General features: G+C 62.6%; 106 protein-coding genes (1 of these 106 only partly in view). 54 read left to right on the top strand and 52 right to left on the bottom strand.

The genetic code is table 11. The annotated features are described in order from the left end of the window. Window positions 1-42: 42 nt before the first annotated feature. On the top strand, window positions 43-1,716 hold the full coding sequence (gene leuA, locus OZ911_RS05035) for a 2-isopropylmalate synthase (protein ID WP_023048427.1): 1,674 nt from the start codon (window positions 43-45) through the stop codon (window positions 1,714-1,716). A gap of 114 nt (window positions 1,717-1,830) precedes the next feature. Here the strand turns inward: leuA and OZ911_RS05030 are convergent, their stop codons facing one another. From OZ911_RS05030 to zwf, 3 genes are read right to left on the bottom strand one after another with little or no spacing between them, the layout of a single operon-like run. Beyond that, window positions 1,831-2,511, bottom strand: a complete 681-nt coding sequence (locus OZ911_RS05030; protein ID WP_023048428.1) for a bifunctional 4-hydroxy-2-oxoglutarate aldolase/2-dehydro-3-deoxy-phosphogluconate aldolase — start codon at window positions 2,509-2,511, stop codon at window positions 1,831-1,833. A 17-nt stretch (window positions 2,512-2,528) separates the two neighbouring features. Then, window positions 2,529-3,242, bottom strand: a complete 714-nt coding sequence (gene pgl, locus OZ911_RS05025) for a 6-phosphogluconolactonase (protein ID WP_023048429.1) — start codon at window positions 3,240-3,242, stop codon at window positions 2,529-2,531. Next, entirely contained in the window at window positions 3,229-4,698 is a 1,470-nt protein-coding gene (zwf, locus tag OZ911_RS05020; RefSeq protein ID WP_023048430.1) for a glucose-6-phosphate dehydrogenase, read from the bottom strand. Before zwf ends, pgl begins: the two co-directional genes overlap by 14 nt. A gap of 211 nt (window positions 4,699-4,909) precedes the next feature. Between zwf and hexR the strand changes: the two genes are divergently transcribed. Beyond that, window positions 4,910-5,773 (top strand): DNA-binding transcriptional regulator HexR, encoded by an 864-nt coding sequence (hexR, locus tag OZ911_RS05015; protein WP_172455959.1) that lies wholly within the window; start codon window positions 4,910-4,912, stop codon window positions 5,771-5,773. On the opposite strand, the gene OZ911_RS05010 is transcribed toward hexR, so the two are convergent. The 11 genes from OZ911_RS05010 to edd form a co-directional block, all read right to left on the bottom strand. Further along, window positions 5,766-6,620, bottom strand: coding sequence for a D-hexose-6-phosphate mutarotase (locus OZ911_RS05010; protein ID WP_019471492.1), 855 nt, complete (start codon window positions 6,618-6,620; stop codon window positions 5,766-5,768). The two genes, hexR and OZ911_RS05010, sit on opposite strands and share 8 nt — an antisense overlap. Before the next feature lie 117 nt (window positions 6,621-6,737). After that, window positions 6,738-8,081 carry a carbohydrate porin gene (locus OZ911_RS05005; protein WP_023048431.1) on the bottom strand — a complete coding sequence of 448 codons (1,344 nt, stop codon included), beginning with the start codon at window positions 8,079-8,081 and terminating at the stop codon, window positions 6,738-6,740. Window positions 8,082-8,122: 41 nt separating this feature from the next. Then, window positions 8,123-9,277: an ABC transporter ATP-binding protein gene (locus OZ911_RS05000; protein WP_023048432.1), complete on the bottom strand. Its 1,155-nt coding sequence runs from the start codon at window positions 9,275-9,277 to the stop codon at window positions 8,123-8,125. A gap of 3 nt (window positions 9,278-9,280) precedes the next feature. Then, window positions 9,281-10,126, bottom strand: coding sequence for a carbohydrate ABC transporter permease (locus OZ911_RS04995; protein ID WP_016485095.1), 846 nt, complete (start codon window positions 10,124-10,126; stop codon window positions 9,281-9,283). Further along, the gene (locus OZ911_RS04990; protein ID WP_023048433.1) at window positions 10,119-11,027 is read right to left on the bottom strand and encodes a carbohydrate ABC transporter permease; all 909 of its coding nucleotides are present in this window, start codon (window positions 11,025-11,027) and stop codon (window positions 10,119-10,121) included. Before OZ911_RS04990 ends, OZ911_RS04995 begins: the two co-directional genes overlap by 8 nt. 181 nt (window positions 11,028-11,208) lie before the next feature. Further along, the gene (locus OZ911_RS04985) at window positions 11,209-12,495 is read right to left on the bottom strand and encodes an ABC transporter substrate-binding protein (RefSeq protein ID WP_023048434.1); all 1,287 of its coding nucleotides are present in this window, start codon (window positions 12,493-12,495) and stop codon (window positions 11,209-11,211) included. 104 nt (window positions 12,496-12,599) lie between these two features. After that, on the bottom strand, window positions 12,600-13,850 hold the full coding sequence (locus OZ911_RS04980; RefSeq protein ID WP_070086494.1) for a D-mannose isomerase: 1,251 nt from the start codon (window positions 13,848-13,850) through the stop codon (window positions 12,600-12,602). Between the two features lie 229 nt (window positions 13,851-14,079). Then, window positions 14,080-15,534 carry an ATP-binding protein gene (locus OZ911_RS04975; protein WP_016485091.1) on the bottom strand — a complete coding sequence of 485 codons (1,455 nt, stop codon included), beginning with the start codon at window positions 15,532-15,534 and terminating at the stop codon, window positions 14,080-14,082. Next, window positions 15,515-16,240: a two-component system response regulator GltR gene (gene gltR / locus OZ911_RS04970; protein ID WP_016485090.1), complete on the bottom strand. Its 726-nt coding sequence runs from the start codon at window positions 16,238-16,240 to the stop codon at window positions 15,515-15,517. Before gltR ends, OZ911_RS04975 begins: the two co-directional genes overlap by 20 nt. Before the next feature lie 129 nt (window positions 16,241-16,369). After that, the gene (locus tag OZ911_RS04965; RefSeq protein WP_016485089.1) at window positions 16,370-17,332 is read right to left on the bottom strand and encodes a glucokinase; all 963 of its coding nucleotides are present in this window, start codon (window positions 17,330-17,332) and stop codon (window positions 16,370-16,372) included. Then, on the bottom strand, window positions 17,329-19,155 hold the full coding sequence (edd, locus tag OZ911_RS04960) for a phosphogluconate dehydratase (protein ID WP_016485088.1): 1,827 nt from the start codon (window positions 19,153-19,155) through the stop codon (window positions 17,329-17,331). The genes OZ911_RS04965 and edd overlap by 4 nt, the downstream gene beginning before the upstream one ends. A 264-nt stretch (window positions 19,156-19,419) precedes the next feature. Between edd and gap the strand changes: the two genes are divergently transcribed. The 6 genes from gap to OZ911_RS04930 all read left to right on the top strand — a co-directional run bounded on the left by gap (window position 19,420) and on the right by OZ911_RS04930 (window position 26,346). Beyond that, the gene (gene gap / locus OZ911_RS04955) at window positions 19,420-20,421 is read left to right on the top strand and encodes a type I glyceraldehyde-3-phosphate dehydrogenase (protein ID WP_016485087.1); all 1,002 of its coding nucleotides are present in this window, start codon (window positions 19,420-19,422) and stop codon (window positions 20,419-20,421) included. A 381-nt stretch (window positions 20,422-20,802) separates the two neighbouring features. Beyond that, on the top strand, window positions 20,803-21,315 hold the full coding sequence (locus OZ911_RS04950) for an RNA polymerase sigma factor (RefSeq protein ID WP_003255059.1): 513 nt from the start codon (window positions 20,803-20,805) through the stop codon (window positions 21,313-21,315). 88 nt (window positions 21,316-21,403) lie between these two features. Further along, window positions 21,404-22,366 (top strand): FecR family protein, encoded by a 963-nt coding sequence (locus tag OZ911_RS04945; protein WP_016485086.1) that lies wholly within the window; start codon window positions 21,404-21,406, stop codon window positions 22,364-22,366. Between the two features lie 126 nt (window positions 22,367-22,492). Then, a complete protein-coding gene (locus tag OZ911_RS04940) occupies window positions 22,493-25,081 on the top strand; it encodes a TonB-dependent receptor (RefSeq protein WP_024717626.1) in 2,589 nt (862 codons plus the stop codon). Between the two features lie 203 nt (window positions 25,082-25,284). After that, entirely contained in the window at window positions 25,285-25,878 is a 594-nt protein-coding gene (locus tag OZ911_RS04935; RefSeq protein WP_016485084.1) for a biliverdin-producing heme oxygenase, read from the top strand. Between the two features lie 54 nt (window positions 25,879-25,932). Continuing rightward, on the top strand, window positions 25,933-26,346 hold the full coding sequence (locus OZ911_RS04930) for a YbaN family protein (protein ID WP_016485083.1): 414 nt from the start codon (window positions 25,933-25,935) through the stop codon (window positions 26,344-26,346). Here OZ911_RS04930 and arcD (OZ911_RS04925) read toward each other — a convergent pair. Further along, window positions 26,326-27,753 (bottom strand): arginine-ornithine antiporter, encoded by a 1,428-nt coding sequence (gene arcD, locus OZ911_RS04925; RefSeq protein ID WP_023046962.1) that lies wholly within the window; start codon window positions 27,751-27,753, stop codon window positions 26,326-26,328. The genes OZ911_RS04930 and arcD (OZ911_RS04925) overlap by 21 nt on opposite strands. A 71-nt stretch (window positions 27,754-27,824) precedes the next feature. Between arcD (OZ911_RS04925) and OZ911_RS04920 the strand changes: the two genes are divergently transcribed. From OZ911_RS04920 to gltS, 8 genes are all read left to right on the top strand, one after another. Beyond that, window positions 27,825-28,115, top strand: a complete 291-nt coding sequence (locus OZ911_RS04920; protein ID WP_134792734.1) for a hypothetical protein — start codon at window positions 27,825-27,827, stop codon at window positions 28,113-28,115. A 70-nt stretch (window positions 28,116-28,185) separates the two neighbouring features. Beyond that, window positions 28,186-29,613: an arginine-ornithine antiporter gene (gene arcD / locus OZ911_RS04915; protein ID WP_016485081.1), complete on the top strand. Its 1,428-nt coding sequence runs from the start codon at window positions 28,186-28,188 to the stop codon at window positions 29,611-29,613. A 33-nt stretch (window positions 29,614-29,646) separates the two neighbouring features. Then, a complete protein-coding gene (gene arcA / locus OZ911_RS04910; protein WP_016485080.1) occupies window positions 29,647-30,909 on the top strand; it encodes an arginine deiminase in 1,263 nt (420 codons plus the stop codon). A 69-nt stretch (window positions 30,910-30,978) separates the two neighbouring features. Next, window positions 30,979-31,989 carry an ornithine carbamoyltransferase gene (locus OZ911_RS04905; protein WP_016485079.1) on the top strand — a complete coding sequence of 337 codons (1,011 nt, stop codon included), beginning with the start codon at window positions 30,979-30,981 and terminating at the stop codon, window positions 31,987-31,989. 103 nt (window positions 31,990-32,092) lie between these two features. Further along, a complete protein-coding gene (arcC, locus tag OZ911_RS04900; RefSeq protein WP_016485078.1) occupies window positions 32,093-33,022 on the top strand; it encodes a carbamate kinase in 930 nt (309 codons plus the stop codon). A 56-nt stretch (window positions 33,023-33,078) separates the two neighbouring features. Next, on the top strand, window positions 33,079-33,447 hold the full coding sequence (locus OZ911_RS04895; RefSeq protein ID WP_016485077.1) for a DUF5064 family protein: 369 nt from the start codon (window positions 33,079-33,081) through the stop codon (window positions 33,445-33,447). 85 nt (window positions 33,448-33,532) lie between these two features. Continuing rightward, entirely contained in the window at window positions 33,533-35,041 is a 1,509-nt protein-coding gene (gene gcsR / locus OZ911_RS04890; RefSeq protein ID WP_023046961.1) for a transcriptional regulator GcsR, read from the top strand. A 127-nt stretch (window positions 35,042-35,168) separates the two neighbouring features. Beyond that, window positions 35,169-36,374, top strand: a complete 1,206-nt coding sequence (gene gltS / locus OZ911_RS04885; protein WP_016485075.1) for a sodium/glutamate symporter — start codon at window positions 35,169-35,171, stop codon at window positions 36,372-36,374. 58 nt (window positions 36,375-36,432) lie between these two features. Here the strand turns inward: gltS and OZ911_RS04880 are convergent, their stop codons facing one another. Further along, complete coding sequence (locus tag OZ911_RS04880; RefSeq protein WP_023046960.1) at window positions 36,433-36,924, bottom strand: RidA family protein; 492 nt, start codon at window positions 36,922-36,924, stop codon at window positions 36,433-36,435. 78 nt (window positions 36,925-37,002) lie between these two features. Next, window positions 37,003-38,394: an NAD(P)/FAD-dependent oxidoreductase gene (locus tag OZ911_RS04875; protein ID WP_218188906.1), complete on the bottom strand. Its 1,392-nt coding sequence runs from the start codon at window positions 38,392-38,394 to the stop codon at window positions 37,003-37,005. A 701-nt stretch (window positions 38,395-39,095) separates the two neighbouring features. Here OZ911_RS04875 and gcvH point away from each other — a divergent pair. The 6 genes from gcvH (at window position 39,096) to OZ911_RS04845 (ending at window position 46,133) form a co-directional block, all read left to right on the top strand. After that, window positions 39,096-39,479, top strand: a complete 384-nt coding sequence (gene gcvH / locus OZ911_RS04870) for a glycine cleavage system protein GcvH (protein ID WP_016485072.1) — start codon at window positions 39,096-39,098, stop codon at window positions 39,477-39,479. Window positions 39,480-39,490: 11 nt separating this feature from the next. Continuing rightward, window positions 39,491-42,346 carry an aminomethyl-transferring glycine dehydrogenase gene (gcvP, locus tag OZ911_RS04865; protein ID WP_016485071.1) on the top strand — a complete coding sequence of 952 codons (2,856 nt, stop codon included), beginning with the start codon at window positions 39,491-39,493 and terminating at the stop codon, window positions 42,344-42,346. Window positions 42,347-42,454: 108 nt separating this feature from the next. Next, complete coding sequence (locus OZ911_RS04860; protein ID WP_016485070.1) at window positions 42,455-43,831, top strand: L-serine ammonia-lyase; 1,377 nt, start codon at window positions 42,455-42,457, stop codon at window positions 43,829-43,831. 27 nt (window positions 43,832-43,858) lie between these two features. Continuing rightward, entirely contained in the window at window positions 43,859-44,980 is a 1,122-nt protein-coding gene (gcvT, locus tag OZ911_RS04855; protein ID WP_023046958.1) for a glycine cleavage system aminomethyltransferase GcvT, read from the top strand. A gap of 356 nt (window positions 44,981-45,336) precedes the next feature. Then, window positions 45,337-45,549, top strand: coding sequence for a cold-shock protein (locus OZ911_RS04850; RefSeq protein ID WP_016485068.1), 213 nt, complete (start codon window positions 45,337-45,339; stop codon window positions 45,547-45,549). 95 nt (window positions 45,550-45,644) lie between these two features. Further along, a complete protein-coding gene (locus tag OZ911_RS04845) occupies window positions 45,645-46,133 on the top strand; it encodes an RDD family protein (RefSeq protein ID WP_023046957.1) in 489 nt (162 codons plus the stop codon). Window positions 46,134-46,223: 90 nt separating this feature from the next. Here OZ911_RS04845 and lptG read toward each other — a convergent pair whose 3' ends face one another. Together lptG and lptF are read right to left on the bottom strand one after the other, a co-directional pair. Beyond that, the gene (gene lptG, locus OZ911_RS04840) at window positions 46,224-47,285 is read right to left on the bottom strand and encodes an LPS export ABC transporter permease LptG (RefSeq protein WP_197888132.1); all 1,062 of its coding nucleotides are present in this window, start codon (window positions 47,283-47,285) and stop codon (window positions 46,224-46,226) included. Continuing rightward, window positions 47,278-48,393, bottom strand: a complete 1,116-nt coding sequence (gene lptF / locus OZ911_RS04835) for an LPS export ABC transporter permease LptF (RefSeq protein ID WP_016485065.1) — start codon at window positions 48,391-48,393, stop codon at window positions 47,278-47,280. The genes lptG and lptF overlap by 8 nt, the downstream gene beginning before the upstream one ends. Before the next feature lie 301 nt (window positions 48,394-48,694). Here lptF and OZ911_RS04830 point away from each other — a divergent pair, with 301 nt between their 5' ends. The 5 genes from OZ911_RS04830 to rlmF all read left to right on the top strand — a co-directional run bounded on the left by OZ911_RS04830 (window position 48,695) and on the right by rlmF (window position 55,196). Beyond that, window positions 48,695-50,188: a leucyl aminopeptidase gene (locus OZ911_RS04830; protein WP_023046956.1), complete on the top strand. Its 1,494-nt coding sequence runs from the start codon at window positions 48,695-48,697 to the stop codon at window positions 50,186-50,188. 50 nt (window positions 50,189-50,238) lie between these two features. After that, a complete protein-coding gene (locus tag OZ911_RS04825) occupies window positions 50,239-50,667 on the top strand; it encodes a DNA polymerase III subunit chi (RefSeq protein ID WP_024717624.1) in 429 nt (142 codons plus the stop codon). 5 nt (window positions 50,668-50,672) lie between these two features. Further along, window positions 50,673-51,038 carry a hypothetical protein gene (locus OZ911_RS04820; protein WP_016485061.1) on the top strand — a complete coding sequence of 122 codons (366 nt, stop codon included), beginning with the start codon at window positions 50,673-50,675 and terminating at the stop codon, window positions 51,036-51,038. Window positions 51,039-51,223: 185 nt separating this feature from the next. Then, complete coding sequence (locus tag OZ911_RS04815) at window positions 51,224-54,070, top strand: valine--tRNA ligase (protein ID WP_016485060.1); 2,847 nt, start codon at window positions 51,224-51,226, stop codon at window positions 54,068-54,070. Between the two features lie 172 nt (window positions 54,071-54,242). Continuing rightward, window positions 54,243-55,196 (top strand): 23S rRNA (adenine(1618)-N(6))-methyltransferase RlmF, encoded by a 954-nt coding sequence (rlmF, locus tag OZ911_RS04810; protein ID WP_023046955.1) that lies wholly within the window; start codon window positions 54,243-54,245, stop codon window positions 55,194-55,196. A gap of 51 nt (window positions 55,197-55,247) precedes the next feature. Here rlmF and OZ911_RS04805 read toward each other — a convergent pair whose 3' ends face one another. Continuing rightward, entirely contained in the window at window positions 55,248-55,529 is a 282-nt protein-coding gene (locus tag OZ911_RS04805; protein ID WP_023046954.1) for an HU family DNA-binding protein, read from the bottom strand. A 370-nt stretch (window positions 55,530-55,899) separates the two neighbouring features. On the opposite strand from OZ911_RS04805, the gene yejK reads away from it, so the two are divergent. Next, complete coding sequence (gene yejK, locus OZ911_RS04800; protein ID WP_016485058.1) at window positions 55,900-56,907, top strand: nucleoid-associated protein YejK; 1,008 nt, start codon at window positions 55,900-55,902, stop codon at window positions 56,905-56,907. On the opposite strand, the gene OZ911_RS04795 is transcribed toward yejK, so the two are convergent. After that, window positions 56,908-57,192 (bottom strand): GIY-YIG nuclease family protein, encoded by a 285-nt coding sequence (locus OZ911_RS04795; protein WP_016485057.1) that lies wholly within the window; start codon window positions 57,190-57,192, stop codon window positions 56,908-56,910. Window positions 57,193-57,220: 28 nt separating this feature from the next. Between OZ911_RS04795 and OZ911_RS04790 the strand changes: the two genes are divergently transcribed. Beyond that, window positions 57,221-58,120 (top strand): hypothetical protein, encoded by a 900-nt coding sequence (locus OZ911_RS04790; protein WP_134792733.1) that lies wholly within the window; start codon window positions 57,221-57,223, stop codon window positions 58,118-58,120. Here OZ911_RS04790 and OZ911_RS04785 read toward each other — a convergent pair. The 13 genes from OZ911_RS04785 to OZ911_RS04725 form a co-directional block, all read right to left on the bottom strand. Further along, entirely contained in the window at window positions 58,099-58,584 is a 486-nt protein-coding gene (locus OZ911_RS04785) for a nuclear transport factor 2 family protein (protein WP_016485055.1), read from the bottom strand. The genes OZ911_RS04790 and OZ911_RS04785 overlap by 22 nt on opposite strands. A 157-nt stretch (window positions 58,585-58,741) precedes the next feature. Continuing rightward, window positions 58,742-60,022, bottom strand: coding sequence for a CynX/NimT family MFS transporter (locus OZ911_RS04780; RefSeq protein ID WP_023046952.1), 1,281 nt, complete (start codon window positions 60,020-60,022; stop codon window positions 58,742-58,744). Between the two features lie 13 nt (window positions 60,023-60,035). After that, window positions 60,036-60,686, bottom strand: coding sequence for a FadR/GntR family transcriptional regulator (locus tag OZ911_RS04775; RefSeq protein WP_023046951.1), 651 nt, complete (start codon window positions 60,684-60,686; stop codon window positions 60,036-60,038). Between the two features lie 257 nt (window positions 60,687-60,943). After that, complete coding sequence (hisC, locus tag OZ911_RS04770) at window positions 60,944-61,990, bottom strand: histidinol-phosphate transaminase (protein WP_016485052.1); 1,047 nt, start codon at window positions 61,988-61,990, stop codon at window positions 60,944-60,946. Between the two features lie 2 nt (window positions 61,991-61,992). Then, the gene (hisD, locus tag OZ911_RS04765; protein ID WP_023046950.1) at window positions 61,993-63,318 is read right to left on the bottom strand and encodes a histidinol dehydrogenase; all 1,326 of its coding nucleotides are present in this window, start codon (window positions 63,316-63,318) and stop codon (window positions 61,993-61,995) included. A 134-nt stretch (window positions 63,319-63,452) separates the two neighbouring features. Then, window positions 63,453-64,088 (bottom strand): ATP phosphoribosyltransferase, encoded by a 636-nt coding sequence (gene hisG / locus OZ911_RS04760; protein WP_016485050.1) that lies wholly within the window; start codon window positions 64,086-64,088, stop codon window positions 63,453-63,455. Window positions 64,089-64,179: 91 nt separating this feature from the next. Then, complete coding sequence (gene murA / locus OZ911_RS04755) at window positions 64,180-65,445, bottom strand: UDP-N-acetylglucosamine 1-carboxyvinyltransferase (RefSeq protein ID WP_016485049.1); 1,266 nt, start codon at window positions 65,443-65,445, stop codon at window positions 64,180-64,182. A gap of 23 nt (window positions 65,446-65,468) precedes the next feature. After that, window positions 65,469-65,708, bottom strand: coding sequence for a BolA family protein (locus OZ911_RS04750; protein ID WP_003255121.1), 240 nt, complete (start codon window positions 65,706-65,708; stop codon window positions 65,469-65,471). A gap of 117 nt (window positions 65,709-65,825) precedes the next feature. Next, complete coding sequence (locus OZ911_RS04745) at window positions 65,826-66,128, bottom strand: STAS domain-containing protein (protein ID WP_016485047.1); 303 nt, start codon at window positions 66,126-66,128, stop codon at window positions 65,826-65,828. Next, window positions 66,125-66,772 carry an MlaC/ttg2D family ABC transporter substrate-binding protein gene (locus tag OZ911_RS04740; RefSeq protein ID WP_016485046.1) on the bottom strand — a complete coding sequence of 216 codons (648 nt, stop codon included), beginning with the start codon at window positions 66,770-66,772 and terminating at the stop codon, window positions 66,125-66,127. The genes OZ911_RS04745 and OZ911_RS04740 overlap by 4 nt, the downstream gene beginning before the upstream one ends. A 9-nt stretch (window positions 66,773-66,781) precedes the next feature. Further along, entirely contained in the window at window positions 66,782-67,267 is a 486-nt protein-coding gene (mlaD, locus tag OZ911_RS04735; protein WP_016485045.1) for an outer membrane lipid asymmetry maintenance protein MlaD, read from the bottom strand. Then, window positions 67,267-68,064 carry a lipid asymmetry maintenance ABC transporter permease subunit MlaE gene (mlaE, locus tag OZ911_RS04730; protein ID WP_016485044.1) on the bottom strand — a complete coding sequence of 266 codons (798 nt, stop codon included), beginning with the start codon at window positions 68,062-68,064 and terminating at the stop codon, window positions 67,267-67,269. The genes mlaD and mlaE overlap by 1 nt, the downstream gene beginning before the upstream one ends. Further along, window positions 68,064-68,873 (bottom strand): ATP-binding cassette domain-containing protein, encoded by an 810-nt coding sequence (locus tag OZ911_RS04725; RefSeq protein ID WP_016485043.1) that lies wholly within the window; start codon window positions 68,871-68,873, stop codon window positions 68,064-68,066. The genes mlaE and OZ911_RS04725 overlap by 1 nt, the downstream gene beginning before the upstream one ends. A 248-nt stretch (window positions 68,874-69,121) precedes the next feature. Here OZ911_RS04725 and OZ911_RS04720 point away from each other — a divergent pair, with 248 nt between their 5' ends. From OZ911_RS04720 to OZ911_RS04675, 10 genes are all read left to right on the top strand, one after another. After that, on the top strand, window positions 69,122-70,096 hold the full coding sequence (locus OZ911_RS04720; protein WP_016485042.1) for a KpsF/GutQ family sugar-phosphate isomerase: 975 nt from the start codon (window positions 69,122-69,124) through the stop codon (window positions 70,094-70,096). A gap of 11 nt (window positions 70,097-70,107) precedes the next feature. Next, window positions 70,108-70,632 (top strand): KdsC family phosphatase, encoded by a 525-nt coding sequence (locus OZ911_RS04715; RefSeq protein WP_023046949.1) that lies wholly within the window; start codon window positions 70,108-70,110, stop codon window positions 70,630-70,632. Between the two features lie 8 nt (window positions 70,633-70,640). After that, window positions 70,641-71,213, top strand: coding sequence for an LPS export ABC transporter periplasmic protein LptC (gene lptC / locus OZ911_RS04710; RefSeq protein ID WP_016485040.1), 573 nt, complete (start codon window positions 70,641-70,643; stop codon window positions 71,211-71,213). Further along, entirely contained in the window at window positions 71,200-71,724 is a 525-nt protein-coding gene (lptA, locus tag OZ911_RS04705) for a lipopolysaccharide transport periplasmic protein LptA (protein ID WP_016485039.1), read from the top strand. The genes lptC and lptA overlap by 14 nt, the downstream gene beginning before the upstream one ends. Further along, entirely contained in the window at window positions 71,725-72,450 is a 726-nt protein-coding gene (gene lptB, locus OZ911_RS04700; protein ID WP_003255132.1) for an LPS export ABC transporter ATP-binding protein, read from the top strand. It begins immediately after the preceding gene. A gap of 177 nt (window positions 72,451-72,627) precedes the next feature. Next, window positions 72,628-74,121: an RNA polymerase factor sigma-54 gene (locus OZ911_RS04695; protein WP_024717623.1), complete on the top strand. Its 1,494-nt coding sequence runs from the start codon at window positions 72,628-72,630 to the stop codon at window positions 74,119-74,121. 79 nt (window positions 74,122-74,200) lie between these two features. Then, window positions 74,201-74,509: a ribosome hibernation-promoting factor, HPF/YfiA family gene (gene hpf, locus OZ911_RS04690; protein ID WP_016485037.1), complete on the top strand. Its 309-nt coding sequence runs from the start codon at window positions 74,201-74,203 to the stop codon at window positions 74,507-74,509. Between the two features lie 12 nt (window positions 74,510-74,521). After that, entirely contained in the window at window positions 74,522-74,986 is a 465-nt protein-coding gene (gene ptsN / locus OZ911_RS04685) for a PTS IIA-like nitrogen regulatory protein PtsN (RefSeq protein ID WP_016485036.1), read from the top strand. A gap of 2 nt (window positions 74,987-74,988) precedes the next feature. Then, entirely contained in the window at window positions 74,989-75,843 is an 855-nt protein-coding gene (rapZ, locus tag OZ911_RS04680) for an RNase adapter RapZ (protein ID WP_016485035.1), read from the top strand. A gap of 19 nt (window positions 75,844-75,862) precedes the next feature. Then, window positions 75,863-76,135: an HPr family phosphocarrier protein gene (locus OZ911_RS04675; RefSeq protein WP_016485034.1), complete on the top strand. Its 273-nt coding sequence runs from the start codon at window positions 75,863-75,865 to the stop codon at window positions 76,133-76,135. A gap of 44 nt (window positions 76,136-76,179) precedes the next feature. Here OZ911_RS04675 and OZ911_RS04670 read toward each other — a convergent pair whose 3' ends face one another. The 6 genes from OZ911_RS04670 to pmbA all read right to left on the bottom strand — a co-directional run bounded on the left by OZ911_RS04670 (window position 76,180) and on the right by pmbA (window position 81,448). Continuing rightward, complete coding sequence (locus tag OZ911_RS04670) at window positions 76,180-77,073, bottom strand: ZIP family metal transporter (protein ID WP_016485033.1); 894 nt, start codon at window positions 77,071-77,073, stop codon at window positions 76,180-76,182. 11 nt (window positions 77,074-77,084) lie between these two features. Beyond that, a complete protein-coding gene (locus OZ911_RS04665; protein ID WP_023046948.1) occupies window positions 77,085-77,696 on the bottom strand; it encodes a superoxide dismutase in 612 nt (203 codons plus the stop codon). A 1-nt stretch (window position 77,697) separates the two neighbouring features. Next, the gene (locus OZ911_RS04660; protein WP_023046947.1) at window positions 77,698-78,159 is read right to left on the bottom strand and encodes a DUF2753 family protein; all 462 of its coding nucleotides are present in this window, start codon (window positions 78,157-78,159) and stop codon (window positions 77,698-77,700) included. A gap of 45 nt (window positions 78,160-78,204) precedes the next feature. Beyond that, complete coding sequence (locus OZ911_RS04655) at window positions 78,205-79,581, bottom strand: class II fumarate hydratase (RefSeq protein ID WP_268968580.1); 1,377 nt, start codon at window positions 79,579-79,581, stop codon at window positions 78,205-78,207. Beyond that, window positions 79,574-79,975, bottom strand: a complete 402-nt coding sequence (locus OZ911_RS04650) for a hypothetical protein (RefSeq protein WP_023046946.1) — start codon at window positions 79,973-79,975, stop codon at window positions 79,574-79,576. The genes OZ911_RS04655 and OZ911_RS04650 overlap by 8 nt, the downstream gene beginning before the upstream one ends. A gap of 126 nt (window positions 79,976-80,101) precedes the next feature. Next, complete coding sequence (gene pmbA / locus OZ911_RS04645; RefSeq protein ID WP_095115789.1) at window positions 80,102-81,448, bottom strand: metalloprotease PmbA; 1,347 nt, start codon at window positions 81,446-81,448, stop codon at window positions 80,102-80,104. A 109-nt stretch (window positions 81,449-81,557) separates the two neighbouring features. On the opposite strand from pmbA, the gene yjgA reads away from it, so the two are divergent. After that, complete coding sequence (gene yjgA / locus OZ911_RS04640; RefSeq protein WP_016485027.1) at window positions 81,558-82,079, top strand: ribosome biogenesis factor YjgA; 522 nt, start codon at window positions 81,558-81,560, stop codon at window positions 82,077-82,079. Between the two features lie 124 nt (window positions 82,080-82,203). Here yjgA and tldD read toward each other — a convergent pair whose 3' ends face one another. From tldD to mreB, 8 genes are all read right to left on the bottom strand, one after another. Beyond that, complete coding sequence (gene tldD, locus OZ911_RS04635; protein ID WP_016485026.1) at window positions 82,204-83,643, bottom strand: metalloprotease TldD; 1,440 nt, start codon at window positions 83,641-83,643, stop codon at window positions 82,204-82,206. A 2-nt stretch (window positions 83,644-83,645) separates the two neighbouring features. Next, on the bottom strand, window positions 83,646-84,497 hold the full coding sequence (locus OZ911_RS04630; protein ID WP_023046945.1) for a carbon-nitrogen hydrolase family protein: 852 nt from the start codon (window positions 84,495-84,497) through the stop codon (window positions 83,646-83,648). Between the two features lie 8 nt (window positions 84,498-84,505). Beyond that, the gene (locus OZ911_RS04625) at window positions 84,506-88,327 is read right to left on the bottom strand and encodes a YhdP family protein (RefSeq protein WP_023046944.1); all 3,822 of its coding nucleotides are present in this window, start codon (window positions 88,325-88,327) and stop codon (window positions 84,506-84,508) included. An 82-nt stretch (window positions 88,328-88,409) separates the two neighbouring features. Beyond that, window positions 88,410-89,867 (bottom strand): ribonuclease G, encoded by a 1,458-nt coding sequence (gene rng, locus OZ911_RS04620; RefSeq protein ID WP_016485023.1) that lies wholly within the window; start codon window positions 89,865-89,867, stop codon window positions 88,410-88,412. A 54-nt stretch (window positions 89,868-89,921) separates the two neighbouring features. After that, complete coding sequence (locus OZ911_RS04615) at window positions 89,922-90,533, bottom strand: Maf family protein (protein WP_016485022.1); 612 nt, start codon at window positions 90,531-90,533, stop codon at window positions 89,922-89,924. A 33-nt stretch (window positions 90,534-90,566) separates the two neighbouring features. After that, a complete protein-coding gene (gene mreD, locus OZ911_RS04610; RefSeq protein ID WP_016485021.1) occupies window positions 90,567-91,055 on the bottom strand; it encodes a rod shape-determining protein MreD in 489 nt (162 codons plus the stop codon). Further along, on the bottom strand, window positions 91,055-92,050 hold the full coding sequence (mreC, locus tag OZ911_RS04605) for a rod shape-determining protein MreC (RefSeq protein WP_070087023.1): 996 nt from the start codon (window positions 92,048-92,050) through the stop codon (window positions 91,055-91,057). The genes mreD and mreC overlap by 1 nt, the downstream gene beginning before the upstream one ends. 226 nt (window positions 92,051-92,276) lie before the next feature. Beyond that, on the bottom strand, window positions 92,277-93,314 hold the full coding sequence (gene mreB, locus OZ911_RS04600) for a rod shape-determining protein MreB (RefSeq protein ID WP_003255163.1): 1,038 nt from the start codon (window positions 93,312-93,314) through the stop codon (window positions 92,277-92,279). Window positions 93,315-93,519: 205 nt separating this feature from the next. Here mreB and gatC point away from each other — a divergent pair, with 205 nt between their 5' ends. The 5 genes from gatC to OZ911_RS04575 all read left to right on the top strand — a co-directional run bounded on the left by gatC (window position 93,520) and on the right by OZ911_RS04575 (window position 98,360). Beyond that, a complete protein-coding gene (gatC, locus tag OZ911_RS04595) occupies window positions 93,520-93,807 on the top strand; it encodes an Asp-tRNA(Asn)/Glu-tRNA(Gln) amidotransferase subunit GatC (protein WP_016485019.1) in 288 nt (95 codons plus the stop codon). Window positions 93,808-93,822: 15 nt separating this feature from the next. Then, window positions 93,823-95,274, top strand: coding sequence for an Asp-tRNA(Asn)/Glu-tRNA(Gln) amidotransferase subunit GatA (gene gatA, locus OZ911_RS04590; protein WP_016485018.1), 1,452 nt, complete (start codon window positions 93,823-93,825; stop codon window positions 95,272-95,274). Window positions 95,275-95,285: 11 nt separating this feature from the next. Continuing rightward, window positions 95,286-96,731, top strand: a complete 1,446-nt coding sequence (gatB, locus tag OZ911_RS04585; RefSeq protein WP_023048013.1) for an Asp-tRNA(Asn)/Glu-tRNA(Gln) amidotransferase subunit GatB — start codon at window positions 95,286-95,288, stop codon at window positions 96,729-96,731. Between the two features lie 150 nt (window positions 96,732-96,881). Then, window positions 96,882-97,256, top strand: a complete 375-nt coding sequence (locus OZ911_RS04580) for a septal ring lytic transglycosylase RlpA family protein (RefSeq protein ID WP_016485016.1) — start codon at window positions 96,882-96,884, stop codon at window positions 97,254-97,256. A gap of 60 nt (window positions 97,257-97,316) precedes the next feature. Continuing rightward, entirely contained in the window at window positions 97,317-98,360 is a 1,044-nt protein-coding gene (locus tag OZ911_RS04575; RefSeq protein ID WP_024717620.1) for a calcium/sodium antiporter, read from the top strand. Window positions 98,361-98,455: 95 nt separating this feature from the next. Here OZ911_RS04575 and OZ911_RS04570 read toward each other — a convergent pair whose 3' ends face one another. The 4 genes from OZ911_RS04570 to OZ911_RS04555 form a co-directional block, all read right to left on the bottom strand. Beyond that, complete coding sequence (locus tag OZ911_RS04570; protein WP_023048012.1) at window positions 98,456-99,817, bottom strand: amino acid permease; 1,362 nt, start codon at window positions 99,815-99,817, stop codon at window positions 98,456-98,458. Window positions 99,818-99,870: 53 nt separating this feature from the next. Next, entirely contained in the window at window positions 99,871-100,812 is a 942-nt protein-coding gene (locus OZ911_RS04565; protein WP_016485013.1) for an AEC family transporter, read from the bottom strand. Window positions 100,813-101,019: 207 nt separating this feature from the next. After that, window positions 101,020-101,580, bottom strand: coding sequence for a response regulator transcription factor (locus tag OZ911_RS04560; protein ID WP_003255244.1), 561 nt, complete (start codon window positions 101,578-101,580; stop codon window positions 101,020-101,022). Continuing rightward, window positions 101,580-102,836 carry an ATP-binding protein gene (locus tag OZ911_RS04555; protein ID WP_016485012.1) on the bottom strand — a complete coding sequence of 419 codons (1,257 nt, stop codon included), beginning with the start codon at window positions 102,834-102,836 and terminating at the stop codon, window positions 101,580-101,582. The genes OZ911_RS04560 and OZ911_RS04555 overlap by 1 nt, the downstream gene beginning before the upstream one ends. A gap of 199 nt (window positions 102,837-103,035) precedes the next feature. Between OZ911_RS04555 and OZ911_RS04550 the strand changes: the two genes are divergently transcribed. From OZ911_RS04550 to OZ911_RS04510, 9 genes are all read left to right on the top strand, one after another. Next, window positions 103,036-103,752, top strand: a complete 717-nt coding sequence (locus tag OZ911_RS04550; RefSeq protein WP_016485011.1) for an SIMPL domain-containing protein — start codon at window positions 103,036-103,038, stop codon at window positions 103,750-103,752. Between the two features lie 353 nt (window positions 103,753-104,105). Next, the gene (locus OZ911_RS04545) at window positions 104,106-105,731 is read left to right on the top strand and encodes an ABC transporter substrate-binding protein (RefSeq protein ID WP_023048011.1); all 1,626 of its coding nucleotides are present in this window, start codon (window positions 104,106-104,108) and stop codon (window positions 105,729-105,731) included. A gap of 145 nt (window positions 105,732-105,876) precedes the next feature. Continuing rightward, window positions 105,877-107,469 (top strand): ABC transporter substrate-binding protein, encoded by a 1,593-nt coding sequence (locus OZ911_RS04540; RefSeq protein ID WP_023048010.1) that lies wholly within the window; start codon window positions 105,877-105,879, stop codon window positions 107,467-107,469. A 228-nt stretch (window positions 107,470-107,697) separates the two neighbouring features. Next, the gene (locus tag OZ911_RS04535) at window positions 107,698-109,077 is read left to right on the top strand and encodes an OprD family porin (protein WP_023048009.1); all 1,380 of its coding nucleotides are present in this window, start codon (window positions 107,698-107,700) and stop codon (window positions 109,075-109,077) included. Between the two features lie 80 nt (window positions 109,078-109,157). After that, entirely contained in the window at window positions 109,158-110,768 is a 1,611-nt protein-coding gene (locus tag OZ911_RS04530) for an ABC transporter substrate-binding protein (protein ID WP_023048008.1), read from the top strand. 91 nt (window positions 110,769-110,859) lie between these two features. Continuing rightward, on the top strand, window positions 110,860-111,870 hold the full coding sequence (locus OZ911_RS04525) for an ABC transporter permease subunit (RefSeq protein WP_016485006.1): 1,011 nt from the start codon (window positions 110,860-110,862) through the stop codon (window positions 111,868-111,870). A 10-nt stretch (window positions 111,871-111,880) separates the two neighbouring features. Continuing rightward, window positions 111,881-112,807 (top strand): ABC transporter permease subunit, encoded by a 927-nt coding sequence (locus tag OZ911_RS04520; RefSeq protein WP_023048007.1) that lies wholly within the window; start codon window positions 111,881-111,883, stop codon window positions 112,805-112,807. A 10-nt stretch (window positions 112,808-112,817) separates the two neighbouring features. Further along, window positions 112,818-113,786, top strand: coding sequence for an ABC transporter ATP-binding protein (locus OZ911_RS04515; RefSeq protein ID WP_070086796.1), 969 nt, complete (start codon window positions 112,818-112,820; stop codon window positions 113,784-113,786). Further along, window positions 113,786-113,791, top strand: the start of a protein-coding gene (locus tag OZ911_RS04510) for a peptide ABC transporter ATP-binding protein (protein ID WP_016485003.1). Its footprint extends 963 nt past the window's final position; 6 of the gene's 969 nt are visible here — the first part of the coding sequence; its start codon is at window positions 113,786-113,788; its stop codon lies beyond the right edge, outside the window. Before OZ911_RS04515 ends, OZ911_RS04510 begins: the two co-directional genes overlap by 1 nt.

Here is a 113,791-nt window from a genome sequence, read left to right as displayed (position 1 = left end):
TCGGCAGGCCCGATCTCGGCCGCACACAAAAGGATTGCTTCCATGACCATGCTCAAAGACCCTTCGAAGAAATACCGCGCCTTTCCGACCATCGACCTGCCTGACCGTACCTGGCCGTCGAAGACCATCACCGCCGCGCCGATCTGGTGCAGCTCCGACCTGCGTGATGGCAACCAGTCGCTGATCGAGCCGATGGATTCGGAGAAGAAACTGCGCTTCTGGAAGACCCTGGTGCAGGTGGGCGTGAAGGAAATCGAAGCGTCGTTCCCGTCTGCCTCGCAGACCGATTTCGACTTCGTTCGCACCCTGATCGAGGACGGCCACATCCCGGACGACACCACCATCCAGGTGCTCACCCAGGCCCGTGAAGACCTGATCGCACGCACCTTCGAATCGCTGCGCGGTGCGAAGAAGGCCATCGTCCACCTGTACAACGCCACCAGCCCGTCGTTCCGCCGCATTGTCTTCAACCAGGACAAGCAAGGCGTAAAAGACATCGCGGTGAACGCCGCCAAGCTGTTCGTCAAGTACGCTGCCCAGCAGCCGGAAACCCAGTGGACCTTCCAGTACTCGCCAGAAACCTTCAGCGCCACTGAAATGGAGTTCGCCAAGGAAGTCTGCGATGCAGTCATCGAGGTGTGGAACCCGACGCCTGAGCACAAGATCATCCTCAACCTGCCGGCCACGGTGGAAGTGTCCACGCCAAACATCTACGCCGACCAGATCGAGTGGTTCTGCCGCAATGTCAGCCGCCGCGACAGCGTGATCATCAGCCTGCACTGCCACAACGACCGTGGCACCGGTATTGCTGCCACCGAGCTGGGCCTGATGGCCGGCGCCGACCGCGCCGAAGGCTGCCTGTTCGGCAATGGCGAGCGTACCGGTAACGTCGACCTGGTGACCTTGGCCCTGAACCTCTACACCCAAGGCATCGACCCGTTGCTGGACTTCTCCGACATCGACGGCGTGCGCAAGGTGGTCGAAGAGTGCAACCAGCTGCCGGTGCACCCACGCCACCCGTACGTGGGCGACCTGGTCCATACTGCCTTCTCCGGCTCGCACCAGGATGCCATCCGCAAGGGTTTCGCCAAGCAGCAGGAAGGCGAACTGTGGGAGGTACCGTACCTGCCAATCGACCCGGCCGACATCGGCCGCAGCTACGAGGCGGTTATCCGCGTCAACAGCCAGTCGGGTAAAGGCGGCATCACCTACCTGCTCGAACAGGAATATGGCATCAGCCTGCCACGCCGCATGCAGATCGAGTTCAGCCAGGTGGTTCAGGGTGAAACCGACCGCCTCGGCCTGGAAATGACCGCCCAGCAGATCTACAGCCTGCTGCACAAGGAATACCTCCAGGCCAACGCGCCATACGCGCTGGTCAGCCACCGCCTGCAGGAAGAAAACGGCCACAGCGCCGTGGAAGTGGAAGTTGCCGGTGAAGGCGAAACCACCCTGCACTGGCGCGGCAAGGGCAACGGTGCCCTCGAAGCCCTGGTAGCCGGCCTGCCGATTGCCGTGGAGATCATGGACTACAACGAGCACGCCATTGGCGCAGGCACCAATGCCAAGGCCGCAGCCTACATTGAACTGCGCGTGGCCGGTGGCCGCCCGGTGCATGGCGTGGGCATCGATGAAAACATCACCACGGCCAGCTTCAAGGCACTGTTCAGCGCGTTGAACCGCTCGCTGAGCCAGCAGGATGCCAAGGCAGCCTGAGCACGCTTGCGAAAAGAAAAAGCCCGCTGTTGAAAGCGGGCTTTTTCCATTATTCGGGGCAAAAAAAAGGGGCGCCGACCAAGCGCCCCACAAGCCGTAAAGCACACAACAAATTCAGTTGGCGTCCAGCAGCGCCATCGCCTCGGCACTGCACGCTTCGATCCGCGCCCAATCGCCGTTCTTGATCCAGCTGCTGTCGAGCATCCAGGTACCCCCCACGCACATTACATTGGACAAGGCCATGTAGTTACGCACGTTGGCCGGGTTCACGCCGCCGGTTGGACAGAAGCGAATATCGCCGAACGGGCCACCAAAGGCCTTGATCGCCGCCACGCCGCCGCTGATTTCGGCCGGGAACAACTTGAACCGGCGGTAGCCCAAGGCATAGCCCATCATGATTTCGGATGGCGTACTGATGCCCGGCAGCAGCGGGATTTCACTGTCCACGCCCGCCTTCAGGATGTCCTGGGTAATGCCCGGGGTAACGACGAACTGTGCTCCGGCAGCCTCGACAGCGGCGAACATACTGCGGTCGAGCACGGTACCCGCGCCTACGCACAACTCCGGGCGCTGTTCACGCAGCACCTGAATGGCTTTGAGCCCATGCTGCGAACGCAGGGTCACTTCCAGGGTACGGATCCCACCGGCGGCCAGGGCATCGGCCAGCGGCAGGATGTCTTCCTCACGGGCGATGGTGATTACCGGCAGGATGCGCGCCTGTTCGCAAATGGCGTCGATCCGGGCGGCTTTGGCGGCCATCGAGAGCTTTGGCTGTGGGCGTTCGAGGGTGGTCATGACAGTGGATCCTTGGCTCATGGGCACCAGTAGATGTCCAGGGGGTCGTGAAGAAAAGCGCGAATCGGCATTTCAGTAAGGTCGTTGCCAGCCAGCGCGGCGCGCAGGGTAGCGAGTTTGCCCGGCCCTTGCACGGACAGCGCTGTGAAGGCGGCGCTGGCCAGCAGCGAGCGGGTCATCGACAGGCGCTGGTGCGGCACGCTCGGCGCCAGCAACGGCAGGCAGCGACGCCCGCTGGCGAGGTCCAGGCCTGCTTTCAGGTTTGGGCTGCCAGGGAACAGCGAGGCGGTATGGCCGTCATCACCCATGCCCAGTACCAGCACGTCGATTGGCGGCAGTGCAAGCAGAGCCTGGTCGGCCTTGCCAGCTGCGGTATCGAGGTTGTCCGCCTGCTGGTACAGGCCGACAAAGCGGGCCTTGGCTGCCGCGCCTTTGAGCAGGTGGCGGGCCAACAGCCCGGCGTTGCTGTCAGCGTGCTCCACCGGCACCCAGCGCTCATCGGCCAGGCTGACGGTGACCTTGGCCCAGTCCAGGGTTTCACTGGCCAACTGCTCAAGGAATGGCACCGGGCTGCGGCCACCCGACAGCACCACGCAGGCCTGGCCCTTGGCAGCAATCGCTGCACGAAGGCGTTCGGCAACATCATGGGCCAGGGTGGCAGCCAACGCCTTGGCATCCGCCAGGTCGTGAACCTTCACAGTCGCTGGAAAATTCAATTCAGATATCTCCATACCACGCCCTCCCATCGCGTGTGATCAAAGCTATCGAGCTCATCGGCCCCCAGGAGCCCGCCGCGTAAGGCTTGGGCGCATCGCCTGCATTACGCCAGCCGGCAATCAACTGGTCGCACCACTTCCAGGCATATTCGATTTCGTCCTTGCGCACGAACAGGTTCTGGTTACCGCGCATCACTTCGAGCAACAGGCGTTCGTAAGCGTCCGGAATCCGCGTGCTGCGCCAGGTGTCGGAAAAATTAAGCTGCAACGGGCCGCTGCGCAGTTGCATGCCTTTGTCCAGGCCCTGCTCCTTGGTCATCACCCGTAAAGAAATACCCTCGTCCGGTTGCAGGCGGATGATCAGCTTGTTGCCGACTTGCAAACGCTGTTCCGGGGCAAAGATGTAGTGGGGCGTTTCCTTGAAGTGAATGACGATCTGCGACAGCTTCTGCGGCATGCGCTTGCCGGTACGCAGGTAGAACGGCACGCCCGACCAGCGCCAGTTGCGGATGTCGGCACGCAGGGCGACGAAGGTTTCCGTGTCGCTGCTGGCGTTGGCGTTGTCTTCTTCCAGGTAACCCGGCACCGGCTTGCCCTCGCTGTAGCCGGCAATGTACTGACCACGCACCACTCGGGTGCTCAAACCCTCGCCAGTGATCGGTGCCAGGGCCTTGAGCACCTTCACCTTTTCGTCACGAATGGCATCGGCGGACAGCTCGCTCGGCGGGTCCATGGCGATCAGGCACAGTAACTGCAACAGGTGGTTCTGGATCATGTCGCGCAACTGGCCAGCCTTGTCGAAATAGCCCCAGCGGCCTTCGATACCCACCTTTTCGGCCACGGTGATCTCCACGTGGGAGATGGAATTCTGGTTCCACTGGGTTTCGAACAGGCTGTTGGCGAAGCGCAGCGCAATCAGGTTCTGTACCGTCTCCTTGCCCAGGTAGTGGTCGATGCGGTAAACCCGGTTTTCGGGGAAGAACCGTGCCACGGCATCGTTGACCCGGCGTGACGACTCCAGGTCGTGGCCGATGGGCTTTTCCAGCACCACCCGGGTACGCGGAGCCAGCCCGGCCTTGTCGAGGTTCTCGCAAATGGCCCCGTACACCGCTGCCGCCGTGGCGAAGTAAGCGATCAGCGGCAGTTCGCCCGGCAGCTGCTCGGCCAGTGCCTGGTAACCCTCGGGTTGCAGAAAGTCCAGGTGCTGGTAGCTCAACCGGGCCAGGAAACGGCCTAATGCAGCAGGCTCGATATCGGCCTCGGGCACATGCCGGCGCAAGTGGGCTTCGATGCTGTTCAGGTGCTTCTGTGCGCTGCCTGCCTCGCGGGCCAGCGCCAGCAGGCGCGTGTCGGGGTGCAGCAGGTTAGCCCGGTCGAGCTGGTAGAGCGCAGGAAACAGCTTGCGCAATGCCAGGTCACCGAGGGCGCCAAACAGGGCAAATGTGCAAGGTTCGACACTGATTGCAGCCATGATGTAGGTTCTTTCCTAAAGTTGGTCTAGGAATACCGCTTTCACATACGGTTTTCAAGGGATAATGTAGTAAAAACCACAACATTACACACAAGTATTACAGACAAGTGGTGCGCCATCCGCACCAACAGTACGATAGACGACCGTGCAAAAAGCCTGCTGCTTCGCCAGCCGGCTGTCTTCCCGACCCAAGGACACACCCATGGACCGCGTGCGAAACCTCCTGGAACAGATCCAGGGACGCCTCGACGAGCTGAACAAGGCCGAACGCAAAGTCGCCGAAGTCATCCTGCTCAACCCGCAACAAGCCACCCGTTTCAGCATTGCTGCGCTGGCACAGGCGGCCAAGGTCAGCGAACCGACCGTCAACCGCTTCTGCCGCTCGTTCGGCGTCAGCGGTTACCCCGAACTCAAGCTGCAGCTGGCGCAGAGCCTGGCCAGCGGCGCCGCTTACGTCAGCCGCGCGGTAGAGGCCGACGATGACCCGGCAGCCTACACCCAGAAAATCTTCGCCAGTGCCATCGCCTCGCTCGACGGCGCGTGCCAGCTACTGGACCCGCAGCAGGTCAGCCGTGCCGTGGACATGATGATCCAGGCCCGGCAGATCCACTTCTTCGGCCTGGGCGCCTCAGCCCCGGTGGCCCTGGATGCGCAGCACAAGTTCTTCCGCTTCAACCTGGCAGTATCGGCCCACGCCGATGTGCTGATGCAGCGCATGCTGGCCTCAGTGGCCCATACCGGCGACCTGTTCGTGATCATTTCCTACACCGGGCGCACCCGCGAACTGGTCGAAGTGGCCCGCCTGGCCCGCGAAAACGGCGCCTCGGTGCTGGGCCTGACTGCCGCCGGCTCGCCACTGGCCAATGCCTGCAGCCTGAGCCTGCACATTCCGTTGCCGGAAGACACCGACATCTACATGCCGATGACCTCACGGATCATCCAGCTGACCGTGCTCGATGTGCTGGCTACCGGCATGACCCTGCGCCGCGGCGTCGACTTCCAGCCACACCTGCGCAAGATCAAGGAAAGCCTGAACGCCAGCCGCTACCCGATCGAGGACGACGAACTCAACTGAGCCGGTGCGCCTGCAGGCGCAGGTGGGCACGCTGCCCCGGCGCCAGGCTCAGGCCCTCGCCACTGCCACTGGCGGCCTCGACGCAGACAAAACGCTGGCTTTCACGGCCAGTCACGCCCATCAACGGTCGGTTACCCGGGTGCCAGACCACGGTGTCATCGCTGTCACCGGTGTCAATGCACAGCTCGCGCTGCCAGGCCGGGTCCTGCAACTGCACCCGCGGCGTGCCCGGGTAGACCTTCTGGCAGCCACCCTTGAGCTTCAGCGCGCCATCTTCACGGCAGGCCTGACGATTCAGGCGGTCATAACCTTCGATATCCTCCAGCCCGGACAGCGCTATCTCGGAGACGTCACTGATCCGCCAATAGGCCAGCAATGCATGGCTCAGCTGGCAAGGTTCGCTGTCCTGGTGCTCGGTACTCAGGCTCAGTTCCATACGGCTACCCAGCCTGGCGTGCAGGTCGACCTGCCAGTCGCACAGGTCCAGGCGCCACTTCAAGGTAACGCCCTCCTCGTCTTCGCGGCTGTCTACAAGCTTCCAGTCCAGCAAACGCGCCCAGCCGTGGGCTGGCCACAGGTCCTCGCTGGGGTGGCGGCCATACCACGGCCAGCACACCGGCACGCCGCCACGGATCGCCCCCACCTGCGGCCACTGCTCGGCGCACCACAGCCACGGCCGCTCACCTGCCGGCTGAAAGTGCAGCAACTGCGCGCCCTGGCGGCTGAAGACCGCCTGGCAACGGGGGTGATCGATGATCAGCACATCGCGCTGCTGGTAACGCTCCCACTCGAATGTCGGCCTTGGCCGCTGCGAGGCAAAGAAGCGATGGAGCGGATGTTCGGGCATGGTTCAGAGCTCTTGTTGTTTGAGATAGCGCTGTCTCGGCCTATCCCCGACAACCACTGCAGGCCAGTGGGTGCCGGGAACCGAAAAGGGATTCGCGTAAATTTACAACAAATGGCCTCAGAATGACGACTGAATCTTCAAGCCTGCGACCAGCGCGTTGTCCACTTCATCCACCCCGCCCGGGCTCATGATGTACTGCAGGTTAGGCCGCACGGTCAGCCAGTTGGTGACGTGGAAGCCGTAGTAGAGCTCGGCGTTGTACTCGGTGCGTTGCAGCGGCACGAAGCCTGGGTTGTCGTAATCGTTGATACCACTCTGGGCGTTGAGCAGTTCGGCGCGTTTCTTCACGTCGTCATTCACATGAATACGCGCCACACCGAAGCCGATGTCATCCTTGGGCCGGGCGTCGAAGGCGCCTTTGTAGACCAGCCCCACCTGCTGGTAGTTGTCGACCACGTTGGTGGCCTTGTCGTGCACGGTGAAGTTGGCGAACAGGCTGAGGCCGCGGTTGACGTCGCCACCATGATCCGTGACCTGCTGCTGCGCCACTACCCACCAGCCATGCTTGCTGGAGTGCGACTTGAAGGCCCCACCAGTCAGCGCCTGCGGGTTGCCGTTGACGTCGTCGAACACATCGTCGGCCTTGGCCGTGCTGTAGTAGTAACCCAGGCGGTACTCACCCGGCAGGCCGTTGACCTTGGGCGACCACACCGCCTCCACCGGCAGGATTGCCCCCTTGGTGCCGCTGCCGCTGAGCTTGAAGCCATTGCCGGTTTCCAGGTTGGAGGGGTTCTGCTCGAAGGCGCCGACCTGTACGAAGAATTCCGGGGTGATGTTGTATTTCACCCGCAGCGCCCACTGGCTGACCGGCCAGTTGTACCAGATGCCGCCCACCCAGTTGCCCACCTGAGAGCCGCAGAAGGCCAGGTTCTGGAAGTCGCAAGGGAAGCTGTTGAAGTCCTCGCCCTCGCCGAAGCGGCCGAATTTGACGTCCAGGGCACCGTCGAAATACTTCTGCTTGAACCACATCTGGGTCAGACGCCAGGTCTGTCCTCGGCCCCACACTTCCTGCACCGAGCTGAACTGCCCGGCGCGCGGGTCGCTGATACGGTCGTTGGACAGGTTGCGGCCGCTGCGCTCGGTGATCGCCAGCTTGAACTCGGCATCGTGCCAACCAAAGATCTTCTGCAGGTCCAGGTGTGCGCCAAGGGCGAACTGGTCGCTGTAGCGTGCAGTCTTGTCGTCGTTGTAGCCACCGTGCAGGTTGCCGGCCACCTCGCCGACGTAGTCGAGGGTGAAGTCGTAGCCCTTCTCCAGCAACTCGGTACGGGTGCCGCCCCAATCGCCGGTCATCCACTTCGATTCACTGGAAAAAGCCTCGGCAGCCTGCGCGCCGCTGCTGCCGACAACGGCGAGCAAAGCCAGCGAGCCCAATGTCCTGATACGTTTGCGCTGTTCCATCCCTATGCGTCCTCTTTTTTCTTATTGATGGTGTAGACGAGTCAACGGCCTTTGAAGTGAGCCACGTTGTCCTTTGCGGTTGCGTCCGTGCTGGCCAGGCGTATGCGCTCGCCACTGTCGGCGTCGAACAGCAGCACCCGGGCCGGGTCGAATTGCAGGTTGAGGGTGACACCCACGCGGCACGCCACATCCGGCGCCAGGCGGCAGCACACCTTGGTCTGGTTGAGCGTGACGAACACCAGCAGGTCCGGCCCGGTAGGTTCGGTTACCTGCACCTCGGCACGAATGCCCGGCAGGCCGTTGCACTCGCCGTCGCCCAGGGCGATCTGCTCGGGGCGGATGCCGAGGATGAGGTCGCGGCCCTCCAGTTCGCCATCGGCCACCCCCAACGGCAGCTCACAGCGCGCCTGGCCGCTATCAAGCACAGCCAGCAGACGCCCTTCCTGTTGCGTAAGGCGCACGGGGATGAAGTTCATCGGCGGCGAACCGATGAAGCTGGCCACAAACTGGTTGGCCGGGTCGTTGTAGATCTGCTGCGGGGTGCCGAACTGCTGGATGATGCCGTCCTTCATCACCGCCACCTTGTCACCCAGGGTCATGGCCTCGATCTGGTCATGGGTGACGTACACGGTGGTGGTCTTCAGGCGCTGGTGCATCAGCTTCATCTCGGTGCGCATCTCGACCCGCAGCTTGGCATCGAGGTTGGACAGCGGCTCATCGAACAGGTAGATCTTCGGCCGCCGCGCCAGCGCCCGGCCCATGGCTACCCGTTGCTGCTGACCACCGGACAGCTGTGCCGGCTTGCGCGCCAGCAGGTGCTCGATCTGCAGCAGCTTGGCGACCCGCGTCACTTCTTCATCGATGGCCGCCTGCGGCATCTTGCGGATCTTCAGGCCAAATTCGATGTTCTCGCGCACGCTCATGGTCGGGTACAGCGCGTAGGACTGGAACACCATGGCGATGTCACGGTCCTTGGGGCTCATGCCACTGACGTCCTGCTCGTCGATGAGGATCGCACCGCCGGTGATCTGCTCCAGGCCGGCGATGCAGTTCATCAAGGTCGATTTGCCACAGCCAGAGGGGCCGACCAGGATCAGGAACTCGCCATCTTTGATCGACAGCTGGATGTCCTTGAGGGTGTCCGGCAGGCCGCTGCCGTAGGTCTTGTTCACATTGCGAAGTTCGAGCGTTGCCATGACTTACCCCTTTACCGCGCCGGCCGTGAGCCCGCGCACGAAATATTTGCCAGCCACCACATACACCAGCAGGGTTGGCAGGCCGGCGATCATCGCTGCAGCCATGTCGACGTTGTATTCCTTGGCCCCGGTGCTGGTATTGACCAGGTTGTTCAGGGCCACGGTGATCGGTTGCGAATCACCGCTGGAAAACACCACGCCGAACAGGAAGTCGTTCCAGATCTGGGTGAACTGCCAGATCAGGCAGACCATGATGATGGGCGTGGACATCGGCAGAATGATGCGCCGGAAGATGGTGAAGAACCCGGCACCGTCCAGCCGTGCGGCCTTGACCAGTGCGTCGGGGATGCTCACGTAGAAGTTGCGAAAGAACAGCGTGGTGAAGGCCAGCCCATAGACCACGTGCACCAGCACCAGGCCGCCAGTGGTGCTGGCCAGGCCGAGTTTGCCAAGGGTGAACGAGGCCGGCAGCAACACGGTCTGGAATGGCAGGAAGCAGCCGAACAGCAGCAGGCCGAAGAACAACTGCGAGCCGCGAAAGCGCCACATCGACAGCACATAGCCGTTCAGCGCGCCGATGGCGGTGGAGATCAGCACCGCAGGGACGGTGATCATGATCGAGTTCCAGAAGTAACCGTTGACCGTGCCCCAGGCCTTGACCCAGCCAATGCCGGTGATCACCGCCGGCCAGCTCAGCAGGTTGCCGGTGCTGATGTCTTCCGGGGTCTTGAAGCTGGTCAGCAGCATTACCACCAGCGGCACCAGGTACAACAGCACGGCGATCCACAACACCGCGTGAATGGCGATACGGCTCAGGCTGAGCGCCGGTTTGTCGACAGGGCTATGCATGGCGTTTGCTCCGCAGCTCCGAGTACAGGTACGGCACGAGGATCGCCAGGATCGCCCCGAGCATGAGGATGGCGCTGGCCGAGCCCATGCCCATCTGGCCGCGGCTGAAGGTGAACGAGTACATGAACATTGCCGGCAGGTCGGACGAGTAACCCGGGCCGCCGGCAGTCATCGCCGCCACCAGGTCGAAGCTCTTGATGGCAATGTGCGAGAGGATCATCAGTGCACTGAAGAACACCGGGCGCAGGCTGGGCAGCACCACGGTCCAGTAGATGCGCGGCAGGCTGGCGCCATCCATCTGCGCCGCACGGATGATCGAAGGATCGACGCCACGCAGGCCGGCCAGGAACATTGCCATGATGAAGCCCGAAGCCTGCCACACTGCGGCGATCACCAGGCAATACACCACCCGGTCAGGGTCGATCAGCCAGTCCAGGCGAAAGCCCTCCCAGCCCCAGTCGCGCAACAATTTGTCCAACCCCATGCCGGGGTTGAGCAGCCACTTCCAGGCAGTGCCGGTAACGATCATCGACAGCGCCATGGGGTACAGGTAAATGGTGCGGATGAAGCCCTCACGGCGGATGCGTTGGTCGAGCAACACCGCCAGCAGCACACCGATGGCCAGACTGATGGCGATGAACAGGCCACCGAACAGCAGCAGGTTCTTGCTCGCCACCCACCAGCGGTCGTTGTCGAACAGACGGGCGTACTGCGCAAGGCCTGCCCATTTGTAGGTGGGCAGAAAGGTCGAGGTGGTGAAGGACAGCACGAAGGTCCAGAGGATGTAGCCGTAGAAGCCCACCAGGACGATCAGCATGCTGGGTGCCAGCACCAGCTTGGGCAGCCAGCGCTGAAGCGCGTCCAGGGGTGAGGCCCGCAGTTGGGCGGTAGACGTGGTCATGGTTCACCTCAAAGGTACCGCACTCCCCTGTAGGAGCGGCCTTGCGTCGCGATGGGCTGCGCAGCAGCCCCAACGGACCCAAGGTCAACACCTACCTGGAAGATCGAGTGCGCAGGTTCTGGGGCTGCTGCGCAGCCCATCGCGACGCAAGGCCGCTCCTACAACGGGGATCGCGTCAGCTTTACTGGGCAGCCTTGATCGCCGCCGCCAGCTTCTTCGCTGCATCGGCCGGGTCGGCCTTGGGGTCGTTGATGTAGTTGGTCACCACATCGAAGAACGCGCCCTGCACGGCCAGCGTGGTGGCCATGTTGTGCGCCATGCTCGGCTGCAGGCCGCCATTTTTGGCGTCGGCCAGGAAGTCCTTGGCAGAGGTCTGCGCGCACGCATCGAAGCCATACTTGCCCATGTCGGCGAGCATGTCGTTGCGTACCGGAATCGAACCCTTGTTGCTGCTGAAGACCTTCTGGAAGTCCTCACCCAGCACCTTGCGGGCAATGTCCTGCTGGCCGGCAGACGTGCCGGCGTTGTTCTGCTTGAACACCACCAGCGAGTCGATGTTGTAGAGGAAGGCCTTGTCGGTGCCCGGGAAAGGCACGCACTGGTAATCCTTGCCGGCAGTTTTCTTCGCCAGGGTCCACTCGCTCTTGGCCCAGTCGCCCATGATCTGCATGCCGGCCTTGCCATTGATGACCTTGGCCGCTTCCAGGTTCCAGTCCTGGCCTTTGCCGTCCGGGTCCATGTAGGTGGCGACCTTCTTCAACTCAGTCAGCGCCTTGACCATGTCCGGGCCGGTCAGGGTAGCGCTGTCGAGGTCGACCATGGCCTTCTTGTAACCATCTGCTCCCATTACCGACAGCACAACACTTTCAAATACCGTGCTGTCCTGCCACGGCTGGCCACCATGGGCGAGCGGGATGAAGCCGGCAGCCTTGAGCTTGTCGGCAGCAGCGTAGAATTCGTCGAGGGTGGCGGGCACCTTGTCGATGCCAGCTTTCTTGAAGACTTCGGGGTTGATCCACAGCCAGTTGATGCGGTGGATGTTCACCGGCACGGCGACATAGTCACCTTCGTACTTCACGGTATCGGCGACCTTCTTGTCGAGCAATACGTCCCACTTTTCCTCTTTGGCCACATCCTTGAGCACATCGGTGTCGAGCAAGCCGGTGGAAGCCCAATCCTGAATGTCTGGCCCTTTGATTTGCGCGACACCCGGTGGGTTGCCGGCTACGGCGCGGCTTTTGAGCACGGTCATGGCCGTGGCACCACCACCACCGGCCACGGCGCCATCCTTCCACGTAAAGCCGTCTTTCTCGACTTGGGCCTTGAGCACATCGACGGCCGCTTTTTCACCACCGGAAGTCCACCAGTGCACCACCTCGACGCTGCCTTTGGGTTCGGCAGCCAGGGCACTGAGCGGGAGCAAGGAAGCCAGGGAAATTGCGGCAGCGAGACGGAACGTGGGATTCATCAAAGCACCTTTCTTGTTGTTATGCCGTGCAAGTCGATCGCTTGCGTTGCATGAAGTCTAAACAGCGTGCCCGCCTCGTCAGGTAACGAAGCGATGCGCGAATGTCATCGTCTGGTTACATTGGCGGCGAGGTTGCTGGCCAGGCTGGATGCCAGCGGCAAGCCTGGCAGCAACAGCGCCTGGTAGGCGTGATAGAGGTCTGGCTTGCCCGGCCAGATGGTCCCGGCCGGCTGGTTGGTTGCATCGAGTTCGTGGTGCCAGCTGCCGCCATGGGTATCGATAAAGTGGCTGGCGATGAAATCCCAGCCGTTGCGGTACCACTGCTCGTAATGCGCCTCGCCGGTGCGCTGCAAGAGCGCTGCGGCGGCGGCGCAGGCCTCGGCGTGCACCCAGTGCAGGCGCGCATGCACTACGGGCTGCCCGGCCCAGTCCAGGGTGTAGACATAACCGGGCGCGCCATCGACCTTCCAGGCCTGCTGGCAGGCTGTGTCGAACAGGGCCCGAGCGCTATCCGCCAGCCACTGCGGCGCCTGCAGGCCGGCCCGGTCGAGGCTGGCCTCCAGGTGCAGCAGCAGCCGCGCCCACTCAAGGGCGTGCCCGGGCGTGGTGCCATAAGGCCGGAAGTGGTCGGCCGGATGCTCAATGTTGTAGTGCGGCAGTGGCTGCCAGAGCGCGTCGAAATGCTCGATGACCCGGTAGCCGTTGGCCGCGGCGTGGGTATGAATGATACGTTCGGCGATGCGCAGGGCGCGCTTCAGCCACAGGCTGTTGCCGGTGACGTCTGCCAAGGCCAGAAAAGCCTCGGTCGCGTGCATGTTGCTATTGGCGCCACGGTACGGCTCGGGCAGTTGCCAGGCGCGGGAGAAGGTTTCCCGCAGGGCGCCTTCTTCTTCGCTCCAGAAATGCGCTTCGATCACCTGGATTGCGTCAGCCAACAGCGCGGGGGCATCGACCGCGCCCGCCACCACTGCCGAGCTGGCGGCCAGGGCGACAAAAGCATGCAGGTAAGCCGCCTTGCCACTGTCGTCGTGGCCACCGGGGTGGGCGAACCAACCGCCGTAGCTGGCATCCTGCATGGCACCGCGCAAAGCGGCCACGCCGTGTGCGACGTAGTCCAGGCAGCCGGGCATGCCCTGCAGGTGAGCCAGGGCGAAGCAGTGGGTCATGCGAGCAGTGTTCATGGTTTCGGCGCAGGCGCCGGGCGCTAACCGCCCCTCGGCGTCCAGGTTGCCGAAGCCGTCGGGCAGTTTCGCGGCCTTGGCGAAGGCCAGCAGGCGCTGTGCTTCGGCCAGGCGCCAGGCAGCATGGGCCGGGGCGTTGAGCCAGCTGCTGGAAGGCAGGTTGGAGGTGTTCATGAGCCAGCTTGATCCTTGCCAGTCGTGTGCGAATTCTAGCCAACCGGTTTGGCCGGCAGGTCACGAAGCAGGCCAGGATTGTCACGGGGCAGTGACATCTATGTGGCCTGCAATGGCCCGATCGCCGGCAAGCCAGCTGCCACAAAGACCCTAGAACTTTCAAGGTTTACGCTGTATCTGTGGGGGCTGGCTTGCCGGCGATAGGGCTCGAACTGCCACCACCAACAACTCAGTCCTGCCCCCGCGGCAGATACAGGGTCACCCGCAACCCGCCTTCGCGCAGGTTGAGCAAGCTCACCTCGCCGCCGTGGCTGTGGGCAATGTTGCGCGCAATCCCCAATCCCAGCCCATAGCCCTGCTGCTGTCCGGCCAGCCGAAAATGCGGCTCGAACACTTGCTCAAGCTGCTGCTGCGGTACGCCCGGCCCCTGGTCGTCCACCTGCAGCACAAAACCTTCGGCACTGTCGATGATGCGCAGCCGCGCCTGCTCGCCGTACTTGATGGCGTTGTCGACCAGGTTGCCGATGCAGCGCCGCAGCGCCAGCGGCTTGCCTGGGTAAGGCGCCAGCGCCCGGCCGTCGACCGTGATGCGGCCATCACGCAGATAAGGCTCTGCCAGAATCTCCAGCACATGGTTAAGGTCGACCGGCTCGATGTTTTCGTGGATATCGGTGTCCTTCACGCACTGCAACGCCCCTTTGACCAGTAGCTCCAGCTCGTCCAGATCCTGGCTGAACTTGGCCTGCAGGCGCTCGTCCTCCAGCAGTTCGACACGCAGACGCAGGCGGGTGATCGGCGTGCGCAGGTCGTGGGAGATGGCACTGAATAGCTGGCTACGCTCGGTCAGGTAGCGGCTGATGCGCTCGCGCATGCTGTTGAATGCCCGGCTGACTTCCACCACTTCGCTCCCCCCTCCTTCAACCACCGGCGCCACATCGGCACCCAGCGACATCTCCCGGGCAGCGCGCGCCAGGCGCTTGAGCGGCCAGCTCTGCCAGTGCACCAACAACCCGATGAACAACAGCAGCAAGGCGGTGGTGAGCACGATGAAACCGATCTGCTGCCGTGGCAGGCGTTCGGCCTCAAGGCTGGTATAGGGCTCGGGCAGCAGCGAGGCAATGTACAGCCACTCGCCCTCGTCCAGGCGAATCTGCGTCACCAGCACCGGCGGGTTGAGCGGCTCCAGTGTCAATGAGTAATGCGCCCAGGAGCGTGGCAGCTCGTCGAGTTTCAGGCCGCTGTTGAAAATGCGCAGGTCGTCAGGCCCGACGAATTCGACAGAAATGTCCATTTGCGAACCCAGGCGCTCGTGCAGTACCTGCTGGAATACCTCGATCACCGCCTGCTTGCGTGCAGTGATGGGCAGCACCGGCATGTCCAGCGGCTTGACGTTGAGCGAGACGAAAAAGCGCGTGCCGCCCATGCTGCGCAACTGGTCGAGCACCATGGGCCGGTAGGCCACCGGCAACGAGCGGAAGTAACTGACACTGGCGCTCATCGAATGGGCCAGGCTGCTGGCGCTCGCACGCAGACCCTGCAGTTGGCTGGCACGCAACTGGGCCACCCAGATGATGCTCGACAAGCCTTGGGCCAAGAGCACTACCAGCAAGGTCAGCAGCAGCATGCGCCCCAGCAGTGAGCGCGGCAGCAGGCGCCAGCGCCGCTCAGGGCGCACTGCAGACATGTGCCGCCAACAGGTAGCCACTGCCGCGCACCGTGCGGATCAGCCGGGGGGGCTTGTCGGTATCGCGCAGGCGCTGACGCAGGCGGCTGACCGCCATGTCGACGATGCGGTCCAGCGGCATTGGCTCGCGGCCACGGGTGGCGTTGCCGATGGTGTCGCGGTCGAGAATCTGCTGCGGATGGTCGAGGAACAGTTTGAGCAGGGCGAAGTCGGCACCAGACAGAATCACCTCTTCACCGTCGTGATGGAACAGACGGTGACTGACCGTGTCCAGCCGCCAGTCGTCGAAGGCCAGCACCGCGCTGCCTGGCGCCGACAGGCCGAACTCGGCGCGGCGCAACAAGGCCTTGATCCGCGCTTGCAGCTCGCGAGGGCTGAACGGTTTGCCCAGGTAGTCGTCAGCGCCCAGTTCCAGGCCGATGACACGGTCGGCTTCGTCGGAGCTGGCGGTGAGCATGATAATGGGCACCCGCGCCTGGCGCGGGTGCTGGCGTACCCAGCGGCACAGGCTGAAACCGTCTTCGTCGGGCAGCATGACGTCGAGGATGACCAGGTCGCAGGGGGTGGTTTCCAGGGCGCGGCGAAAGCCCTTTCCATCGGCTTCGGCATGCACCTGGAAGCCGGAGCGGCTCAGGTAGGTTTGCAGCAGTTCGCGGATTTCCTGGTCGTCGTCGACCATCAGGATCGATTTGCCGGCAGTGCTCAAGGTGGTCCTTCCTCTTGTTAGTTACAGGTCTTGGTTGCCTGTTATTGGGGCCGCTTCGCGCCCCATCGCGGCACAAGGCCGCTCCTACAGGGACCGCGCTGTGCCGGAACTATCAGCGGCCCTTTACACTTATCTGTGGTCCAAGGCCTGCTGCAAGGCCACACCGGAGCCCAGCAAGCCGGAAAACTCTGCGGTTACCAGCCACACAGGCACGCCAGCGAAATAGCCACTCATGCAGCCCTTGTCGGCAAAACTCGCGGCAAACCCGCTACGCAGGAACAGTTCGGCAAAGCGGGGAATGACGCCGCCGACAATATAGACCCCGCCTCGCGCGCCCAGCGTGAGCACGTTGTTACCCGCCACGCGCCCAAGGAAGCGGCAGAACTGCTCGACCACCGCCAGCGCCCTTGGCTCACCGCCCAGCGCGGCTTCGGTAATCTGTGCCGGGGTCTTGTGTCGGGGTGTGTCGCCATCCAGCGCACAGATCGCCTGGTACAGCCGCACCAGGCCACCACCGCTGAGCACGGTCTCGGCACTGACATGGCCGATCTGGCCGTGGATCTGCTGATGGATGGCCGCTTCGCGCGCATTGCCCACCGGCAGGTCGACATGCCCGCCCTCCCCCGGCAAGGCCTGCCAGTGCTGTTCGCCAAGGCGCAGCAACGAGCCCACGCCCAGGCCAGTCCCTGGCCCGATCACCAACGCAGGCCGCGAAGGGTCAGCCTGACCAGGGCACACCTCGCGAAATTCCCCATCGCGCAGGCGGGTCATGCCCAGCGCCATGGCGGTAAAATCGTTGATCAGCAACAGCCGCTCGACCTGCAAGGTCTTGCAAAAAGCCGTACGGCTCAAACGCCAATGGTTGTTGGTAAAGCGAAATTCATCGCCATCGACCGGCCCGGCTACCGCCAGGCATACAGCCGCCAAGCCGCCGCGGGCTATGCCCTGGCCTTCGAGGTAAGCCTCGATGGCCTGCTCCGGGCTGGTGTAGTCCGCAGTGGCAAAAACGTTTACCTCATGCAGCTGGTTGTCACGCCACAACGCAAAACGGGCATTGGTGCCGCCAATGTCGCCAACCAGCAGGTCTTTCATTTAAGGTTCTCCAGGGCCGAGGTAAAGGCACTCGCGCCCTGCTCTGCCGGGCTGAACGCCATGCGCATGAAGCCGAACAGCTCACGCCCGCAACCCAGGTCATTGCCCTGGGGCACCGGCGGCAGGTCGCGGCTGGCCAGTTCTTCGGCCGATACCATTACCCGCAGTGTGCCTTCGACACCATCGACCCGCACGATATCACCATCGCGCACGCGCGCCAGCGGGCCGCCATCATAAGCCTCGGGGCAAACGTGGATGGCCGCCGGGATCTTGCCCGAGGCGCCGGACATGCGCCCGTCGGTAACCAGCGCCACCTTGTAGCCTCGGTCCTGCAAAACACCGAGGAAGGGCGTGAGCTTGTGCAGTTCGGGCATGCCGTTGCAACGTGGGCCCTGGAAGCGCACCACGGCAACAAAGTCACGCTCCAGCTCACCGGCCTTGAACGCGTCGGCGAGCGACTGCTGGTCATGGAACACCAGCGCGGGGGCCTCGACCACCTGATGTTCGGGGGCGACGGCGGAAACCTTCATCACGCCACGGCCCAGGTTGCCTTCCATCACCCGCAGGCCGCCTTCAGCCGAGAACGGCCGTGCCACCGGGCGCAGGATGCTTTCGTCCAGGCTTTGTTGCGGCCCCTCGCGCCACACCAGCTTGCCATTGTCGAGGAACGGCTCCTGGGTGTAGCGGCGCAGGCCGGGGCCGGCCACGGTGTTGACGTCTTCGTGCAGCAGCCCGGCATCCAGCAGTTCGCGGATCAGGAAGGCCATGCCCCCGGCGGCCTGGAAGTGATTGATGTCGGCCTTGCCATTGGGGTAGACGTGGGACAGGGTCGGCACCACTTCGGAGAGGTCGGCCATGTCCTGCCAGGTCAGCTGGATACCTGCTGCCTGGGCAATCGCCGGGATGTGCAGGGTGTGGTTGGTCGAGCCGCCCGTGGCGTGCAGGGCAACGATGGAGTTGACCAGTGCCTTTTCGTCGACGATTTCGCCCAGCGGCATGAAACTGCCGCTGGCCTTGGTCATGCGCGTCACCTGCTGCGCGGCGTGCGCTGTAAGTGCGTCGCGCAGCGGGGTGTACGGGTTGACGAACGAGGCGCCCGGCAGGTGCAGGCCCATCACCTCCATCACCAACTGGTTGGTGTTGGCGGTGCCGTAGAAGGTGCAGGTACCCGGGCTGTGATAGGAGTTCATCTCCGACTCCAGCAGCTCTTCACGGCTGGCCTTGCCTTCCGCATAGCGCTGGCGCACGTCGGCCTTCTGCTTGTTGGAAATGCCGGAAACCATCGGCCCGCCCGGCACGAAGATGGTCGGCAGGTGGCCGAAACGCAGCGCCCCCATCATCAGGCCTGGGACAATCTTGTCGCAGATGCCCAGCATCAGCGCGGCATCGAACATGTTGTGCGACAACGCGACCGCCGTGGACATGGCAATCACTTCACGGCTGGCGATGGCCAGCTCCATGCCCGGCTCACCCTGGGTCACGCCGTCGCACATGGCCGGCACGCCGCCGGCGAACTGGCCGACCGAACCGACCTCGCGCAGGGCCTGCTTGATCTGCTCCGGGAAGTGCAGATACGGCTGGTGGGCAGACAGCATGTCGTTATAAGCCGAGACGATGGCCACGTTGGCCGCGTTCATCAGGCGCAGAGTCTGCTTGTCCTCGCTGCCGCAACCGGCCACGCCATGGGCGAAGTTGGCACACTGCAGGCTGGCACGCATGGGGCCTTCACTGGCCGCGCCGCGAATCAGTTGCAGATAGCGTTCGCGGGTGGCACGGCTGCGGTCGATCAGCCGTTGGGTGACCTCAAGGATGCGCGGATGCATGTACTGGACTCCAGGCTAATTGTAAGGGCGGTTTACCGGGCATTTCCCCTCCAAACGATTGCGGCCTAGGCTCAAGGCAAGGAGCCTGCTGCATCGGTGGAGGCACAACGCCCAACCACTCGTTGTATGTTTAAACAAAATACTGCCACTAAAAAGGCTTGTTTTCTATCAGCCAGTGAATAATCTTGTAATTCCAACAACAAAACCGTTTCAGTGAAGCTCCTTTTTGCCACAGGTTTCACTCGGACTGCCAGAGGTACTGCCATGACCCTACGCATCGCGATCAATGGATTCGGCCGCATCGGGCGCAACGTCCTGCGCGCACTGTATACCCAAGGCTACCGCCAGGACCTGCAGGTCGTCGCCATCAACGACCTGGGCGACAGCGCCATGAATGCCCACCTGCTCAAATACGACAGCGTGCATGGCACGTTCGAGGCCACAGTCGAGGCCGACCACGAAAGCCTCACGGTCAATGGTGACCGTATCGCCGTCAGTGCCATCCGCAACCCGGCCGACCTGCCCTGGAAGGCCGAAGCGATCGACGTGGTGTTCGAGTGCACAGGGCTGTTCACCGACCGCGCCAAAGCCGCTGCCCACCTGACCGCCGGGGCGGGCAAGGTGATTGTCTCGGCGCCGGCCAAAGGCGCCGATGCCACCGTGGTCTACGGGGTCAACCATGACATCCTGCGGGCCTCGCATCAGGTCATTTCCAACGCCTCCTGCACCACCAACTGCCTGGCGCCGATCGCCCAGGTGCTGCACCGCGAGTTCGGCATCGAGCAAGGCCTGATGACCACCATTCACGCCTATACCAACGACCAGGTGCTGACCGACATGTACCACAGCGACCCGTACCGGGCGCGGTCGGCCACGCAGTCGATGATCCCCAGCAAGACCGGCGCCGCCGAAGCCGTGGGCCTTGTGCTGCCGGAGCTGGCGGGCAAGCTGACCGGCATGGCAGTGCGGGTACCGGTGATCAACGTGTCGCTGGTGGACCTCACCGTCAACCTCAAGCGCGAGGCCACGGCCGAGCAGGTCAACCAGCTGTTCCTTGAAGCCAGCAGGCATTCCAAGGTATTGGGGTACAACGCGTTGCCATTGGTTTCCTGCGATTTCAACCACAACCCGCTGTCGTCGATTTTCGATGCCAACCATACCCGGGCCAACGGGCGCATGCTCAAGGTGCTGGCGTGGTATGACAACGAGTGGGCGTTCAGCAACCGCATGCTGGATAACTGCCTGGCGTTGTGCCAGGCCCGTTGAGCCGGACACAGCATCTTCATCGCTTATGAGATCGAGCGCCGCCCGCGCGGCGCATCGCGAGCTGCGCTCGCTCCTACGTTTGTTTCGGGCCAATCAATCCTGATCCATGGCGCGCGGCCCCTTGTTTGTCCCCTTCGATGTCGCGTCGTGCACCAAGGGGTACGCGCGCTAATTGCACAGGCATGACTGGCCCGAAACAAATGTGGGAGCGGGCTTGTCCCGCGAAGCGCCGCGCGGGCGGCGCTCGATCTCAAAAGCACAGGGTATCCATCGCCATACACACGTCACTCACAATCTTTACCATTTCCTAACACATCCACACTTGACCAACGGCACGGATGATAAGCATTATCATTAACCTTTCGTCGGCCAGGTCCCCCTGTGAGTCAGTCCCGGTTCAACTCCGTCTTCCTCGTCCAGCGCCTTACCCTGTTGCGCACCTTGCAGCGCATGGTCGGCAACCCCAGCACGGCCGAAGACCTGCTGCAGGAAACCTACCTGCGGGTGTCGCGCGCCCTGGGCGAACGGCCCATCGAGCACATCGAGCCGTTCGTGTTCCAGACCGCGCGCAACCTGGCACTGGACCACTTGCGCGCACGCCGGGTACAGGCGCGCATGCTGGTCGACGACGTGCCCGACGAAGTGCTGCACAGCGTGGCCGCCCCCGCCACCAGCAGCGAGGATGCCGCCCATGCCGAGCAACTGCTCAAGCACCTGAGCGTCAGCCTCAACCAGCTGAGTGAACGCCAGCAGCGCATTTTCATCCTCAGCCGCCTGCACGGCGCCACCTACCTGGAAATTGCCGAACAACTCAGTGTTTCGCCCAGTACGGTGCAAAAGGAACTGAAACTGATCATGGCGATCTGCATGGGTGTTGCCGAACGCCTCAAGTAAGCTGACCGCCGGCGAACGGCGACGCAAAGCCCTTGCCACACCCCGTCTTAGCCTTGATCATTCGCAAAAAACCATTCAAGGATTTACCGTGACCGACAGCCCTGCCCCTCGCCCGTCACCTGCCGGGCCTAGTGCCCGTGCGCGTGCCATGGACGAGGCGCTGGACTGGCTGGTGCGCCTGCAATGCGCCAATACCGAGGACACCCTGGCTTTTGAAGCCTGGCTGAGCGCTGCGCCGGAAAACGCCGAGGCCTATGTCGAAGCAGAGGCGCTGTGGAACGGTATGCCGTTGCACCAGGCAGCCACGCAGATGCACCAGCAGCAACGCCGCTCATGGCGCGGGCGCCTGCGCAGCCACTGGAAACCCCTGGCCACCGCAGCAGTGCTGCTGGTCGGGCTGTTCACCGTCGGCAACCTGCCCACACGCTTGCAGGCCGACCACCTGACCGTGGTGGGCGAGCGCCAGCGCCTGCAACTGGAAGACGGCGCAAAAGTGCTGCTCAACACCAACTCGGCATTTGCCAGCGACCACCGTGACGGCCGCCAGATCGCCCGCCTGCTGCAGGGTGAGGCCTACTTCCAGATACCCGACGGCGCACAGCTGCCACTTGAGGTAGAGGCCGGGCCGTTGCGCGCACAGGTGCGCGATACCGACTTTGCCGTGCGCTACCTCGACGGCGAGGCCCAGGTACGGGTACAACGCGGCGATGTCGACCTGCAAGGGGCACGCGACCAACGCATTCGCCTGAGTGCCGGGGATAGCATCAGCGTCGGCCCCCAAGGCTTCGGCCAGCGCCAACGCGCCGACTTGCAAAAGGACCTGGCCTGGGTCGACGGCCGCCTGGTGTTCGAGAACTGCCCGCTCAGCCAGGTACTGGCTGAAGTGCGTCGCTACTACCCAGGCTGGATCATCAACCGCAATGCGCAGCTGGAAGACGTTGCAGTCACCGGCAACTACCGCCTTGACCAGCCGTTGGAAACCCTGCGCGCACTGGCCCACATCACCTCGGCACAGCTGCATGAGTACCCTGCGCTGGTGATTCTGAACTGACCCCGAAATTATTTTTACGCGATCGCCCTGCCCCGCCCGTCTCGTTATAGCCAATGCAACTGATTCTTGTTTGAAAACGAGAACAGCAATCACCTATAACAGTCCGCGCATCAGGGAGCGCTTTCGATGTCCACTGGTCCTACCCGCTCGTACACCCTTCCCCGCCGAACCGGGCAACTGTCCCTGTTGACCCTGGCCCTGCTCGCCAGCGGTGCCTGCAGCCTGCCGGTGCTGGCCGCCGAACCGGCCCGCGCCAGTAGCCCGCGTATGGGTGATTACCGCTTCAGCATCGGCCAGCAACCGCTGGTATCGGCAATCAATGCCTTCAGTCAGGTCACCGGCTGGCAGGTCGGTTTCAGCGCCGAGCTGGCTGACGGCGTGGCTTCGCCGGGCGTGCAAGGCTCGCTGCCAGCAGATGCCGCCCTCAAGCGCCTGCTGCAGGGTACCGGGCTGGGTTTTCGCAAGATCAGCAACGGCAACGTGATCCTCGAACGTCAGACCGGCGGCAACGTGATCGCCCTGCAACAGGTGACCGTCAGCGCCACACGTAGCGCCCAGGACGTCAGCCAGGTGCCGAGCACTGTCAGCGTACAGACCCGCGAGCAACTGGACCGGCAGAACGTCAACAGCATCCAGGACCTGGTGCGCTACGAGCCGGGTGTGTCGGTGGCCGGTACCGGCCAGCGCAGCGGCCTGAACGGCTACAACATCCGTGGTATCGACGGCGAGCGGATCCTCACCCAGGTCGACGGTGTGTCGATCCCGGACAGCTTCTTTTACGGCCCCTATGCACAGACCCAACGCAACTACGTTGACCCGGAAATCGTCAAGCGTGTGGAAATCCTCCGCGGTCCGGCCTCGGTGCTGTACGGCAGCAACGCCATCGGCGGCGCTGTGAGCTACTTCACCCTCGACCCCGACGACATCATCAAGCCCGGGAAGGACGTGGGTGCACGGTTGAAGACCGGCTACAGCTCGGCCGACGAAAGCTGGCTCACCTCCGCCACCGTCGCCGGCCGCGAGGGTGATTTCGATGGCCTGCTGCACCTGAGCCAGCGCAACGGCCACGAGACCGAAACCCATGGCGGCCACAGCGGTGCCGGCCTGTCGCGCACCGAAGCCAACCCGATGGACGTGCGCACCACCAACGTGCTGGCCAAGCTTGGCTGGAACTACGACGACGACGCCCGCCTGGGCTTCACCTACGAGCGCTACAAGGATGACCGCGACCAGAACATCCTCAGCGCGGTGGGCGGGCCGTTCATTCCGGGCTTTGGTGGCATGGGCTATTACAAGGCGCGCAGTGGCAACGACACCATTACCCGCGAGCGCTATGGCATCAACCATGAGTTCGGCCTGGATTCGCTGGTCGCTGACCACGTCAAGTGGAGCCTCAACTACCAGATCGCCAAGACCGACCAGCACACCGAAGAAGTCTACGCACCGCCTGGCCGCCAGGTACTGCGCACGCGTGACACAACCTACAAAGACCGCCAGTGGGTATTCGATGCCCAGCTGGACAAGGCCTTCAGCATCGGCGCCACCGACCACCTGCTGACCTATGGCACCACCATCAAGCACGAGAAAATCACTGGCTCGCGCAGCGGCACGGGCACCTGCCTGGCCGTGGGCTCCGGTTGCTCCGCCGCCGGCGCCGAACGCCCGGCAGACGGCCAGGTTCTGGTCAGTGACTTCCCGGACCCGACCGTGAACACCTACAGCCTGTTCGTGCAGGACGAGATCCGCTGGAATAACTGGACCTTCATGCCCGGCGCGCGCTACGACTACACGCGCATGGAACCCAAGTTCACCGACGAATTCTTGCGTGGCCTGGAGTCCACCGGCACAGCGCCCACCTCCCAGGACGACTCGGACAAGAAGTGGCACCGCGTCTCGCCCAAGTTCGGCCTGACCTACGCCTTCAACGACAACTACACCTGGTATGGTCAGTATGCCGAAGGCTTCCGCACCCCGACCGCCAAGTCCATGTACGGGAAATTCGTGAACCTTGAGGAAGGTTATCGCGTAGAAGGCAACCCAGGCCTGGAACCGGAAAAGAGCAAGAGCTACGAAACCGGCCTGCGTGGCAACTTCGACGCGGGTAACTTCGACGTGGCGGTGTTCTACAACAAGTACCGCGACTTCATCGACGAAGATGCGGTGCAAAGCGCCAACCTGGAACAAACCTTCCAGGCCAACAACATCAAGCACGCCACCATCAAGGGTGCCGAGGTCAAGGGCCGCCTGAACCTCGACCGCTTCGGCGCGCCGCAAGGCCTGTATACCCAGGGTTCGATTGCCTACACCTATGGCCGTAACGACGACACCGGTGAGCCGCTGAACACCGTCAACCCACTGAAGGGCGTGTTTGGCCTCGGTTACGAGCAGCAGAACTACGGTGGCCTGCTGAGCTGGACACTGGTCAAGCGCAAGACCCGCGTCGACGACTCCAGCTTCTACTCGCCAGATGGTGCGAGCTCGAAGTTCCGCACCCCGGGCTACGGTGTGCTGGACCTGACCGGCTACTACAAGGTCACCGACGACGTGACCATCAACGCCGGCCTGTACAACCTCACCGACAAGAAGTACTGGCAGTGGGATTCGGTGCGCAGCTACGACGGCCAGGGTGAAGCGGCTGTGACCCAGCCAGCCAACATCGACCGCCTGACCATGCCGGGGCGCAACTTCGGTATCAATGTGGTTTGGGATATCTGATCCCTTACGCCTGTACCGGCCCCTTCGCGGGCGCGCCCGCTCCCACAGAAACATCATAGGTCCACGGCCTGCGTTGAACCTGTGGGAGCGGGCGCGCCCGCGAAGAGGCCGGTACAGACAACACTACAACCCAGTTTTTTTACTGTCCCGCCGCCGCTGTTTCGTCTTGTATCTAAACGCCCCTCTTTCCAAGGACTGCCCCCATGACCGAACGCCCAGCCCTGCGCTCCCAGCGCCTGAACCAGATCACCCACGCCCCGCACGCAGAGCTGGATGCCCTGGTCAAATCCCACGCGCCTTTCGACAGCCGCGAAAGCTTCGCCCGCTTCGTCGTTGCCCAGTACCTGTTCCAGTCCGAGCTGCAAGCCCTGTACAACGATCCGCAGCTGATCGCCATCGTTCCCGATCTGGCCGAGCGCTGCCGTGCCGAGCAGGCACGCCTGGACCTCGCAGACCTGGACACCGAAGTGCCAGCCGCCGTGCCGGGCGCCCTGGTCAACCCGAGCCTGGGCGAGGCAATGGGCTGGATCTTCGTCTCTGAAGGCTCCAAACTGGGCGCTGCGTTTCTGATCAAGCGTGCCGTGGCCCTGGAACTGTCTGACAGCTTTGGTGCCCGCCACCTGGGTGAGCCGGCCGGTGGCCGTGCCGAGGGCTGGAAACAGTTCACTCGCATCCTCGATAGCCTTGAGCTGTCGGCTGAGGAGGAAGCCGCTGCCGAGCGCGGTGCAGTGGCCGCCTTCGAGCGGTTCACCGAGCTGCTCAAACATGCCTATGCTGCGGATACCGCGCTGGTCTGATACGCCGAATCCGGCCACCCTACCGGTGGCCAAACCGCTTTTTGCAGTGAGACCATGACCCGACCTGCCCGCTCGAAGATCGCCCGCCTGTTGTACGGAATCCTGGCCTACGTGAGCCTGGGGGTGGGCTTGGTCGCGATCGTCATTCCCGGCTTGCCGACCACCGAATTCATCCTGCTGGCCGCCTGGGCGGCGACCCGCAGTTCGCCGCGCCTTTCTGCCTGGCTGGAGAACCACCGGCTGTTCGGGCCAATCCTTTACAACTGGCGCAATGGCAAGGTGATCCAGCGCCGTGCCAAGGTCAGCGCCACCATCAGCATGCTGCTGTGTGCGGGGCTGATGCTGACGTTTCTGCAACACCACTGGCCGGTGTTTCTGGCAATCGGCGGCATGACCCTGGGCAACCTGTGGATCTGGTCACGCCCGGAGCACGCCTGCCCCGCCCCGTCACAAGCTCAGCAACCCTGAATACAGGGCATAGGCCGCAAGCCCTGCGCCCGCCAGCACTGCGGCGAAAATCAGCTTTTCCCAAGTGGTGAACAAGGCCTGGCCCTGCTCATGCTTGGCCCTGGCAAACAGGATCACGCCGGGGGCATACAGCAGCGCCGACAGCAGCAGGTACTTGAGCCCGCCGGCATACAACAGCCACACGGCATACAGCAAGGCAACCAGCGCTACCAGCAAGTCCTTGCGCCGCAACCCCGGCTGCCCGGTATAGGTTTCTGCCCGTACCGCCAGCAGCAAGGCATACGCCGCCGACCACAGGTAGGGTACCAGGATCATCGACGAGGCCAGGTAGATCAGGCTGGTGTAGGTACCGGCAGAGAACAGCGTAATCAGCAGGAAGCCCTGGATCATGCAGTTGGTCAGCCACAGGGCGTTAGCGGGCACATGGTTGGCGTTTTCCTTGGCCAGAAAGCGCGGCATGGTCTTGTCCCGTGCCGTGGCGAACAGGATCTCGGCACACAGCAGCGCCCACGACAGCAACGCACCCAGCAGCGAAACCGCCAGCCCGAGGCTGATCAGCAAGGCACCCCAAGGGCCGACGATGTGCTCCAGCACCGAGGCCAGCGACGGGTTCTGCAACCCGGCCAGTTCCGGCTGGGTCATCACCCCCAGCGACAGCACGTTGACCAGCACCAGCAGCGCCAGCACACCGAGAAACCCGATGACGGTGGCCTTGCCCACATCCGAGCGGCGCGCGGCGCGGCCGGAGTACACACTGGCGCCTTCGATGCCGATGAACACGAATACCGTCACCAGCATCATGTTGCGCACCTGCTCCAGCACGCCGCCGAACTGCGGGTTGCTCATGCCCCAGATGTCACGGGTGAAGATATCGGCACGAAAGGCGAACGCCGCAATCACCACGAACATCAGCAGCGGCACCACCTTGGCCACGGTGGTCACCTGGTTGATGAACGCGGCCTCCTTGATGCCGCGCAGCACCAGAAAATGCACCGACCACAGCAGCAGCGAGGCACAGCCGATGGCGATCGGCGTATTGCCTTCACCGAATACCGGAAAGTAGAAGCCCAGGGTGCTGAACAGCAGTACGAAATAGCCGACATTGCCCAGCCAGGCGCTGATCCAGTAGCCCCAGGCCGAAGAGAAGCCCATGTAGTCGCCGAAACCCGCCTTGGCATAGGCATACACCCCGGAGTCCAGTTCCGGCTTGCGGTTGGCCAGGGTCTGGAACACAAACGCCAGGGCCAGCATGCCAACGGCGGTGATGCACCAGCCGATCAGCACCGCCCCGACATCGGCACGCGCTGCCATATTCTGCGGCAGCGAGAAGATCCCGCCACCGATCATCGAGCCGACCACCAGCGCGATCAGCGCGCCCAGGCGCAGCTTCTGTCCCGGTTCGCTCATGCATCCCCCATTTTTCGCGCTGTCATACCATTGAAACAGCCTCGCCGGCCATATATGAGTGGTTACTTATAATGGAACAGGCCAATCAAGCTATAGCACTCATAACTGCATTGTCTATGTACGTGGCATTAAAAACCAGCAGTTGCAAGGCCGCTGGGAAAGTTCCTGATAAAACTCAAAATGCTTGTGAAAAATTTGCGAAACCCACAAAACCGGCTAGTTTCAAGCATCGCAGGCTGAGCAGAGCGATTGCTCTAGAAAGACATGGAGGTGCCAGCGCGCAAGGCTTGCAGCTTAAGCTGTCGGCACTCTCCAGGAGCACCCGTGAAGGAAATTTCCTACTTCACGGCGCCTTAAACTGACACAAGTCAGCAAACGGCAACGGCGTCAGATTTATGCTGACGTCAACTTTCTCCTGGCAGGAGTTGTTAAATGTCTGATTCATCTGGAAAACTGAAGCTCGGCGCGTTAGTTGCACTTGTCGTCGGCTCCATGATTGGCGGCGGGATCTTTTCGCTGCCGCAGAACATGGCCGCCAGCGCAGGGGTTGGTGCCGTACTGATTGGCTGGGGCATCACCGCGGTCGGCATGCTGACCCTGGCGTTTGTGTTCCAGACCCTGGCCAACCGCAAGCCTGACCTGGATGGCGGGGTGTATGCCTACGCCAAGGCCGGTTTCGGTGACTACATGGGCTTCTCTTCGGCCTGGGGGTACTGGATCAGTGCCTGGCTGGGTAACGTCGGCTACTTTGTGCTGTTGTTCAGCACCTTGGGCTACTTCTTCCCGATCTTCGGTGAAGGCAACACGCCGGCCGCCATCATTGGCGCATCGATCCTGTTGTGGGCGGTGCACTTCCTGGTGCTGCGCGGCATCAAGGAGGCGGCGTTCATCAACCTGGTCACCACCGTGGCCAAAGTCGTACCGCTGGTGCTGTTCGCCCTGATCTGCCTGTTCGCCTTCAGGCTCGACATCTTCACCGCTGACATCTGGGCCGTAGGCACACCGGAGCTTGGCAGCGTGATGAACCAGGTGCGCAACATGATGCTGGTCACCGTTTGGGTGTTCATCGGCATCGAGGGCGCGAGCATCTTCTCGTCCCGGGCGGAAAAACGCTCTGACGTGGGCAAGGCCACAGTGATCGGCTTTGTCACCGTGCTGCTGTTCCTGGTGCTGGTGAACGTGCTGTCGCTGGGCATCATGACCCAACCGGAACTGGCCAAGCTGCAGAACCCGTCGATGGCTGCCGTACTGGAGCATGTGGTCGGCCACTGGGGCGCGGTGCTGATCAGCGTCGGCCTGATCATCTCGCTGTTGGGGGCGCTGCTGTCGTGGGTACTGCTGTGTGCCGAGATCATGTTCGCCGCCGCCAAGGACCACACCATGCCGGAGTTCCTGCGCCGCGAAAACGCCAACCAGGTCCCGGCCAACGCCCTGTGGCTGACCAATGCCATGGTGCAGATCTTCCTGGTAATCACGCTGTTCTCCAACAGCACCTACCTGTCGCTGATCTACCTCGCCACCTCGATGATCCTGGTGCCCTACCTGTGGTCGGCAGCCTATGCGTTCCTGCTGGCACTGCGCAGCGAAACCTACGAGCAGGCCCTGGCCGAACGCAAGAAAGACCTGATCATCGGCGGCATCGCCCTGCTGTACGCCATCTGGCTGCTGTACGCCGGCGGCGTGAAATACCTGCTGCTCTCGGCCCTGCTCTACGCACCTGGGGCGATCTTGTTCGCCAAAGCCAAGCGTGAAGTTGGCCAACCCATCTTCACCAACGTGGAAAAACTGATCTTCGCAGCCGTGGTCATCGGCGCCCTGGTGGCAGCTTATGGCCTGTACGACGGCTTCCTGACCCTTTGACCCACGTCTTCGTTCAATTGGAGGAATGAAACCATGTCCGCTGAAAAACAGAAGTACGGTGTCCACTCCGAAGCCGGCAAACTGCGCAAAGTGATGGTTTGCTCGCCGGGCCTGGCGCACAAGCGCCTGACGCCGAGCAACTGTGACGAGCTGCTGTTCGACGATGTGATCTGGGTCGACCAGGCCAAGCGTGACCATTTCGACTTCGTCACCAAAATGCGCGAGCGCGGCGTGGATGTGCTGGAAATGCACAACCTGCTGACCGACATCGTGCAGCAACCCGAAGCCCTCAAGTGGATCCTTGACCGCAAGATTACCTCTGACACCGTGGGTGTCGGCCTGACCAACGAGGTGCGCAGCTGGCTCGAAGGGCTGGAGCCACGCCACCTGGCGGAGTTCCTGATTGGCGGCGTGGCGGGCCAGGACCTTCCAGTCAGCGAAGGCGCCGAAGTGATCAAGATGTACAACAAGTACCTGGGCCACTCCAGCTTCATTCTGCCGCCGCTGCCCAACACTCAGTTCACCCGTGACACCACCTGCTGGATCTATGGTGGCGTGACGCTCAACCCGATGTACTGGCCTGCGCGACGTCAGGAAACCCTGCTGACCACCGCCATCTACAAGTTCCACAAGGAATTCACCGGCGCCGACTTCCAGGTGTGGTACGGCGACCCGGACAAGGATCACGGTAACGCCACCCTCGAGGGCGGCGACGTGATGCCGGTCGGCAAGGGCATCGTGCTGATCGGCATGGGTGAGCGCACTTCGCGCCATGCCATCGGCCAACTGGCTCAGAACCTGTTCGAGAAGGGCGCGGCCGAGAAAATCATCGTCGCTGGCCTGCCGAAGTCCCGCGCGGCGATGCACCTGGACACCGTGTTCAGCTTCTGCGACCGCGACCTGGTAACGGTATTCCCGGAGGTGGTGAAAGAGATCAAGCCATTCATCATCACCCCAGATTCCAGCAAGCCCTATGGCATGAACATCGCGCCGCAGGATGCCTCGTTCCTCGAGGTGGTATCCGAGCAGTTGCTGGGCAAGAAAGACAAGCTGCGGGTGGTCGAGACTGGCGGCAACAGCTTTGCCGCCGAGCGCGAACAATGGGATGACGGCAACAACGTGGTGGCCCTCGAGCCGGGCGTGGTCATCGGCTACGACCGCAACACCTACACCAACACCCTGCTGCGCAAGGCCGGTATCGAGGTCATCACCATCAGCGCCGGCGAACTGGGCCGGGGCCGGGGCGGCGGCCACTGCATGACCTGCCCGATTGTGCGTGACCCGATCGATTACTAACGACCATTGCACCCGGCCGCGCCCACAAAGCGCCGGCCGGGACACTACCGGACTCAAGGAGAAGCAATCATGGCGTTCAACATTCACAACCGCAACCTGCTCAGCCTGGAACACCACACCACCCGCGAGCTGCGCTACCTGCTGGACCTGTCCCGCGACCTCAAGCGTGCAAAGTACACCGGTACCGAGCAGCAGCACCTGAAGGGCAACAACATTGCGCTGATCTTCGAAAAAACCTCCACCCGTACCCGCTGCGCCTTCGAAGTCGCTGCCTACGACCAAGGTGCCAACGTCACCTATATCGACCCCAACTCTTCGCAGATCGGTCACAAGGAGAGCATGAAAGACACCGCTCGCGTGCTTGGGCGCATGTATGACGCGATCGAGTACCGGGGTTTCAAGCAGGAAATCGTCGAAGAGCTGGCCAAGTTCGCTGGTGTGCCGGTATTCAACGGCCTGACTGACGAATACCACCCGACCCAGATGATTGCCGACGTGCTGACCATGCGCGAGCACAGCGACAAGCCGCTGCACGACATCAGCTACGCCTATCTGGGCGACGCCCGCAACAACATGGGCAACTCGCTGCTGCTGATTGGCGCCAAGCTCGGCATGGATGTGCGCATCGCCGCGCCCAAGGCACTGTGGCCGCATGACGACCTGGTCGAGCGCTGCAAGAAGTACGCTGAGGAAAGCGGCGCCCGCATCACCCTCACCGAAGACCCGAAAGCGGCGGTCAAGGGTGTGGACTTTGTTCATACCGACGTGTGGGTTTCGATGGGCGAGCCGATCGAAGCCTGGGGTGAGCGCATCAAGCAGCTCAAGCCTTACCAGGTGAACGCCGAGTTGATGAAGTCCACCGGCAACCCGCGGACCAAGTTCATGCACTGCCTGCCGGCGTTCCATAACTCCGACACCAAGGTCGGCAAGCAGATTGCCGAACAGTACCCGGACTTGGCCAACGGCATCGAAGTGACTGACGACGTGTTCGAGTCGCCGGCCTGCATCGCCTTCGAGCAGGCGGAAAACCGCATGCACACCATCAAGGCGATTCTGGTTTCGACCCTGGCTGACCTCTGACAATCGCCCCGCGCCTGGGGGCAGGCTTCGCCGGTGATCGCCGGCAAGCCAGCTCCCACAAAGGATCGAGGTGCTCACCCCATCTGCGTAAAGGACATTCCCCATGCGTATCGTTGTTGCATTGGGCGGCAACGCCCTGCTGCGTCGCGGCGAGCCCATGACCGCTGACAACCAGCGCGCCAATATCCGCACCGCCACCGAACAGATCGCCAAGATCCACCCTGGCAACGAACTGGTCATTGCCCACGGCAACGGCCCGCAAGTCGGCCTGCTGTCGCTTCAGGCCCTGTCCTACAAGCCTGACGAGGCCTACCCGCTGGACGTGCTGGGTGCCGAAACCGAAGGCATGATCGGCTACATGATCGAACAGGAACTGGGCAACCTGCTGGATTTCGAGGTGCCATTCGCCACCCTGCTGACCCAGGTGGAAGTGGACGCCAACGACCCCGCCTTCAAGGACCCGACCAAGTTCATTGGCCCGGTCTACAGCAAGGAAGAGGCCGAGCGCCTGGCCAAAGAGAAAGGCTGGGTGGTCAAGGCCGATGGCGACAAGTACCGCCGTGTGGTGGCCAGCCCGAAACCCAAGCGCATCTTTGAAATCCGCCCGATCAAGTGGCTGCTGGAAAAGAGCAGCATCGTGATTTGCGCAGGCGGTGGCGGCATCCCCACCATGTACGATGAAAACCGCAAGCTCAAGGGCATTGAAGCGGTGATCGACAAAGACCTGTGCTCTGCACTGCTGGCCGAGCAATTGGAAGCCGACCTTCTGATTATCGCCACCGACGTCGACGCGGCCTACATTGACTGGGGCAAGCCCACGCAAAAAGCCATTGCCCAGGCCCATCCGGACGAACTCGAGCGCCTTGGCTTCGCCGCAGGCTCCATGGGGCCAAAAGTGCAAGCTGCCAGTGACTTTGCCCGCAACACCGGCAAGGTGGCAGTGATCAGTTCGCTGGAAAACATTGAAGACATTGTCAAAGGTACTGCTGGCACACGGGTCTCCACCGAGAAGCCTGGGATCAGCTACCGTTGAATGCAGTTGGCGGGTGCCTGGCGCCCGCCGTTTTCGACCTTCCAAAGGAGCTAGCCATGGCCCATTATGAACCTGGTCATGTACATATCGAGCGCTCTGCGCTGAACAGTGCCGACCACAGCTATGACCTGAACATCGACTACGAGGCAGCGTCGGACCCCAAGGAAGGCAGAGGCATTCAGTTCCGCATGCATGGCAGCATCGAAGGCAAGCCGGTGGAAGAAAAGTTCTTCCTCGCCAAGGACCAGGTATTGCCCAGCTTCCTCATGCTGCTGACCCGCAAGGCTCAGTCATACCTCGCGCCGCCGAAAAAATTCGAGACACTGAGTTCGCCGCACAAGCTCTATGACGATATGTTCGCGGACATTCGCGAAAAGCTTGACGTGAAATCGGGCGACCCCATCAAGCCTGAACATCTGGAGTGATTTCGCGTACTTGGGGCTGCTGCGCAGCCCCGGCGATGTTAAGGCATACTACCGCCCTCCCCGGCCACCACCTTGCCCCTCCCCAATGCGCATCCATGTCAGCTTCATCGACCGCGTCGGCATCACCCAGGAAGTCCTCGCCCTGCTCGGTGCCCGCAACCTCAACCTGGACGCGGTGGAGATGGTCCCGCCGAACGTTTACATCGATGCTCCCACCCTCAGCCCTGCCGTGCTCGAAGAACTGCATGACGCACTGTTCGAGGTGCAGGGCGTGCAATCGGTGGACGTGGTCGACATCCTCCCCGGCCAGCGCCGCCACCTGCAGCTCGACGCCCTGCTGGCGGCGATGAGCGACCCGGTACTGGCCGTGGACAGCGCAGGCCTGGTGCTGCTGGCCAACCCGGCGCTGATCGCCCTGTGCGGCCGCGAATCCGCCGGGCGTTCGGTGGGCGAACTGTTTGGCGACCCCGCGCTGCTGCAGGCGCTGCTGGACAACAACTTCCACCTGCCCATGCGCGAAATGCAGCTCAACGGCCAAAGCCTGCTGCTGGACGCCATGCCGATCACCAACGCAGGTGGCCTGCTCACGCTCTACCCGCCCACGCGCATGGGCGAGCGCCTGTCGGCCCTGCACCACGACCATGCCGAAGGCTTCGATGCCCTGCTCGGCGAGTCGCCCGCCATCCGCACGCTCAAGGCCCGCGCCCTGCGCGTGGCGGCGCTCGATGCACCGCTGCTGGTGCACGGCGAAACCGGCACTGGCAAAGAGCTGGTCGCCCGCGCCTGCCACGCCATCAGCAGCCGCCACGCCGCCCCGTTCCTCGCCCTGAACTGCGCCGCACTGCCCGAGAGCCTGGCCGAGAGCGAGCTGTTTGGTTATGCACCCGGTGCCTTCACCGGCGCGCAACGCGGTGGCAAGCCCGGGCTGATGGAACTGGCCAACCAGGGCACGGTGTTCCTCGATGAAATTGGCGAAATGTCACCCTACCTGCAGGCCAAGCTGCTGCGTTTTCTCAGCGATGGCAGCTTCCGCCGGGTGGGCGGCGACCGCGAAGTGAAGGTGGATGTGCGCATCATCAGTGCCACCCACCGCGACCTGGAGCGCATGGTCGCCGAAGGCAGCTTCCGCGAAGACCTGTTCTACCGCCTCAACGTGCTCAACCTGCAGGTACCGCCACTGCGTGACAGGGGCCAGGACATCCTGATGCTGGCGCACTTCTTCATGCAGCAGGCCTGCACGCAGATCCAGCGCCCAGCCTGCCGGCTGACCCCGGCCACCCATTCGGCACTGCTGGCCAACCCGTGGCCGGGCAATGTGCGTCAACTGCAAAACGTAATCTTCCGCGCTGCGGCCATCTGCGAGGGCAACCTGGTGGATATCGGCGACCTGGACATCGCCGGCACCTCGGTGGCAAGAGGACAGGACGGTGAAGTGGCCAGCCTGGAACAGGCCGTGGGTGATTTCGAGCGCGAACTGTTACAGCGCCTGTATGCCAGTTACCCGTCGACGCGTCAGCTGGCCGGGCGCTTGCAAACTTCGCATACCGCTATTGCCCAGCGGCTGCGTAAATATGGAATACCCGGAAAACTTTGATACGCGTCGTCAAAGCCGACAGCTCATTCAGACTTTTCCTAGCCGCTTGGCCGCAATTGACTGGCGTGCTCGCCGTAGAATGATGACATCGTTATTTCGCATGTCACCTTGAACGAAGAGTACCCTGATGTTTGAACTCGATTTTTACGGGACACTTGTAGCCGCCTCCCTGGTATTGCTACTGGGGCGCGGGCTGGTCGCACGCATTGGTTTCCTGCGCGCTTACAATATCCCGGAACCTGTTGCAGGCGGATTGGTAGTGGCCTTGGCGCTCTTGGCATTGCGCAGTTTCGATGTACAGGTCCAGTTTGATACCTCATTGCAGACACCGTTGATGCTGGCGTTCTTCGCCACCATCGGCCTGAGTGCAGACTTCGCCAGCCTGAAGAAGGGCGGCCGTGTGGTCGCTGTGTTCCTGCTGGTGGTGACTGGCTTGCTGCTGGTGCAGAACGCCATGGGCATAGGCCTGGCAACGGCATTGGGGCTCGACCCATTGCTGGGCCTGCTGGCTGGTTCGATCACCCTGTCCGGGGGCCACGGCACGGGCGCCGCCTGGGGCGCCACGTTCACTGAAAAGTTTGGGGTGGCTTCGGCTTCCGAACTGGCGATGGCCTCTGCCACCTTCGGCCTGGTACTGGGCGGCTTGATTGGTGGCCCGGTTGCCAGGTTGCTGATCAAGCGGGTAAAGACGCAGGGGGTGGAAGAAGAAGTTCCACACCTGCCAAAAGGCTTTGAACAGCCGAATAAAGAGCGTCTGATCACCTCTTTTTCATTTATCGAAACGCTGGCACTGATTGCCGTCAGTTTGCTGGCCGGTACATTACTGAATGGAGTATTGAGAGGCACGGCATTCGAACTGCCGACATTCGTTTGTGTACTCTTCGTGGGCGTACTGCTGCGCAACGGGCTTTCGGCATTCGGCTTTTATCGTGTGTTCGAACGAGAAGTTTCGGTGCTGGGCAATGTCAGTCTGTCCCTGTTCCTGGCCATTGCCTTGATGTCGCTCAAGTTGTGGGACCTGGCGGCACTGGCCTTACCGTTCTTTGCGTTGCTGGCCGCGCAAACGCTGGTCATGGCACTGTTTGCGATCTTCGTGACATTCCGGGTGATGGGCCGCAACTATGATGCGGCAGTGCTGGCGGCCGGGCACTGTGGCTTCGGCCTGGGTGCAACGCCGACGGCCATTGCCAACATGCAAGCAGTGACCCAGCGCTATGGCGCCTCGCACATCGCCTTCCTGGTAGTGCCGATGGTGGGCGCGTTCTTCATCGACATCATCAATGTCATCGTGATCAAGCTGTACTTGGCATTGCCCTTGTTTATCGCGGGGTAACTCAGCCAACCCTGTTGCTGGCCGTCCTGGGCGTTGGCCCAGGACGAAGCACATCCGCTCAGGGACGAACCGCTGTAACTTCGATCTCAACGCGCCAGGCCGGGTGTGCCAGGCCCGCAATCTGGAACGCGGAACGCGCGGGCAGAACCGGCTGTTTGGCGGCAGGCCCGAAGAACTGGGTATAGCCGGCCATGAAACCGTCAAAATCCATTTTGCCGCCGTTCTCTGGCCCACCCACCAGGAACACTTGCATCTTCACCACATCCGTGAGGCCAAGACCCAGTTCTTTCAGTTGCTGCTGAATGTTTTCAAGCACATTGATGGTTTGTGCCTTGGTGTCACCGTAGGCTTCCAGTGACTCCTTGGGTGCATCGGGATGGATAACCGACGGGACCGAACCACTCAGGTAGATGACCGTCTTGCCCGCGGGGACTTCTACAGCTGACGAGATCGGGAAACTGCCTGCGCCATGGCGCACGATATCTTGTGCATGGGCGCTGCCGATACCGGCCAATGCCAGTGCAGCCACGGTGTTCAAAGCGACTTTCATGGTGTTCTCCTGAAAAGTACCAAGCATGTGCACGCATGGATGATGCGCACACGGGTCATTCCATTGCGCCAGGTGCGCTTAGAATCGATACAGGCTGAAGGGTTTCGGGTCCAGCACGGGCGCCTTGCCAAGCAGCAAATCGGCCGACAGCTCGGACGACACCGGGCTCTCCGTCATTCCCCAGCCGGTTGCGGTGTTGAGGACCAGCCCCGGGTACTCGTTGACCTGCGAAATGATGGGGTTCTCATCCGGAGCAATGGCCATCGCACCGCTCCACTGATCGATCAGCTTCGCATCACTGAAGGCAGGGAACTCGACCTTGAGTTTTTCCAGAGATGCATTCAGCTCCGGAAGGTCCGGGGCCGCCGTCATCAGCCGGTTTTTCTCGAAAGGCGAAACTTCGTCCAGCCTCCAGTGGGTTGGCTGAATGAACGAATCAATGAGCTGCTTGTTGAGCGAGATGTGCACCGGGAAGTCCGGGATGGCCAGCAGAGGCAGGTACTTGTAGCCGTACATGAACGACTCTTTCACTACCGGGGCAACCACGACGCGTGGCGAAGTGGCGTAGGTACCGTCGGCCTGCTCACGGAAGTAGATATTCCCCGGCAATGCAACGTTGCCGCCGGGTGCACGGGGGGCCGCACTGATGATTTGCTGGGACTGGTAAGCGGGCAAGGTCGGCACATCGACCCCCAGGTTCTGCATGAACAGCCTGGACCAAGCCCCACCCGCCACGATCACCCGCGAAGTCCGGATGGCGCCCTTCTCGGTCACCACATCAGAGATGGCTCCCGCCTGGGTCTCCAGCCCTCTTGCGGCGCAGTGGGTGTAGATACGCACGCCCATTTTCTTGGCGTACTCCGCCATGACAAACGATGCGCGCTCGGCATCGAGGCTACCGGAATCTTCTTCGAAACCCGCGACCTTCCAGTTTGACGATGCTCCACGCAGGCGCTGTTCAAGTTCATTGCCCTGGATGATTCGCGTGTTGAACGGTATATCCGCTGCCACTTCACGGCCTTTGCTATCGATCCACTGCCTGACGCCTTCCAGGTCCTCTTCATCGAACGGCACTTCCACCCGACCTTGCGTGCGATAGCTGGTATCTGCACCCACTTTGGCATTCATTTCACGCCAACGTTGCTTGGCAAGATGGTGCAACTGGAAAGTTGCGTCCGGCATCTTGTAGGTCATCACCTGACCATAAAACCTGCACGACTGCTCGCCGGCAATTTCACCTTTTTCAACGATAACTACGGAAAGGCCACGTTCGACCAGGTTGATCGCCGTCATGTGCCCAAGAATGCCCGCGCCAACGACGACTACATCCGCCTGCTTGGGCAGCTCTCCCTCAGTGCCCCCTACAAAACCAAACCGTGGTTTGCCGGGGATCAGCCTGCCTTCGCGCGTCAGCAGGGGGGTCAGAATCCCCGCGCCCCCCGCAACAGCCAAGACGCCACTGCCGATCAAAAACTTACGCCTCGTCATTCCCATGACACTTTCCTTTCCTGGTATCCGGTGTTGGTTGCATCCGCCCAGACGGCGAGACACCTGGTTGCCCGACAGCCTTCCTGACCCACTTTGCGGGCCAGGCAGTCAGGCTGAGCATTAACATTCAAGGGGGGCGATTCTGGTGATGCACCCGTGCCGGTTAAATCGCAGCGGGCAAATAATTAGTTCAGCCATTTGCAAACTAATATGCAGGAGACATAAATAGTTGAGATCGCGACACCGCATCTTTACCTGATCAACTTGACTTCGCAGCACGCATCCGGATTAGTTTCGTTGGAGCAATAACCTCATTAAAAATCCGGCTATTTGAAACTTATTAATTCCGCCGTTTGGGTCAAACTTGTGTTCCTAGAATTGATATGCAGTGGTTCCAGCGACAGCCCGTGAAACCATGGGTGTATCGATTTAAATACACCGTATCGAAATCAGTACAACCCCGTTAGAAAGCGGCTGCGCAAGGGTTTGATCCCCAAACGCTTTTTTATGCTTCGCCATCTGTAGCGTTCTCGTTCCACAAGAACCGCAAGGCGAACGCAAAAAAACAAGTAACTTGTTGTTTTATATATATTTTTTGTGATTGGCCGCGTTTTTGCTAAGGGAATACCAACCCAAGAGCGCGGACCCACCGCGCCCAACGCCCTGCTTCCCGAGGATTCCCCATGAGCGAGTTGCGTTTCACTGAAGATCACGAATGGCTGCGCGTCGAAGCCGATGGCAGCGTCACCGTGGGTATCACCGCCTACGCGCAGAACGCCCTTGGCGATGTGGTGTTCGTGCAACTGCCAGAGTTGCAGCAGTATGAAAAAGGCAGCGAAGCGTCCACCGTCGAATCGGTCAAGGCCGCCAGCGGCGTGTATATGCCCCTGGCCGGTGAAGTGGTCGAGGTCAACGGCCAGCTCGAAAGCAGCCCTGAACTGGTCAACGAAGACCCGATGGGCGAAGGCTGGTTCTTCCGCTTCAACCCAGCCGACAGGAGCGAAGTTACCGCCCTGCTCGACCAGGACGCCTACGACCGCCTTATCAAAGCCAACGACGACGCCTGAGGAGTTCCGCAATGACCATCAACCTCGGTACCGCCAACGAATTCATTGCCCGTCACATCGGCCCGCGCGCCGCTGACGAGCAGGCCATGCTCGCCGCCCTGGGCTTCGACTCGCTGGACGCCATGACCGCCGCAGTCATCCCCGACAGCATCAAGGGCACCAGCGTGCTTGGCTCGCACGATGGCCAGAGCGAAGCCGACGCGCTCGCTGCGCTCAAGGCCATCGCCGGCAAGAACCAGCTGTTCAAAAGCTACATCGGCCAGGGCTACTACAACACCCACACCCCAGCGCCGATCCTGCGCAACCTGCTGGAAAACCCTGCCTGGTACACCGCCTACACCCCGTACCAGCCAGAAATCTCCCAAGGCCGCCTGGAAGCGCTGCTGAACTTCCAGACCCTGATCAGCGACCTGACCGGCCTGCCGATCGCCAACGCCTCCCTGCTCGACGAAGCCACTGCTGCGGCCGAGGCCATGACGTTCTGCAAGCGCCTGTCGAAGAACAAGGCCAGCCACGCCTTCTTCGCCTCCGTGCACTGCCACCCGCAAACCCTCGACGTGCTGCGCACCCGTGCCGAGCCGCTGGGTATCGAGGTGGTGGTCGGTGACGAGCGCGAGCTGGGGGATGTCAGCGCCTTCTTCGGCGCCCTGCTGCAATACCCGGCCAGCAACGGTGAAGTGTTCGACTACCGTGAAGTGGTACAGCGCTTCCACGCCGCCAATGCCCTGGTCGCCGTCGCGGCCGACCTGCTGGCCCTGACCCTGCTGACCCCACCGGGCGAGTTCGACGCCGACGTGGCCATCGGCAGCGCCCAGCGTTTTGGCGTACCACTGGGCTTCGGTGGCCCGCACGCGGCCTACTTCGCCACCCGTGACGCGTTCAAGCGCGACATGCCGGGCCGCCTGGTCGGCGTATCGATCGACCGCTTCGGCAAAACTGCCCTGCGCCTGGCCATGCAGACCCGCGAGCAGCACATCCGTCGCGAAAAGGCCACCAGCAACATCTGCACCGCCCAGGTGCTGCTGGCCAACATCGCCAGCATGTTCGCCGTTTACCACGGCCCGGCCGGCCTCAAGCGCATTGCCGAGCGTACCCATGCGCTGACTGCGATTCTGGCCGCCGGCCTGAAGGCGCTGGGCGTATCGGTGGTGGGCGGCAGCGCCTTCGACACCCTGACCCTGGCCACCGGCAGTACCACTGCCAGCCTGCATGACAAGGCACGCGCCCAGGGCATCAACCTGCGCCAGGTAGACGCCGCACATGTCGGCCTGTCGCTGGACGAAACCAGCACCCAGGCTGACGTCGAGTCGCTGTGGCAGCTGTTGGGTGGCGAGCAGGCACAGCCTGACTTCAGCGCACTGGCAGCCAGCACCGGCTCCCTGCTGCCGGCTGCCCTGCTGCGCCAGTCGGCCATTCTCGAACACCCGGTATTCAACCGCTATCACAGCGAAACCGAGCTGATGCGCTACCTGCGCCGCCTGGCCGACAAGGACCTGGCACTGGACCGCAGCATGATCCCGCTGGGCTCATGCACCATGAAGCTGAACGCCGCCAGCGAAATGATCCCGGTCACCTGGGCCGAGTTCGGCAACCTGCACCCGTTCGCCCCGGCCGCACAGAGCCAGGGCTACCTGCAGATGACCACCGAGCTGGAAGCCATGCTCTGCGCCGCCACCGGCTATGACGCCGTGTCGCTGCAGCCCAACGCCGGCTCCCAGGGCGAATATGCAGGCCTGCTGGCTATCCGCGCCTACCACCGCAGCCGTGGCGAAGCGCACCGCGACATCTGCCTGATCCCGTCGTCGGCCCACGGCACCAACCCGGCCACCGCACACATGGCTGGCATGCGCGTCGTCGTTACCGCCTGTGACGCCCGCGGCAACGTCGATGTCGAGGACCTGCGCGCCAAGGCCATCGAGCACCGCGAGCGCCTGGCCGCGATCATGATCACCTACCCGTCGACCCACGGTGTGTTCGAAGAAGCGATCGGCGAAATCTGCGCGATCATTCACGATAACGGTGGCCAGGTGTACATCGACGGCGCCAACATGAACGCCATGGTCGGCCTGTGCGCCCCGGGCAAGTTCGGCGGCGATGTGTCCCACCTGAACCTGCACAAGACCTTCTGCATCCCGCACGGTGGTGGCGGCCCAGGCGTTGGCCCGATTGGCGTCAAGTCGCACCTGGCGCCGTTCCTGCCTGGCCACGCGCAGCTGGAAAACACCCAAGGTGCGGTGTGCGCCGCACCGTTCGGCAGCGCCAGCATCCTGCCGATCACCTGGATGTACATCCGCATGATGGGCGGTGCCGGCCTCAAGCGTGCTTCGCAGATGGCCATTCTGAACGCCAACTACATCGCCCGCCGCCTGGAAGAGCACTATCCTGTTCTGTATACCGGTGGCAATGGCCTGGTGGCCCACGAATGCATCCTCGACCTGCGCCCGCTGAAGGACACCAGCGGCATCAGCGTCGACGACGTGGCCAAGCGCCTGATCGACTTCGGCTTCCACGCCCCGACCATGTCTTTCCCGGTGGCCGGCACGCTGATGATCGAACCGACCGAAAGCGAGTCCAAGGAAGAACTGGACCGCTTCTGCGACGCGATGATCCAGATCCGCGAAGAAATCCGTGCGGTCGAGAGCGGTACCGTGGACAAGGACGACAACCCGCTGAAGAACGCTCCGCACACTGCGGCCGAACTGGTTGGCGAATGGGCCCACGGCTACAGCCGCGAACAAGCGGTTTACCCGCTGCCAAGCCTGGTGGAAAGCAAGTACTGGCCGCCGGTTGGCCGGGTCGACAACGTGTTCGGCGACCGCAACCTGGTGTGCGCCTGCCCGTCGATCGAGAGCTATCAGGACGCCTGATTGCGCTCAGGCCCGCTACCTGACTTGAGGTGGACCTCTGAGGGAGCGGGCGCGCCCGCCCCCACAGGCTTCACCGTCCGCCTAATATCCCTGGCTGGAGGAACCACCATGTCACTGAGCGTCTTCGACCTGTTCAAGATCGGCATCGGCCCCTCCAGCTCCCACACGGTCGGCCCGATGCGCGCCGCCGCACGGTTCGCCGAAGGGCTGCGCCGTGATGACCTGCTCACCCGCACCGCCAGCGTCAAGGCCGAGCTGTATGGCTCGCTGGGCGCAACCGGCAAGGGCCACGGCAGCGACAAGGCGGTCTTGCTCGGCCTCGAAGGCGAGCACCCGGACACCGTCGACACCGAATCCATCCCCGCGCGCCTGCAAGTGATCCGCGACAGCGGCCGCCTGCGTGTGCTCGGCGAACACGACATTGCCTTTAACGAGAAACAACACCTGGCAATGATCCGCAAGCCACTGGACTACCACCCCAACGGCATGATCTTCCGCGCCTTCGACGACGCCGGCCTGCAAATCCGCAGCCGCGAATACTACTCGGTGGGCGGTGGTTTCGTGGTCGACGAGGATGCCGCCGGCCACGACCGCATCGTCGAGGACAGCACCGTGCTGCCCTACCCGTTCAAAACCGCCAAGGAACTGCTTGGCCACTGCACCACGCAGAACCTGTCGGTAAGCCAGGTGATGCTGGCCAATGAGGCCGCCTGGCGCCCGGAGGCAGAAACCCGCGCCGGGCTGCTGCGTATCTGGCAAGTGATGCAGGATTGTGTCGATGCCGGCTGCCAGCATGAGGGCATTCTGCCAGGCGGGCTCAAGGTCAAGCGGCGGGCCCCAGCCCTGTACCGCCAGCTGAGCCGTCACCCGGAGGCCAGCCTGCGCGATGCGCTGTCGGTGCTCGACTGGGTCAACCTCTATGCCCTGGCGGTGAACGAGGAAAATGCCAATGGCGGGCGTGTGGTTACCGCGCCCACCAATGGCGCGGCGGGCATCGTCCCGGCGGTGCTGCACTACTACATGCGCTTCGTGCCGGGCGCCAGCGAAGACGGGGTGGTGCGTTTTCTGCTCACCGCCGCAGCCATCGGCATCCTGTACAAGGAGAATGCCTCTATCTCCGGCGCCGAAGTGGGCTGCCAGGGCGAGGTCGGCGTGGCGTGCTCCATGGCGGCGGGGGCACTGTGCGAAGTGATGGGGGGCAGCGTGCAACAGGTGGAGAACGCTGCCGAAATCGGCATGGAACACAACCTGGGCCTGACCTGCGACCCGATCGGCGGCTTGGTTCAGGTGCCCTGCATCGAGCGCAATGCCATGGGCTCGGTGAAGGCGATCAACGCCGTGCGCATGGCCTTGCGCGGCGACGGGCAGCACTTCGTGTCGCTCGACAAGGTCATCCGCACCATGCGCCAGACCGGCGCCGATATGAAAAGCAAATACAAGGAGACCGCCCGCGGCGGTCTTGCCGTCAACATCATCGAATGTTGACCCCACAATAAAACCAAGGAGTCACCGATGTCCGAAACACTGCTCAAGACCCCACTGCACGCCCTGCACCTGGAACTGGGTGCGCGCATGGTGCCGTTTGCCGGCTACGACATGCCGGTGCAGTACCCGCTTGGGGTGCTCAAGGAGCATTTGCACACCCGCGAGCAGGCCGGCCTGTTCGATGTCTCGCACATGGGCCAGATCATCCTGCGCGGTGCCGATGCCGCCAAGGCCCTGGAAAGCCTGGTGCCGGTGGATATCATCGACCTGCCGGTGGGCATGCAGCGCTATGCCATGTTCACCAATGAACAAGGCGGCATCCTTGACGACCTGATGGTTGCCAACCTGGGCGACGATACCCTGTTCCTGGTGGTCAACGCAGCCTGCAAGGACCAGGACCTGGCCCACCTGCAAACACACATCGGGAGCCGTTGCGAGGTGCAGCCGCTGTTCGACCAACGTGCCCTGCTCGCCCTGCAAGGGCCGGCCGCGGTCAAGGTGCTGGAGCGCATGGCCCCGGAAGTGGCCGGCATGACCTTCATGCAGTTCCGGCCGGTAAAACTGCTGGGTGAAGACTGCTTCGTCAGCCGCTCAGGCTACACCGGCGAAGACGGCTACGAAATTTCGGTACCGGTCCAGGCCGCCGACGCCTTGGCCCGCAGCCTGCTGGCCGAGCCCGAAGTACAGCCCATTGGCCTGGGCGCGCGGGACTCGCTGCGCCTGGAAGCCGGCCTGTGCCTGTATGGCCATGACATGAATACCGAGACGACCCCGATCGAAGCCAGCCTGCTGTGGGCGATTTCCAAGGTGCGCCGTGCCGACGGTGCACGTGCTGCCGGCTTCCCCGGCGCCGAAGCGATCTTTACCCACCAGCGCGACGGTGTGGCGCGCAAACGTGTTGGCCTGTTGCCCCAGGAGCGCACGCCGGTACGTGAAGGCGCCGATATTGTTGATGCCAACGATAAACCGGTGGGCAAAGTGTGCAGCGGTGGCTTCGGGCCGACACTCGGCGCACCGGTTGCAATGGGTTATGTCGATAATGAACATGCTGCACTCGATACCGCACTGTTTGCCGTAGTGCGTGGCAAGAAGGTTGCCCTGAAGGTCAGCAAAATGCCTTTCGTGGCGCAACGTTACTACCGTGGCTGAAACGGCTTTGTGAAGGTTGCGGTCAGGTTCGGGATATTCGATTTCGAACCTGCCCAATAACTTTTGAACATGGCGCCAGGCCAGGCGCCATGCCGTTTCCGACAATTCGGTCGGTTATCGGCAAGCGGTCGATTTCCCCTGCGGGCAAGGGCTTGTTTTTCGCTCGGGAGTTGGCGTAGAGTCACTGCACTGTGTTTGCATGGGTCGCAACAGTTCGTGACCTGGGCCAGTAGCCGCAATCTGCTACAACCCGTTCGACGTCTCTTACTTTCCTGCAACCCAGCCCAGTAATCTTTTGCTTACAAACAATGCAGAAGAAACTGTCATCAAAAATTAGTTTCATAGGAAATAAGACAATGGCTGAGCGTCAGAGCGGTACCGTCAAGTGGTTCAATGACGAAAAAGGTTACGGCTTCATCACCCCAGAGACCGGTCCGGATCTGTTCGTGCACTTCCGCGCAATCCAAGGTAACGGCTTCAAGAGCCTGAAAGAAGGCCAGAAAGTGACCTTCATTGCTGTGCAAGGCCAAAAGGGCATGCAGGCTGACGAAGTCCAGGCAGAAGGCTGAAACTTCTATAAAAGAGCCCCTGCGTTGACGCGCAGGGGCTTTTTTTTGCTTGCAATTCCATAGAATGAGCCTTTTCCATTCGGAGCTGCCCAGCGATGCCCAAGCCCCACCTTCTCCCACAGGGTGACTTCCCCGCCGCTGGCTTTGGCCGACGACTGGCCGCGATGTTCTACGACTTCCTGCTGTGTACTGCACTGCTGATCGTGACCGCCGGTGCCTACAAGCTGATCCAGATGGCGATCATTGGCGAAGCGCGCATGCGTGAGCTGACCGAGGCCGGTGCACTGGATGGCGACCCGCTACTGTCGACGGTACTGCTGTTCGCCTTGTTCGGCTTCTTTGCCAAGTTCTGGACCCATGGCGGGCAGACGCTGGGCATGCAGGTGTGGGGCGTGCGCGTGCAGAATGCCGATGGCTCAGCCATCAGCCTGTGGCAGGCATTGTTGCGCTTCGTGGTATCCATTGCCTCATGGCTGTGCCTGGGGCTGGGTTTTTTCTGGGTGTTGATCGACAAGCGAAAGCGTGGCTGGCATGACATCTATTCGGAAAGCCAGCTGGTGCGGGTACCGAAGCAAAAGAGATGACTTGAGCGTTGTGTTGCCTGCTCCGGCCATAGGGCCATCAGCCACAAAAAAGCCGACCCTGAGGTCGGCTTTTTCATGCAGCTCAGGCCATCAACCCGCCCGGCGCAACAGCCAGACACCGGCCAAGGCACAGATCCCCGCCGGGATCACCACCGCCAGCAGCGGCGGGAAGCCGAACACCTGGCTCGAAGGCCCCAGCAGGTCCTGGGCAATACGGAACACGAAACCCACCAGCACACCGGTGAACACACGCTGGCCCAGGGTGACCGAACGCAGCGGGCCGAAGATGAACGAGATCGCCATCAGCACCAGCGCCGCGGTAACCAGCGGCTGCAGCACCTTGGTCCAGAACGCCAACCAGTAACGGGCATTGTTCAGGCCCTGGTCGGACAGGTAGTGGATGTAATCCCACAACCCGGTAATGGACAGCGACTCCGGCGCCAGGATCACGGTATTGAGCAGTTCTGGCGTGAGCGAAACGTCCCAGCGCTCCTGCGGCGCGCCGACCACTTCGGTGTGGTCGCCACGGAAGTAGGTGGTACGCACGTCGGCGAGCAGCCAGTGGTCGTTCTGGTACTGCGCGCGGCGGGCGAAGCTTGAGGTGACGATCTTGCGCTCGCTGTCGAAGCGGTAACGGGTCACACCCAGCAGCAGGCCGTTGGGCTGTACGGAGTTGATGTGCACATACTCTTCACCCTGGCGGTGCCACATGCCGCGCTTGGAGCTCTGCGCCTCACCACCGCCCTGGGCCAGGGAACGGTCGGCCTGGGCCTTGTTCTCGGTCACCGGTGCCACGTATTCGCCGATCAGCAGCCCTACCAGCATCAGCACCAGCATCGGCTTCATCACCGCCCAGACGATGCGGCCGATAGACACCCCGGCCGCACGCATGATGGTCAGTTCGCTGCTGCTGGCCAGGCTGCCCAGGCCGATCAGGCAGCCGATCAAGGCCGCCATCGGCAGCATGTCATAGAGCCGCCGGGGTGCTGTCAGCAGGACGAAGTTGCCGGCCTCCATCAACGTGTAGGTATCACTCAGGTCGCCCATCTCGTCGATGAAGGCGAACAGCGAGGCCAGGCCGAGGATGATGCCCAGCACGGCCAGGATGGCCAGCAGCACGCTCTGGCCGATGTAGCGGTCCAGCTTACCCATGGGCCACCTCCGCACGACGGGCGGCACGCTTGAGGCGCAGCGGTTCCCAGTACAACAGGCCAAGGCCGATCAACAGGAACAGGCCGTGGACCCACCACATGCCCAGGCCAATCGGCAATTTGCCCTTCTCGAGGGCGCCACGTACGGAAATCAGCATTGTCAGGTAAGCCATGTACAAAAGAATTGCCGGCAGCAGCTTGAGGAAGCGGCCCTGACGGGGGTTGACCCGGGACAGCGGCACCGCCAGCAAGGTAACGACGAATACCAGGATCGGCAGCGACAACCGCCACTGCAGCTCGGCGCGCTCTCGCAGGCCCTCCTTGCCGATCAGCTCGGAAGTGGGAATGGCTTCGCGCTCGGTCACTTCTTCGGCCACTTCCGGTTTGGGCAGCTGCACGCCATAGGTGTCGTACTTGATCGCACGGTAATCGGCCTGACCAGGATTGCCGTCATAGCGGTAGCCGTTTTCCAGCACCAGGTAGCGGTTACCGTCGGCCTGGATCTCCTGGTGACCTTTTTCAGCGACCAGTACCGACGGGGCACGGTCCTTGGTCTTGTCCTGGTTGAAGCGCTTCTCGGAGATGAACACCCCGGACAGGTTGACGCGGTCGTCCGACAGCTGCTCGGTGTAGGTCACCCGCGAACCGTCACGCAGGGTCTGGAAGCGGCCCGGCACCAAGGTGTCGAACTCGGTCAGCGTGTCCTGCTGGGCAATGATCTGCTGCACCTGGGCAACGCCCAACGGCGCAAGGCTCAGGCTCAGCCAGGCCACCAGCAGGGCAACCAGGGCCGCCGGCGCCATGGTCAGCCCCAACAGGCGCTGCTGGCTCATACCGGTTGCAGACAGCACGGTCATCTCGCTTTCCAGGTACAGCCGCCCGTAAGCCAGCAAAATGCCGAGGAACAGCCCCAGAGGCAGGATCAGTTGCAGGAAACCCGGCAGCCGGAAGCCCATGATCAGGAACAGCACGCCCGGATCGAGCACGCCCTGAGCGGCCTGGGCCAGATATTTGATGAAGCGCCCACTCATGATGATCACCAGCAGCACTGCGCTGACGGCGCTCAAGGTCACCAGGACCTCGCGGGACAGATAACGAAAGACGATCAAACCAGACACTCCTGGGTTGTCAGGGCGGACTGCCATGCAATGGCGCCAAACAATGACTTAGTACAGCCAAGACCAATGCCGGTTCGCCAAAGGCGAACCTCCATGTAAAGTGCGCGCATTATCCTGTGATTGACCGCGCCTGTCACTTGGCCGCGCATGAAGGCGCATATCGGGGTTGTCAGCACGCTTGCCGCAGGCTCAAACTGGCAGCTTTTCCGCTGGCGCGCGACTACGCGGCCAAGCCCGTCCTGAGCGCTGGAACACACAGCGCCACTTGTATCGATCATTCGGGGACCCTGACATGGAACTGGTTGTAAAAAGCGTAGCTGCTGCATCCGTAAAAACTGCCGCCCTGGTCATTCCGGTAGGTGAAAACCGCAAGCTTGGCGCCGTTGCCAAGGCGGTCGACCTGGCCAGCGAAGGTGCCATCAGCGCTGTGCTCAAACGCGGCGACCTGGTTGGCAAGCCAGGCCAGACCCTGCTGCTGCAGAACCTGCAGGGCCTGAAAGCTGAGCGCGTGCTGCTGGTGGGCAGTGGCAAGGACGAAGCCCTGGGTGACCGCACCTGGCGCAAACTGGTCGCCAGCGTGGCCGGCGTGCTCAAGGGCCTGAATGGCGCCGATGCCGTGCTGGCCCTGGACGATGTCGCAGTCAACAACCGCGATGCCCACTACGGCAAATACCGCCTGCTGGCAGAAACCCTGCTCGACGGCGAGTACGTGTTCGACCGCTTCAAGAGCCAGAAGGTCGAGCCGCGCGCCCTGAAAAAAGTCACCCTGCTGGCCGACAAGGCCGGCCAGGCGGAAGTCGAGCGTGCCGTCAAGCACGCCAGCGCCATTGCCACCGGCATGGCCTTCACCCGTGATCTGGGCAACCTGCCGCCTAACCTGTGCCACCCAAGTTTCCTCGCCGAACAGGCCAAGGACCTGGGCAAGGCGCACAAGGCGCTGAAGGTCGAGGTACTGGACGAGAAGAAGATCAAGGACCTGGGCATGGGCGCGTTCTACGCCGTGGGCCAGGGCAGCGACCAGCCACCGCGCCTGATCGTGCTCAACTACCAGGGCGGCAAGAAGGCTGACAAGCCGTTCGTGCTGGTGGGCAAGGGCATCACCTTCGATACCGGCGGCATCAGCCTCAAGCCAGGCGCCGGCATGGACGAAATGAAGTACGACATGTGCGGCGCTGCCAGCGTGCTCGGCACCCTGCGTGCAGTGCTTGAACTGCAACTGCCAGTCAACCTGGTATGCCTGCTGGCCTGCGCCGAGAACATGCCAAGCGGCGGCGCCACCCGCCCGGGTGACATCGTCACCACCATGAGCGGCCAGACCGTGGAAATTCTCAACACCGACGCCGAAGGCCGCCTGGTGCTGTGCGACACCCTGACCTACGCCGAGCGCTTCAAGCCGCAGGCGGTGATCGACATCGCCACCCTGACCGGCGCCTGCATCGTCGCCCTGGGCAGCCACACCACCGGCCTGATGGGCAACAACGACGACCTGGTCGGCCAGTTGCTCGACGCTGGCAAGCGCGCCGACGACCGTGCCTGGCAATTGCCGCTGTTCGACGAATACCAGGAGCAGCTGGACAGCCCGTTCGCCGACATGGGCAACATCGGCGGGCCGAAGGCCGGGACCATCACCGCAGGCTGCTTCCTGTCGCGCTTCGCCAAGGCCTACAACTGGGCGCACATGGACATCGCCGGTACCGCCTGGATCAGTGGTGGCAAGGACAAGGGCGCCACAGGCCGCCCGGTGCCCCTGCTGACCCAGTACCTGCTGGACCGCGCTGGCGCCTGACGCCGTGAGGCCGGTGGTGTCTAGCGCACCATCGGCCGGCGATGACCACCATGAGCAAAGTCGACTTCTACATCTTGCCCACCGACTCGCTGTCGGCGCGGCTCGATTTCGCCTGCAAACTGTGCGAAAAGGCCTGGCGCCTCGGTCACCGGGTCTATCTGCATTGCCAGGATGCCGAGCAGCGCAACGAGCTGGACCTGCGTTTGTGGCGCTTCAAGGGTGAGGCCTTCGTGCCCCACGACCTGGCCGAGCTGCATGCCGATGCCGGCGTCGCCCTTGGCCTGGATGACAGCGCGGGCGATCACCGCGACCTGCTGATCAACCTGGGGGCCGGCGTGCCGGGCTTCGTCGGCCAGTTCGAGCGCGTGGCCGAAATCGTGGTGGAAGAGCCTGGCATCCGCCAATCCGCCCGTGAACGATTCCGTTTCTACCGCGAACAGGGCTATGCTCTGCAAGACCACCGCTTACAGCGACTTTGACGACGATGGACAAGCCCTCCCCTTTGCCCGACTCCGCCCATCTGCTCGATGACCTCGAGTCGATCCGCCAGCTGCTTGGCGATGCCGACCTGCAACCGCCGCTGCTGACCGAGACGGTGGAGCAGATCCCGTTGCTGCTGGAAGAACCTGCCGGTCACCCTGCACCTGATAGCAAACCGATCGCTGTCGAGCCCGAGGAAGACCCGCAGACCCGCCGGCAGGACACCCTGCTGCACCTGGAAAGCGAGCTGCGCGCAGCGGCGCAGATGATCATGCAGGACGTGATCAACGACTTCACCCCGCATATCGAAAACGAGATCAAGCGCCGGCTGGATGCGCGGATCGAGCGCTTGATCAAGCGTACCGAGTGATATTCCGGGGCCGCTTTGCGGCCCATTCGCGGCACAAGGCCGCTTCTGCAGGCACCGCGATCCCTGTAGGAGCGGCCTTGCGCCGCGAATGGGCTGCAAAGCAGCCCCAGCGGCTGTCGCCTCAACACCCCAGCTTGGTTATACTTCCCGGCTTTCCCGAATAAATGCACAGGGTCCCGCCGCGCATGGATAAGACCTACCAGCCGCACGCCATCGAAACTTCCTGGTACAACACCTGGGAGTCCGAGAACTATTTCGCCCCACAAGGTGCAGGCGAGTCCTACACCATCATGATCCCGCCGCCGAACGTGACCGGCAGCCTGCACATGGGCCACGGGTTCAACAACGCGATCATGGATGCCCTGATCCGTTTCCGCCGTATGCAAGGCCGCGACACCCTCTGGCAGCCAGGTACCGACCACGCCGGTATCGCCACCCAGATGCTGGTCGAGCGCCAGCTCGAAGCCAAGGGCCAGAACCGGCATGACCTGGGCCGCGAAAAGTTCCTGGAAAAGGTCTGGGAATGGAAGGACCAGTCCGGCGGCAACATCAGCCGCCAGATCCGCCGCCTGGGCTCGTCGGTAGACTGGAGCCGCGAGCGCTTCACCATGGACGACGGCCTGTCCGAAGCGGTCAAGGAAGCTTTCGTGCGCCTGCATGAAGACGGCCTGATCTACCGCGGCAAGCGCCTGGTCAACTGGGACACCAAGCTGCACACGGCCATCTCCGACCTCGAAGTGGAAAACCACGACGAAAAAGGCCACCTGTGGAACCTGCGCTACCCGCTCGCCGACGGCGCCAAGACCGCCGAAGGCCTGGACTACCTGGTCGTCGCCACCACCCGTCCGGAAACCCTGCTGGGTGACGCAGCCGTTGCGGTCAACCCGAACGACGAACGCTACCAGGCACTGATCGGCAAGTTCGTCGAACTGCCGCTGGTCGGCCGCCGCATCCCGATCATCGCCGACGACTACTGCGACCCCGAGTTCGGTACCGGCTGCGTGAAGATCACCCCGGCTCACGACTTCAACGACTATGAAGTCGGCAAGCGCCACAACCTGCCACTGCTGAACATCTTCGACAAGAACGCCTTCGTGCTGGCCAGTGCCCAGGCCTTCAACCTCGACGGCAGCGTCAACGAGCAGGTCGACACCCGCCTGCCGGCCCAGTACGCCAACCTCGACCGCTTCGTCGCGCGCAAGCAGATCGTTGCCGACCTCGACGCCCAGGGCCTGCTGGTGAGCATTGACGACCACGCCCTGAAAGTGCCGAAAGGCGACCGTTCGGGCACCGTCATCGAGCCGTGGCTGACCGACCAGTGGTACGTTTCCACCAAGCCGCTGGCAGAACCTGCCATCGCTGCCGTGGAAGATGGCCGCATCCAGTTCGTGCCCAAGCAGTACGAGAACATGTACTTCTCCTGGATGCGTGACATCCAGGACTGGTGCATCAGCCGCCAGCTGTGGTGGGGCCACCGCATCCCGGCGTGGTACGACGAGGCCGGCCAGGTCTACGTTGGCCGCGACGAAGCCGAAGTGCGTGCCAAGCACAACCTGGGCGCCGACGTGGCCCTGCGCCAGGACGACGACGTACTCGACACCTGGTTCAGCTCGGGCCTGTGGACCTTCTCCACCCTGGGCTGGCCGGAACAGACCGAGTTCCTCAAGAAGTTCCACTCCACCGATGTGCTGGTAACCGGCTTCGACATCATCTTCTTCTGGGTTGCGCGCATGATCATGCTGACCATGCACCTGATCAAGAACGAAGATGGCACCCCGCAGGTACCGTTCAAGACCGTGTATGTGCACGGCCTGGTACGCGACGGCCAGGGCCAGAAGATGTCCAAGTCCAAGGGCAACGTCCTCGACCCGCTGGACATCGTCGACGGCATTACCCTCGACGCCCTGCTGGAAAAACGCACCAGCGGCATGATGCAGCCCAAGCTGGCCGAGAAAATCGCCAAGCAGACCAAGGCCGAGTTCCCCGAGGGTATCGCCAGCTACGGCACCGACGCCCTGCGCTTCACCTTCTGCTCGCTGGCCTCCACTGGCCGCGACATCAAGTTCGACATGGGCCGCGTCGAAGGCTACCGCAACTTCTGCAACAAGATCTGGAACGCCGCCCGCTATGTGCTGGACAAGGGCGAGGACTGCGGCCAGAACGGCGAAGCCTACGAGCTGTCGCTGGCTGACCGCTGGATCATCTCGCAGCTGCAGCGCACCGAAGCCGAAGTGACCCGCCAGCTGGAGCAGTTCCGCTTCGACCTGGCCAGCCAGGCGCTGTACGAGTTCATCTGGAACCAGTACTGCGATTGGTACCTGGAACTGTCCAAGCCGGTACTGTGGGACGAAAACGCCCCGGTCGAGCGCGCCCGTGGCACCCGCCGCACTTTGGTGCGCGTACTGGAAGTGGCGCTGCGCCTGGCGCACCCGTTCATGCCTTTCATTACCGAAGAAATCTGGCAGCGTATCGCGCCGCTGGCCGGTATCGAAGGCAAGACCATCATGCTGCAGCCTTGGCCAGTGGCCAATGAAGCCCGTATCGACGCGGCTGCCGAAGGCGACATCGAGTGGCTGAAGGAGCTGATGGTCGGCCTGCGCAATATCCGCGCCGAAATGAACATCGGCCCAGGCAAGCCACTGCCGCTGTTCCTGAAGAACGCCAACGCCGACGACCAGCGCCGCCTGCAGGAAAACGAAGCGCTGCTGAAGAAACTGGCCAAGGTCGAGTCGTTCACCGTCCTGGGGGATGCTGATGAGGCGCCGTTGTCGGCCACTGCCTTGGTCGGTGACCTGCAAGTGCTGGTGCCTATGGCTGGCCTGATCGACAAGGATGCCGAGCTGGCGCGCCTGAACAAGGAAATCCAGCGTCTGCAAGGCGAAGTGCAACGCGTGGGCGGCAAGCTCTCCAACGCCGCCTTCGTCGACAAGGCACCGCCTGCGGTGATCGAGAAGGAACGCGCCAAGCTGGCCGAGTCCGAACAGGCCCTCGCCAACTTCACCGAGCAGCATGCGCGGATTGCTGCGCTGTAACTTGACAATGCTGACCTGACCCGCGAGGGCTTTGCCCTCGTTCGCGGCACAAGGCCGCTCCTACAGGGACGGCGCCGGTTTGAAGGGCGCCGCTATCCTGTGGGAGCGGCCTTGTGCCGCGAATGGGCCCACAGCGGCCCTCTGGCCAGCACCTGCAGCACCGGACCCGAGCATGACCCAAAACAAACCCACCTTGCACCCGCGCAACCGCCACCAGGGCCGTTACGACTTCCCCAGCCTGATCAAGGCCCACCCTGACCTGGCCCGTTTCACCATTACCAACCCACACGGCAAACCCAGCATCGACTTCGCCAACCCCGAAGCCGTGCGGGTGTTCAATCGTGCCCTGCTCAAGGCCCAGTACGGCATTCAGCACTGGGACATCCCCGCCGACTACCTGTGCCCGCCCATTCCCGGCCGCGCCGACTACATCCACGTGGCCGCCGACCTGTTGGCCGACGACAATGCGGGTGAAATCCCCAAGGGCGCCAAGGTGCATGCGCTGGATATCGGCGTTGGCGCCAACTGCATCTACCCGCTGCTGGGCTACAGTGACTACCGCTGGCGCTTCCTCGGCTCGGACATCGACCCCGTGGCCCTGGCCTCGGCCAAAGCCATTGTCCAGGCCAATGGCCTGGGCAAGGCCATCACCCTGCGCCAGCAGGCCAACCGCGCGCATATTCTCAGCGGCTTGCTGCAGGACGACGACCGCTTCGACCTGACCCTGTGCAACCCGCCCTTCCATGCCTCGCGCGAGGAAGCCACCCGTGGCAGCCAACGCAAGTGGAAGAACCTGGGCAAGCAGGACCCCAAGCGCAAGCTGCCGGTGCTGAACTTCGGCGGCCAGAACAATGAACTGTGGTGTGAAGGCGGTGAAATCCGCTTTGTCAGCCAACTGGTTGGCGAAAGCGTGCAATACGCCGAGCAGGTGTTGTGGTTCACCAGCCTGGTATCCAAAGCCAGCAACCTGCCGGGTATCGAGGCTGCGCTCAGCAAAGCAGGCGCCAAAGCCGTGCGCATCCATGACATGGGCCAGGGCCAGAAGCAGAGCCGCATGGTCGCCTGGAGCTTCCAGGACGACGCCGCGCGCAAGGCCTGGCACGCCCGGCGTAAAACCCAGGCATGAAAAAACCGCGCCTGGGCAAGCCAGGCGCGGTTTTTGTCAACGCTTCAACAATTACTTGTTGATGGCATCGGTCAGCACTTTGGCTGGAACGAACTTGACGACTTTCTTGGCAGCGATTTCGATGGCAGCGCCAGTCGAAGGGTTGCGGCCGGTACGGGCAGGACGCTCGGAGACTTTCAGCTTGCCGATGCCTGGCAGAGTGATTTCAGCGCCGTTTTCCAGCTGGTCGGCAACGATCTGGCCCAGTTGCTCCAGAGCGTTCTTGGCGGTGGTTTTTGGCGCGGCGATCGATTCGGCGATGTCGGCAATCAGTTGGTCTTTGGTCAATGCCATGGTGGTGTTCCTTCCCTATCAAATTCGATGGTTATGCAGCGAACTACGACGTTATCGGGCCAGCCCCTTACAGTGGAGGGCCGCGCCAATTGCGTATGTAGATACATAAATCGGCGTTTGGTTCGACACGACGACAGCACGCTGCCAGCACTGCGCCACACGAGGGGCGCAAGACCGCGCAAAACTACCACAGGAATGGATAAATATCCGCTGCGCACTTCGATTTAATGCAGGTTTTTCGGGGGTTTTAGCCTAAAACGCAGAAAACTGAACAAAAAACGAACAACCGACATATCTGCCAACATACGGCCACTGCATCACCTTGTGTCTAGGGTAAACTTGCCAACTTTTGCAGCTCGCCGAGAATCCCATGCCAATCCGTCATTGCATCGTTCACCTGATCGACAAAAAGCCCGATGGCAGCCCTGCTGTACTGCATGCCCGCGACGCCGAGCTGGCCGCATCCGATGCCATCGAAAACCTGCTGGCAGACCTCAACGACAGTTACAACGCCAAGCAAGGCAAGGCCTGGGGTTTTTTCCACGGTGAGTCTGGGGCCTACCCGCTCAGTGGCTGGCTGAAGCAGTACCTCGATGAGGAAAAGGACTTCACCGCCTTCAGCCGCGTGGCGGTGGAACACCTGCAAAAGCTGATGGAAGAGTCCAACCTGTCCACCGGCGGGCACACCCTGTTTGCCCATTACCAGCAAGGCATGACCGAGTACCTGGCGATTGCCCTGCTGCACCACAGCGAAGGCGTGGCAGTGAACGCCGAGCTTGATGTAACGCCTTCGCGCCACCTCGACCTTGGCCAGCTGCACCTGGCAGCGCGCATCAACCTGTCGGAATGGCAGAACAACAAGAGTTCCAAACAGTACATTTCGTTCATCAAGGGCAAGAACGGCAAAAAGGTCTCGGACTATTTCCGCGACTTCATCGGCTGCCAGGAAGGCGTCGACGGCCCAGGCGAAACCCGCACCCTGCTCAAGGCTTTCAGTGACTTCGTCGAGAGCGAAGACCTGCCGGAAGCGTCTGCCCGCGAAAAGACCCAGACCCTGGTCGATTACGCCACCACCCAGACCAAGCTGGGCGAGCCGGTCACGCTGGAAGAGCTGTCCAGCCTGATCGACGAGGACCGGCCCAAGGCGTTTTACGACCATATCCGCAACAAGGATTACGGCCTGTCTCCGGAAATCCCCGCAGACAAACGCACCCTCAACCAGTTCCGTCGCTTCACTGGCCGGGCCGAAGGCCTGTCGATCAGCTTCGAGGCGCACCTGCTGGGGGACAAGGTTGAATATGACGAAGAGGCTGGTACCTTGGTCATCAAGGGCCTGCCAACGCAGCTGGTCGATCAGCTCAAGCGCCGCAAGGACTGATCAGCTGCCTGCATAGGAGGCGACCAGCGCCTCCTTGGCCGACTTGCGCAGCCGCTTCACCAGGCGCTCCTGGCGCAATGCCTCGCCTTTGTTCGGCCACTGCTCCACATACACCAGCGCCTGCGCGGGGCTGGTCTTGAAATACCGCGCGCCCTGCCCTTTCTGATGCGCCACGAAACGCCGCTGCGGGTCGTCACTGATGCCGCAGTAGAGCGAACCATTGGCGGCACGCACAAGGTAGACATACCAGGGTTTCGCTACCGGTTGCGGCAATTCTTCACTCACGACGCCAGCTCTTTCGATGATTAATTTGGTGAGCCCAACGCTTGAGGGCTACATCATGTTCCGCACACTACCGCAAATACTGCTCGGCGCAACGCTGTCGACCATCGCCGTTACCGCCAACGCCTCGATCGGCGCAAAGGTCGCCCAAAAAATGCAGGCCAACTACGACGCGACCCCGCCACAATGCGAGGGCGAAGCCGTACCCGCCCATGCCTGTTCCGGGGTGCTGCTAAGGTCGACCCGGCCCTCGCCCGCGTATCACACCTGGCACCACAGCCCCAACTCCAAGGCCAAAGGTGCGGTGTCGTTTTCCTACCTGCGCGCAGATATTCCGGTGACCCGCCTGGCAGAAGATGGCCGCAGCGGTTTCACCCTGCACCCCATGCTGCAAAGGCCCAAAGGCACCCTGCGCTATGAAATGCTCTGCGCCATGCCCAGCGACGGCGATACCTGGGAACGCGGCTCCCGCGGCTGCGGCGACAACCGCCAGACGGCGGATGTCGAAACCGTCTGCCATGAGCAAGGCATCCTGACGGCCGAGGACTGGATCGCGCAGTTCAGAACAACCGGTGACTACAAACAGCAATGTGCCTTCGACATCCAGCGCGCCCGGGTGCCGGAGCGGGCCGAGGCTTTCCACCAAAGCCTGCGGGTCAAGCAATTGTTCGCCGCTGAAATGCCATTCCCGTGGAACGAGGTGATGATCGGCGCGTGGGACGAAGCACGCTCCGGCAGCTTGCCCATCCAATCGTTCTTCTACATCGACGGCCCATACGGCGCGCTTGAGCAGGCTCAGGCGGACCAACGCGACTGGCACCAGACCCACGGCAGCTTCATTCCCGTCATCCGCATACAACTGCCGAAGTCACTGCAGGACGGTGCCAGGTTCAGCTACCACGACGGCGATCAGGCTGTAGCGCTGCCCTGACTGTGCTGGTAAGCGCGCAGGCCCTTGAAGGCCTGCTGGCGCACCTTGTTCTTGAGCATGGGTGACCACCCCAGCAACATACCCGGCACACCCAACGCCTGCCGCGACCAGCGCCACAAGTCGAAGGTATCGTCATGCTGGCAGATCAACCCGTCGCGAATCACAAACCGTGCCTGGATGTCGTTGACCACAACACGGCCGGTCTGGCTGAACAGGTAGGTCGCCACCCAGTGCGCGCCGCCACTGCGCTCGTCGGCGCGCACACTGTCGAATGCCAGGGTGAAGTTTTTGGCCCGGGTAGTGAGCATCCGCCACATGTCGCCCACATCCCTGCCGCGCAGGGTGCCGAAAACCGGGTCGCTGAAAACGATATCGTCGCTGTAACAGGCCACCATGGCCTCGGCGTCCAGGCGCTGGAAAGCCTGGTAGAAGCGGGTGATCAGGTCGCGGTTGGCGTCGCTCATGGGGCAGGTCCGTCCAGGGCTCGAAAACAGCACCATAATCTGCCCCGCAGGCTTATGCCAGTGCCGGCCCCACAGGGATCACGCTGCCCGCAAAATGTGTGCAATGCCAGCGGGAGCGGCTTTACCCGCGATAGCGCCGGCAGTGCCAGCACATGCCTCAAACTTTCTCGCAGGTCACCTGCACATGCAAAGCACGCCCGGCACCCAGCCCGAATACGATGGCGCCAATGCCCAGCACGGCAAAAATCCAGCCCAGTGCCGCCCAGCCCCCGGTGATGTCGTGCACCAGGCCCACCGCAAACGGCCCCATCGACGCCAGGGTGTAACCTACTCCCTGGGCCATGCTCGACAGGTTCGCCGCCACATGGGCATCTTTCGAGCGGAGCACGATCAAGGTCAGCGCCAGGGCAAAGGTGCCACCTTGCCCCAGGCCCAGCACCACGGCCCATCCCCATAGCCCGGACAACGGTGCATACAGGCAACCGAACAGGCCGGCCAGGGTGATGAGCATGACCAGCACGATGGCCAGCCGCTGGTCCTTGCCACGGGTGGCCAGCCAGGGCGCACTGAGCGAGCTGACCAGTTGCACGATCACCGACCCCGACAACACCAGGCCTGCGTCGGTCGGGCTCAGGCCGCGGCCGATGAGGATCGACGGCAACCAACCGAACACGATGTAGGCCAGCGATGACTGCAGGCCCATGTACAGGGTTACCTGCCAGGCCAGCGGGTCACGCCACAGGCCACGCACGCGATAGGCCACCTTGTGCAGGCCATGCCCCCGTCGCGCCTGCGGCAGCCACACCAACATGGCCAGCAACGCCGGCAGCGCCCAGAAGCCCAGCCCCATTGCCCAACCACCCTCAAAATGCTGGGCCAAAGGCACCGTCGCCCCCGCCGCCATCGCCGCACCCAGGCACAACGCCATGGTGTAGACGCCAGTCAGCGTGCCAGCATGTTGCGGGAAGTCGCGTTTGACGATACCTGGCAACAAGACGCCGATGATGCCGATGCTGGCCCCCGCCATCAGGCTGCCGAGAAACACCCCGACAGCCCCAAAGGCGCTTCGTACCACGATGCCTAGCGCCAGGGTGACGAGAATGCCGAGGATCACCCGCTCGCTGCCAAAGCGCCGCGCGAGCACCGGTGCCAGCGGGGCAAACAAGCCAAGGCAAAGTACCGGCAAGGTGGTCAGCAAGCCGGCCTGCGAGGCATTAAGCCCGAGGCCCTCGGACACCTGCCCCAGCACCGGCGCCATGCTCGACAGCGCCGGGCGCAGGTTCAATGCAACCAGCACCAGGCCAAGCAGCAACAGCCAAGGCCGCCGCAACACCACAGGTTGCTGCTGAACCTGCTCATCGTCAGCTTCGGCATCGATCAAAAGCTCATCGAGGTCGCGCTCGTTGCGCGGGGTGTTACGGGTTATGGATTCAGCCATGGCCTTCTCGGAGTCAGGATTCGATGAGGGTACGGCTCAGGCGCTTGGCCCGCTCCGCATCACGTTGTTCGATGGCGTCGAGGATCTGCCCATGCAGATCGAACGTGGATTGGCAACGGGGCACGGTTGCCATGTTGTGCTTCAGAGCAGCCGCCACCACCCCGGCAAAGTACCGGTACAGCTCGCTTAACGCCGGGTTGTGCGCGGCATCGACCAGCCGCTGGTGAAATACCAGGTCGCACGCTACATATTCATCGACATCCCCGTGAAAATGCCCGGCACTGCCGGCCAAGGCATCACGCAGCGCTTGCAGGTCAGTATCCGTTCGGCGCAGCGCCGCCAGGCCAACGGCTTCAGCCTCAAGGATATGGCGGGTTTCCCGGGCCTGCTCCGGGGTGCAGCGCGACATTGCCTGCACCGCCTGCAAGGGGTCATGCGCCGTGCGCAAGTAGCTACCGTCGCCCTGACGAATTTCCACCAGGCCACTGAAAGCCAGCACGCGCATCGCCTCGCGCACGGTGTTGCGGCTTATGCCCAGCTGATGGGCCAGCTCCGGCTCAGTCGGCAAGCGCTGCCCGACCTGCCAATCGCCCATCACGATACGCTCGCGCATGCGCTCCACGGCCAGCTCCACGAGAGAGCGCTTGGTCAACTCGGTACCCATCTCACTCAACCAATCATCCGATGAATCGACAGAGCTTAGTGGATATCGGGCAGCCGGGCAAACCACCAGGTATTTGAACCCAGGCGTTCGGGGTCGAAGAGAGCAGCCGTTAGGCTGTGGGCATGCCCTGCGAATAGGGGGCGCGGTGCCTGGCACCGGCTTCGCCGGTGTTCGCGGGGCAAGCCCGCTCCCACAGGGCGACTGCTAAATCAGGCAGTTAGCAGCTGTTCTGTGGAAGCGCAGGGCCATCAATCACGTCAGTTCAACGCATCGAGCAGCGCCTGGTTCATGTCTGGCGTGCCGATGGTAATGCGCAGGAACTGGGCAATGCGCGGCTGCTTGAAGTGGCGCACGATCACACCTTGCTCGCGCAGGCGTGCAGCCAGTTCGCCGGCATCTTGGTGCGGGTGGCGGGCAAAGATGAAGTTGGCGGCCGAAGGCAGTACCTCGAAACCCTTGGCCTCAAGCTGCCTGACCAAGACCTCGCGGCTCTCGATCACCTTGCGGCAGGTTTCCTCGAAATACTCGCGGTCTTCGAATGCCACCGCCGCGCCAACGATCGCAGCACGGTCCAAGGGATAGGAGTTGAAGCTGTTCTTGATCCGCTCCAGCGCCTCGATCAGGTCCGGATGCCCTACCGCCAGCCCCACCCGCAAGCCAGCCAACGAGCGCGACTTCGACAACGTCTGGGTAACCAGCAGATTGTCGTAGCGGTCCACCAGGCTGATGGCCGTCTCGCCACCGAAATCGATGTAGGCCTCATCGACCACCACCACCGAGTCACGGTTGGCCTGCAGCAACTGTTCCACCGCCTGCAGCGGCATCAGGCAGCCAGTCGGCGCATTGGGGTTGGGGAAGATGATGCCGGCATTTGGCTTGTTGTAGTCCTCGATGCGGATCTGGAACTGCTCATCCAGCGCCACCTGCTCGAAGGCAATACCGTACAGGCCGCAATAGACCGGGTAGAAGCTGTAGCTGATGTCCGGGAACAACAGCGGCGCATCGTGCTGGAACAGGCCGTGGAAGATGTGCGCCAGCACCTCGTCCGAGCCGTTGCCGACAAACACTTGCGCCGGGGTTACGCCGTAGTACTCGGCGACCGCCTGCTTCAGCCGGTCACCGTTCGGGTCCGGGTACAAGCGCAGGTTGTCGTTAAGCTCGCCACGCATGGCCTCCAGCGCCTTGGGCGACGGGCCGTAGGGGTTTTCGTTGGTGTTCAGCTTGACCAGACGGGCCAGCTTGGGTTGCTCGCCCGGCACATAAGGCACCAGGTCCTTGACGAAGGGGCTCCAGAATCGACTCATGCTCAGTTCCCCTTCTCTTGGGTCAGGATACGGTATTCGGCGCTGCGGGCGTGGGCGGTCAGCGACTCGCCACGGGCCAGGACCGAAGCCGTGTGGCCCAGCTCGGACGCGCCCTGCTCGGAGCAGAAAATGATCGACGAACGCTTCTGGAAGTCATACACCCCCAACGGCGACGAGAACCGCGCGGTGCCGGAGGTAGGCAGCACGTGGTTGGGCCCGGCGCAGTAATCGCCCAGCGCTTCGCTGGTGTGACGGCCCATGAAGATCGCGCCAGCGTGGCGAATGTGCGGCAACCAGGCTTGCGGGTCGGCCACCGACAGTTCCAGGTGCTCCGGGGCAATGCGGTTGGCCACGTCCATGGCCTGTTGCATGTCACGCACCTGGATCAGTGCACCACGGCCATTGATCGACTTCTCGATGATGTCGGCACGTTCCATGGTCGGCAGCAGCTTGCTGATGCTGGCCGCAACACGGTCGAGGAATGCGGCATCCGGGCTGACCAGGATGGCCTGGGCGTCTTCATCGTGCTCGGCCTGGGAGAAGAGGTCCATGGCGATCCAGTCCGGGTCGGTCTGGCCGTCGCATACCACGAGGATTTCCGACGGGCCGGCGATCATGTCGATGCCTACCTGGCCGAATACGTGGCGTTTGGCGGTGGCTACGTAGATGTTGCCCGGGCCGACGATCTTGTCCACCTGCGGCACGCTTTCGGTGCCGTAGGCCAGTGCAGCAACCGCCTGGGCACCACCCACGGTGAATACGCGGTCCACACCGGCGATGCAGGCGGCAGCCAGCACCAGTTCGTTGACCTCGCCACGCGGGGTCGGCACTACCATTACGACTTCGGCCACGCCGGCAACCTTGGCCGGAATGGCGTTCATCAGCACCGACGAAGGGTACGACGCCTTGCCGCCCGGCACATACAGGCCTGCACGGTCCAGCGGGGTGACCTTCTGACCCAGCACGGTGCCGTCGGCCTCGGTGTACTGCCAGGAGTCCTGCTTCTGCCGTTCGTGGTACATGCGCACGCGGTTGGCGGCCTTTTCCAAGGCTTCGCGCTGGACCGGGGTAATGCGGGTCAGGGCCAGCTCCAGGCGCTCGCGACCGAGGATCAGGTCATCGATGCTGTTGGCCGAAACGCCGTCGAAACGCTGGGTGAACTCTACCAGTGCCGCATCGCCGCGCTCGCGCACGCCCTTGATGATGTCGAGCACGCGCTGGTTGACCGCGTCATCGGACACACTCTCCCAGCTCAGCAGATGATCCAGATGTCGGGCGAAATCCGGATCAGCAGCGTTGAGACGGGCAATTGCAGTGGACACGGTCATGGCGAGGGCCTCGATTATTAGCGAATGCTCAGGCACCCTAGGCTACCAGTCCATCCGCGCGGGCACCCGAGAAAAGTGGCTATGACGCGGATAGACGGGCGCGACGGCGAAAGCCGCGCGCAGTCGGTAGAGAGTCAGCCGCGGTGTCGCGATTCGACTGCTTGACGCAGCGTGTCGATCAGGCTCTGGATACGGGCGTGCTGCATTTTCATGGAAGCCTTGTTGACCACCAGGCGCGAGCTGATCGTGGCGATCAGGTCCTGGGGCTCCAGGCCGTTGGCACGCAGAGTGTTGCCAGTGTCGACCACGTCGATGATCTTGTCGGCGAGGTTGATCAGCGGTGCCAGTTCCATCGAACCGTACAATTTGATGATATCGACCTGACGGCCCTGTTCGGCGTAGTAGCGTTTGGCTACGTTGACGAACTTGGTGGCCACGCGCAGGCGGCCCTTGGGCTCGGGTGCGCCGACCACGCCGGCAGTCATCAGCTTGCACTGGGCAATCTGCAGGTCCAGGGGTTCGTACATACCCTGGCCGCCGTACTCCATCAGCACGTCCTTGCCGGCCACACCCAGGTCGGCGGCACCATGCTCGACATAGGTCGGCACATCGGTCGCACGCACGATCAGCAGGCGCACATCGTCCTGCGTGGTGGGGATGATCAGTTTGCGGCTCTTGTCCGGGTTCTCGGTCGGCACAATACCGGCCTCGGCCAGCAACGGCAGGGTGTCGTCGAGAATACGGCCTTTGGAAAGCGCGATGGTCAACATTGGAACGTCGGTCCTTAAGCGGCTGCTGCCGGCCAGGTCATCGACCTGGCCGCATTCAATTCGAAAGGTGCATCCTTGCACCTGCGGGCTATTAGCCCGGTACGCGGCGGATTTTCGCGCCGAGCATCTGCAGTTTCTCTTCGATGCACTCGTAACCACGGTCGATGTGGTAGATGCGGTCGATCAGGGTATCGCCTTCGGCAACCAGCGCCGACAGCACCAGGCTGGCGGACGCACGCAGGTCGGTGGCCATGACCGGGGCACCTTTGAGCGACTTGACGCCAGTGACGATGGCAGTGTTGCCCTCGACCTGGATCTGCGCGCCCATGCGGTGCATTTCGTAAACGTGCATGAAGCGGTTTTCGAAGATGGTTTCGATCACCGCGCCGGTGCCTTCGGCAATGGCGTTGAGCGAAATGAACTGCGCCTGCATGTCGGTCGGGAACGCCGGGTACGGGGCGGTACGCAGGTTGACGGCTTTTGGCCGCTTGCCATGCATGTCCAGCTCGATCCAGTCTTCGCCGGTGTTGATGTCGGCACCGGCTTCCTTGAGTTTTTCCAGTACGGCTTCAAGGATGGTCGGGTCGGTGTCCTTGACCTTGACGCGGCCACCGGTCACGGCAGCAGCGACCAGGTAGGTACCGGTCTCGATGCGGTCCGGCATGACGCGGTAGCTGGCCGAATGCAGGCGCTCGACGCCATCGATGGTAATGGTGTCGGTACCGGCGCCCTGGACATTGCCGCCCATGGCATTGATGAAGTTGGCCAGGTCGACCACTTCAGGCTCGCGCGCGGCGTTCTGCAACACGCTGCGGCCCTTGGCCAGGGCAGCGGCCATCATGATGTTCTCGGTACCGGTGACGCTGACGGTGTCGAAGAAGAAGTGCGCACCGCGCAGGCCACCCTCAGGCGCCTTGGCCTTGATGTAGCCACCTTCCACTTCGATCTTCGCGCCCATGGCCTCGAGGCCGCGGATGTGCAGGTCGACCGGGCGCGAACCAATGGCGCAACCGCCAGGCAGGGCCACTTCGGCTTCGCCGAAACGGGCAACCATCGGGCCCAGTACCAGGATCGAGGCGCGCATGGTCTTGACCAGCTCGTAAGGCGCAACCAGGGTCTTGATGGTGCGTGGGTCGATCTCCACCGACAGCTTCTCGTCGATCACAGGCTCGATGCCCATGCGGCCGAACAGCTCGATCATGGTGGTGATGTCGTGCAGGTGTGGCAGGTTGCCCACGGTGACCGGGCCATCGGCCAGCAGGGTCGCCGCCAGAATCGGCAAGGCTGCGTTCTTCGCGCCCGAAATGCGGATCTCGCCGTCAAGGCGAGCGCCGCCAGTAATAATCAGTTTGTCCATTGGAGTCTCGCCGCCAAGTTGGCTCAGGTGCGCTCAGCCCAGGCTGCGCTGCTGAAAAATTTCATGGTTACCGCATGGATGCTGCCATTGGCGATCCATGGGTTCAGGTGAGCATAGATCGCCTGCTGGCGTTTGACCGGGCTCAGGCCAGCCAACTCGTCGCTGATCACGTTCAACTGGAAGTTGCAGCCTTCGCCTTCAACTTCGACCCGGGAACCCGGCAATTTCTCTTCAAGGAAGCTTTTAACTTCTACGGCCTGCATGCTCAACCTCAATCGGCGCCCGATGCGCACGGGTCGGCCATCATACAAAAAAGCCCCCCGCCTGCGAAGCCCAACGAGGGCTTCGCTGACCGAGGGGCCATCATCCGTGCCGGGCCATCAGGTTGCCAGCACTTCATCAAGGTCATAGACCTCGGCAATTTCCCGCATGTCGTCAGGCATGCCGCGGACCTCGCAGGCCTTGCCGGTGGCTTGGCCATCGCGAATGAACGCAAGCAACAGCGACAGGCCAACGCTCGACGACTTTTCGACAGCCGAGCAATCCAGCACCAGGTGCGGCTCGCGGGAGGCGTCGATCAGCGACTTGCCCTGCTTGCGCAAGGCGGGGCCGGTACGGTAGTCCAGCACGCCGGCCAGGCGCATAACGCCTGGCTCAGCCATGCTTACGCCGGCCTCACTCATTTCACTTCCTTGTCAGGCGAGCTGTCTGCTGCCTGCTTGGCCTTGGCCACTTCACCCGCCCAGCCGTCGATGGTCTTGTCCAGGTTGTTGCCATTGCGCTGCATGGCATCGGCAAACTGGTCACGGAACAGCTTGCCAATGTTGATGCCGTTGACGATGACGTTACGCACCTTCCACTCACCACCGATGTTTTCCAGGGTGTACTGCACCGGGTAAACGGCACCGTTGTTACCGGTGACCTTCATGCCTACGCTGGCGCGCTTGCCGTCATCGGCTTTGGCCGGGTCGACGACGATGCCCTGGTTGTTGTATTCGAGCAGCGCATTGCCATAGAACTGCATCAGGCTGCGCTTGAAGTTTTCCTGGAAGCGCTGCATCTGCTCAGGTGTGGCCTTGCGCGAGTACTTGACGGTCATGATGCTGCGGGAAATACCGTCAGCGTCCACCACCGGGCCCAGGATGCGGTTGAGCGCATCGTAGAAGGCGCTGGGGTTGGACTTGTACTGCTCCTTGTTGGCCTTGAGGTCACCCAGCAGTTCATTGGTCGTGCCCTGAACCACCTCGTGAGGCGACTGCGCCGCCAGGGTCAGCAGGGGGAAGGCCGCCAGCAGGACCAGCAGGCCACGTCGCAGGATCGAAATCATGGATACTCCTTAATTAGCCGGTTGCGCTTCTTTCGGTTCCTTGCCAACGGAGTTGAGCAGGAACTTGCCAATCAGATCTTCCAGCACCAAGGCCGACTGGGTGTCGTGGATGGTCGCGCCATCCTTGAGCACCTGATCTTCGCCGCCCACGCTGATGCCGATGTACTTCTCGCCAAGCAGACCGGCAGTCAGGATCGAGGCCGTGGAGTCGGTCGGCAGGTTGTCCACCGACTTGTCCAGCTGCAACGTCACCCGACCGGTGTAGGAATCCCGGTCCAGATCGATGGCGGTGACCTTGCCGATGGTCACACCGGCCATGGTCACTTTAGCTCTGACCGTCAAACCGGCGATATTGTCGAAGTAGGCATAAACTTTATAGGTATCGCTGCTCGGGCTGGCCGACAGCCCGCTGACACGCAGGGCCAGCAGCAGCAGCGCCAGGATCCCGGCCAGGAGGAACAGGCCGACACCGATTTCCAGGGTGCGGTTTTGCATCAGAAATCTCCAAACATCAAGGCGGTCAGAATAAAGTCCAGACCCAGCACTGCCAACGAGGCATAGACCACGGTCTTGGTGGTGGCACGGCTGATCCCTTCTGAGGTGGGCTCGCAGTCGTACCCCTGGAATACGGCAATCCAGGTTGTGACGAAGGCGAACACCAGGCTCTTGATCAGCCCGTTAAGCACGTCGTCAGTGAAAGAAACACTGTTCTGCATGTTGGCCCAGAACGAGCCTTCGTAGACGCCCAGCCAGTCCACGGCCACCCACGAGCCACCCCAGATGCCGACCACGCTGAAAATCAGCGCCAGCAACGGCAGCGAGATGAAACCGGCCCACAGGCGCGGCGCGACGATGTACTTGAGCGGGTCGACGCCGATCATTTCCAGGCTCGACAGCTGCTCGGTCGACTTCATGTTGCCGATTTCGGCGGTCAGCGCGGACCCTGCACGGCCGGCGAACAGCAACGCCGTTACCACCGGGCCGAGCTCACGCAGCAGGGTCAGGGCGACCATCTGCCCCACTGCCTGCTCCGAGCCGTACCTGGCCAGGATGCTGTAGCCCTGCAGCGCCAGCACCATGCCGATAAACACCCCGGACACGACAACGATCGCCAGCGACAACACGCCCACCGAGTACAGCTGCCTGGTCAGCAGCTGGAAGCCGCCGCCGATACCGCCACGGCCAACCAGCGCATGGAACAGGAACAGGCAGGAACGCCCGAGCACGGCCAGCACATCGATTGCCGAACGGCCCAGCAGGCGAACACGTTCGAGTAAGGATTTTCTGCGCATCAACGCGCTCCCAGCAGGTCGGCGCGGTAGTCAGGCGCAGGAAAGTGGAAGGGTACCGGGCCGTCCGGGTCGCCCTTCATGAACTGGCGAATGCGAGGGTTGTCCGAGCCCATCAGCTCGTCGGGCGTCCCCTGCCCCAGCACCTGGCCGTCGCCTACCACGTAGAGGTAGTCGGCGATGCTGGCGGTTTCCGCCAGGTCGTGGGAAACGACGATGCTGGTAATGCCCAGGGCATCGTTGAGCAAGCGGATCAGGCGCACCAGTACGCCCATGGCGATCGGGTCCTGGCCGACGAACGGCTCGTCGTACATAAGGATCTGCGGGTCCAGGGCAATTGCCCGCGCCAGCGCCACACGGCGCTTCATGCCACCGGACAATTCGTCAGGCATCAGGTCGATGGCACCCCGCAGGCCCACGGCCTGCAGCTTCATCAGCACGATGTCGCGGATCATTTCGTCCGACAGCTGGGTGTGCACGCGCAGCGGGAACGCGACGTTCTCGAACACATCGAGGTCGGTGAACAGCGCGCCACTCTGAAACAGCACACCCATCTGTTTGCGGGCGTCGAACAGGTCGCTGCGCGACAGCGTCGGCAGATTCTGGCCAGCAACCCATACCTCACCGCTGGAGGGGCGCAATTGCGCACCCATCAGGCGGAGCAACGTGGTCTTGCCGCAACCCGATGGCCCCATGATGCCGGTGACCTTGCCGCGCGGGATGCGAATGTCGACGTTGCTGAAAATGCTGCGCGAACCACGTTTGAAGGTAACCCCCTTCAACTCGACCGCGTAGGCGCTATCCACACTCATCTAGACTCCTTGCTAGTGCAGCCTCGTCCTAATGGACGCCGGCCTCCATCAGGAAGGCACAAGCGCCCCTGGCAGGCCGAATAGCGGCGAACTATAGCACCGCTGACAGTGCCGCCCCAAGGCCGGACAAGCAGTCGTTCAGCCCCGTGACAGGCTTTGATGACATTCGCTACAGCAATCGAAGGGGTGAGGGTTTTCGTCATTGCGCGTATAATCGCGACCTTTTCATCAGGCATTGCTTTCTCGACATGAGCCAATCCAGCGAGCTGATTCAATCCGCCCAACGCACCCTGCGCCTGGAACTCGAGGCCGTAGAGGCCCTGCTGGCGCGCATCGACGACAATTTCGTCAAAGCCTGCGAGCTGATCCTGGCCAGCAAGGGCCGGGTGGTCGTGGTCGGCATGGGCAAGTCCGGGCATATCGGCAACAAGATCGCCGCCACCCTGGCCAGCACCGGGACCCCGGCGTTTTTCGTGCACCCGGCCGAAGCCAGCCATGGCGACATGGGCATGATTACCCGCGATGATGTCATCCTTGCGCTTTCCAATTCCGGCAGCACTGCCGAAATCGTCACCCTGCTGCCGTTGATCAAGCGCCTGGGCATCAAGCTGGTCAGCCTGACCGGCAACCCGGACTCGCCCCTGGCCCAGGCCGCCGAGGTCAACCTCGACGCCCGCGTCGCGCAAGAGGCCTGCCCGCTTAACCTCGCACCCACCTCCTCCACCACGGCATCGCTGGTGCTGGGCGACTGCCTGGCCATCGCCCTGCTCGAAGCCCGCGGTTTCACCGCTGAAGACTTTGCCTTCTCGCACCCGGGCGGTGCACTGGGCCGTCGCCTGCTGCTCAAGGTCGAGAACGTGATGCACAGCGGCGACGAGCTGCCCCAGGTAGCCCGCGGCACCCTGCTCAAGGATGCGCTGCTTGAAATGTCCCGCAAAGGCCTGGGCATGACCGTGATCGTCGAAGCCGACGGCACGCTGGCCGGGATCTTCACCGACGGCGACCTGCGCCGCAGCCTGGACCGCAACATCGACGTACACACCACCCTGGTCGACCAGGTCATGACCGTGCACGGCAAAACGGCCCGCGCCGACATGCTCGCTGCCGAAGCCCTGAAGATCATGGAAGACCACAAGATCAGCGCACTGGTGGTGGTGGACCGCGAGGGCCGCCCGACCGGCGCCCTGAACATGCACGACCTGCTGCGCGCCGGTGTAATGTAAGGAGCGATGGAATGAACCAGGACCTCATGCAACGCGGCAAAGCCATCAAGCTGGCAGTGTTCGACGTAGACGGCGTGCTCACCGACGGGCGCCTGTACTTCCTCGAAGATGGCAGCGAGTTCAAGACCTTCAATACCCTCGACGGCCAGGGCATCAAGATGCTCATGGCCTCGGGTGTGACCACCGCGATCATCAGCGGGCGCAAAACCCCTGTGGTCGAGCGCCGGGCGAAAAACCTCGGCATCCCGCACCTGTACCAGGGCCGCGAGGACAAATTGGTCGTGCTTGACGGCCTGCTCGCCGAACTGGGCCTAAGCTATGATCAAGTGGCCTACCTGGGCGATGACCTGCCCGACCTGCCGGTCATTCGCCGGGTGGCATTGGGCATGGCCGTGGCCAGCGCCGCCCCGTTTGTTCGCCAGCACGCTCACGGCGTGACCCAGGCACGCGGCGGCGAAGGCGCAGCCCGTGAATTCTGCGAACTGATCATGCAGGCCCAGGGTACCCTGGACGCTGCCAACGCCAACTACCTGTAAGGCTGCCCATGTTCAGCAAGAAAGCCCGCAATATTGCGCTGCTAGCAGTGATCGCCGCCCTGCTGGCGGCGGTCGGCTACTGGAATGTCAGCCCGGAAAGCTTCCTCGACAAGCCGGTGGCCCAGGTCGACGAAAGCGCCATCGACTACTATGCGATCAACGCCCACAGTGTGCAATTTCTGCCCGACGGCAAGCTGCAGTACGAAATGACCGCCGACAAGGTCGAGCACATGAAGACCAGCGAAATCACCTTGGTGACTACGCCGGACCTGCACCTGTACCGCGGCACCCAATACCCGTGGCACGTGCAAAGCACCCGCGCCGAGGTCAACCCGGACGGCACCGAGGTCGAGCTGATCGACAAGGTACGGATTGCACGCATCGACGAAAAACAGCGTGAAACCATCATTACCAGTTCACGCATGACCGTGTTCCCGCAGAAGCAATATGCGCAGACCGAGCAAGCCGTTAGAATCGACGGCGCCGGTGGCACGACTACGGGCAAAGGAATGAAAGCGTATTTGAAAGAAAGCAGGATGGACCTGCTCTCTAACGTAAGAGGACAGTATGAGGCTCGTTAAAACCCTCCCCCTTTTGCTCAGCCTGAGCGCAGCACTGGGAAGCGCGAGCGCCTTCGCACTGCCGAATGACCGTGATCAGCCGATCCGCATCCAGGCCGACCAGGCCCATCTGGATGACAAGCAAGGCGTGGCCACCTATACCGGTGACGTGATCATCACCCAAGGTTCGATGATGATCAAAGGCAACACCGTGACCATGACCCGCGCCGCCAACGGCGACATCGATGTGGTCACCTCGGTCGGCAACCTGGCCTACTTCGAGCAACAACAGAGCGCTGCCAAGCCAGACAAGATGAAAGGCTGGGCAGTGACAATCCAGTACCAGGCGCAGAAAGACACCGTGATCCTCACCGACCGCGCCAAGGTCGAAAACGAGGGCAACACGACCGAAGGCGAGAAGATCGTCTACAACACCAAGTCCCAGGTGGCGACCGCCGGTCGTGGTGGCAACGTGACCCAGCCACGTCAGCGCATCGACATGGTGATCCAGCCCAAGAAGAAGGCCGAGTAAATGGCAACCCTCAAAGCCCAGCATCTGGCCAAGAGCTACAAGGGGCGGCAGGTCGTACGTGATGTCAGTCTGTCGATCGACAGTGGCCAGATCGTCGGCCTGCTCGGCCCCAACGGCGCCGGCAAGACCACCTGCTTCTACATGATTGTCGGGCTGGTCCAGGCCGAGCAGGGGCGCGTGCTCATCGACAACCTCGATGTCAGCCACCAGCCCATGCACGGCCGCGCCCGTGCCGGCATCGGCTACTTGCCGCAGGAAGCCTCGATCTTCCGTAAACTGTCGGTGGCCGACAACATCATGGCCATTCTCGAGACCCGCAAGGACCTCGACCGCGACGGCCGCCGCAAAGAGCTGGAAAGCCTGCTGCAGGAGTTCCACATCAGCCACATTCGCGACAACCTCGGCATGAGCCTTTCCGGTGGTGAACGCCGCCGCGTCGAGATTGCCCGCGCCCTGGCAACCGCACCCAAGTTCATCCTGCTGGACGAACCCTTCGCCGGTGTCGACCCGATCTCGGTTGGTGACATCAAGCAGATCATCCACCACCTCAAGGCCAAGGGCATCGGTGTGCTGATTACCGACCACAACGTGCGCGAGACGCTGGATATCTGCGAGACCGCCTATATCGTCAATGATGGCCGGCTGATCGCTGAAGGCGATGCCGAGACCATCCTGGCCAACGACCTGGTCAAAGAGGTTTACCTGGGCCACGAGTTCCGGCTCTGACCCAGGGGAAGCGCCTGGAGCACTGGCACATAGCCGTGAAACCGCGGGTAAAGTTGTTACAGCGCTCTAGGCAAACGCTACAATTTAAGGCATAAAACTTGCTTGATCTGGCGCCCCGGCGCCCTCGTGTAGTGGATGGCGCATGCGCGCCGGCGAACAAGGTATTAAGCCCCAGCCATGAAACCATCGCTCGTCCTAAAAATGGGCCAGCAACTGACGATGACACCGCAGTTGCAACAGGCCATCCGTCTGCTCCAGCTTTCCACCCTGGACCTCCAACAGGAAATCCAGGAAGCGCTGGAGTCGAACCCGATGCTCGAACGTCAGGAAGACGGCGAGGACTTCGACAACAGCGACCCGATGGCGGACAACGCCGAGAACAAGCCGGCAGCCGAAGCCCAGGACAACAGCTTTCAGGAAAGCACCGTCAGTGCCGACAACCTGGAAGATGGCGAGTGGGGCGAGCGGATCCCCAACGAGCTTCCGGTCGATACCGCCTGGGAAGACATCTACCAGACCAGCGCCAGCAGCCTGCCGAGCAACGATGACGATGAGTGGGACTTCACCACCCGCACATCGGCCGGCGAAAGCCTGCAAAGCCACCTGCTGTGGCAACTGAACCTGGCGCCGATGTCCGACACCGACCGCCTGATCGCCGTTACCCTCATCGACAGCATCAACGGCCAGGGCTACCTGGAAGACACCCTTGAGGAAATCTGCGCCGGTTTCGACCCGGAGCTGGATATCGAGCTGGACGAGGTCGAAGCGGTGCTGCACCGTATCCAGCAGTTCGAACCGGCCGGCGTCGGCGCCCGTAACCTGGGTGAATGCCTGCTGCTGCAACTGCGCCAGCTGCCTGCCAACACTCCGTGGATGACCGAAGCCAAGCGCTTGGTCACCGATTTCATCGACCTGCTCGGCAGCCGCGACTACAGCCAGCTGATGCGGCGCATGAAAATCAAGGAAGACGAGCTGCGCCAGGTCATCGAGCTGGTACAAAGCCTCAACCCGCGCCCTGGCTCACAGATCGAGTCCAGCGAACCCGAGTACGTGGTGCCCGACGTCATCGTGCGCAAAGACAGCGACCGCTGGCTGGTGGAGCTGAACCAGGAAGCCATCCCGCGCCTGCGGGTCAACCCGCAATACGCAGGCTTCGTGCGCCGCGCCGACACCAGTGCCGACAACACCTTCATGCGCAACCAGTTGCAGGAAGCGCGCTGGTTCATCAAGAGCCTGCAAAGCCGCAACGAAACCCTGATGAAGGTTGCCACGCAGATCGTCGAGCACCAGCGCGGTTTCCTCGACCATGGTGATGAAGCAATGAAGCCGCTGGTGCTGCATGACATCGCCGAAGCGGTGGGGATGCATGAGTCGACCATCTCTCGGGTTACCACGCAAAAATACATGCACACCCCGCGTGGCATCTACGAACTGAAATACTTTTTCTCCAGCCACGTCAGCACCTCCGAAGGCGGAGAATGCTCGTCTACAGCGATCCGCGCGATCATCAAAAAACTGGTTGCAGCGGAAAATCAGAAAAAGCCATTGAGTGACAGCAAGATCGCTGGTTTACTGGAGGCACAAGGCATCCAGGTAGCCCGTCGCACCGTCGCCAAGTACCGCGAGTCGCTCGGCATAGCACCGTCGAGCGAACGCAAGCGACTGATGTAGCCCCTGAGATGCGCCACAGCGTTTGTGGGGCAGGTGCAAGACCTGCCTCTTTATGCACGGGCAATAAAGGAGAAGCTGTATGCAAGTCAATATCAGTGGACAGCATGTAGAAGTCACCCAGCCACTGCGCGATTATGTGCTTGAAAAGCTCGCCCGCGTGGAAAGTCACTTCGACAAGATCACCAACGTGCAGGTCATCATGAAAGTCGAGAAGCTGCAGCAGAAGGTCGAAGCGACCCTGCAGATTCCTGGCGGTGAAGTGGTTGCCAATGCCGAAGACCAAGACATGTATGCAGCCATCGACGCCTTGGCCGACAAGCTCGACCGCCAACTGAAAAAACACAAGGAAAAACAGCAAAGCCTGCTGCAAGGTGCAGCTGCCCGCTGATCCCCCTCATCCATGATCCGACTTGAAACCATCCTGACCCCCGGCCGTTCCCTCGTGAACGTGCCGGGCGGCAGTAAAAAGCGCGCCTTGGAAACGGTTGCGAACCTCATCGCCGATCAAGTGCCAGAACTGGAGATGCAAGACGTCTTCGAAAAACTGGTCGCCCGCGAAAAACTCGGCTCGACCGGTTTCGGCAATGGCATCGCCATCCCTCACTGCCGGCTTGAAGGTTGCTCCGCACCGGTCAGTGCCCTGCTGCACCTGGACGCCCCAATCGAATACGACGCCATCGATGGCGCGCCCGTGGACCTGCTGTTCGTCTTGCTGGTGCCTGAAGCCGCTACCGATGCCCACCTGGAACTGCTGCGCCAGATTGCCAGCATGCTTGATCGCAAGGAAGTTCGTGATCGCTTGCGTAGCGCCAGCAGTAACGAGGCCCTCTTCCAGGTAGTCCTGGACGAACAGAACGAGCACTGAACATGCGCTTGATCATTGTCAGCGGCCGGTCCGGCTCCGGCAAGAGTACCGCCCTCGATGTCCTGGAAGACAATGGTTTCTACTGCATTGACAACCTGCCCGCCGCGCTCTTGCCGGAGCTGGCGGAAGAGGCGCTGATCAACACCGAACTGCTGCAACCGAAGGTTGCAGTGTCGATCGACGCACGTAACCTGCCCAGCCACCTGACGCGCTTCCCCGAATTGCTCGAAGAAGCCCGCGCGCGCAATATCCAGTGTGATGTGCTGTTCCTGGATGCCGACGAAGGCATGCTGCTCAAGCGCTTTTCGGAAACCCGCCGACGCCACCCATTGACCAATGCCAACCGCTCGCTGGCCGAGGCGATCCGCGTCGAGAGCGAGCTTTTGGGGCCGATCGCCGACCTGGCTGACCTGAAGATCGACACCACCAACCTGAACCTGTATCAACTGCGTGATTCGATCAAGCTGCGCCTGCTCAACCAGCCCGAGCCTGGCACCGCGTTCCTGGTCGAATCGTTCGGTTTCAAGCGGGGCATGCCGGTCGATGCGGACCTGGTATTCGATGTGCGCTGCCTGCCCAATCCTTACTGGAAGCCTGAACTGCGCGAACACTCCGGCCTCGAGCAACCGGTCATCGACTACCTGGGCGCACAGCCAGATGTCGAAGACATGTTCAGCGACATTTCCAGCTACCTGCTCAAGTGGCTCCCCCGCTTCGCCGCCAGCAACCGCGCCTACGTTACCATTGCCATCGGCTGCACCGGCGGCCACCACCGCTCGGTGTACATAACCGAGCGCCTTGGCCAGTTGCTGCAGCAATCCCTGAAAAACGTCCAGGTCCGCCACCGCGACCTCTAGCCCAAGGATCCGCCCCACGATGCCCGCCCGCGAAATCACCATTATCAACAAGCTGGGCCTGCATGCCCGGGCGGCAGCCAAGTTCGTCGGCGTGGCTGGCCGCTATCCCTGCCAGGTGCGCGTTGGGCGCGCGCCGGACACGCTAGTGGACGGCAAGAGCATCATGGCGGTGATGATGCTGGCAGCCGGCAAAGGCACCCAGGTGCACCTGCATACCGAAGGCGAGCAGGACAACGAGGCGATGAATGCGTTGGTCGAGCTGATCAACAACTTCTTCGACGAAGGCGAATAGAAGCCTGCACGGTCCTGCTGGGAACGCGTAAACCTGATCATGAATCAGGACAGCGCGGTGTCCATCACCATCATCAGGCAAAACCCGATGCACAGCCCCAGGCTGGCCAGACGATGATGGCCGTTACTGCGCGATTCCGGGATGATCTCCTGGGTCACCACCAGCAGCATCGCCCCTGCCGCGCAGGCCAGGCCCAGCGGCAACAGCAGTTCGGCGATGTTCACCAACCAGGCACAGATCACTGCGGCCAGCGGCTCGACCAAGCCTGACGCAGCGCCAATCAGAAAAGCGTTGAAACGCGACATGCCCGCCCCGGCCAACACCAGCGCAATCACCAGTCCCTCGGGCACATCCTGCAACGCAATGCCCATGGCCAGGCTGTCGGCGTCGGCCATGCCCCCACCTGCCGACACACCGATGGCCATGCCTTCGGGGATGTTGTGCGCAACGATGGCAATGACAAACAGCCAGATACGCGCAGCAATCACCGGCTGGTTGCCAGTGCCGACCAGTGCTTCTGGCGAGGCGCCAGACACCTTGAGGTCAACCAGAAACAGGCACAGCGCACCGAACAACAAGCCAAAGCTGATCAGGCCACCGGCGGCCCATGGGCTGAAACCTACGGACCGGGCCGCGTCCAGGCCCGGAATGATCAGGGAAAATGCGGTGGCTGCCAGCATCACGCCTGCGCCGAAGCCCAGCAGCGTGTCGGCCAGCGCCACCGGCATGTTGCGAATGACCAGTACCGGTACCGCCCCCAGCGCCGTCCCCAGTGCGCATAATGCGCCGCCCTCCAGGGCGCGCAACATGCGTGGCTCCAGGTCCAGCCAGGCAAGGCCGCGCGCGACCAGCAGCGCGGTGCCGGTCAGCAACAGCAAAGTCCCAAGCGCCAGACGAAACAGGCGCACACTGCTGACAGACATCACTTCAGAGCGCATACCGGTCCGACTCACTTCAGGGCTTCAACATAACGACGTTCCACTTCCGCCCAGTCAATGACGTTGTAGAAAGCACCGATGTATTCCGGACGACGGTTCTGATACTTCAGGTAATAGGCATGCTCCCACACGTCCAGACCAAGAACTGGCGTATTGCCGTGCATCAGCGGGCTGTCCTGGTTACCGCTGCTTTCCACCACCAGGGTTTTCTGCGGCGTCACGCTGAGCCACGCCCAGCCACTGCCGAAACGGGTCAGCGCCGCTTTGGTGAAGGCGTCCTTGAAGGCGTCGAAACCGCCCAGTTGCGACGAGATGGCCTGCGCCAGCTGGCCCTGCGGCTCGCCGCCCCCCTGCGGTGACATTACGGTCCAGAACAGGCTGTGGTTGGCGTGGCCGCCGCCATGGTTGGTCACCGCACCCCGCAGGTTTTCCGGCAGTTGCTTGACCGCACCGACCAGCTTTTCCACGGGCCACTCGGCCCACTCGGTGCCTTCGATGGCGGCATTGAGGCCATTGACGTAGGTCTGATGGTGCTTGCTGTGGTGGATCTCCATGGTCTGGGCGTCGATGTGCGGCTCCAGTGCATCGTAGGCGTAAGGCAAAGCAGGCAAGGTATGGGGCATGTCAGTGAATTCCGTAGGCATGGGTTCTGGGCGCCACGTCCGGCCGGGCAGCGATCTCGCTGCCCCCGGCATTGTGGCGGTGGAGCAGGCGCTCGGTACGTGGGTACTGACCGTACTCGGCGATGAAGCTCAGCAGTTCGGTATAGGTTCTCCCACTGTGGCGCAGGGCCGCGTCACGCAGAGCCTGGGGCAAACGCGCCTCCTGGCTGGCCTGCAGCAGCCGCTGGTGGGCGGCGCACAGGTAGTCGGCGCTTTCGTGCGGCTGATTCAGGCGCAGGTGCAGGTCAGCCAGGTTGTGGTGGGCGATGACCAACGCGGCCACCGCTTCGTCAACGTCATGCCAGCGCTCGAACAGCACCTGTGCCAGCGCCAGTGCCTGCAGGTAATGTTCCCGGGCGTCTACCAGCTCGCCTTGGTCGAACAGGCGGTTGGCTGTTTCGGTCGTGCGTTTCCAGTGCTGCATGGCATTGCTACTCCGCGCTGATGGCGCTAAGGCGGTGACGCAGGGTCAGATACCGCCGGCAGTGAGCTTTTCCGGGTCCAGCAGCGCTTGCAGCTGGTCACGCGAAAGATCGGTGTGCGCCAACGCCACATCGATGATCGGGCGGCCCTGCTTGTAGGCGGTCTTGGCGATTTCGGCGGCCTTGAGGTAACCAATGATCGGGTTCAGCGCAGTGACCAGGATCGGGTTGCGCGCCAGGGCTTCCTTGAGCTTGTCCTCGTTGACCTTGAAGCTGGCGATGGCCTTGTCGGCCAGCAAGCGGCTGACGTTGGCCATCAGCTCGATGCTCTCCAACAGGTTGCGGGCGATCACCGGCAGCATCACGTTCAGCTCGAAATTGCCGGACTGGCCAGCAACAGCGATGGTCGCGTCGTTACCGATCACCTGGGCAGCAACCATGGCAGTGGCCTCCGGGATCACCGGGTTGACCTTACCAGGCATGATCGAAGAGCCCGGCTGCAAGCCTTGCAGCTCGATTTCGCCCAGGCCGGCCAGTGGGCCGGAGTTCATCCAGCGCAGATCGTTGGCGATCTTCATCAGTGCCACGGCCGTGGTCTTGAGCTGGCCAGACAGCGCCACGGCGGTGTCCTGCGAGCCGATCAGGGCGAACAGGTTCTGCCCCGGGGTAAACTCGACCTGGGTCAGGCCGCTGAGCTGCCGGGCAAAGCCGGCAGCGAACTGAGGGTGGGCATTGATGCCGGTACCCACGGCGGTACCGCCCTGGGCCAGCGCCTGCAGGCTTGGCAAGGTGGCTTCGATGTGCCCCTTGGCACCGTTGATCTGCGCCGCCCAGCCGTCCAGCACTTGGCTCATGCGTACCGGCATGGCGTCCATCAAGTGGGTGCGACCCGTTTTCACATACTGATGCACTTGCGCCGACTTGGTCTCGATCACCTGTACCAGGTGGCTCAGCGCCGGCAGCAGTTGCTCGTGCAAGGCCAGTGCAGCACTGACATGAATGGTGGTGGGGATGATGTCGTTGCTGCTCTGGCCACAGTTGACGTGGTCGTTGGCGTTGACAGCGTCACCCAGCACGCGGCTGGCCAAGGTGGCAATCACCTCGTTGGCGTTCATGTTCGAGCTTGTGCCAGAGCCGGTCTGGAACACATCCACCGGGAAGTGCTGGATGAAGTCCTCCGCCAAGAGTTGCTCGACAGCCTTGACGATGGCCTGGCCCTGCGCCGCAGACAGTTGTTCCAGCTCGACGTTGGCCTTGGCGGCGGCAGCCTTGGCCAGCAACAGGGCACGAATGAACTGGGCCGGCATGCGCAGGCCACTGACCGGGAAGTTGTCGACCGCGCGCTGGGTCTGTGCACCGTACAAGGCCTTGGCCGGCACCTGCAGTTCACCCATGCTGTCACGCTCGATACGGGTATCACTCATCATCAAATCCTTGCATCAATTCATCGGGAGAAATGGAGGGCAGCAGACGGCAATTGGCCAACTGCAGGGCGTAGGGCTGCCAGCGCTGGTTTTCTTCGTGGCGATCGAGGTTGCGCAACACCAGCAGGGGGCGCCAGGCCTGATCCAGGCACAGGCAACGCCAGTGCCAGGGCAGCATGCGGTCGCAGGCGGTATCCAGCAGCAGGCGGAAGGAGGTCAATGCCACCGTCCATGGCGAGGTCTCGGTGCAGCACACCAGATAGCGGCCTTCGGCCAGGTAATGCTCGATCAGGCGCGGCTCGTCGGGCTCGAGCGCACAGCGAATGCGCCGGCTGAGCCAGCGCCAGTTTTCCAGGTAGGGGAGTTCGCGCAGGACGGGTTTCATGAACATCATCGCCGGGTTACTGGATAATGATATTCATTATTAAGTGATAAATAGAATCACTTCAAGGGAAAGGTGATGAAAAAAAACCCGGCGCAGGGGCCGGGTTTTCAGTGACATTGAAATTTCTGCTAAAGATCAGCTACCCGCAACAGTCATCCGCTCAATCAATACCGAGCCCGTATGGATATTGCTACGGGTTTCAAGATCGCTACCAATCGCGACAATCTGCTGGAACATATCCTTCATATTGCCGGCAATGGTCACTTCCTGTACAGCGTGCTGAATCTCGCCATTTTCGACCCAGAAGCCTGCCGCACCACGGGAGTAATCACCCGTCACCATGTTAAGGCCATGCCCCATCAATTCGGTCACCAGCAGCCCGCGGCCCATACGGCGGATCAGTGCGGCCTGGTCTTCGACACCGTGAGTGACGAACAGATTGTGCACACCACCGGAGTTGGCTGTGCTTGGCAAGCCCAGCTTACGCCCGGAATAGGTACCCAGCAGGTAAGACACCAGCTCGCCCTTGTCGACGAACGGCTTGGCATAGGTCGCCAGGCCATCACCGTCAAACGCCGCGCTGCCCAGTGCCCGTGGAATGTGAGGGCGCTCGTCGAGGGTCAGCCAAGTGGGGAACAGGCGTTGACCAATGGTGCCTTCAAGGAACGACGACTTGCGGTAGAGATTGCCGCCGGAAATGGCCGAGAGGAAGCTGCCGAACAGGCCACCCGCCAGTTCGGCGGAAAACAGCACCGGTACTTCGCAAGTCGGTACCGGACGCGCGCCCAAGCGGCTGGCTGCGCGCTGGGCCGCGCGTACGCCGATGCTGCGCGGGTCGGCCAGCAGGTTGCCCTGGCGGTTCACGTCGTACCAGTAGTCACGCTGCATCTGGCCGTCGCCTTCAGCGATCATCACACAGCTCAGGCTGTGCCGGGTCGAAGCATAACTGCCAATGAAGCCATGGCTGTTGCCATACACGCGGCAGCCCTGGTGGGTATTGAGTGTGGTGCCGTCGGCGTTGAGGATGCGCGGGTCCTCATCGAACGCCGCCGCTTCGCAGGCCAGGGCCATCTCGATGGCCCTTTCGGGCTCGATAGCCCAGTCGTGATAGAGGTCCAGGTCCGGGATTTCACGGGCCATCAGCGCCGCGTCGGCCAGGCCGGAGCAATCGTCCTCGGACGTATGTTTGGCAATGGCCAAGGCTGCCGCAACGGTCTCACGGATCGCCTCCGGGCCACTGGCCGAGGTGCTGGCCGAGCCTTTGCGCTGGCCAACATAAAGGGTGATACCAAAGCCCTGGTCGCGGTTGAACTCAACTGTTTCAACCTCGCGCTGGCGTACTGTGGTGGACAGGCCCTGCTCCAGCGATACCGCCACTTCGCAGGCGCTGGCCCCCTGGCGGCGCGCCTCGGCAATGATTGCCTCGACCTGCTCCTGCAATGCTGGCAGGTCTTTCGGACCTACGCTCTGGACTGCACTCATGGTTCTCTCCACTCAAATTCTGCGTACGGCTTGGGGTCATTCTACGACCGGGCCGGACAAGCGGCCCCCGACTGGTTATCATGGCGGCGATTTCTAGCGGACTGCCACCATGGTTGATTCAAACAACGACGCCTTCGACGGCGAAAAAAGCAAAACCCAGATCAAGCGCGAACTGCATGAGCTGGTCGAACTCGGCGAGCGCCTTACCACGCTCAAAGCCGATACCCTGGCCCGCCTGCCGTTGACCGACGAGCTGCGCAAGGCCCTGGCCGAGGCCAGCAAGCACACCGCTCATGGCGCCCGCAAACGCCATATGTCGTTTGTCGGCAAGCTGATGCGCGTGCAGGACCTGGATGCCATCCACGCCTTGCTTGAGCAGATGGACAGCTCGACCCGCCAGTACAACGAGCGCTTCCACGGCCTGGAGCGCTGGCGCGACCGGTTGATCGACGGCAACGACGAAGACCTTGAGCGCTTCGTCAACGAGTACCCCGACACCGACCGCCAGCAGCTGCGCTCGCTGGTGCGCCATGCCCAGCACGAGAAGGCCCGCAACAAGCCGCCTGCCGCCGCACGCAAGGTGTTCAAGTACATCCGCGACCTCGACGAGCTGCAACGCGGCTTGCGCTGACGGATTGCTCTGGGGCCCTGTGGGAGCTGGCTTGCCCCGCGAACACCGGCAAAGCCGGTGTCAGCCACCATTATGTGGCCTTGTTCGCGGGGCAAGCCCGCTCCCACAAAAGCCCCCGAAGCTATCAAGCCCCGGTACCACCCACGGTAATCGCATCCAGCTTCAAGGTAGGCTGCCCTACCCCGACCGGCACCGACTGCCCGTCCTTGCCGCACGTCCCTACTCCGCTGTCCAGCGCCAGGTCGTTACCGACCATCGACACCCGGCTCATCGCCTCCGGCCCATTGCCGATCAGGGTCGCGCCCTTCACCGGGGCGGTAATCTTGCCGTCTTCGATCAGGTAGGCCTCACTGGTCGAAAACACGAACTTGCCACTGGTGATGTCCACCTGACCACCACCCAGGCTGGCGCAGTAGATACCTTTTTTCACCGACGCGATGATTTCCTGAGGGTCGCTTTGCCCTGCTCGCATGTAGGTGTTGGTCATGCGCGGCATCGGCAGGTGCGCGTAGGATTCACGGCGGCCGTTACCGGTGACCGCCATACCCATCAGGCGTGCGTTGAGCTTGTCCTGCATGTAACCCTTGAGCACACCGTTCTCGATCAGCGTGGTGCATTCGGTCGGGGTGCCCTCATCATCTACGCTCAGCGAGCCACGGCGGCCTTCGAGCGTGCCATCGTCAACGATGGTGCACAGGCTCGATGCCACTTTCTCGCCAATGCGGCCGCTGAACGCCGAACTGCCCTTGCGGTTGAAGTCACCTTCCAGGCCATGGCCCACCGCCTCGTGCAGCAACACGCCCGACCAGCCCGAACCCAGCACCACCGGCAAGGTGCCGGCAGGTGCCGGGATCGCCTCCAGGTTCACCAGCGCCTGGCGCAATGCCTCGCGGGCATAGCCCATCACCCGTTCCTCGGTGAAGAAGCGGTAGTCGGTACGCCCGCCACCGCCCTGCCCGCCGCGCTCGCGGCGGCCGTTCTGCTCGACGATGACGCTGACGTTGAAGCGCACCAACGGGCGCACGTCGGCGGCCAGGCTGCCATCGGCCGCAGCGATCAGGATGCGCTCCCAGACCCCGGCCATGCTTACGCTGACCTGCTGGATGCGCGGGTCCAGGGCGCGGGTGGCAGCATCGACACGCTTGAGCAGCTCAACCTTCTCGGCACGGCTCAGTACATCCAGCGGGTTATCTGCGCCATACAGGGCGGTCACTTCCTGGCTGCGGAAGGCCTGGACCGTGCCGTTCTGCCCGGCCCGGGAAATGGAACGGGCGGCGCGTGCAGCCGAGGTCAACGCCTCGAGGTTGATCGCATTGCTATAGGCGAAGCCGGTCTTTTCACCGGACTGGGCACGTACGCCCACGCCCTGGTCCAGGTTGAAGCTGCCCTCTTTGACGATGCCGTCTTCCAGTGCCCAGGTTTCCGAGATCTGACCCTGGAAATACAGGTCGGCGGCGTCGATGCCGGGGCCGGCCAACTCACCCAGCACGCTCTGCAGGCTGTCCAGGGTCAAGCCGCCTGGGGCCAGGAGCTGCTCGCTGACGGTGGATAACATCTGGCTCATAGTCACTCCGAGGTATGCGCAGGTCGCAACGCGCCCTGCGAGAAAAAGCGCCGGTGCGTTACCACCGGCATGCGCGCCCGGATGGACGCTTGTTCATCAATGTTGCGCTCGGCAAGCAGCACCGCTTCGCCTTGCGCCTGCTCTACGACGATGCGCCCCCAAGGGTCGACGATCGCCGCATGGCCATGGGTTTCCCGTGGACCTGGGTGGGTGCCGCCCTGTGCAGCAGCCAGCAGGTAACACTGGGTTTCGATCGCGCGGGCGCGTATCAGCACTTCCCAATGTGCCGCGCCTGTAACGGCAGTAAAAGCCGCTGGTGCAGTGATCAGTTCGGCGCCGGCGGCCCGCAGTGCGCTGTACAGCTCGGGGAATCGCAAGTCGTAGCATACGCTCAGCCCCAACCGCCCAACCGGCGTGTCCGCCACGATCACCTGGGTGCCATGGGCGTAGTCATCCGACTCACGGTACCGACCGCGGTTGTCGACAACGTCCACGTCGAACAGGTGCAGCTTGTCATACCGTGCCGCCACCTCGCCGTGCTCGTCGATCAGCAGCGAGCAGGCATGAGCCTTGGCCTCGGGCTGGCCGACCGGCGGCAAGGGCAAAGTACCGGCGACAATCCATAACTTGAGGTCGCGGGCGGTGCGTTTCAACCATGGCAGGATCGGCCCTTCACCCAATGCTTCGGCGCGGCCGATGGCAGCGGCGTCCTTGCGGCCCATGGCGGCGAAGTTTTCCGGCAGCACCGCCAGCCGTGCGCCGCCAAAGGCGGCCTGCTCCAACAGAACACCGGCACGCTGCAGGTTGGCCAGCACATCATCCTGGCTGACCATCTGGATTACCGCTGCCTTCATGGGCACTCCTAGCGGGATTTCTCGAAAGGTTTCACAAATGTGATTCTAGGCTCTTTCCACGGCCCTTCTACACGGTAGTGCACGCTGGCAAAGCGCGAGACACGGTCACCGATCAACCGGTCGACCAGGAACAGCGCGCCGCCCACGGCCGGCGCGCCGATAATCAGTGCCGCCAGCGGCAGGTTGTTGGTGACCGGCAAGCTCACCTGCAGGTTGGCATCGACCCGGTCGCGTACCATGTCCAGCGTGCCCTCCAGTTCGAAGTTGCTCGACGGGCCAGTCACACTGATCGGCTCGCGGGTCACATAGACACCATCACTGGCCACCAGCAGGCCTTTGACCCGGTCATAGGCCAGGCCCTTTTCGAACAAGTCGGAAAAGTCCAGGCGCAGACGCCGGCCGATGGAGTTGAAGTTGAGCAGGCCGAACACGCGCAGTGCCTGGGCGCCGCCCTCGACTTCAACGAACTGGCCGGTGCGCAGTGCTGCGTCCATGCTGCCAGAGAACCGCTTCAGGCCCACCGCAGCAGGCGACCCGGGCCAGCGGCCGTCCACATCCAGGCGGAAGTCACGGCTGGTCACGGTAGGGGCGAAGCCCCAGGCTTTGAGCACATCCCCCAGGTTCTTGCCGTCCAGGCGCCCTTTGTACCAACTGCTGGTACGGCCTTGCGCGCCCTCCCAGCCACCACCACCGTCGATGCGCAGCCCTTTGAAGTCAAGGTCGATGTCGCTGGCGGTCACGCCGCGCGTTGTCGGTCGCAATTTGATCGCCGCGCTGCCGAACAGGTCGTCGCCGCGGTAGAGCTTGTCGATGCTCAGGTCCAGCGCCGGCACCTTGCGCGGGTCGAACGAGGCCAAGGGGTCCGGGCCGTCTTCGGCCTCAGCCTGGGCAGGGTCGGCAGCGGGCAGACGCAGCGTCTGCATGCGCACGACCATGGGCGCACCCTTGGCATCCGGCACCCGAGCGTTGCCAATCACTTCCCTGCTGTCGAGACGCAGGTCCCAGGCCGCACCGCTACGGGCCATGCGTACCACGGCCTGGTTCAGGTCCATGCCGAAGGCCTTCAGCTGACCAATGCTCAAGTCGACACTTTGCAGGTTCTGTCGCGCGCTCCCCCCCGGGTCGTCGCCAGCAAGACGGGCCGCCTGTTCCTGCCAGGGTGCCAGGTCCAGCGACTCCAGGCGACCGCGCACGCGCAAGCCCTGGCCAGCGGGCAGCTGGGCGTCACCGGTGCCAAGCAACAACTCACCACGGCCCTGGGCCAGCTTGTCGGCCGGTGCGGCGTAGGCAAAGCGTGCAAGGTCGGTGTACGCCGCATCGAAACGCCGCTCCTGGCCCTGCAGGCTCATACTGAACCGGCTGTCGCGAGAGTCTGCAGCAGCTTTGCCGAAGGGTGCCGGCAGGTCGATGGCCAAGCCCTTGAGGGTGGAGTTGACGCTCAGCCGGTTATCCCGGCTACCCAGGCTGAGCTGCAACTGGTAAGGGATGTCGCCGGATGCTGGCAAGGCCTGCTTGAACTGCAGCCAGTCGGTCAGTGCCTTCAGCGATACCTGGCCATTGGCGTCGATGCGCGTCTGCATCTGCCCCGGCTGGCCTTCGGCGGTAATTTGCGCCGTCACCGGCTTGCCGAACGCCTGCAGGCTGATGCCCTTGCCACTCAGACCCTTGTCAAAATCGAAGCTGAAGTCACCCTTCAAGCGGCTCAATTCCAGGCTCGGCGGGGCCACTTTCAGGCGCGCATCGCGGGTGGCGAAGTCCACCTGGACCTTCGGCCGCTCTCCGTGGGCCAGCGGGATGTCGAGCTTGAGCTTGCCCTGCAACGGCCCTTCGCCCTCCCAGCCGGCGAAGATCTCGCCCGTGCCGATCGGCGCTTCCTTGAGTATTTTCAGGCCATCGCCCAGGCTGCCGTCGAAGTCGCCATCCAGGTAAAGACGGCTGTGCTGGTCACCCTCGACATGCGGAATATCGACGCTGACATCACTCACCTTGGTGTCGAGCAACACGCCACGCTGAGCCTTGATGCGCACCCCGCTGTCTTCGATGAACACATCGCCATCGACGTGCTGCACCTGCGGCCAGCCAGGCTGGAAGTCCAAGGCTGCGTCTCGCACCTTGAAAAACAGGCTGATGCTGCGAGCCTCTGGCGCGGCGCCGTGGTTCAGCGAGCCCTGGTACTGGAAGTAGCCTTCATCCACCGTGCCTTTGACGATGGCGCTGCGCAGCCATTCGTCGAGGGCCGGGCTTAGCACTTCAGGCAGGTACTTGGCGGTGTAGCGGCCATCGCCCTCGGTCAGGCCGACACGCAGGTCCATGTAGTCCTCGCGGCCTTCTTCGAACAACAGGCGAATAAGGAAGTCACCGGCAATCTTGCCCTCCTCGCCCAGCACCTTGAGGTAAGGCGCAACGAGGGTAAAGCCTTCCTTGTCCAGCGCCCAGGTCAGGCGCGCATTGGCTTGCTGGTAGTGCCAGGGTTTGGCGAAGATCGGGTACAGGTGCAGCATGAACGCATCGGTATCCAGGCGCAGTTCACCATGCCCCAGGTCGCCGCTGATGCTGCCACTGACGTTACCGGCCGCCGGGGCACCGTGGTATGCATTGAAACCGATCTTCTCCAGGTTGGCGTCGAACAGAAGGCGTTGGTCACCCTCGGCCTTGGGCCGGGCCTCCAGCCGTACATTGCGCAACGCGCCGGTTACCTTCAGGCCATCGACCACGGCCATGACATTGTCAGGCAGCGGTGCCAGCGCGTCGATCAGCGGGGTCAAGGGCGTAAGGTGGAGCCGGTCGGCCTGCAGCTTCCAGCTTTCATCGGCAGCGTTCTCGCCAGGGCGCTGCTGCAACTGCAGGTGCGACTCCCAACGGGTCTTGCCGATGTCCATGGCCAGGGAGTCGACAACTACATCAAAGCCTTGAGCCTGACGCTGGAACCAGGCGCCCAAGGCCAGGTTGTTCAGTGTCGCGGCCTTGCGCCCGGCATAACCGCCCTGCAGCTCTGGTGCGTTGAGCCGCACCACTGCCTGCTGCAATTGCCCTTTGCGCCAGTCGACCCAGAACTCGCCGCCCGCTCGCAGCGTGTCGGCATGCCACTGCCCCAGCAGCCGCGGGGGCAACCATCGCGCCCAGTCACTCTGCGGGAGGCTCAGGTAAGCATTTACCTGCCCGTCACGCCAGGCCTCGGCCGACATACGGCTACGCAGGTTCAGCGCCAAGGGCTGGCCATCGGGCAGGGTTGCACGCAGGTTCACAACCTGGCGCGAAGCACCTGCCTGCAGCCCGGCACTCACATACGTCAGGGTAAGCGGGTCACGCTGCCACGGGTGCAAAGTGACCTGGCTGTCGAAGACATCAATGCGGCCCAACTGGCGAAGGCGCTGCAGCAGTTCGGCGGGATCAAGTGGCGCATCGTCCTTCTTCGGCAAGCCTTCAAGGTGCCAGGCACCCTGCTCGTTCTCGCGCAGGATCAGTTGCAGGCCGCCCAGCTGTATTCGAGCCAAACGCACTTCGCGGGCAGTGAGGCTGGCCCAGACATCGGGAACCACCTTTACCTCGTCCAGGCGCAGCGCCGTTGCACCTTCACCCAGTTGCAGGTCACGTACCCGCAACACCGGCGCCAGGCCGCTCCAGCGCCCTTCCAGGGCACCGACATGCACCGGTAGGCCCAATGCCTCTTCGGCTTTGCGCTCCACATCGGCACGGTACTCGGCCACCAGCGGCACCAACTCGCGGCCGAGGCTGACATACAGCGCCACCAATACCGCCAGCAGGGCGCAAAAGCCCAGCCCCCAGCGGGTCAAGGCGACAAGAACGCGGGTCAGACGTCCCATGGCCATGGCCCTCCAAGTCGTTTATCCATGATGGCCGGTAGTGGCGATTTTGCCAGCCCGGCCATCCAGCGGCGCGTTCGAGAAGACCTCAGAGCAGCACCACGTCGTATTGTTCCTGCGAATACATCGACTCGACCTGGAAGCGAATGGTTCGACCGATAAAGGCTTCCAGTTCTGCCACGTTGCCGGACTCCTCATCCAGCAGGCGGTCGACCACCTTCTGGTTGGCCAGCACGCGGTAGCCCTCGGCCTGATAGGCACGGGCCTCGCGCAGGATCTCGCGGAAAATTTCGTAACAGATGGTCTCGGGGGTTTTCAGCTTGCCACGGCCCTGGCAGGCCAGGCACGGCTCGCACAACACCTGCTCCAGGCTTTCACGGGTGCGCTTGCGGGTCATCTGCACCAGGCCCAGTTCGGTGATGCCGATGATGTTGGTCTTTGCGTGGTCCCGTTCCAGCTGCTTTTCCAGTGTGCGCAGCACCTGGCGCTGGTGTTCTTCATCTTCCATGTCGATGAAGTCGATGATGATGATGCCGCCGATATTGCGCAGGCGCAGTTGCCGGGCGATGGCGGTGGCAGCCTCCAGGTTGGTCTTGAAGATGGTCTCTTCAAGGTTGCGATGGCCAACGAATGCACCGGTGTTCACGTCAATGGTGGTCATCGCTTCGGCCGGATCGACCACCAGGTAGCCGCCGGACTTGAGCGGGACCTTGCGCTCCAGCGCGCGCTGGATTTCATCTTCGACTCCATACAAGTCAAAGATGGGCCGTTCACCAGGGTAGTGTTCAAGGCGGTCGGCGATCTCCGGCATCAGTTCGCCGACAAACTGCGTGGTCTTCTGGAAGGTTTCACGCGAGTCGATGCGGATCTTCTCGATCTTCGGGTTGACCAGGTCACGCAGGGTACGCAGGGCGAGGCCAAGGTCCTCGTAGATGACCATGGGGGCGCCGCAGGTCTTGATCTGCGAGCCAATCTGCTCCCACAGGCGACGCAGGTACCGGATGTCCTGCAAGATCTCTTCGGCACGCGCGCCTTCGGCGGCGGTGCGCAGGATGAAGCCGCCGGCATCCTTGATGTTTTCGCTTTCCATACAGTTGCTGACCACCTGCTTCAGGCGGTCCCGCTCGGCTTCGTCTTCGATCTTAAGCGAAATGCCGACATGACTGCTGCGCGGCATGTACACCAGGTAGCGCGAAGGGATCGACAGCTGGGTGGTCAGGCGCGCACCTTTGGTACCGATCGGGTCCTTGGTCACCTGCACCACAAGGGCCTGCCCTTCATGCACCAGTGCAGTGATGGTCTCGACTGCCGAGCCTTCACGCTGGGAGATCTCCGAGGCATGGATGAACGCGGCACGCTCCAGGCCGATGTCGACGAAGGCCGCCTGCATGCCCGGCAGCACACGCACCACCTTGCCCTTGTAGATATTGCCGACGATGCCACGGCGCTGGGTGCGCTCGACGTGCACTTCCTGCAGTACCCCGTTTTCCACCACCGCCACGCGTGACTCCATCGGGGTGATGTTGATCAGGATCTCTTCACTCATGGCCGGCTCTCGTCAAAGGTCTTTTGTAATGATGGATGGCGTACGCCGTGCTGGCTACCGCGGGTTTGTTACCTCTGGCGTATGCACGGGCGATTGCCAACAGGCGATACCAAACGTGCCAAGCAACTCGGCCGTCTCACTGAGGGGCAGGCCTACCACGGCCGAATAACTGCCGCCAAGGCCGGTGACGAACACTGCGCCCAGGCCCTGGATGGCGTAGCCACCTGCCTTGTCCACAGGCTCACCGCTGGCCCAGTAGCGTTGCGCTTCATCGGCGCTGATGGCCCGGAAGCGCACCTTGCTGGTGACGCACAGGCTTTGCGTAAGCAGCCCATTGCTGAGGGCAACCGCAGTCAATACCTGGTGCTCGCGGCCCGACAGGTCGGCCAGCATGGCCAGGGCCTCTTCGCGGTTTTCCGGCTTGCCCAGAATACGCCCGTCGAGCACTACGGCAGTGTCTGCCCCCAGCACCACTGCCGGGCCCTCGACACGGGCCAGACCGGCAGCAGCCTTGGCCCGGGCCAGGCGCTCAACGTAGGCCGGGGCGTTTTCACCGGGCAGCGGGGTTTCATCGATGGGCGCACTGACGACAGTGAAGGGCACACCGATCTGGGTCAGCAATTCGCGACGGCGGGGCGAGCCAGAGGCCAGGTATAGCGGGTTCATGCAGACATCTCCCTGTCAGTTGCGGCGTCGCCGTCAGTTGATATGCAAGCGTCGGCGCAGGTCGCGCAGGGCGAAACTGATCCATGGCCAGAGCAAGGCACTGATAACCGCCGACCAGACCAGCGCCAGGGTCGGCAGGCGGTTGCCGGTCAGCGCGCTGAGCCACAACTGGATGAGTTGGGCAATGCCGAATATGACCAGGATCACCAGGCTCTGCTGCCACATGGGGAACATGCGCAGGCGCTGCTGCAGGGACAGCACCAGGAAGGTGATGAGGGTGAGGATCAATGCGTTCTGCCCCAGCAGAGTACCGTATAACACGTCCTCGGCCAGGCCCAGCACGAATGCCGTGGTCATACCGACCTTGCCCGGCACCGCCAGGGTCCAGAACGACACCAGCAAAGCCAGCCACATGGGGCGGAACACTTCCATGAACTGCGGCATGGGCGAGACGCTGAGCAGCAGGCCGATGGCGAAAGTCAGCCAGATGACCCAGCCGTTGTTGCGGCGTGAAGCAGCCATCATTGTCTCCGGGTGTTAGCGGGTGCGGCAGGCGCTGCGGCAGGCGTGGCAGGGGTAGCTGCCGGGGCTGCTGGCTGGACGGCCGGCGCTGCGGGTGTGGCTGGCGCCACAGGCGTATTGCTGGCTGGTGTGCCCTGCTCACCTGTGCTGGCCGGTTGGCCGAGGGCCGAGGTGCCCTTGCGGTCCGCCTCTTCCTGGGCGATGGCGGCGTCGGTAGCACGCTGCTCCGGGGTACGCCGGTCACTGAATACCAGCAGCATGTAGCGGCTGCGGTTGAGCGCGGCAGTGGGGATGGCGCGCACGATGGCGAAAGGCTGCCCGGAATCGTGGATCACCTCGTTGACCGTCGCCACCGGGTAGCCGGCCGGGAACCGTTGGCCCATGCCGGAGCTGACCAACAGGTCGCCTTCCTTCACGTCGGCGGTATCGGCCACATGGCGCAGTTCAAGGCGCTCCGGGTTACCGGTACCACTGGCGATGGCACGCAGGCCGTTGCGGTTGACCTGCACCGGGATGCTATGGGTGGTATCGGTCAGCAGCAGCACCCGCGAGGTGTAGGGCATCAACTCGACTACCTGGCCCATCAGGCCGCGCGCATCGAGTACCGGCTGGCCAAGGAACACACCGTCACGCTCGCCCTTGTTGATCAGTATGCGGTGGGTGAACGGGTTGGGGTCGACACCGATCAGCTCGGCCACTTCGACTTTTTCGTTGACCAGCGCCGAAGAGTTCAGCAATTCACGCAGGCGCACGTTCTGCTCGGTCAGGGCTGCCAGCTTCTGCAGGCGCCCCTGCAACAGCAGCGCTTCGGTCTTGAGCTTTTCGTTTTCGGCAATCAACTCGGTGCGGCTGCCGAACTGGCCGGCCACGCCTTGCCACGCACGTTGCGGCAGGTCGGTGATCCAGTACGACTCCATCAGCACCAGCCCCATCTGGCTGCGCACGGGCTTGAGCACGTCAAAGCGCGCGTCGACAACCATCAACGCGACCGACATTACCACCAGAACGAGCAGGCGAACGCCCAGCGAAGGGCCCTTGGAGAAAAGCGGTTTAATGGGCCGTTCCTCGTGGACGACTCAGGAGGTCATTGGACATGGGACAACGCACCAGCCTGGTTGCGGGTTGACGGATACGGCGCCCTTAACGGGCGCCAGCCCAGCACATACAGGTAGCACTGTGCGTAGTACCTGTAAACCGGGCGCTCGTGAACAGCGAGTGGGATCACTCGCTGGAGAGCAGGTCCATCGCGTGCTTGTCCATCATCTCCAGGGCGCGACCGCCGCCACGGGCGACACAGGTCAGCGGGTCCTCGGCGACAATTACCGGCAGGCCGGTTTCCTGGGCCAGCAGTTTGTCGAGGTCGCGCAGCAGCGCACCACCACCGGTCAGCACCAGGCCACGTTCGGCGATGTCCGAAGCCAGTTCGGGCGGCGATTGCTCCAGGGCGCTCTTCACGGCCTGGACAATGGTCGCCAGCGATTCCTGCAACGCTTCGAGCACTTCGTTGGAGTTAAGGGTGAAGGCACGCGGTACGCCCTCGGCCAGGTTGCGGCCACGCACATCGACTTCGCGTACCTCGCCGCCCGGGTAGGCGGTACCGATTTCCTGCTTGATGCGCTCGGCAGTGGACTCGCCGATCAGGCTGCCGTAGTTGCGGCGCACGTAGGTGACGATGGCCTCGTCAAAGCGGTCGCCGCCAACGCGGACGGATTCGGCATAGACCACGCCGTTCAGGGAGATCAGCGCGATTTCAGTGGTACCACCACCGATATCGACGACCATCGAACCGCGGGCCTCTTCAACCGGCAAGCCAGCACCGATGGCAGCAGCCATCGGTTCTTCGATCAGGAACACTTCACGGGCACCGGCACCCAGGGCCGACTCGCGAATGGCGCGGCGCTCTACCTGGGTCGACTTGCACGGTACGCAGATCAGCACGCGCGGGCTTGGCTGCAGGAAGCTGTTCTCGTGAACCTTGTTGATAAAATACTGCAACATTTTTTCGCAAACGCTGAAGTCGGCGATGACGCCGTCCTTCATCGGACGAATGGCAGCAATGTTGCCAGGCGTACGGCCCAGCATGCGTTTGGCTTCGGTACCGACGGCGACGACGCTTTTCTGATTGCCATGGGTACGGATGGCAACAACCGAGGGCTCATTCAGGACGATACCGCGCTCACGCACGTAAATAAGGGTGTTGGCAGTACCCAGGTCGATGGAAAGATCGCTGGAAAACATGCCACGCAGTTTCTTGAACATGGGAAAGTGACCCTGGGGAAAGCGTGGGTAAAAAAGTGCGGCAAACTCTAACAATGGCAGGGATTTTGGGCAAGGAGCCAATATGTTAAATTGGCTGTTTTTCCGAGCACGCCAGCCGATGATCGCGGCCGTTGGACCGCCAGAAAGCTGACATGTTCCTCACCGCGGACCCAAATTCCGTTCTTTGTTTCCCTTGGAGATCCTCATGGCGCTTGAACGCTGCGACGTGGAAAAGATCGCCCATCTGGCCCGTCTGGGGCTGAATGATGGCGAACTGCCACGCATTACCGAAGCCCTGAACAGCATCCTCGGGCTGGTCGACCAGATGCAAGCGGTCGATACCACTGGCATCGAGCCCCTGGCCCACCCGCTGGAAGCCAGCCAGCGCCTGCGCCCCGACCAGGTCACCGAAAGCAACCAGCGCGATGCCTACCAGGCTATCGCGCCCTCGACCGAAAGCGGTCTGTACCTGGTTCCCAAAGTCATCGAGTAAGGGATAGAGCCTGCCATGCATCAATTGACCCTGGCCGAGATCGCCCGCGGACTCGCCGACAAGTCGTTTTCCTCCGAAGAGCTGACTGGCGCCCTGTTGGCGCGCGTCAAGCAACTCGACCCGCAGATCAACAGCTTCATCAGCGTCACCGAAGACCTGGCCCTGGGCCAGGCGCGTGCCGCCGACGCCCGTCGCGCCGCAGGCGAAACCGGCGCGCTGCTGGGTGCGCCCATCGCCCACAAGGACCTGTTCTGCACCAACGGCGTACGCACCAGTTGCGGCTCGAAGATGCTCGACAACTTCAAGGCACCCTACGACGCCACCGTGGTCGCCAAGCTGGCTGAAGCCGGCATGGTCACCCTGGGCAAAACCAACATGGACGAGTTCGCCATGGGTTCGGCCAACGAATCCAGCCACTACGGCGCGGTGAAAAACCCGTGGAACCTCGAACACGTCCCGGGCGGTTCGTCGGGCGGTTCGGCCGCTGCCGTGGCCGCGCGCCTGCTGCCAGCCACCACCGGCACTGACACCGGCGGCTCGATCCGCCAGCCGGCAGCACTGACCAACCTCACCGGCCTCAAGCCGACGTACGGTCGTGTGTCGCGCTGGGGCATGATCGCCTACGCCTCCAGCCTCGACCAGGGCGGCCCGCTGGCCCGCACCGCCGAAGACTGCGCCCTGCTGCTGCAAGGCATGGCCGGTTTCGACGCCAAGGACTCCACCAGCATCGAAGAGCCGGTGCCGGACTACAGCGCCAACCTGAACGCTTCGCTGCAGGGCCTGCGCATCGGCCTGCCAAAAGAGTACTTCGGGGCCGGCCTCGATCCACGTATCGCCGAGCTGGTCCAGGCCAGCGTCAAAGAGCTGGAAAAGCTCGGCGCGGTGGTCAAGGAAATCAGCCTGCCGAACATGCAGCACGCCATCCCGGCCTACTACGTGATCGCCCCGGCGGAGGCCTCATCCAACCTGTCGCGCTTCGACGGCGTGCGCTTCGGTTACCGCTGCGAAGCGCCGAAAGACCTCACCGACCTGTACAAGCGGTCCCGTGGCGAAGGCTTCGGCATTGAAGTGCAGCGCCGCATCATGGTCGGCACCTACGCCCTGTCGGCCGGCTACTACGACGCCTACTACGTGAAGGCGCAGCAGATCCGCCGCCTGATCAAGAACGACTTCATGGCCGCTTTCAACGATGTCGACCTGATCCTCGGCCCGACCACGCCAAACCCGGCCTGGAAGCTTGGCGCCAAGAGCAGCGACCCGGTCGCCGCCTACCTCGAAGACGTCTACACCATCACCGCCAACCTGGCGGGCCTGCCGGGCCTGTCGATGCCGGCTGGCTTCGTCGACGGCCTGCCGGTCGGCGTGCAGCTGCTGGCGCCGTATTTCCAGGAAGGCCGCCTGCTCAACGTCGCGCACCGCTACCAGCAAGTGACCGACTGGCACACCCGTGCCCCCAACGGCTTCTGAGGAGTTCACACATGCAATGGGAAGTTGTGATCGGGCTTGAAATCCACACTCAGCTCGCCACCCAGTCGAAGATCTTCTCCGGCAGCGCCACCACCTTCGGCTCCGAGCCGAACACCCAGGCCAGCCTGGTAGACCTGGGCATGCCCGGCGTACTGCCGGTGCTGAACCAGGAAGCCGTGCGCATGGCGTGCATGTTCGGCCTGGCCATCGATGCCGAAATCGGCAAGCGCAACGTGTTCGCGCGCAAGAACTACTTCTACCCGGACTTGCCCAAGGGGTACCAGATCAGCCAGATGGACCTGCCGATCGTCGGCAAGGGCCACCTGGATATCGCCCTGGAAGACGGCACCATCAAGCGTATCGGGGTCACCCGCGCGCACCTGGAAGAAGACGCCGGCAAAAGCCTGCACGAAGACTTCAGCGGCTCCACCGGCATCGACCTTAACCGTGCCGGCACCCCGCTGCTGGAAATCGTCTCCGAGCCTGACATGCGCAGCGCCAAGGAAGCCGTGGCCTACGTCAAGGCGATCCACGCACTGGTGCGCTACCTGGGCATCTGCGACGGCAACATGGCCGAAGGCTCGCTGCGCTGCGACTGCAACGTGTCGATTCGTCCGAAGGGTCAAGCCGAGTTCGGCACCCGCTGCGAGATCAAGAACGTCAACTCGTTCCGCTTCATCGAGCGCGCGATCAACAGCGAAATCCAGCGCCAGATCGACCTGATCGAAGACGGCGGCAAGGTGGTGCAGGAAACTCGCCTGTACGACCCGAACAAAGATGAAACCCGCTCCATGCGCAGCAAGGAGGAAGCCAACGACTACCGTTACTTCCCCGACCCGGACCTGCTGCCGGTGGTGATCGAGGACAGCTTCCTCGAAACCATCCGCGCCGGCCTGCCGGAGCTGCCGCCGCAGAAGGTCGAACGCTTCCAGCGCCAGTATGGCCTGTCGGCCTACGACGCCAACGTGCTGGCTTCGAGCCGCGAACAGGCGGACTACTTCGAGGAAGTGGTAAAAATCGGTGGCGACGCCAAGCTGGCGGCCAACTGGGTCATGGTCGAGCTGGGCAGCCTGCTCAACAAGCTGGGCATCGAGATCGACCAGGCACCGGTCAGCGCCGCGCACCTGGGTGGCATGCTGCTGCGCATCCGCGACAACACCATCAGCGGCAAGATCGCCAAGACCGTATTCGAGGCGATGGCTGCCGGTGAAGGCGATGCCGACAGCATCATCGAAAGCAAAGGCCTGAAGCAGGTGACCGACACCGGTGCCATCGACAAGATGCTGGACGAGATGCTGGCGGCCAACGCCGAGCAGGTCGAACAGTACCGTGCGGCCGACGAGGCCAAGCGTGGCAAGATGTTCGGCTTCTTTGTCGGCCAGGCGATGAAAGCCTCCAAAGGCAAGGCCAACCCGGGGCAGGTGAACCAATTGCTCAAGGCCAAGCTCGAAGGCTGAGCTGAAAAAGCGGCGAGGGCCTTGCCCTCGTTCGCCGGCAAGCCAGCTCCCACAGGTACAGCGCCGCTTTTGAGGGCGATGAGGTACCTGTGGGAGCTGGCTTGCCGGCGATGGGCCGCGCAGCGGCCCCAATAGCACCGGAGCAAGAACTTGCTAAAAAAATCCCTCGGCACGCTAGCCCTCTTCTCTTTCCTGGCCGGCTGCGCCAGCCATGACATCGACCCGCGTGGTTACGACCAGACAGGCACCGCTTCCTATTACGGGTCGCGCCACCACGGCAAACGCACCGCCAGTGGCGAGCCGTTCAACCAGCACGGTTTTACCGCCGCCCACCGCAACCTGCCGTTCGGCACCCGCGTACGGGTCACCAACACGGCCAACCAGCGCAGTGTGGTGGTGCGCATCAACGACCGTGGCCCGCACACCCGCGGCCGCCTGATCGACCTGTCTCGCGCCGCTGCAGAAAAAATCGGCATGCTCCGTAGCGGAACGGCACGCGTGCGAGTACAAGGGCTTAGCGACTGACGCGACAGGAGTCCGACCATTTTCGACTTGGCCACCCTTCCCACCTTCAGCCTGTTGCAACTGGGCATTGCCCTGCTGCTGCTGGTCGGCGGCGCCGAATTGCTGGTGCGCGCAGCGCTGCGCCTGGCTCAGCGCCTTCATGTTCGCCCGTTGATCATCGGCCTGAGCCTGGTGGCCTTCGGCAGTACAGCACCACAACTGACCGTGAGCCTGCAGGCGGCCTATCAGGGCGCGCCGGATGTGGCGGTCGGCAGCGTGATCGGCAGCAACATCTTCAACGTACTGGTCATTCTTGGCCTGGCCGCGCTGATCATCCCGCTGCGTGTGTCGCGCCAGCTGGTGCGCCTGGACATTCCGCTGATGATCCTCGCCAGCGGCCTGGTCTATGCCTTGTCCGCCAACGGTTACCTGGGCCGGGTGGAAGGGGGGCTGCTGCTGCTTGGCCTGGCCGGCTACCTGGCAATGCTCTGGCACCAATCGCGCCACTACGCACGCACTTACCCCGCGCCGGACACGGCAAAATCCAGCGCCAGGCGCTTCTGGTCAGGCACGCTGCTGCAGGTGCTGGCCGGCTTTGGCCTGCTGAGCCTGGGGGGCCACCTGCTGCTGGAGGCCGCCGTGGAGGTTGCCACAGACCTGGGGCTGTCCGAGCGCATCATCGGCCTGACCGTCGTCGCCATCTGCACATCCTTGCCAGAGCTCGCCGCCGCGCTGATCGCGGCCCTGCGTGGTGAACGGGAAATCGCCGTGGGCACCGTGATCGGCAGCAACCTGTTCAACCTGCTGGCAGTGCTGGGCCTGACCGCGCTGATCACCCCTGTGCCGCTGTCGATCTCGCCCAACGCCCTGGCCTTCGACCTGCCGGTTATGCTCGGCGTCGCCGCGCTAAGCCTGCCGGTGTTCTATTCCGGCTACCGCATCACCCGCGCCGAAGGCCTGGTGTTCCTGTGCCTGTACCTGGCCTACGGCCTGCACGTGGCGGCGTTCACCATGGGCATGCCGCTGGCCGGGCGCCTGGAGCGGTTGATGCTGTTCTATGTGCTGCCTGTGCTCGCGGTGGTGCTGCTGTATACCACCGTGCGCGCCTGGCGCCGGCAGCATTGATCGGGCCATGTCATCTGGCGCATGCCTTAAGCCTTGTGTCGCCCTTACGATCGAGCGCCGCGCGGGCGGCGCTCGATCTCACAGGCGATACAAATCTAACGGCGAACCTGCCGAGCCTTCTTCAGCTTGAAGGCCACCCACAGCACGGCAATCCATGCCGGGATCAGCATCACCGAGATGCGAATCGGCGGAGTCAGGTACATCACCACCAGAATCAGCACAATGAACGCCAGGCACAGGTAGTTGGTCAGCGGGTGCCCCAGGCTCTTGTAGAACGGGGTAATACCGGCCGCCAGCTTGGCCTTGCGGAACTTCAAGTGGGTAATGCTGATGCTCGCCCAGTTGATCACCAGCGCCGACACCGCCAGGGCCATCAGCAAGCCAAAGGCCTCGCCCGGCATGAGGTAGTTGATCACCACGCACAGCCCGGTCGCGAAGGCAGACACGCCCAGTGCAGTCAGCGGCACGCCGCTGCGGCTGACTTTCAGCAACTGGCGCGGTGCGTCACCCTGGCTGGCCAGACCAAACAGCATGCGGCTGTTGGCGTACACGCAGCTGTTGTAAACCGACAGCGCAGCCGTCAGCACCACGATGTTGAGGATGGTTGCCACCAGGTCGCTGTCCAGCTCGTGGAAAATCATCACGAACGGGCTGCCACCCTGCACGACCTTCTGCCACGGGTACAGGGACAGCAGCACCGCCAGGGCACCGATGTAGAAGATCAGGATGCGGTACACCACCTGGTTGGTGGCCTTGGGGATACTCTGGCGCGGGTTGTCTGCCTCGGCAGCAGTGATACCCACCAGCTCCAGCCCACCGAACGAGAACATGATCACCGCCAGCGCCATCACCAAGCCGCTGACACCGTTAGGGAAGAAGCCGCCGTACTGCCACAGGTTGGCCACGCTGGCATCCGGGCCGCCATGGCCGCTGCTCAGCAACCAGGCGCCGAAGCCGATCATGCTGACGATGGCCACTACCTTGATCAGGGCGAACCAGAATTCCATTTCGCCGTAGACCTTCACCTGGGTCAGGTTGATCAGGTTGATCACCACAAAAAATATCGCCGCCGTGGCCCAGGTGGGGAATTCCGGCCACCAGTACTGCACGTAAATACCCACGGCCGTCAGCTCGGCCATGCCAACCAGTACATACACCACCCAGTAGTTCCAGCCCGACACGAAGCCTGCAAACTCGCTCCAGTACTGGTGGGCAAAGTGGCTGAAGCTACCGGCCACCGGCTCTTCCACCACCATTTCACCCAGCTGGCGCATGATCAGGAAGGCCATCAGGCCAGCGATGGCGTACCCCAGCAGTACGGAGGGCCCGGCCAGCTGGATGGTCTGGGCGATGCCCAGGAACAAGCCGGTACCGATGGCCCCGCCCAGCGCGATCAGCTGGATATGGCGATTCTTCAGCCCGCGCTGTAACTGCTCGGGCTTGCTCTGGTCTTGCATGAAGTGTCCTTTAGCTCAGTGAGGCTGTTTTTGTGTTGTTTGCAGTCAAGGATCTAGATCCATCCGCCCCACTGCAAGATGAAAATGCCGATATTGGTGGTGATTGCCGCCATTAAGGTGGTGATCACGATGATCGACGCAGCCAGCTCATGGTTGCCGTTGGCCGCCCGCGCCATGACGTAACTGGCAGCTGCGGTCGGGCTGCCGATGTACAGGAACAGGATACCCAGTTCGGCCCCGCGAAAGCCGCACAGCCAGGCACCGAGGGTGCCGGCCAGCGGCAGCCAGACCATCTTTACCAGGCTGGCGTCGATGGCCAGCCGGCCGCTGTCGCGCAGCGCCGCCAGCGACAGGGTGCCGCCAATACACATCAATGCCAACGGCAGGGTCATCTGTGCCAGGTAATCACCTGAAGTCAGCAGCCAGTTAGGGAGCGGCACCTGGCCGTAAGCCATGGGTGTCGCGACCAGCACGCTGATGATCAGCGGGTTGCTTAAAATGCTCTTGCAGATGCTCCACGGGTCGGACTTGAGGTCCGGGCTGTACACCGCCAGCACCACTGCCGACAGCGAGTTGTACATCAGGATGACCAGGCCGGCGAGCACTGCACCCAGCGAAATACCGTAGTCGCCGTAAAGGCTGGCAGCCAGGGCCAGGCCGATCACGCCGTTGTTGCCGCGGAACGCGCCCTGGGTATAGATGCCCCGGTCGGCCTGCGGGCTACGCCAGATGGCCATGCCCCAAGCGACGCCGAAGCCCACCAGAGTGGCGACGATGAAGTAAAGGATGACACCGGGCTTCACCGCAGCAGCCAGGTCGGCGTGGTAAATGCCGAGGAACAACAGCGCAGGCATGCAGACGTTGAACACCAACTGCGAGGCAACGCGGTTGAAATTATCGTCGATCAGACGGATGCGTTTGAGCAGCACGCCCATGAACAGCATGGCGAAGACAGGTGCCGTGATGTTCAGCGTCTGGATAAGAAGGGCGAGCATGCGCAAGCGATCCTGGAGAGGTTGCCGTTAGGTGGCTAATGATACGCCAACGGCTGGTATTTGCGGGGATCGCGGGCTTGTAGAAAAATTTCTGTCAGTGCCGGCCTCTTCGCGGGACAAGCCCGCTCCCACAGGTATCGCACAAATCTTCAGACCTGTTCAGGGCCTGTGGGAGCGGGCTTGCCCCGCGAAGAGGGCAACGCGGACTCAGCGCCGGACCGGGCGCTTCTGCAGCTTGCGCTGCAAGGTCCGGCGGTGCATGCCCAGCGCACGTGCGGTGGCCGAGATGTTGCCCTCGTGCTCGTTCAGCACGCGCTGGATGTGTTCCCACTGCAGGCGGTCGACCGACATCGGGTTTTCCGGCACCAGGGTATCCAGGTCGGTGTGCTCCGACAGCAATGCTGCCAGCACATCATCGGCGTCAGCCGGTTTGCACAGGTAATTGCAGGCGCCGCGCTTGACCGCTTCCACCGCCGTGGCAATGCTCGAGTAACCGGTCAGGATCACCACGCGCATTTCAGGGTCCAGCTCCAGCAGCTTGGGCAGCAGCACAAGGCCGGAGTCACCGTCCATCTTCAGGTCCAGCGTGGCGTAATCTGGCAGGTCCTGCTGGGCCAGAATCAAGCCTTCCTCGGCCGAACTGGCGGTGCTCACGCGGAAACCGCGACGGCTCATTGCCCGGGCCATGACCCGGGTGAAGGTGGCATCGTCATCCACCAACAGCAGGTGCGGCAGCTCTTCGCTTTCGACCTGGTTTTCTTCGCTCATCATTCATCTCCTCGCTTGCCATAGGGCAGGCGCAATTCGGTCAGGGTGCCACCCTGTTCATGACTATAGAGTTTCACCGAACCGCCCGCACGGGTCACGCTGGCCTTGCTCAAGAACAGGCCCAGGCCGAAGCCTTTGCCTTTGGTGGTAATGAAGGGTTTGCCGATGGCTTCGGCAATGGCCGGCGGCACGCCAGGGCCATGGTCACGGATACTGATGACGATGTCCTGAGCGTCCCAGTCCAGGCGCACTTCCAAGTCATCGGGGCAGGCATCGGCTGCATTGTTCAACAGGTTCAGCAGCGCCTGGGTCAGGTCTGGTGGTGGCGTCAGGCGCGGCACTTTGCCATCGCGCAACCGCTGGAAGCGGTAGCTGGCTTCCGGGCGCATCAGGTGCCAGCGGTTCAGCGCCTCGTCCAGCCAGGCGGTCACCTCCTGCTCCACGATCGCCAGGCGGCGGTTGGCTTCGGCGGCGCGCACCAGCTGTTGCAAGGTCTCTTTGCACAGCTTTACCTGGTCCTGCAGGATCTGCAGGTCTTCCTGCAGCAGCGGGTCGGTGTGGTCCTGACGCATTTCGTTGATCAGCACGCTCATGGTCGCCAGTGGCGTGCCCAGCTCATGGGCAGCACCGGCGGCCTGGGTAGCCACGGCCAGCAGTTGCTCATCGCGCAGGCTTTCTTCACGCCGCTCGGACCGCAGTTGCTCCTGGCGGCGCAGCTCTTCGGCCATGCGTGCGGCAAAGAAAGTGATCACCGCCGCAGCCAGGGCAATGCTCAGCCACATGCCGTAGACCTGCATCTTGTCCCGCGCCATGGGCAGGCCCTCAAGCGGGTAGAACTGCACCAGCAGCAGGCTGTAGGCGGTCAGGGCGATACCCGACAGAATCAGCGAATACAGCCACGGCAAGGTCACTGCGGCAATCGCCAGCGGTACCAGGTAATACGACACGAACGGGTTGGTCGAGCCGCCGGAGTAATACAGCAAGGCACTGTGGATCAACAGGTCACAGGCCAACTGCAGGGCGTACTCCATTTCGGTGACGGGCAGCGACAGGCGCAAGCGCAGCGCGGTGAAGGCACACAGCAGCGACGACAAAGCCAAGGTGCCCGCCAGCGACAGCCACGGCAAGGGTAGCAATTCGGTCCAGTAGGCGACGCCCACGGAGCCAGCCTGGGCAGCCAGGACCAGGACCCGGATGACGGTCAGGCGCCAAAGGTTCTGGCGGGTAGCAGATAGCGGTTGTACGGCGGCGAGCATGAGCTCTCCTGATGAGTGCTCCAGAAAATCGGCTGGAGTATACCGAAGCCGGGCGCCTCGCTGCAGCGCTGCGGCAAAGCGCCACAGTTTGTCACAGGTTCATGATGGCACTTTTGAACCCACTACACTGTTGCCGGTCTGATGGGCCATGCGTGGAATGATGGCCAACCCCACGCCTTTTATTGCCAAGGAGTACCACATGCAAATCCCACGTCGCGGCGCCGCCCTGATTCTGTCCTGCGGCTTGCTCGCCAGCCTGCCTGCGCTGGCTGCCGATGAGCCACGTTACAACCAGGTATCGCTGCGCGCTGAAGTGAGCAAGGAAGTGCCGCGCGACCTGATGGTCGTGACCCTGTACAGCGAAGCGCAGAACAGCGACCCGGGCAAGCTGGCCAAGCAGATCACCGAAACCATGAACAAGGCCGTGCAGCAGTCGCGACAGGTCAAGGACGTGAAGATCAGCCAAGGCAGCCGCAACAGCTACCCGGTGTATGACAGCAAGGGCCAGAAGATTACCGGCTGGCGCGAGCGCGCCGAACTGCGCCTGGAAAGCGACAACTTCCCGGCCCTGTCCCAGCTCACAGCCGACCTGCTGCAAGAGCTGAAAATGGGCGGCATGGACTTCTCCATCGCACCGGCCACACGCAAGGCCAGTGAGGATGCATTGCTCAAGGACGCCGTCGATGCCTTCAAGGCGCGTGCTCAACTGGCCACCGAGGCGCTGGGCGGCAAGGGCTACAAAGTGGTCAGCCTGAACCTCAACAGCAGCGGTTACCCGCGCCCGTACCTGCGCAGTGCGCCGATGGCGATGAAAGCCATGGGGGCCGACGAAGCAGCGCCAGCGCCGGATATCGAGGCGGGCACCAGCGAAGTGAGCATGAATGCTGATGGCCTGATCGAAGTGCAAATGCCCTGACAGCCACGAGCTTCAAGCGGCAAGCTTCAAGTTGACTGTAAACCCGGTCTGCTTTGGCTTGCCGCTTGGCGCTTGCCGCTTGAGTCTGCTTTTCAGACATTTCCTACGCAACACCCAGGTGCATCCTACGTTTATCACCGCCTAGAAACATCGCGCAAAATGCCATCATTTTGCCTGCGCAAACGTTTAACTTCGCCTAAAGTTATACTGATGCGACATCCATGTACGCCCGTACCACTTTTCCGGCGCCAACTATCCTTATACCTGTTGCATTGGGAACACCCCCTGCATAAGTATCCTCAGGTCGGCTCACGAGGCCACCTCATCCAAAAAATGACAACAATGAGGCCACCATGCTCAAACACGCAGTCATTCCGTTCCTGCTTGGCGCAGGCTTGCTCACCGGCGCGCCGTCGGTCCTGGCCGCGTCCAACCTGGTGTTTTGCTCAGAGGGCAGCCCGGCCGGTTTTGACCCGGGCCAGTACACCACCGGGACCGACTTCGACGCCTCGGCAGAGACCGTGTTCAACCGCTTGACCCAGTTCGAACGAGGCGGTACTGCAGTTATCCCGGGCCTGGCGACCAAGTGGGAAGTGTCCGACGACGGCAAGACCTACACCTTCCACCTGCGCGAAGGCGTCAAGTTCCATACCACCGACTACTTCAAGCCCAGCCGGCCCTTCAACGCCGACGATGTGCTGTTCACCTTCAACCGCATGCTCGACAAGGATCAGCCGTTCCGCAAGGCCTACCCTACCGAGTTCCCGTATTTCACCGACATGGGCATGGACAAGAACATCGCCAAGGTGGAAAAGCTGGACGAGCACACGGTGAAGTTCACCCTTAACGAGGTCGACGCCGCGTTCATCCAGAACCTGGCCATGAGCTTCGCTTCCATCCAGTCCGCCGAGTACGCCGACCAATTGCTCAAGAACGGCAAGGCCGCCGACATCAACCAGAAGCCGATCGGCACCGGCCCGTTCGTGTTCAGCAAGTACCAGAAGGACGCGCAGATTCGCTTCAAGGGCAACAAGGACTACTGGCAGCCCGAGGACGTGAAGATCGACAACCTGGTCTTCGCCATCACCACCGATGCCTCGGTACGCATGCAAAAACTGAAGAAGAACGAGTGCCAGGTCACCCTGTTCCCGCGGCCCGCCGACATCGAGCCGCTAAAGGCCGACAAGCACCTGCAGATGCCCCAGCAAGCCGGGTTCAACCTGGGCTACATCGCCTACAACGTGATGGACAAGATCAAGGGCAGCAACGAGCCCAACCCCATGGCTCAGCTGAAAGTGCGCCAGGCGCTGGACATGGCGGTGGACAAGAAGAAGATCATCGAGTCGGTCTACCAGGGCGCCGGCCAGTTGGCAGTCAATGCCATGCCGCCGACCCAGTGGTCGTATGACGACAGCATAAAGGACGCCCCCTTCGACCCCGAAAAAGCTAAACAGCTGCTCAAGGAAGCCGGCATCAAGGAAGGCACCGAGATCACCCTGTGGGCCATGCCCGTGCAACGCCCATACAACCCCAATGCCAAGCTGATGGCCGAAATGCTGCAATCCGACTGGGCCAAGATCGGCATCAAGGCCAAAATCGTCAGCTATGAATGGGGCGAGTACATCAAACGCTCCAAAGGTGGCGAACAAGGCGCCATGCTGATTGGCTGGAGCGGCGACAACGGTGACCCGGACAACTGGCTGGGCACCCTTTACGGCTGCGATGCCGTCGACGGCAACAACTTCTCCAAGTGGTGCTACAAGCCCTACGACGACCTGATCAAGCAGGCCAAGGCCACCTCCGACCAGGCCAAGCGCACCGAGCTGTACCAGCAGGCGCAGCACATTCTCAAGGAGCAGGTGCCGATTACCCCGATCGCCCACTCCACCGTGTATCAGCCCATGAGCGCCAAAGTGAAGGACTTCAAGATCAGCCCGTTTGCGCTGAACGCCTTCTATGGCGTAAGCGTGGACAAATAGGGTAACTCCAGCACCCGCCATCTGGCGGGTGCCTTGCCCCCTTCCCCCTCTTCATGTCGTCCCGCGGCTATCCGCTGCGGGGTGGGCGAACTGTTGCCGCCATTCGCACCCCGAGGCGGCGCAAACAGCTGAAAAAGGACTTGCCATGCGTCACGCGACCCGTCTTTCAACCTTGCTGGCCCTGGGCCTGATGAGCCAATCCCCGGCCCTGTTGGCGAACAACCTGGTGTTTTGCTCCGAGGGCAGCCCCGCCGGCCTCGACACCGCCCAGTACACCAGCGCCACCGACAACGACGCCGCCGAGCCGATCTACAACCGCCTGGTCGAGTTCGAGCGTGGTGGTACTGCCGTGCACCCTGCCCTGGCAACCCGCTGGGAAGTATCCGACGATGGCTTGCGCTATACCTTCCACCTGCGTGAAGGGGTGAAGTTCCACAGCAACAAGGCCTTCTCCCCAAGCCGCGATTTCAACGCCGACGATGTGCTGTTCACCTTCAACCGCATGCTCGACAAAGGCCACCCGTTCCGCCAGGCCTACCCTACCGAGTTTCCTTACTTCATCAGCATGGGCCTGGACAAGAACATCGCCCATGTCGAGAAAATCGACCCGCTGACTGTGGCATTCACCCTGAACACGGTCGATGCCGCGTTCATCCAGAACCTGGCCATGAGCTTCGCCTCCATCCTCTCCGCCGAATACGCCGGGCAACTGATGGCCAGCGCAAGACCGAGCGACATCAACCAGCAGCCCATCGGCACCGGGCCGTTCGTGTTCCAGCGTTATCAGAAGGATTCGCAGATCCGCTACAAAGGCAACAAGGAGTATTGGGCGCCGGATGAGGTGAAAATCGACAACCTGGTGTTCTCGATCAACATCGACCCTTCGGTACGCATCCAGAAACTGCGCCGCAACGAATGCCAGGTCACCCTGCACCCTCGCCCGGCCGACCTGCCAGCGCTCAAGGCCGACAGCTCGCTGCGGGTATTGCAGCAACCAGGCTTCAACCTCGGCTACATCGCCTACAACACCCAGCACCCACCGTTCGACCGGCTGGAGGTGCGCCAGGCGATGGACATGGCTGTGAACAAGAAGGCCATACTCCAGGCGGTGTATCAGGATTCCGGCCAACTGGCAGTCAACGCCATGCCACCGACCCAGTGGTCCTATGACGAAAGCCTCAAAGACGCGCCCTACGACCCGCAAAAGGCCAGGCAGCTGCTGCAGCAGGCCGGCGTCAAACCTGGCACCGAAGTCACCCTTTGGGCCATGCCGGTGCAACGCCCTTACAACCCCAACGCCAAGCTGATGGCCGAAATGCTCCAGGCAGACTGGAACAAACTCGGGTTCAAGGTGCGCATCGTCAGTTACGAATGGGGCGAGTACCTCAAGCGCATGAAAAGCGGCGAGCACGACATCGCCCTGATTGGCTGGACCGGCGACAACGGTGACCCGGACAACTGGCTAGGCACCCTCTACAGCTGCGATGCCATCGGCAGCAACAACTACTCGCTGTGGTGCGACCCGCAGTACGACAGCCTGGTCAAGCAGGCCAAGCAGGTCACAGACCAACCGCAGCGCAGTGCGCTGTACCGGCAGGCCCAGCAACGGCTCAAACAGCAGGTGCCGATTACGCCGGTGGCGCATTCCACAGTTAACCAGCCGCTCAGCATCAAGGTTTCTGAGTTCAAGGTCAGCCCGTTTGGGCGCAATGATTTTTCCGGTGTGAGTGTTGATTAAGCGTTAGCCAATACCGGCCTCTTCGCGGGCAAGCCCGCTCCCGCAGGATCTCTACAGGTTCGGACCTTGCGCCCTATCTGTGGGAGCGGGCTTGCCCGCCAAAAGGCCAGCACAGGCAACACAACTCCCCCTTTTAGCCCGGCGACCCCGGGCAACTCTGGCAACACCGCAGCAAAAAACCCGGCCCACAAGGCCGGCAATAACTAGAAAGCAATGGGAGCTTCAACCTTGAAAGTACCAACCCTGAGCGCACTGGCCTTATCCATCAGTGCATTTTCCACCGTGGCCCAGGCCGATCCGCAAAGCCAGGACTACATTCCGCTCACCCTCAAAGGCAGCAGCGCGCAGGCGCAAGCCAGCGGCTTCATCGACGGCCAGAGCCTGTCCGGCAGCACCCGCAACTGGTACGCCCGCGAACGCGCTGCACGCGCCCCGCTGTGGAAGTACTACAAGAGCGACGGCACCCGCCACCCCACCCACAGCCGGGAAAACTGGCTGCAGGGCACCATCCTCAACTACAGCTCCGGTTTCACCCAAGGCACCGTGGGTTTCGCTGTCGAGGCCGCTGGCTATAACGCCATCGCCCTGCAGCAGAGCCGCGAAGCGATTGCCGGCCCCAACAACCGCACCCTCACCCACAGCGATGGCGACCCCGTCGGCCAGTGGAGCAAACTGGGCCTGGGCAACATCAAGGCGCGCGTGTCCAACACCACCCTTACCCTTGGCCGCCAGTCGGTGGACACGCCCATGATCGCCTACATCGGCAACCGCGCCCTGCCATCGAGCTTCCAGGGCGCGTTCCTGCACAGCGCCGAGTTCGACAACCTGAGCCTCGATCTGGGCACTTTCGACCGCGTTTCGCCACGCACCGAACAAAGCCTTAGCAAGTTTCGCAGCGAATACGGCGCCACCGGCGTGGAAACCGACCGCGCCAGCACTGCCGGCATCAATTACCAGCCGTTCAAAAGCCTGAGTACCAGCCTGTATGCCACCCAGGTAGACGACTTCTGGAACCAGTACTACTTCGGCGCCAACCACGTGCTCGGCGACAGCGCAGTGCTCAGCCTGAGCACCGGCCTTAACTACTACAAGACCGTCGATGCCGGCAGCCAGAAAATGGGCAAGATCGACAACGACACCTACAGCCTGTCGCTCGGCCTGACCCACCAGGCCCATACCCTCAGCGCCTCGTGGCAGCAGGTGAACGGCAACGAATACTTCGACTACCTGCACGAAACCAACGGCATCTACCTGGCCAACTCGTTGTTGTCGGACTTCAACGGCCCCAACGAGAAGTCGCTGCAGCTTTCCTATGTATTGAACATGGCGCCCTACGGCGTGCCAGGGCTGAAGTTCAACCTGTACAACGCACGCGGCTGGGGCATTGACGGCACTCACTACCGCGGCACCGCCTACGACGTGAATGGCCTGAACGGCGAAACCCACTACGAGTGGGGCATCGGCACCAGCTACGCGGTGCAGAGCGGGCCGCTGAGAGACACCAGCATCCGCGCGACCTACACCACCCACCGCGCCAGCAAGGCACAGGGTGACGGCAGCCTGGACGAGTTCCGGGTGGTTACCACCATTCCATTCAACATTCTTTGACCGCTGGCGCCACGGCCCCCTTCGCAGCGGGCCGTGGCGGCTACGCTGGAATCAATGCAAAAGCAGGGAGTGTTCAACCCATGCAGAGAGCTTTCATCAAATCGCTACCGTTACGCCTTGCCCTCGCCACGCTGGTGCTGGGCAGCGCAACGCAGCTGGCAGCCAAACCGCTGGTGGTCTGTACCGAGGCCAGCCCGGAAGGGTTCGACGTTGTCCAGTACACCACCGCGGTCACACTTGATGCGACGTCCGAGACACTGTTCAACCGCCTGGTCGACTTCAAACCAGGCACCACCGACGTCCAGCCGGCCCTGGCCGAGCGCTGGGACATTTCGCCAGACGGGCTGACCTACACCTTCCATCTGCGCCAAGGGGTGAAGTTCCACACCACCGACTACTTCGAGCCGACCCGCGACTTCAACGCCGACGATGTGTTGTGGAGCCTCAACCGCCAGCTTGACCCGCACCACCCGTGGCACGACAAAACCAGCGTCGGCTACCCGTATTTTGAAAGCATGGCCTTCAAGCAGCTGCTCAAATCGGTGATCAAGACCGACGACCACACCGTGGTGATCACCCTGGCCCGGCCGGAAGCACCGTTCCTGCATGACATGGCCATGGGCTTCACCTCGATCTACTCCGCCGAGTACGGTGACCAGTTGCTCAGGGCCGGTAAAACCGCCGAGCTGAACAGCAAGCCGGTCGGTACCGGCCCGTTCATCTTCCAGCGTTACAACAAGGATGCGCAGGTCCGCTTCAAACCCAACCCAGACTACTTCCGCGGCAAACCGCCGGCCGACGCGCTGGTGTTCGCCATCGCCACCGACAGCAACGTGCGCCTGCAGAAGCTGCGCGCCAACGAATGCCAGGTCGCGTTGTACCCCAAGCCGGATGACGTGCCATCGATCAAGGCCGACCCGAAACTCAAGGTCGCCGAAATCGAAGCGCTTGTCACCGGCTACATCGCCATGAATACCGAGCACAAATACCTCAGCGATGTACGCGTGCGCAAAGCCATCAATATGGCGTTCGATCGGCAGACTCATGTCGACCAGCTGTTCGGCAAAGGCAACGCGCTGGTGGGTGTGAACCCCTACCCACCGACCATGCCTGGCTTCAACACCGCCAACCAGAACCCGCCCCGCGACCTCGCAAAGGCACGCGCCCTGCTCAAGGAAGCTGGCGTACCGGAAGGCACGGTGATCACACTGTTTACCCGCAACGGCGGTGGCATGACCAACCCTAACCCGCGCCTGTCGGCCGAGATGCTGCAGGCCGACCTGAAGCAGATCGGCCTGCTGCTGGATATCCGCGTGATGGAATGGGCCGAAATGCTGCGCCGTGCAAAAAATGGCGAGGCCGACCTCGTGTCCACCGGCTGGGCTGGCGACAACGGCGACCCCGACAACTTCCTCACCCCGCTGCTCAGTTGCGACGCCGCCAAAACCGGCGAGAACTACGCCCGCTGGTGCAACTCGAAATTCCAGGAGCTGATCACCCGTGCCCGCGAGGTGGTCGACAACGACGAGCGCGCAAGGCTCTATAGCGACGCATTGAAGGTGTACGATGACGACCAACCCTGGATCAGCATGGCCCATCCAAAGATGTTCACCGCCATGCGTGACAACGTGGAGGGCTACGTGATCAGCCCTCTGACCAACAATAACTTCGCCACCACCAAGGTGAAGTAGAACAACAACGACCGCCGGCAACCCACACGGGGACCGGCGGCATTGCCGTACCGGGCTGATCGCCCCGCGGCCTGATGAGGTAACCCCGACAATGTTGAGTTTTATTGCCCGGCGCCTTGGCCTGCTGATACCGACCTTTTTCGGCATCACCTTGCTGACCTTTGCGCTCATACGCCTGATCCCCGGCGACCCGGTGGAAGTCATGATGGGCGAGCGCAGGGTCGATCCCGAAATGCACGCCCAGGCCATGGAGCGCCTGGGCCTGAACAAGCCACTGCCGGTCCAGTACCTGGACTATGTCGGCAAGCTGGCCCAGGGTGACCTCGGCGAATCGCTGCGCACCCGCGAAAGCGTGTGGACCGAGTTTCTCACCCTGTTCCCGGCCACCCTGGAGCTGGCCTTCGCCGCCCTGCTGTTCGCCGGTATCGTCGGCCTGCTGGCCGGGGTGATCGCCGCGCTCAAGCGCGGTTCATTGTTCGACCACGGGGTGATGGGCATTTCCCTGGCCGGCTACTCGATGCCGATCTTCTGGTGGGGCCTGATCCTGATCATGTTCTTCTCGGTGAGCCTGGGCTGGACCCCAGTGTCCGGGCGCATCGACCTGCTCTACGACATTGAGCCGAAAACCGGCTTCATGCTCATCGATACCCTGCTCAGCGACGAAGAAGGCGCCTTCAAGGACGCGGTGATGCACCTGATCCTGCCGGCCATCGTGCTGGGTACCATCCCGCTGGCAGTCATCGCCCGCATGACCCGTTCGTCGATGCTTGAAGTACTGCGCGAAGACTACATCCGCACCGCCCGCGCCAAAGGCCTGTCGCCGGCCCGCGTGGTGTTCGTGCACGGCCTGCGCAATGCCTTGATTCCGGTGCTGACCGTGTTCGGCCTGCAGGTCGGCACGCTGCTGGCCGGTGCGGTGCTGACCGAAACCATCTTTTCCTGGCCGGGCATCGGCAAGTGGCTGATCGAAGCCATCGGTGCCCGTGACTACCCCGTGGTCCAGAACGGCATCCTGTTGATCGCCTGCCTGGTAATCCTGGTCAACTTCGTCGTGGACATCCTCTACGGCCTGGCCAACCCACGCATCCGTCATCAGCGCTGAGGCCTTCGCCATGACTAGCCCGATTGCAAAATCCTTGTCGCCGGCCAGCCCGGTGGACCAGAGCCTGCTCTACCCCTCGCCGTACAAAGAATTCTGGCAAGCCTTTGCGCGCAACAAAGGCGCAGTGATGGGCCTGGCCTTCATGTGCCTGGTGGTGTTCTGTGCACTGTTCGCGCCGTGGGTCGCCCCGCATGACCCGAGCGAGCAGTACCGCGACTTCCTGCTGACCCCGCCGGTATGGCTGGAAGGCGGCACCTGGCAGTTCATCCTCGGCACCGACGAACTGGGCCGCGACCTGCTTTCGCGCCTGATACAGGGGGCGCGGCTGTCGCTGCTGATCGGCCTGTCGTCGGTGGTGATGTCGCTGATCCCGGGCATCCTGCTGGGCCTGCTGGCCGGCTTCTTCCCGCACATCCTCGGCCCATCGATCATGCGCCTGATGGATGTGATGCTGGCCCTGCCCTCCCTGCTGCTGGCCGTGGCCATCGTCGCCATCCTCGGCCCAGGCCTGATCAACACGGTAATCGCCATCGCCATCGTCTCACTGCCCTCCTACGTGCGCCTGACCCGGGCTGCGGTAATGGTTGAACTGAACCGCGACTACGTCACCGCCGCACGCCTGGCGGGTGCCGGGCTGCCACGGCTGATGTTCGTCACCGTGCTGCCCAACTGCATGGCGCCACTGATCGTGCAGGCTACCCTCAGCTTCTCTTCAGCGATCCTCGATGCTGCCGCGTTGGGCTTCCTGGGCCTGGGCGTGCAACCACCCACCCCGGAGTGGGGCACCATGCTGGCTTCGGCCCGTGACTATATCGAGCGCGCCTGGTGGGTGGTGAGCCTGCCCGGCCTGACCATTCTGCTCAGTGTGCTGGCAATCAACCTGATGGGCGACGGCCTGCGCGATGCGCTGGACCCGAAACTCAAGAACGCCGCCTGAGGAGAACGCCATGTCACTGTTGCAGATCAACAACCTGAACGTGCGCTTCGGCGACGCCAATGCCGTACCTGTCGTCGATGGCCTGGACCTGTCGGTGGAGGCTGGCGAGATCCTGGCCATCGTCGGCGAATCCGGCTCGGGCAAATCCGTGACCATGATGGCCTTGATGGGCCTGATCGACGCCCCCGGGCGCATCACCGCCGATGCCCTCCGTTTCGACGGCACCGACATGCTCAAGCTCAGCGGCCGCCAGCGGCGCAAGGTGGTGGGCAAGGACATCGCCATGGTCTTCCAGGACCCGATGACCGCCCTCAACCCCAGCTATACCGTGGGCTACCAGATCGAAGAAGTGCTGCGCCAGCACCTGGGCCTGACGGGCAAGGCCGCGCGCCAGCGTGCCCTTGAGCTGTTGAAAAAGGTCGAGATCCCAGCTGCGCAAAGCCGCCTGGATGCCTATCCGCATCAGCTGTCTGGCGGCATGAGCCAGCGTGTGGCGATTGCCATGGCCATTGCCGGCGAGCCCAAGCTGCTGATCGCCGACGAGCCGACCACCGCACTGGACGTGACCATCCAGGCGCAGATCATGGAGCTGCTGGTCAACCTGCAGAAGGAGCGCAACATGGCGCTCATCCTGATCACCCACGACCTCGCCGTGGTCGCCGAAACGGCCAAGCGGGTATGCGTGATGTACGCAGGCGAAGCCGTCGAGGTGGGCCAGGTGCCGACGCTGTTCGACGTGCCCGCCCACCCCTACAGCGAAGCCCTGCTGGCGGCGATCCCCGAGCACAGCATCGGCGCCGAGCGCCTGGCCACCCTGCCTGGCATCGTCCCTGGCCGCTACGACCGCCCCGTCGGCTGCCTGTTGTCGCCGCGCTGCCCCTATGTGCAGGACAACTGTCGGCGCCAGCGCCCTCCCCTCGATCCCCAGGCTCACAGCCTGGTGCGTTGTTTCTACCCGTTGAACCAGGAGGTGGCGTGATGGCC

The organism is Pseudomonas fortuita (assembly GCF_026898135.2).
GTDB lineage: Bacteria > Pseudomonadota > Gammaproteobacteria > Pseudomonadales > Pseudomonadaceae > Aquipseudomonas > Aquipseudomonas fortuita.
The sequence above is the reverse complement of the archived record's forward strand: the minus strand, read 5'-3'. Positions and strand labels throughout refer to the sequence as shown.

What these genes read in the sequence shown, in the direction of transcription:
- leuA (WP_023048427.1), top strand. Translation starts at nt 43, where the DNA reads ATGACCATGCTCAAAGACCCTTCGAAGAAATACCGCGCCTTTCCGACC.
- OZ911_RS05030 (WP_023048428.1), bottom strand. Translation starts at nt 2,511, where the DNA reads ATGACCACCCTCGAACGCCCACAGCCAAAGCTCTCGATGGCCGCCAAA.
- pgl (WP_023048429.1), bottom strand. Translation starts at nt 3,242, where the DNA reads ATGGAGATATCTGAATTGAATTTTCCAGCGACTGTGAAGGTTCACGAC.
- zwf (WP_023048430.1), bottom strand. Translation starts at nt 4,698, where the DNA reads ATGGCTGCAATCAGTGTCGAACCTTGCACATTTGCCCTGTTTGGCGCC.
- OZ911_RS05010 (WP_019471492.1), bottom strand. Translation starts at nt 6,620, where the DNA reads ATGCCCGAACATCCGCTCCATCGCTTCTTTGCCTCGCAGCGGCCAAGG.
- OZ911_RS05005 (WP_023048431.1), bottom strand. Translation starts at nt 8,081, where the DNA reads ATGGAACAGCGCAAACGTATCAGGACATTGGGCTCGCTGGCTTTGCTC.
- OZ911_RS05000 (WP_023048432.1), bottom strand. Translation starts at nt 9,277, where the DNA reads ATGGCAACGCTCGAACTTCGCAATGTGAACAAGACCTACGGCAGCGGC.
- OZ911_RS04995 (WP_016485095.1), bottom strand. Translation starts at nt 10,126, where the DNA reads ATGCATAGCCCTGTCGACAAACCGGCGCTCAGCCTGAGCCGTATCGCC.
- OZ911_RS04990 (WP_023048433.1), bottom strand. Translation starts at nt 11,027, where the DNA reads ATGACCACGTCTACCGCCCAACTGCGGGCCTCACCCCTGGACGCGCTT.
- OZ911_RS04985 (WP_023048434.1), bottom strand. Translation starts at nt 12,495, where the DNA reads ATGAATCCCACGTTCCGTCTCGCTGCCGCAATTTCCCTGGCTTCCTTG.
- OZ911_RS04980 (WP_070086494.1), bottom strand. Translation starts at nt 13,850, where the DNA reads ATGAACACCTCCAACCTGCCTTCCAGCAGCTGGCTCAACGCCCCGGCC.
- OZ911_RS04975 (WP_016485091.1), bottom strand. Translation starts at nt 15,534, where the DNA reads ATGTCTGCAGTGCGCCCTGAGCGGCGCTGGCGCCTGCTGCCGCGCTCA.
- OZ911_RS04965 (WP_016485089.1), bottom strand. Translation starts at nt 17,332, where the DNA reads ATGAAAGACCTGCTGGTTGGCGACATTGGCGGCACCAATGCCCGTTTT.
- edd (WP_016485088.1), bottom strand. Translation starts at nt 19,155, where the DNA reads ATGCATCCGCGCATCCTTGAGGTCACCCAACGGCTGATCGACCGCAGC.
- gap (WP_016485087.1), top strand. Translation starts at nt 19,420, where the DNA reads ATGACCCTACGCATCGCGATCAATGGATTCGGCCGCATCGGGCGCAAC.
- OZ911_RS04940 (WP_024717626.1), top strand. Translation starts at nt 22,493, where the DNA reads ATGTCCACTGGTCCTACCCGCTCGTACACCCTTCCCCGCCGAACCGGG.
- OZ911_RS04935 (WP_016485084.1), top strand. Translation starts at nt 25,285, where the DNA reads ATGACCGAACGCCCAGCCCTGCGCTCCCAGCGCCTGAACCAGATCACC.
- OZ911_RS04930 (WP_016485083.1), top strand. Translation starts at nt 25,933, where the DNA reads ATGACCCGACCTGCCCGCTCGAAGATCGCCCGCCTGTTGTACGGAATC.
- arcD (WP_023046962.1), bottom strand. Translation starts at nt 27,753, where the DNA reads ATGAGCGAACCGGGACAGAAGCTGCGCCTGGGCGCGCTGATCGCGCTG.
- OZ911_RS04920 (WP_134792734.1), top strand. Translation starts at nt 27,825, where the DNA reads ATGGAACAGGCCAATCAAGCTATAGCACTCATAACTGCATTGTCTATG.
- arcD (WP_016485081.1), top strand. Translation starts at nt 28,186, where the DNA reads ATGTCTGATTCATCTGGAAAACTGAAGCTCGGCGCGTTAGTTGCACTT.
- arcA (WP_016485080.1), top strand. Translation starts at nt 29,647, where the DNA reads ATGTCCGCTGAAAAACAGAAGTACGGTGTCCACTCCGAAGCCGGCAAA.
- OZ911_RS04905 (WP_016485079.1), top strand. Translation starts at nt 30,979, where the DNA reads ATGGCGTTCAACATTCACAACCGCAACCTGCTCAGCCTGGAACACCAC.
- arcC (WP_016485078.1), top strand. Translation starts at nt 32,093, where the DNA reads ATGCGTATCGTTGTTGCATTGGGCGGCAACGCCCTGCTGCGTCGCGGC.
- OZ911_RS04895 (WP_016485077.1), top strand. Translation starts at nt 33,079, where the DNA reads ATGGCCCATTATGAACCTGGTCATGTACATATCGAGCGCTCTGCGCTG.
- gcsR (WP_023046961.1), top strand. Translation starts at nt 33,533, where the DNA reads ATGCGCATCCATGTCAGCTTCATCGACCGCGTCGGCATCACCCAGGAA.
- gltS (WP_016485075.1), top strand. Translation starts at nt 35,169, where the DNA reads ATGTTTGAACTCGATTTTTACGGGACACTTGTAGCCGCCTCCCTGGTA.
- OZ911_RS04880 (WP_023046960.1), bottom strand. Translation starts at nt 36,924, where the DNA reads ATGAAAGTCGCTTTGAACACCGTGGCTGCACTGGCATTGGCCGGTATC.
- gcvH (WP_016485072.1), top strand. Translation starts at nt 39,096, where the DNA reads ATGAGCGAGTTGCGTTTCACTGAAGATCACGAATGGCTGCGCGTCGAA.
- gcvP (WP_016485071.1), top strand. Translation starts at nt 39,491, where the DNA reads ATGACCATCAACCTCGGTACCGCCAACGAATTCATTGCCCGTCACATC.
- OZ911_RS04860 (WP_016485070.1), top strand. Translation starts at nt 42,455, where the DNA reads ATGTCACTGAGCGTCTTCGACCTGTTCAAGATCGGCATCGGCCCCTCC.
- gcvT (WP_023046958.1), top strand. Translation starts at nt 43,859, where the DNA reads ATGTCCGAAACACTGCTCAAGACCCCACTGCACGCCCTGCACCTGGAA.
- OZ911_RS04850 (WP_016485068.1), top strand. Translation starts at nt 45,337, where the DNA reads ATGGCTGAGCGTCAGAGCGGTACCGTCAAGTGGTTCAATGACGAAAAA.
- OZ911_RS04845 (WP_023046957.1), top strand. Translation starts at nt 45,645, where the DNA reads ATGCCCAAGCCCCACCTTCTCCCACAGGGTGACTTCCCCGCCGCTGGC.
- lptG (WP_197888132.1), bottom strand. Translation starts at nt 47,285, where the DNA reads ATGGGTAAGCTGGACCGCTACATCGGCCAGAGCGTGCTGCTGGCCATC.
- OZ911_RS04830 (WP_023046956.1), top strand. Translation starts at nt 48,695, where the DNA reads ATGGAACTGGTTGTAAAAAGCGTAGCTGCTGCATCCGTAAAAACTGCC.
- OZ911_RS04825 (WP_024717624.1), top strand. Translation starts at nt 50,239, where the DNA reads ATGAGCAAAGTCGACTTCTACATCTTGCCCACCGACTCGCTGTCGGCG.
- OZ911_RS04820 (WP_016485061.1), top strand. Translation starts at nt 50,673, where the DNA reads ATGGACAAGCCCTCCCCTTTGCCCGACTCCGCCCATCTGCTCGATGAC.
- OZ911_RS04815 (WP_016485060.1), top strand. Translation starts at nt 51,224, where the DNA reads ATGGATAAGACCTACCAGCCGCACGCCATCGAAACTTCCTGGTACAAC.
- rlmF (WP_023046955.1), top strand. Translation starts at nt 54,243, where the DNA reads ATGACCCAAAACAAACCCACCTTGCACCCGCGCAACCGCCACCAGGGC.
- OZ911_RS04805 (WP_023046954.1), bottom strand. Translation starts at nt 55,529, where the DNA reads ATGGCATTGACCAAAGACCAACTGATTGCCGACATCGCCGAATCGATC.
- yejK (WP_016485058.1), top strand. Translation starts at nt 55,900, where the DNA reads ATGCCAATCCGTCATTGCATCGTTCACCTGATCGACAAAAAGCCCGAT.
- OZ911_RS04785 (WP_016485055.1), bottom strand. Translation starts at nt 58,584, where the DNA reads ATGAGCGACGCCAACCGCGACCTGATCACCCGCTTCTACCAGGCTTTC.
- OZ911_RS04780 (WP_023046952.1), bottom strand. Translation starts at nt 60,022, where the DNA reads ATGGCTGAATCCATAACCCGTAACACCCCGCGCAACGAGCGCGACCTC.
- OZ911_RS04775 (WP_023046951.1), bottom strand. Translation starts at nt 60,686, where the DNA reads ATGGGTACCGAGTTGACCAAGCGCTCTCTCGTGGAGCTGGCCGTGGAG.
- hisC (WP_016485052.1), bottom strand. Translation starts at nt 61,990, where the DNA reads ATGAGTCGATTCTGGAGCCCCTTCGTCAAGGACCTGGTGCCTTATGTG.
- hisD (WP_023046950.1), bottom strand. Translation starts at nt 63,318, where the DNA reads ATGACCGTGTCCACTGCAATTGCCCGTCTCAACGCTGCTGATCCGGAT.
- hisG (WP_016485050.1), bottom strand. Translation starts at nt 64,088, where the DNA reads ATGTTGACCATCGCGCTTTCCAAAGGCCGTATTCTCGACGACACCCTG.
- murA (WP_016485049.1), bottom strand. Translation starts at nt 65,445, where the DNA reads ATGGACAAACTGATTATTACTGGCGGCGCTCGCCTTGACGGCGAGATC.
- OZ911_RS04750 (WP_003255121.1), bottom strand. Translation starts at nt 65,708, where the DNA reads ATGCAGGCCGTAGAAGTTAAAAGCTTCCTTGAAGAGAAATTGCCGGGT.
- OZ911_RS04745 (WP_016485047.1), bottom strand. Translation starts at nt 66,128, where the DNA reads ATGAGTGAGGCCGGCGTAAGCATGGCTGAGCCAGGCGTTATGCGCCTG.
- OZ911_RS04740 (WP_016485046.1), bottom strand. Translation starts at nt 66,772, where the DNA reads ATGATTTCGATCCTGCGACGTGGCCTGCTGGTCCTGCTGGCGGCCTTC.
- mlaD (WP_016485045.1), bottom strand. Translation starts at nt 67,267, where the DNA reads ATGCAAAACCGCACCCTGGAAATCGGTGTCGGCCTGTTCCTCCTGGCC.
- mlaE (WP_016485044.1), bottom strand. Translation starts at nt 68,064, where the DNA reads ATGCGCAGAAAATCCTTACTCGAACGTGTTCGCCTGCTGGGCCGTTCG.
- OZ911_RS04725 (WP_016485043.1), bottom strand. Translation starts at nt 68,873, where the DNA reads ATGAGTGTGGATAGCGCCTACGCGGTCGAGTTGAAGGGGGTTACCTTC.
- OZ911_RS04720 (WP_016485042.1), top strand. Translation starts at nt 69,122, where the DNA reads ATGAGCCAATCCAGCGAGCTGATTCAATCCGCCCAACGCACCCTGCGC.
- OZ911_RS04715 (WP_023046949.1), top strand. Translation starts at nt 70,108, where the DNA reads ATGAACCAGGACCTCATGCAACGCGGCAAAGCCATCAAGCTGGCAGTG.
- lptC (WP_016485040.1), top strand. Translation starts at nt 70,641, where the DNA reads ATGTTCAGCAAGAAAGCCCGCAATATTGCGCTGCTAGCAGTGATCGCC.
- lptA (WP_016485039.1), top strand. Translation starts at nt 71,200, where the DNA reads ATGAGGCTCGTTAAAACCCTCCCCCTTTTGCTCAGCCTGAGCGCAGCA.
- lptB (WP_003255132.1), top strand. Translation starts at nt 71,725, where the DNA reads ATGGCAACCCTCAAAGCCCAGCATCTGGCCAAGAGCTACAAGGGGCGG.
- OZ911_RS04695 (WP_024717623.1), top strand. Translation starts at nt 72,628, where the DNA reads ATGAAACCATCGCTCGTCCTAAAAATGGGCCAGCAACTGACGATGACA.
- hpf (WP_016485037.1), top strand. Translation starts at nt 74,201, where the DNA reads ATGCAAGTCAATATCAGTGGACAGCATGTAGAAGTCACCCAGCCACTG.
- ptsN (WP_016485036.1), top strand. Translation starts at nt 74,522, where the DNA reads ATGATCCGACTTGAAACCATCCTGACCCCCGGCCGTTCCCTCGTGAAC.
- rapZ (WP_016485035.1), top strand. Translation starts at nt 74,989, where the DNA reads ATGCGCTTGATCATTGTCAGCGGCCGGTCCGGCTCCGGCAAGAGTACC.
- OZ911_RS04675 (WP_016485034.1), top strand. Translation starts at nt 75,863, where the DNA reads ATGCCCGCCCGCGAAATCACCATTATCAACAAGCTGGGCCTGCATGCC.
- OZ911_RS04670 (WP_016485033.1), bottom strand. Translation starts at nt 77,073, where the DNA reads ATGCGCTCTGAAGTGATGTCTGTCAGCAGTGTGCGCCTGTTTCGTCTG.
- OZ911_RS04665 (WP_023046948.1), bottom strand. Translation starts at nt 77,696, where the DNA reads ATGCCCCATACCTTGCCTGCTTTGCCTTACGCCTACGATGCACTGGAG.
- OZ911_RS04660 (WP_023046947.1), bottom strand. Translation starts at nt 78,159, where the DNA reads ATGCAGCACTGGAAACGCACGACCGAAACAGCCAACCGCCTGTTCGAC.
- OZ911_RS04655 (WP_268968580.1), bottom strand. Translation starts at nt 79,581, where the DNA reads ATGAGTGATACCCGTATCGAGCGTGACAGCATGGGTGAACTGCAGGTG.
- OZ911_RS04650 (WP_023046946.1), bottom strand. Translation starts at nt 79,975, where the DNA reads ATGATGTTCATGAAACCCGTCCTGCGCGAACTCCCCTACCTGGAAAAC.
- pmbA (WP_095115789.1), bottom strand. Translation starts at nt 81,448, where the DNA reads ATGAGTGCAGTCCAGAGCGTAGGTCCGAAAGACCTGCCAGCATTGCAG.
- yjgA (WP_016485027.1), top strand. Translation starts at nt 81,558, where the DNA reads ATGGTTGATTCAAACAACGACGCCTTCGACGGCGAAAAAAGCAAAACC.
- tldD (WP_016485026.1), bottom strand. Translation starts at nt 83,643, where the DNA reads ATGAGCCAGATGTTATCCACCGTCAGCGAGCAGCTCCTGGCCCCAGGC.
- OZ911_RS04630 (WP_023046945.1), bottom strand. Translation starts at nt 84,497, where the DNA reads ATGAAGGCAGCGGTAATCCAGATGGTCAGCCAGGATGATGTGCTGGCC.
- OZ911_RS04625 (WP_023046944.1), bottom strand. Translation starts at nt 88,327, where the DNA reads ATGGCCATGGGACGTCTGACCCGCGTTCTTGTCGCCTTGACCCGCTGG.
- rng (WP_016485023.1), bottom strand. Translation starts at nt 89,867, where the DNA reads ATGAGTGAAGAGATCCTGATCAACATCACCCCGATGGAGTCACGCGTG.
- OZ911_RS04615 (WP_016485022.1), bottom strand. Translation starts at nt 90,533, where the DNA reads ATGAACCCGCTATACCTGGCCTCTGGCTCGCCCCGCCGTCGCGAATTG.
- mreD (WP_016485021.1), bottom strand. Translation starts at nt 91,055, where the DNA reads ATGGCTGCTTCACGCCGCAACAACGGCTGGGTCATCTGGCTGACTTTC.
- mreC (WP_070087023.1), bottom strand. Translation starts at nt 92,050, where the DNA reads ATGTCGGTCGCGTTGATGGTTGTCGACGCGCGCTTTGACGTGCTCAAG.
- mreB (WP_003255163.1), bottom strand. Translation starts at nt 93,314, where the DNA reads ATGTTCAAGAAACTGCGTGGCATGTTTTCCAGCGATCTTTCCATCGAC.
- gatC (WP_016485019.1), top strand. Translation starts at nt 93,520, where the DNA reads ATGGCGCTTGAACGCTGCGACGTGGAAAAGATCGCCCATCTGGCCCGT.
- gatA (WP_016485018.1), top strand. Translation starts at nt 93,823, where the DNA reads ATGCATCAATTGACCCTGGCCGAGATCGCCCGCGGACTCGCCGACAAG.
- gatB (WP_023048013.1), top strand. Translation starts at nt 95,286, where the DNA reads ATGCAATGGGAAGTTGTGATCGGGCTTGAAATCCACACTCAGCTCGCC.
- OZ911_RS04570 (WP_023048012.1), bottom strand. Translation starts at nt 99,817, where the DNA reads ATGCAAGACCAGAGCAAGCCCGAGCAGTTACAGCGCGGGCTGAAGAAT.
- OZ911_RS04565 (WP_016485013.1), bottom strand. Translation starts at nt 100,812, where the DNA reads ATGCTCGCCCTTCTTATCCAGACGCTGAACATCACGGCACCTGTCTTC.
- OZ911_RS04560 (WP_003255244.1), bottom strand. Translation starts at nt 101,580, where the DNA reads ATGAGCGAAGAAAACCAGGTCGAAAGCGAAGAGCTGCCGCACCTGCTG.
- OZ911_RS04555 (WP_016485012.1), bottom strand. Translation starts at nt 102,836, where the DNA reads ATGCTCGCCGCCGTACAACCGCTATCTGCTACCCGCCAGAACCTTTGG.
- OZ911_RS04550 (WP_016485011.1), top strand. Translation starts at nt 103,036, where the DNA reads ATGCAAATCCCACGTCGCGGCGCCGCCCTGATTCTGTCCTGCGGCTTG.
- OZ911_RS04545 (WP_023048011.1), top strand. Translation starts at nt 104,106, where the DNA reads ATGCTCAAACACGCAGTCATTCCGTTCCTGCTTGGCGCAGGCTTGCTC.
- OZ911_RS04540 (WP_023048010.1), top strand. Translation starts at nt 105,877, where the DNA reads ATGCGTCACGCGACCCGTCTTTCAACCTTGCTGGCCCTGGGCCTGATG.
- OZ911_RS04530 (WP_023048008.1), top strand. Translation starts at nt 109,158, where the DNA reads ATGCAGAGAGCTTTCATCAAATCGCTACCGTTACGCCTTGCCCTCGCC.
- OZ911_RS04525 (WP_016485006.1), top strand. Translation starts at nt 110,860, where the DNA reads ATGTTGAGTTTTATTGCCCGGCGCCTTGGCCTGCTGATACCGACCTTT.
- OZ911_RS04520 (WP_023048007.1), top strand. Translation starts at nt 111,881, where the DNA reads ATGACTAGCCCGATTGCAAAATCCTTGTCGCCGGCCAGCCCGGTGGAC.
- OZ911_RS04515 (WP_070086796.1), top strand. Translation starts at nt 112,818, where the DNA reads ATGTCACTGTTGCAGATCAACAACCTGAACGTGCGCTTCGGCGACGCC.